This window comes from Bradyrhizobium guangzhouense (genome assembly GCF_004114955.1).
GTDB lineage: Bacteria > Pseudomonadota > Alphaproteobacteria > Rhizobiales > Xanthobacteraceae > Bradyrhizobium > Bradyrhizobium guangzhouense.
Window position 1 is genome coordinate 805,863 of the sequence record NZ_CP030054.1, and the last position, 115,343, is coordinate 921,205.

Annotated in this window: 100 protein-coding genes and 6 pseudogenes (1 of these 106 only partly in view); 71 read left to right on the forward strand and 35 right to left on the reverse strand. The window is 59.6% G+C overall.

Features of this window, described 5'->3' with window-relative positions; genetic code table 11:
• The 4 genes in view from XH91_RS37790 to XH91_RS37805 are tightly spaced (at most 57 nt apart) and all read right to left on the reverse strand, a layout consistent with a single transcriptional unit that may run on beyond the window.
• Positions 1–767 carry the 5' portion of an ABC transporter ATP-binding protein gene (locus XH91_RS37790; protein WP_128929503.1) on the reverse strand. It extends 337 nt beyond the left edge of the window, so 767 of the gene's 1,104 nt are visible here — the first part of the coding sequence; the start codon lies at positions 765–767; its stop codon lies beyond the left edge, outside the window.
• 10 nt (positions 768–777) lie between these two features.
• The gene (locus XH91_RS37795; RefSeq protein WP_128929504.1) at positions 778–1,617 is read right to left on the reverse strand and encodes a carbohydrate ABC transporter permease; all 840 of its coding nucleotides are present in this window, start codon (positions 1,615–1,617) and stop codon (positions 778–780) included.
• On the reverse strand, positions 1,614–2,540 hold the full coding sequence (locus XH91_RS37800) for a carbohydrate ABC transporter permease (RefSeq protein ID WP_128969536.1): 927 nt from the start codon (positions 2,538–2,540) through the stop codon (positions 1,614–1,616). Before XH91_RS37800 ends, XH91_RS37795 begins: the two co-directional genes overlap by 4 nt.
• Positions 2,541–2,597: 57 nt before the next feature.
• Positions 2,598–4,034 carry an ABC transporter substrate-binding protein gene (locus XH91_RS37805; RefSeq protein ID WP_128955162.1) on the reverse strand — a complete coding sequence of 479 codons (1,437 nt, stop codon included), beginning with the start codon at positions 4,032–4,034 and terminating at the stop codon, positions 2,598–2,600.
• A 653-nt stretch (positions 4,035–4,687) separates the two neighbouring features.
• Here XH91_RS37805 and XH91_RS37810 point away from each other — a divergent pair.
• A complete protein-coding gene (locus XH91_RS37810; protein ID WP_128929507.1) occupies positions 4,688–5,755 on the forward strand; it encodes a HoxN/HupN/NixA family nickel/cobalt transporter in 1,068 nt (355 codons plus the stop codon).
• Between the two features lie 302 nt (positions 5,756–6,057).
• Entirely contained in the window at positions 6,058–8,082 is a 2,025-nt protein-coding gene (locus tag XH91_RS37815; RefSeq protein WP_128930141.1) for a TonB-dependent receptor, read from the forward strand.
• 2 nt (positions 8,083–8,084) lie between these two features.
• Here XH91_RS37815 and cybH (XH91_RS37820) read toward each other — a convergent pair whose 3' ends face one another.
• Entirely contained in the window at positions 8,085–8,810 is a 726-nt protein-coding gene (gene cybH / locus XH91_RS37820) for a Ni/Fe-hydrogenase, b-type cytochrome subunit (protein WP_128929508.1), read from the reverse strand.
• Between the two features lie 342 nt (positions 8,811–9,152).
• Between cybH (XH91_RS37820) and XH91_RS37825 the strand changes: the two genes are divergently transcribed.
• The 43 genes and pseudogenes from XH91_RS37825 to argE all read left to right on the forward strand — a co-directional run bounded on the left by XH91_RS37825 (position 9,153) and on the right by argE (position 56,745).
• On the forward strand, positions 9,153–11,264 hold the full coding sequence (locus XH91_RS37825; RefSeq protein WP_164938218.1) for a methyl-accepting chemotaxis protein: 2,112 nt from the start codon (positions 9,153–9,155) through the stop codon (positions 11,262–11,264).
• Between the two features lie 117 nt (positions 11,265–11,381).
• The gene (locus XH91_RS37830; RefSeq protein ID WP_128929509.1) at positions 11,382–12,698 is read left to right on the forward strand and encodes a DUF3422 domain-containing protein; all 1,317 of its coding nucleotides are present in this window, start codon (positions 11,382–11,384) and stop codon (positions 12,696–12,698) included.
• Between the two features lie 69 nt (positions 12,699–12,767).
• Positions 12,768–13,784, forward strand: coding sequence for an NADH-quinone oxidoreductase subunit B family protein (locus tag XH91_RS37835; RefSeq protein WP_128929510.1), 1,017 nt, complete (start codon positions 12,768–12,770; stop codon positions 13,782–13,784).
• A complete protein-coding gene (locus XH91_RS37840) occupies positions 13,781–15,220 on the forward strand; it encodes a nickel-dependent hydrogenase large subunit (RefSeq protein WP_128929511.1) in 1,440 nt (479 codons plus the stop codon). The genes XH91_RS37835 and XH91_RS37840 overlap by 4 nt, the downstream gene beginning before the upstream one ends.
• Positions 15,221–15,430: 210 nt before the next feature.
• Positions 15,431–16,522: a hydrogenase small subunit gene (locus tag XH91_RS37845; RefSeq protein WP_128929512.1), complete on the forward strand. Its 1,092-nt coding sequence runs from the start codon at positions 15,431–15,433 to the stop codon at positions 16,520–16,522.
• 29 nt (positions 16,523–16,551) lie between these two features.
• Positions 16,552–18,342 (forward strand): nickel-dependent hydrogenase large subunit, encoded by a 1,791-nt coding sequence (locus XH91_RS37850; RefSeq protein ID WP_128929513.1) that lies wholly within the window; start codon positions 16,552–16,554, stop codon positions 18,340–18,342.
• Positions 18,343–18,351: 9 nt separating this feature from the next.
• Positions 18,352–19,095, forward strand: a complete 744-nt coding sequence (gene cybH, locus XH91_RS37855) for a Ni/Fe-hydrogenase, b-type cytochrome subunit (protein ID WP_128929514.1) — start codon at positions 18,352–18,354, stop codon at positions 19,093–19,095.
• A 16-nt stretch (positions 19,096–19,111) separates the two neighbouring features.
• Positions 19,112–19,690 carry a HyaD/HybD family hydrogenase maturation endopeptidase gene (locus XH91_RS37860; RefSeq protein ID WP_128955163.1) on the forward strand — a complete coding sequence of 193 codons (579 nt, stop codon included), beginning with the start codon at positions 19,112–19,114 and terminating at the stop codon, positions 19,688–19,690.
• Positions 19,691–19,716: 26 nt separating this feature from the next.
• Positions 19,717–20,013 carry a HypC/HybG/HupF family hydrogenase formation chaperone gene (locus XH91_RS37865; RefSeq protein WP_128929516.1) on the forward strand — a complete coding sequence of 99 codons (297 nt, stop codon included), beginning with the start codon at positions 19,717–19,719 and terminating at the stop codon, positions 20,011–20,013.
• A gap of 253 nt (positions 20,014–20,266) precedes the next feature.
• Complete coding sequence (locus XH91_RS37870; RefSeq protein ID WP_128929517.1) at positions 20,267–20,713, forward strand: thioredoxin domain-containing protein; 447 nt, start codon at positions 20,267–20,269, stop codon at positions 20,711–20,713.
• Complete coding sequence (locus tag XH91_RS37875) at positions 20,710–21,573, forward strand: hydrogenase expression/formation protein (protein WP_128955164.1); 864 nt, start codon at positions 20,710–20,712, stop codon at positions 21,571–21,573. Before XH91_RS37870 ends, XH91_RS37875 begins: the two co-directional genes overlap by 4 nt.
• Complete coding sequence (locus XH91_RS37880) at positions 21,570–21,779, forward strand: rubredoxin (RefSeq protein WP_128929519.1); 210 nt, start codon at positions 21,570–21,572, stop codon at positions 21,777–21,779. Before XH91_RS37875 ends, XH91_RS37880 begins: the two co-directional genes overlap by 4 nt.
• Complete coding sequence (hybE, locus tag XH91_RS37885) at positions 21,776–22,285, forward strand: [NiFe]-hydrogenase assembly chaperone HybE (protein WP_128929520.1); 510 nt, start codon at positions 21,776–21,778, stop codon at positions 22,283–22,285. The genes XH91_RS37880 and hybE overlap by 4 nt, the downstream gene beginning before the upstream one ends.
• Entirely contained in the window at positions 22,282–23,373 is a 1,092-nt protein-coding gene (locus XH91_RS37890) for a nickel-dependent hydrogenase large subunit (protein ID WP_128929521.1), read from the forward strand. The genes hybE and XH91_RS37890 overlap by 4 nt, the downstream gene beginning before the upstream one ends.
• A complete protein-coding gene (gene hypA, locus XH91_RS37895; protein WP_128929522.1) occupies positions 23,366–23,707 on the forward strand; it encodes a hydrogenase maturation nickel metallochaperone HypA in 342 nt (113 codons plus the stop codon). Before XH91_RS37890 ends, hypA begins: the two co-directional genes overlap by 8 nt.
• Entirely contained in the window at positions 23,707–24,612 is a 906-nt protein-coding gene (gene hypB, locus XH91_RS37900; protein WP_128955165.1) for a hydrogenase nickel incorporation protein HypB, read from the forward strand. The genes hypA and hypB overlap by 1 nt, the downstream gene beginning before the upstream one ends.
• A gap of 2 nt (positions 24,613–24,614) precedes the next feature.
• Positions 24,615–26,870, forward strand: a complete 2,256-nt coding sequence (gene hypF, locus XH91_RS37905) for a carbamoyltransferase HypF (RefSeq protein WP_164933597.1) — start codon at positions 24,615–24,617, stop codon at positions 26,868–26,870.
• Complete coding sequence (locus tag XH91_RS37910; RefSeq protein ID WP_128929525.1) at positions 26,870–27,106, forward strand: HypC/HybG/HupF family hydrogenase formation chaperone; 237 nt, start codon at positions 26,870–26,872, stop codon at positions 27,104–27,106. The genes hypF and XH91_RS37910 overlap by 1 nt, the downstream gene beginning before the upstream one ends.
• Complete coding sequence (gene hypD / locus XH91_RS37915) at positions 27,103–28,245, forward strand: hydrogenase formation protein HypD (RefSeq protein WP_128955166.1); 1,143 nt, start codon at positions 27,103–27,105, stop codon at positions 28,243–28,245. Before XH91_RS37910 ends, hypD begins: the two co-directional genes overlap by 4 nt.
• Positions 28,242–29,282: a hydrogenase expression/formation protein HypE gene (gene hypE / locus XH91_RS37920; RefSeq protein WP_128929527.1), complete on the forward strand. Its 1,041-nt coding sequence runs from the start codon at positions 28,242–28,244 to the stop codon at positions 29,280–29,282. The genes hypD and hypE overlap by 4 nt, the downstream gene beginning before the upstream one ends.
• A gap of 8 nt (positions 29,283–29,290) precedes the next feature.
• Positions 29,291–30,991, forward strand: a complete 1,701-nt coding sequence (locus XH91_RS37925) for a hydrogenase maturation protein (RefSeq protein WP_128955167.1) — start codon at positions 29,291–29,293, stop codon at positions 30,989–30,991.
• Complete coding sequence (locus XH91_RS37930; protein ID WP_128929529.1) at positions 30,988–32,442, forward strand: sigma-54-dependent transcriptional regulator; 1,455 nt, start codon at positions 30,988–30,990, stop codon at positions 32,440–32,442. Before XH91_RS37925 ends, XH91_RS37930 begins: the two co-directional genes overlap by 4 nt.
• On the forward strand, positions 32,417–33,778 hold the full coding sequence (locus XH91_RS37935) for a sensor histidine kinase (RefSeq protein ID WP_128929530.1): 1,362 nt from the start codon (positions 32,417–32,419) through the stop codon (positions 33,776–33,778). The genes XH91_RS37930 and XH91_RS37935 overlap by 26 nt, the downstream gene beginning before the upstream one ends.
• A gap of 165 nt (positions 33,779–33,943) precedes the next feature.
• A pseudogene (locus XH91_RS40305) lies at positions 33,944–34,234 on the forward strand (hypothetical protein); the annotation flags it as partial.
• A 571-nt stretch (positions 34,235–34,805) separates the two neighbouring features.
• On the forward strand, positions 34,806–35,681 hold the full coding sequence (locus XH91_RS37945; RefSeq protein ID WP_128929531.1) for an ABC transporter substrate-binding protein: 876 nt from the start codon (positions 34,806–34,808) through the stop codon (positions 35,679–35,681).
• Positions 35,678–36,568 (forward strand): amino acid ABC transporter permease, encoded by an 891-nt coding sequence (locus XH91_RS37950; protein WP_128955168.1) that lies wholly within the window; start codon positions 35,678–35,680, stop codon positions 36,566–36,568. The genes XH91_RS37945 and XH91_RS37950 overlap by 4 nt, the downstream gene beginning before the upstream one ends.
• Positions 36,565–37,332: an amino acid ABC transporter ATP-binding protein gene (locus XH91_RS37955; protein WP_128929533.1), complete on the forward strand. Its 768-nt coding sequence runs from the start codon at positions 36,565–36,567 to the stop codon at positions 37,330–37,332. Before XH91_RS37950 ends, XH91_RS37955 begins: the two co-directional genes overlap by 4 nt.
• Positions 37,333–37,377: 45 nt before the next feature.
• Complete coding sequence (locus XH91_RS37960; RefSeq protein WP_128929534.1) at positions 37,378–38,727, forward strand: LLM class flavin-dependent oxidoreductase; 1,350 nt, start codon at positions 37,378–37,380, stop codon at positions 38,725–38,727.
• A gap of 199 nt (positions 38,728–38,926) precedes the next feature.
• Entirely contained in the window at positions 38,927–39,862 is a 936-nt protein-coding gene (locus XH91_RS37965) for a LysR substrate-binding domain-containing protein (RefSeq protein ID WP_128929535.1), read from the forward strand.
• 238 nt (positions 39,863–40,100) lie between these two features.
• Positions 40,101–41,696 carry a hydantoinase B/oxoprolinase family protein gene (locus XH91_RS37970; RefSeq protein ID WP_128929536.1) on the forward strand — a complete coding sequence of 532 codons (1,596 nt, stop codon included), beginning with the start codon at positions 40,101–40,103 and terminating at the stop codon, positions 41,694–41,696.
• A gap of 17 nt (positions 41,697–41,713) precedes the next feature.
• Positions 41,714–43,837, forward strand: coding sequence for a hydantoinase/oxoprolinase family protein (locus XH91_RS37975; RefSeq protein WP_128929537.1), 2,124 nt, complete (start codon positions 41,714–41,716; stop codon positions 43,835–43,837).
• Between the two features lie 350 nt (positions 43,838–44,187).
• A complete protein-coding gene (gene tnpA / locus XH91_RS40310; RefSeq protein WP_128929538.1) occupies positions 44,188–44,661 on the forward strand; it encodes an IS66-like element accessory protein TnpA in 474 nt (157 codons plus the stop codon).
• Positions 44,658–45,012, forward strand: a pseudogene (tnpB, locus tag XH91_RS37985) (IS66 family insertion sequence element accessory protein TnpB). Before tnpA ends, tnpB begins: the two are co-directional and overlap by 4 nt.
• Positions 45,013–45,062: 50 nt before the next feature.
• The gene (tnpC, locus tag XH91_RS37990) at positions 45,063–46,622 is read left to right on the forward strand and encodes an IS66 family transposase (RefSeq protein WP_128929539.1); all 1,560 of its coding nucleotides are present in this window, start codon (positions 45,063–45,065) and stop codon (positions 46,620–46,622) included.
• Positions 46,619–47,245, forward strand: coding sequence for a UPF0149 family protein (locus XH91_RS37995; RefSeq protein WP_232995571.1), 627 nt, complete (start codon positions 46,619–46,621; stop codon positions 47,243–47,245). The genes tnpC and XH91_RS37995 overlap by 4 nt, the downstream gene beginning before the upstream one ends.
• Before the next feature lie 486 nt (positions 47,246–47,731).
• Positions 47,732–48,226, forward strand: coding sequence for a flavin reductase family protein (locus tag XH91_RS38000; RefSeq protein ID WP_128929540.1), 495 nt, complete (start codon positions 47,732–47,734; stop codon positions 48,224–48,226).
• Between the two features lie 14 nt (positions 48,227–48,240).
• Positions 48,241–49,677, forward strand: a complete 1,437-nt coding sequence (locus XH91_RS38005; protein ID WP_128955169.1) for an NAD-dependent succinate-semialdehyde dehydrogenase — start codon at positions 48,241–48,243, stop codon at positions 49,675–49,677.
• A gap of 47 nt (positions 49,678–49,724) precedes the next feature.
• A complete protein-coding gene (locus XH91_RS38010; RefSeq protein WP_128929542.1) occupies positions 49,725–50,996 on the forward strand; it encodes a hypothetical protein in 1,272 nt (423 codons plus the stop codon).
• Between the two features lie 243 nt (positions 50,997–51,239).
• Positions 51,240–52,499: a Glu/Leu/Phe/Val family dehydrogenase gene (locus tag XH91_RS38015; protein WP_128929543.1), complete on the forward strand. Its 1,260-nt coding sequence runs from the start codon at positions 51,240–51,242 to the stop codon at positions 52,497–52,499.
• Between the two features lie 328 nt (positions 52,500–52,827).
• Positions 52,828–54,117 carry a flavin-containing monooxygenase gene (locus tag XH91_RS38020; protein ID WP_128930144.1) on the forward strand — a complete coding sequence of 430 codons (1,290 nt, stop codon included), beginning with the start codon at positions 52,828–52,830 and terminating at the stop codon, positions 54,115–54,117.
• Between the two features lie 64 nt (positions 54,118–54,181).
• Entirely contained in the window at positions 54,182–54,598 is a 417-nt protein-coding gene (locus XH91_RS38025) for a RidA family protein (protein WP_128930145.1), read from the forward strand.
• A 4-nt stretch (positions 54,599–54,602) separates the two neighbouring features.
• Positions 54,603–55,277 carry a DUF1028 domain-containing protein gene (locus XH91_RS38030; protein WP_128929544.1) on the forward strand — a complete coding sequence of 225 codons (675 nt, stop codon included), beginning with the start codon at positions 54,603–54,605 and terminating at the stop codon, positions 55,275–55,277.
• A 304-nt stretch (positions 55,278–55,581) separates the two neighbouring features.
• Complete coding sequence (gene argE, locus XH91_RS38035) at positions 55,582–56,745, forward strand: acetylornithine deacetylase (protein ID WP_128955170.1); 1,164 nt, start codon at positions 55,582–55,584, stop codon at positions 56,743–56,745.
• 459 nt (positions 56,746–57,204) lie between these two features.
• On the opposite strand, the gene XH91_RS39205 is transcribed toward argE, so the two are convergent.
• The 7 genes from XH91_RS39205 to XH91_RS38065 form a co-directional block, all read right to left on the reverse strand.
• Positions 57,205–57,360 (reverse strand): hypothetical protein, encoded by a 156-nt coding sequence (locus tag XH91_RS39205; protein WP_164934241.1) that lies wholly within the window; start codon positions 57,358–57,360, stop codon positions 57,205–57,207.
• Positions 57,361–57,603: an SDR family oxidoreductase gene (locus XH91_RS40315; RefSeq protein ID WP_128930146.1), complete on the reverse strand. Its 243-nt coding sequence runs from the start codon at positions 57,601–57,603 to the stop codon at positions 57,361–57,363.
• Positions 57,604–57,621: 18 nt separating this feature from the next.
• On the reverse strand, positions 57,622–57,861 hold the full coding sequence (locus XH91_RS40320; protein WP_128929546.1) for an SDR family NAD(P)-dependent oxidoreductase: 240 nt from the start codon (positions 57,859–57,861) through the stop codon (positions 57,622–57,624).
• A gap of 84 nt (positions 57,862–57,945) precedes the next feature.
• The gene (locus XH91_RS38050) at positions 57,946–58,950 is read right to left on the reverse strand and encodes an Ldh family oxidoreductase (RefSeq protein WP_164934240.1); all 1,005 of its coding nucleotides are present in this window, start codon (positions 58,948–58,950) and stop codon (positions 57,946–57,948) included.
• 31 nt (positions 58,951–58,981) lie between these two features.
• Positions 58,982–60,040: a ketopantoate reductase family protein gene (locus XH91_RS38055; protein ID WP_164934239.1), complete on the reverse strand. Its 1,059-nt coding sequence runs from the start codon at positions 60,038–60,040 to the stop codon at positions 58,982–58,984.
• Between the two features lie 35 nt (positions 60,041–60,075).
• Positions 60,076–61,050, reverse strand: a complete 975-nt coding sequence (locus XH91_RS38060) for a flavin reductase (protein WP_128929549.1) — start codon at positions 61,048–61,050, stop codon at positions 60,076–60,078.
• 54 nt (positions 61,051–61,104) lie between these two features.
• Positions 61,105–62,022 carry an SMP-30/gluconolactonase/LRE family protein gene (locus XH91_RS38065; protein ID WP_128929550.1) on the reverse strand — a complete coding sequence of 306 codons (918 nt, stop codon included), beginning with the start codon at positions 62,020–62,022 and terminating at the stop codon, positions 61,105–61,107.
• Positions 62,023–62,227: 205 nt separating this feature from the next.
• Between XH91_RS38065 and XH91_RS38070 the strand changes: the two genes are divergently transcribed.
• The 5 genes from XH91_RS38070 to XH91_RS38090 all read left to right on the forward strand — a co-directional run bounded on the left by XH91_RS38070 (position 62,228) and on the right by XH91_RS38090 (position 68,198).
• Complete coding sequence (locus XH91_RS38070) at positions 62,228–63,526, forward strand: NtaA/DmoA family FMN-dependent monooxygenase (protein ID WP_128929551.1); 1,299 nt, start codon at positions 62,228–62,230, stop codon at positions 63,524–63,526.
• 93 nt (positions 63,527–63,619) lie between these two features.
• A complete protein-coding gene (locus XH91_RS38075) occupies positions 63,620–64,606 on the forward strand; it encodes a TRAP transporter substrate-binding protein (protein WP_164934238.1) in 987 nt (328 codons plus the stop codon).
• Entirely contained in the window at positions 64,603–66,471 is a 1,869-nt protein-coding gene (locus tag XH91_RS38080; protein ID WP_128929553.1) for a TRAP transporter large permease subunit, read from the forward strand. The genes XH91_RS38075 and XH91_RS38080 overlap by 4 nt, the downstream gene beginning before the upstream one ends.
• A gap of 37 nt (positions 66,472–66,508) precedes the next feature.
• Positions 66,509–67,375, forward strand: coding sequence for an amidohydrolase family protein (locus XH91_RS38085; RefSeq protein WP_128955172.1), 867 nt, complete (start codon positions 66,509–66,511; stop codon positions 67,373–67,375).
• 115 nt (positions 67,376–67,490) lie between these two features.
• Positions 67,491–68,198, forward strand: coding sequence for an RraA family protein (locus XH91_RS38090; RefSeq protein WP_128929555.1), 708 nt, complete (start codon positions 67,491–67,493; stop codon positions 68,196–68,198).
• 24 nt (positions 68,199–68,222) lie between these two features.
• On the opposite strand, the gene XH91_RS38095 is transcribed toward XH91_RS38090, so the two are convergent.
• Positions 68,223–69,089 (reverse strand): IclR family transcriptional regulator, encoded by an 867-nt coding sequence (locus tag XH91_RS38095; RefSeq protein ID WP_128929556.1) that lies wholly within the window; start codon positions 69,087–69,089, stop codon positions 68,223–68,225.
• A gap of 655 nt (positions 69,090–69,744) precedes the next feature.
• Between XH91_RS38095 and XH91_RS38100 the strand changes: the two genes are divergently transcribed.
• Complete coding sequence (locus XH91_RS38100; protein ID WP_128929557.1) at positions 69,745–70,203, forward strand: helix-turn-helix domain-containing protein; 459 nt, start codon at positions 69,745–69,747, stop codon at positions 70,201–70,203.
• Positions 70,204–70,828: 625 nt separating this feature from the next.
• Complete coding sequence (locus tag XH91_RS38105; RefSeq protein ID WP_128929558.1) at positions 70,829–73,102, forward strand: hypothetical protein; 2,274 nt, start codon at positions 70,829–70,831, stop codon at positions 73,100–73,102.
• Positions 73,103–73,648: 546 nt separating this feature from the next.
• Here XH91_RS38105 and XH91_RS38115 read toward each other — a convergent pair.
• Positions 73,649–73,921: pseudogene (locus XH91_RS38115) on the reverse strand (IS21 family transposase); the annotation flags it as partial.
• A 178-nt stretch (positions 73,922–74,099) separates the two neighbouring features.
• Between XH91_RS38115 and XH91_RS40325 the strand changes: the two are divergent.
• Together XH91_RS40325 and XH91_RS38125 are read left to right on the forward strand one after the other, a co-directional pair.
• Positions 74,100–74,362 (forward strand): annotated as a pseudogene (locus XH91_RS40325) (IS110 family transposase); the annotation flags it as partial.
• Complete coding sequence (locus XH91_RS38125) at positions 74,340–74,840, forward strand: type 1 periplasmic-binding domain-containing protein (RefSeq protein ID WP_128929559.1); 501 nt, start codon at positions 74,340–74,342, stop codon at positions 74,838–74,840. The pseudogene XH91_RS40325 and the gene XH91_RS38125, both read left to right, overlap by 23 nt.
• A gap of 374 nt (positions 74,841–75,214) precedes the next feature.
• Here XH91_RS38125 and XH91_RS38130 read toward each other — a convergent pair whose 3' ends face one another.
• Positions 75,215–75,631 (reverse strand): hypothetical protein, encoded by a 417-nt coding sequence (locus XH91_RS38130; RefSeq protein ID WP_128929560.1) that lies wholly within the window; start codon positions 75,629–75,631, stop codon positions 75,215–75,217.
• A gap of 455 nt (positions 75,632–76,086) precedes the next feature.
• Between XH91_RS38130 and XH91_RS38135 the strand changes: the two genes are divergently transcribed.
• From XH91_RS38135 to XH91_RS38155, 5 genes are all read left to right on the forward strand, one after another.
• Positions 76,087–76,338: a multiubiquitin domain-containing protein gene (locus XH91_RS38135; protein WP_042336969.1), complete on the forward strand. Its 252-nt coding sequence runs from the start codon at positions 76,087–76,089 to the stop codon at positions 76,336–76,338.
• Positions 76,325–76,708, forward strand: a complete 384-nt coding sequence (locus XH91_RS38140) for an E2/UBC family protein (protein WP_082847948.1) — start codon at positions 76,325–76,327, stop codon at positions 76,706–76,708. The genes XH91_RS38135 and XH91_RS38140 overlap by 14 nt, the downstream gene beginning before the upstream one ends.
• Before the next feature lie 146 nt (positions 76,709–76,854).
• On the forward strand, positions 76,855–78,054 hold the full coding sequence (locus XH91_RS38145; protein ID WP_232995573.1) for a HesA/MoeB/ThiF family protein: 1,200 nt from the start codon (positions 76,855–76,857) through the stop codon (positions 78,052–78,054).
• Positions 78,008–79,612 (forward strand): phosphotransferase, encoded by a 1,605-nt coding sequence (locus XH91_RS38150; RefSeq protein ID WP_128929562.1) that lies wholly within the window; start codon positions 78,008–78,010, stop codon positions 79,610–79,612. The genes XH91_RS38145 and XH91_RS38150 overlap by 47 nt, the downstream gene beginning before the upstream one ends.
• Before the next feature lie 9 nt (positions 79,613–79,621).
• Entirely contained in the window at positions 79,622–80,182 is a 561-nt protein-coding gene (locus tag XH91_RS38155) for a ubiquitination-like system serine protease family protein (protein ID WP_128929563.1), read from the forward strand.
• A 297-nt stretch (positions 80,183–80,479) separates the two neighbouring features.
• Here the strand turns inward: XH91_RS38155 and XH91_RS38160 are convergent, their stop codons facing one another.
• Both XH91_RS38160 and XH91_RS38165 read right to left on the reverse strand, forming a co-directional pair.
• On the reverse strand, positions 80,480–80,749 hold the full coding sequence (locus tag XH91_RS38160; protein WP_128929564.1) for a WGR domain-containing protein: 270 nt from the start codon (positions 80,747–80,749) through the stop codon (positions 80,480–80,482).
• A gap of 266 nt (positions 80,750–81,015) precedes the next feature.
• Complete coding sequence (locus XH91_RS38165) at positions 81,016–81,609, reverse strand: Cap15 family cyclic dinucleotide receptor domain-containing protein (RefSeq protein WP_128929565.1); 594 nt, start codon at positions 81,607–81,609, stop codon at positions 81,016–81,018.
• Between XH91_RS38165 and XH91_RS38170 the strand changes: the two genes are divergently transcribed.
• Complete coding sequence (locus tag XH91_RS38170) at positions 81,608–82,060, forward strand: hypothetical protein (protein ID WP_128929566.1); 453 nt, start codon at positions 81,608–81,610, stop codon at positions 82,058–82,060. The genes XH91_RS38165 and XH91_RS38170 overlap by 2 nt on opposite strands.
• A 12-nt stretch (positions 82,061–82,072) precedes the next feature.
• Here the strand turns inward: XH91_RS38170 and XH91_RS38175 are convergent, their stop codons facing one another.
• The 4 genes from XH91_RS38175 to XH91_RS38185 all read right to left on the reverse strand — a co-directional run bounded on the left by XH91_RS38175 (position 82,073) and on the right by XH91_RS38185 (position 84,963).
• Entirely contained in the window at positions 82,073–83,191 is a 1,119-nt protein-coding gene (locus tag XH91_RS38175) for a nucleotidyltransferase-like protein (RefSeq protein WP_128929567.1), read from the reverse strand.
• Positions 83,172–83,480, reverse strand: coding sequence for a Cap15 family cyclic dinucleotide receptor domain-containing protein (locus XH91_RS40060; protein WP_210214794.1), 309 nt, complete (start codon positions 83,478–83,480; stop codon positions 83,172–83,174). Before XH91_RS40060 ends, XH91_RS38175 begins: the two co-directional genes overlap by 20 nt.
• Complete coding sequence (locus XH91_RS38180; protein ID WP_210214793.1) at positions 83,384–83,815, reverse strand: Cap15 family CBASS effector; 432 nt, start codon at positions 83,813–83,815, stop codon at positions 83,384–83,386. Before XH91_RS38180 ends, XH91_RS40060 begins: the two co-directional genes overlap by 97 nt.
• Positions 83,816–83,979: 164 nt before the next feature.
• The gene (locus XH91_RS38185) at positions 83,980–84,963 is read right to left on the reverse strand and encodes a CBASS cGAMP-activated phospholipase (RefSeq protein ID WP_164934236.1); all 984 of its coding nucleotides are present in this window, start codon (positions 84,961–84,963) and stop codon (positions 83,980–83,982) included.
• Between the two features lie 192 nt (positions 84,964–85,155).
• Here XH91_RS38185 and XH91_RS38190 point away from each other — a divergent pair, with 192 nt between their 5' ends.
• Genes XH91_RS38190 through XH91_RS38200 form a run of 3 tightly spaced genes read left to right on the forward strand, consistent with a single transcriptional unit; the run spans position 85,156 to position 88,434 of the window.
• Complete coding sequence (locus XH91_RS38190; RefSeq protein WP_128929569.1) at positions 85,156–86,304, forward strand: CBASS cGAMP synthase; 1,149 nt, start codon at positions 85,156–85,158, stop codon at positions 86,302–86,304.
• On the forward strand, positions 86,252–87,985 hold the full coding sequence (locus XH91_RS38195; RefSeq protein ID WP_210347026.1) for a ThiF family adenylyltransferase: 1,734 nt from the start codon (positions 86,252–86,254) through the stop codon (positions 87,983–87,985). The genes XH91_RS38190 and XH91_RS38195 overlap by 53 nt, the downstream gene beginning before the upstream one ends.
• On the forward strand, positions 87,982–88,434 hold the full coding sequence (locus tag XH91_RS38200; protein WP_128929571.1) for a Mov34/MPN/PAD-1 family protein: 453 nt from the start codon (positions 87,982–87,984) through the stop codon (positions 88,432–88,434). The genes XH91_RS38195 and XH91_RS38200 overlap by 4 nt, the downstream gene beginning before the upstream one ends.
• Positions 88,435–88,462: 28 nt before the next feature.
• Here XH91_RS38200 and XH91_RS38205 read toward each other — a convergent pair whose 3' ends face one another.
• Positions 88,463–89,359: a hypothetical protein gene (locus XH91_RS38205; RefSeq protein WP_128929572.1), complete on the reverse strand. Its 897-nt coding sequence runs from the start codon at positions 89,357–89,359 to the stop codon at positions 88,463–88,465.
• 617 nt (positions 89,360–89,976) lie between these two features.
• The gene (locus XH91_RS38210; protein ID WP_128929573.1) at positions 89,977–90,558 is read right to left on the reverse strand and encodes a hypothetical protein; all 582 of its coding nucleotides are present in this window, start codon (positions 90,556–90,558) and stop codon (positions 89,977–89,979) included.
• A gap of 157 nt (positions 90,559–90,715) precedes the next feature.
• On the opposite strand from XH91_RS38210, the gene XH91_RS38215 reads away from it, so the two are divergent.
• The 3 genes from XH91_RS38215 to XH91_RS38225 are packed head-to-tail and all read left to right on the forward strand — an operon-like array spanning position 90,716 to position 93,911.
• Entirely contained in the window at positions 90,716–91,714 is a 999-nt protein-coding gene (locus XH91_RS38215) for a hypothetical protein (RefSeq protein ID WP_128929574.1), read from the forward strand.
• The gene (locus XH91_RS38220) at positions 91,708–92,196 is read left to right on the forward strand and encodes a hypothetical protein (RefSeq protein ID WP_128929575.1); all 489 of its coding nucleotides are present in this window, start codon (positions 91,708–91,710) and stop codon (positions 92,194–92,196) included. Before XH91_RS38215 ends, XH91_RS38220 begins: the two co-directional genes overlap by 7 nt.
• 20 nt (positions 92,197–92,216) lie before the next feature.
• Complete coding sequence (locus XH91_RS38225) at positions 92,217–93,911, forward strand: hypothetical protein (RefSeq protein WP_128929576.1); 1,695 nt, start codon at positions 92,217–92,219, stop codon at positions 93,909–93,911.
• On the opposite strand, the gene XH91_RS38230 is transcribed toward XH91_RS38225, so the two are convergent.
• The 4 genes from XH91_RS38230 to XH91_RS38245 form a co-directional block, all read right to left on the reverse strand.
• Positions 93,886–95,067 (reverse strand): radical SAM/SPASM domain-containing protein, encoded by a 1,182-nt coding sequence (locus XH91_RS38230; protein WP_128929577.1) that lies wholly within the window; start codon positions 95,065–95,067, stop codon positions 93,886–93,888. The two genes, XH91_RS38225 and XH91_RS38230, sit on opposite strands and share 26 nt — an antisense overlap.
• Positions 95,068–95,312: 245 nt before the next feature.
• A complete protein-coding gene (locus XH91_RS38235; RefSeq protein WP_050631493.1) occupies positions 95,313–95,519 on the reverse strand; it encodes a hypothetical protein in 207 nt (68 codons plus the stop codon).
• Between the two features lie 294 nt (positions 95,520–95,813).
• The gene (locus XH91_RS38240) at positions 95,814–96,845 is read right to left on the reverse strand and encodes a nucleotidyl transferase AbiEii/AbiGii toxin family protein (RefSeq protein ID WP_232995576.1); all 1,032 of its coding nucleotides are present in this window, start codon (positions 96,843–96,845) and stop codon (positions 95,814–95,816) included.
• Positions 96,846–96,854: 9 nt separating this feature from the next.
• Complete coding sequence (locus tag XH91_RS38245) at positions 96,855–97,523, reverse strand: DUF6088 family protein (protein ID WP_128929578.1); 669 nt, start codon at positions 97,521–97,523, stop codon at positions 96,855–96,857.
• 586 nt (positions 97,524–98,109) lie between these two features.
• Here XH91_RS38245 and XH91_RS38255 point away from each other — a divergent pair.
• The 3 genes from XH91_RS38255 (at position 98,110) to XH91_RS38265 (ending at position 103,133) form a co-directional block, all read left to right on the forward strand.
• Positions 98,110–99,423 carry a DUF2130 domain-containing protein gene (locus XH91_RS38255; RefSeq protein ID WP_128955173.1) on the forward strand — a complete coding sequence of 438 codons (1,314 nt, stop codon included), beginning with the start codon at positions 98,110–98,112 and terminating at the stop codon, positions 99,421–99,423.
• 606 nt (positions 99,424–100,029) lie between these two features.
• A complete protein-coding gene (locus XH91_RS38260) occupies positions 100,030–101,043 on the forward strand; it encodes an SIR2 family protein (RefSeq protein ID WP_232995577.1) in 1,014 nt (337 codons plus the stop codon).
• On the forward strand, positions 101,040–103,133 hold the full coding sequence (locus XH91_RS38265; protein ID WP_128929580.1) for an ATP-binding protein: 2,094 nt from the start codon (positions 101,040–101,042) through the stop codon (positions 103,131–103,133). Before XH91_RS38260 ends, XH91_RS38265 begins: the two co-directional genes overlap by 4 nt.
• Before the next feature lie 579 nt (positions 103,134–103,712).
• On the opposite strand, the gene XH91_RS38270 is transcribed toward XH91_RS38265, so the two are convergent.
• The 6 genes from XH91_RS38270 to XH91_RS39830 form a co-directional block, all read right to left on the reverse strand.
• Positions 103,713–105,269, reverse strand: a complete 1,557-nt coding sequence (locus tag XH91_RS38270) for a hypothetical protein (protein ID WP_128929581.1) — start codon at positions 105,267–105,269, stop codon at positions 103,713–103,715.
• Between the two features lie 15 nt (positions 105,270–105,284).
• Positions 105,285–106,055 carry a helix-turn-helix domain-containing protein gene (locus XH91_RS38275; protein ID WP_128929582.1) on the reverse strand — a complete coding sequence of 257 codons (771 nt, stop codon included), beginning with the start codon at positions 106,053–106,055 and terminating at the stop codon, positions 105,285–105,287.
• Between the two features lie 1,150 nt (positions 106,056–107,205).
• Positions 107,206–108,027 (reverse strand): hypothetical protein, encoded by an 822-nt coding sequence (locus tag XH91_RS38285; RefSeq protein ID WP_232995578.1) that lies wholly within the window; start codon positions 108,025–108,027, stop codon positions 107,206–107,208.
• A 276-nt stretch (positions 108,028–108,303) separates the two neighbouring features.
• Positions 108,304–109,233: a relaxase/mobilization nuclease domain-containing protein gene (locus XH91_RS38290; protein ID WP_232995579.1), complete on the reverse strand. Its 930-nt coding sequence runs from the start codon at positions 109,231–109,233 to the stop codon at positions 108,304–108,306.
• 143 nt (positions 109,234–109,376) lie between these two features.
• Positions 109,377–109,895: a plasmid mobilization protein gene (locus tag XH91_RS40330; protein WP_128929583.1), complete on the reverse strand. Its 519-nt coding sequence runs from the start codon at positions 109,893–109,895 to the stop codon at positions 109,377–109,379.
• 424 nt (positions 109,896–110,319) lie between these two features.
• The gene (locus XH91_RS39830) at positions 110,320–110,481 is read right to left on the reverse strand and encodes a hypothetical protein (RefSeq protein ID WP_232995580.1); all 162 of its coding nucleotides are present in this window, start codon (positions 110,479–110,481) and stop codon (positions 110,320–110,322) included.
• Between the two features lie 334 nt (positions 110,482–110,815).
• On the opposite strand from XH91_RS39830, the pseudogene XH91_RS38305 reads away from it, so the two are divergent.
• Positions 110,816–111,511, forward strand: a pseudogene (locus XH91_RS38305) (IS91 family transposase); the annotation flags it as partial.
• 113 nt (positions 111,512–111,624) lie between these two features.
• On the opposite strand, the gene noeE reads toward XH91_RS38305, so the two are convergent.
• Positions 111,625–112,830 carry a nodulation protein NoeE gene (gene noeE, locus XH91_RS38310; RefSeq protein WP_276575773.1) on the reverse strand — a complete coding sequence of 402 codons (1,206 nt, stop codon included), beginning with the start codon at positions 112,828–112,830 and terminating at the stop codon, positions 111,625–111,627.
• 898 nt (positions 112,831–113,728) lie between these two features.
• On the opposite strand from noeE, the pseudogene XH91_RS39835 reads away from it, so the two are divergent.
• Positions 113,729–113,949, forward strand: a pseudogene (locus XH91_RS39835) (helix-turn-helix transcriptional regulator); the annotation flags it as partial.
• Between the two features lie 200 nt (positions 113,950–114,149).
• On the opposite strand, the gene XH91_RS38320 reads toward XH91_RS39835, so the two are convergent.
• Positions 114,150–115,133 (reverse strand): hypothetical protein, encoded by a 984-nt coding sequence (locus XH91_RS38320; RefSeq protein ID WP_128929584.1) that lies wholly within the window; start codon positions 115,131–115,133, stop codon positions 114,150–114,152.
• Between the last annotated feature and the right edge of the window lie 210 nt (positions 115,134–115,343).

Here is a 115,343-nt window from a genome sequence, read left to right on the forward strand (position 1 = left end):
ACGACAGAAAGCCCGCCATTCATCGCCGTCAGGGTTGCCGGTATGAGATTGATCGAAGGAGAGCCGAGGAAGCCCGCCACGAAGCCCGTTCGCGGCCGCTCGAACAGTTCGAGTGGAGCTCCCTGCTGCTCTATTTTTCCATCGCGTAGCAGCACGATACGATCCGCCAGCGTCATCGCCTCGACCTGATCGTGTGTAACGTAGATCATTGTGGTGGTGATCTCGTGATGCAGACGCTTGATCTCGGTTCGCATTTCGTCACGCAATTGGGCGTCCAGATTCGAGAGCGGCTCGTCAAACAAGAAAAGATCCGCCTTGCGAACGATGGCCCGTCCGATCGCGACGCGTTGACGCTGTCCACCGGAGAGCTGACGTGGATAACGCTGGAGGAGATTGCCGATGCCGAGCATCTCGGCGGCTTCGCTGACCCGCTTCCTGATCTCGATTTCTGGCGTCTTGCGGGCGCGCAGGCCGAACGCGATATTCTCATTGACGGTTAAATAGGGATAGAGTGCGTAGTTCTGAAAGACCATCGCAATGTTGCGTTCGCGCGGACGCAGATCGTTGACGATAGCGCCGCCAATCGCGATCGTGCCGTCGTCCGGATCTTCGAGACCGGCGATCGTCCGCAAAAGCGTGCTCTTGCCGCAGCCTGACGGACCCACGAGCACAGCGAATTCGCCATCGCTGATGGTTAAGTCTAGTCCCCGAACGGCATGCACGTTACCGTAGTATTTGTGCACTCCGGTCAACTTGACGTCGGCCACTCTAATCTCCTCAACCTTTGACGGCGCCGAGCGAGATGCCGCGCACGAGATAGCGCTGCATTACCGTAACTGCGACGAAGATCGGCAAAGTCCCCAGGACGGACATCGCCGCGATTTTGGCCCAGAAGTTCGACTGGCCACCGAAATAGTGCGTCAGCATGACCGGAAAAGTGATCACTTCGGTACGCGTGAGCACCAGCGCGAAGAGGAAGTCGTTCCAGGCGAACACGAAAGTAAAGACCGAAGTCGCCATGAGCCCCGGGCGCACCATCGGGAAGACGACTTTCCAGATGACCTGCCATCGGTTCAGTCCGTCGACGAGGGCGCTTTCCTCCAGCTCGAGCGGAACATCAACGATATAACCCCGCATCATCCAGATGACATAGGGCAGATTGAACGCGGTATAGAGCACGATCAGGCCGAAGTAGCCGTCAACCAAACCGAAATAGACGTAGATGAGGAAGATCGGGAAGACGACCGCAATCGGCGGGATCATGCGCTGGGAAATGATCCACATCGCAAGGTTCTCGCCACCCGTGCCGAAGCGGGCGAGGCTGTAGGCGCATAGGGTACCAAGAATGATGGCAATGGCGGAGCTAACGCCGGCGACGATCAGGCTGTTCAGGATGGCCATGACGTCACCATCCTTGAATAGGACATAATAATTCGAGAACTGGATCTGCCCAGGCATCCACAATGGCGGCACGTGATAGATCTCGTCCGGCGTCTTGAACGAAATCATAAACAGCCAATAAACCGGAAATAGAAACAGCAAAGTGACGACGCCGGCGCCGATATAGCGTAGCACCAGAACGCGCCCCTTCCTGGTGGGCAGCTTCATCAGCCTCATCGCGCAATCTCCATGCGCTTGAGGACAAGCGTGGTAATGAGAGTGAGCAGCGCAATCACCAGGAAGGAGATCGCGGCGGTGTAGCTGGTTTCGAATTGCGAGAAGCCCTGCACATAGGTGTAGAGTGAAATCGTCTCGGTCATCGAGCCCGGCCCGCCTTCGGTGAGGGCCCAGATGATGTCGAAGATGCGCACGAGGTCGAGGCCGCGGATAAGGCATGCAACAGCTATCACGGGCGCGATCGCCGGCAGAATGATCGCGCGAAGCACGCGCAGATACGATGCCCCATCGATCTCAGCAGCCTCCAGTTGAGACTGATCGACATTGGACAACGCAGCGAGCAGCAGCAGAAACATGAACGGCGACCACTGCCAAACTTCGCAGATGATGATCGCCGGATAGACGTAAGCAGGGTTGACGGTCCACAGGATCCGGATCGGTTCGCCGGCGAAAAAGCTGAGTATCTCACCGATGGGACCAAAGCGGACGTCGAACAACAGGCGCCAGGTCGCACCAGCAACAATCGGAGAGATCACCGTCGGCAGCACCAAGAGCGCGACGAAGAGCTGGCGCCCGGGCATGCGGTCGATGAAGAGCTGCGCCATCAGGAAGCCGATCAGTAGCTCGAGAGGCAGGGCGATTGCTGTGATGATCGCGGTGTGGCCGAGCGATGCCCACAAACGGGTATCTCTGAACAACTCCGCATAGTTCAGCAAGCCGGCGAAAGACGTATCATTGTCCGTCATCGTGATGCGCTGGAAGCTCACGATCAACGAGTAGATGAGGGGAAAGAGGCCGACGAGGAGAAGAACCAATATTGCGGGCGCAACGATGAGATAGGGTAGGCGGTCCTCGAGCACACGCCCGAGCCGGCTCGGGCGGCGATGTTCAGTGCCATTAAAGCTTAAAGAGAACGTCATCATCAATCCAGGAATCGCGCCGCACGGGAGGCGGTGCCTCCCGCGCGCCCTCCAAGCCAACTATTGCGGATAAGCGCCTGGTTTTGCTGCCCAGACCTTATAAACCGCCTTCTGGTTTTCAATGCCCACCTTCTCGGTGATGGCATCAAACTGCTGCGCCATGCGGTCGAGAATGGTCTTCGGATCTTCGCCGGCCCAGAGGCTCGAAATGGCCTTGGTCATCGCCTCGTCGTACTTGTCCTGCTGCAGCAGGGAGAGATCGAGCAGGCCCTTCTCGCCAGATGTCTTGATCGTGTCGAGATAGGCAGGAGCATCAGGCCAGAGCGCACGGTATTTCTCGCTCGCGTAGTGCGACAGGCGGAAGGGATCGCGGAGCGTATAGGGGAGCTGCACGCGCTCAAGGCTGGTCTTCTTGCTGTTCAGCCATTGGATGAAGAGATAAGCGGCCTCCTTGTTCTTGCTCGTGGCCGAGACGGACAGGTCGAAACCGACGCCAAGCTCCGGGCGACCGAGGGGCGTGAGCGCATACCCGACCTTGCCGGCGACTTGCGATTTGGGTACCCATTTCAGCGCTTCCTCGCCCGAGCCGTAGCCGGCGGCCCAACGCCCATAAGGGGGCCAGGAGATCGTCATGGCGGTGGTGCCCTGGAGGAACGCGGCCAAGTTGTCGACGAAATTCCATTGCTCCACGCCTGGTGGCATGAACTTGTTCTCGGCCAACATCTGCTTGAAGACCTTCAGGCCGACATCGCTGTTCACCGTCGATTTCATCGTATCGGCATTGAAGAACTTGCCGCCCTCCATGCGGAAACGTTCCTGGAACATGTATTGCGGATAAGGCGCAGTTCGGAAGAAGCCGGCGCCATAGACCTTGGGCGCCATCTTGTCAGTGATGAACTGTCCGATGTCGTCAAGCTGCTTCCAATCCTTGGGCGGAGCGAGCTCGTAGCCGAACTTGGCCTTGAACCCCTCCTTCATCTTCGGATCCTCGAAAATGTCTTTGCGGTAGTAGAGCAGCATCACATCGCCGTCGTCCGGGAAGCCGAAGATCTTGCCGTCATACTGCATCTGGTTGTCGCGATAGGCTGCGGCGATGTCCTGCAACTCGTCGCGATAGCCGAACTTGTCGACATATTTGTCCAGGGGCTCGAGCGCTCCGGCCCGGGCCAGGTCGGGCATCCAGGATGGAATGACGTTCAGTGCGTCATAGGCCCCGGCGCCCGACTTGAAATCCTGCATGATCTTGGTGAACATCTGGTCGGTCGGCACCTCGACCACCTTCACCTTGATGCCAGTGAGCTTCTCCCATTTCGGACCCGAATAGTTGAGCGGGTCGAGCGATTGAAGGCCCGCCTCCCAGACGATACTGATCGTCGTGCCCGCATATTTCTTTGCTGCTTCGACAGCAATGTCGGCGGCATCCTTATCAGCGGCAGGAGCCGATACACCTGTGAGCGCAAGGATAGCGGCCACGCCCAACAATGTCCTGAACTTCATGCCTTCCTCCTCTTCATTTGAGCAATCCTAAGCCGCCAAGGTGGCCCCGGAGCTTTTGCCTCGGCGCGTCGACCGGTTACCCATGCTGGACGTCGACTGCCGCACCGTCGGAGGGCTGTCGAACGAACAGATGAGTGTCTTCTGGGGATGGCCATCCGCGCTCAGGCCGCGCTGCCCGATAGGCACGAACGCGATTTCGCCTTGGTAAAACACGCCTTCCCCCCAAAAGCTCTCGATGTATTTGCTTTTGGCGTCACTCTGCTGTGAGGCGGAAGCGGCCGGCAAATGAGAACTTTGCAACCACCGATGAGCCACATTCACCTGTCAGCAGTCTCTGCTGCGGCCCGCTCAAGCCTCAAAGCTGAAGAAAATCCGGTCAAAGCACGGCGGACCATTGGCCAAGCCAGTTGCGCCCTTGCGAGCCTTTGCTGAACTACGAATACGTTTCTTCAGGGATGGGAAGTACCTTGCCGAATATGGTTAGTTAGTTTGCGAGCGGCATCGCCTATTTTAAGGCGTAACTCGCTATCGACAGGGATTCTTTTGCAAGTGCAATCGCTTGGCGCCCTTTTACGCCATGGTCTTACTTGGCCTGAATATTGCTCAGGGTATGAGAGTTCGACAAAAAGATCATACCAGGGGAGTGGCGCCGCATGGGGCAGGTCACGTCACGAAGTGGCCTCTTGAAAGGCCTTAAGTTGAGAACTGTCTTGTTGCTGGCAGGGCTGACGCTGACCAACATTGCAGCCTGGGGCTGGGCCGTTGCGCTGTTCGCCGGTCAGCCGTCGGTAATGGCAACCGCGCTGCTCGCTTGGGTGTTCGGTCTGCGCCATGCCGTGGATGCCGATCATATTGCGGCAATCGACAATGTCGTGCGGAAGCTGATGCATGCCGGCCGCGCCTCCGAAACTGCAGGTCTCTACTTTGCGCTCGGCCATTCCACGATCGTTCTCGCTTCAATGATCCTGCTTGCCGCCGGCGTCATGACCCTCGGCGGAGAGGGTTTGCTCAAAAACTTGGGCGGCCTTCTCGGAACCTCGGTTTCAGCCGTCTTCCTGCTCGGCGTGGCCGCCGTCAACTTTGCGATCTTCGCAAACTTGTGGCGCACAATGCGTGCAGCGCAGGCCAGCGGCGTCTACGGTGCACAATTACTCGATGCGCCCCTAGCCGGAAGCGGTCTTCTTTCGCATTTGCTCGGCCCGATCTTCCGAATTGTGACGCAAAGCTGGCACATGTATCCGCTCGGATTCCTGTTCGGATTAAGTTTCGACACGGCGACCGAAATTGGCCTGCTCTCCCTCTCTGCCTCTGAGACTGCGCGCGGCCTGTCGCTCTGGCAGGCCATAGTCTTTCCTGCACTTTTCGCTGCCGGAATGTCCCTGGTTGATACCTTGGATTCAGCATTTATGGCCAGCGCTTATCGCTGGGCTTTCGTCGATCCGGCCCGAAAGCTTTGGTACAATCTGACAATCACAGGTGCCTCAGTCGCGATTGCGCTGTTCATCGGCAGCGTGGAAACGCTTGGCCTGATCAGCGATCAGCTTGAGCTCACGGGTGCCCTTTCGAGCCTCGTCGATCGCCTCAAGGGATCACAAGCCATCTTAGGCTTCGGCGTGATGTCATTGTTCGCTCTCGCCTGGCTAGCATCTCTCCTGCTGTATCGCGTTGCATGGAAGGGAAAGACCACTCGAACCGCCTTGCCGACATCACGCGCGACTTAGCGGCTGCAGCGATGCTGTCGAGCCGCTCGAAGCCTGCCGTCTTTGCCCGCTGGACGAGCATTGCAGCACTAAGCATCTGCGCCCTCATGATCGACGCTGAACCTAGCTCTGGAGACAATATCCAGACTAGCTACACCTTGCCTGCAGTCATAGTCACTCGTGAGGAGATCCCACGGCGACCGCGAAGAGCTCCAACGCCACGCTCGGATCGAGCGCTCGGCATAGGGTCCAGTAGCCAGCTGGGCGGGCAAGCCTCAGCGGTATCGGCCAAGAGCAGCGCGGCCTTGGCTCCCGCGTCGAGCATGGCAAGCCAGATCACAGTATCAGGCGAAGACGTCAACGCGCGGCCCGTGATGCGCCCGGGCGAAGTGCTCGAAGCTGTACCGGGGCTCATTGTGACGCAGCATTCCGGCGAGGGCAAAGCGAACCAGTACTTCTTGCGCGGCTATAATCTCGATCATGGCACGGATCTCGCGATCTATGTTGATGATGTGCCTGCCAACATGCGCACTCACGCCCACGGCCAGGGCTATGCCGACCTCAATTGGCTGATTCCTGAAGCGATCGCCGCCATGGAGGTAAAGAAGGGGCCTTACTTCGCCGATGAAGGCGACTTCTCCTCGGCCGGCGCCGTGCATATCGGCCTGATCGACCGCACGGTGAAGGGGCTAGCGCAGATGACCGCCGGCAGCTTTGGATATCGCCGCTTCCTCGGCATGGATTCGACGAGGCTCGGCGATGGGACATTGCTCCTCGCCGGCGAGGCTGGGACCTACAACGGCCCCTGGGACAACCCGGACAACCTCCGCAAGCTCAATGGGCTCTTGCGCTACAGTCAGGGCACGGCCACCGACGGCGTGTCGGTCACGGGCATGGCTTACGCCAACAGATGGAATTCGACCGATCAGGTGCCGCAGCGCGCCATGACGGACGGATTGATGGATCGGTTTGGATCTGAAGACCCGACTGACGGCGGCAACGCAAACCGTTTTGCCCTGTCGGCGCGCGTGGCGCAGAGCGATAATTCCGGGGCCTGGAAGGCGAACGCTTATGTCGTCAAGAGCGAGCTCGATCTCTACAATAACTTCACTTATTTCCTGGCCAATCCCGTTGTCGGCGACCAATTTCACCAGCACGACGGCCGCCTAATGGCCGGCGCTAACATCGCACGGACGATGGATGGCTCATTCGCTGGGCTGCCGATGCAGACGACCTTCGGCCTGCAGTCCCGTTACGACGCCATCGATCTCGCGCTCACCGACACCCACCGGCGCAGTTTCCTGTCCAACGTACGCAGCGATAAGGTCGGGGAAGGCAGCATCGGCGCTTACGCCGAGAGTACGTTGCACTTTTCGGACTGGCTGAGGACCACGGTCGGTTGGCGCGGGGACTATTACGCGGCCGACGTGACGTCGCTGTTCGATGCGAACAACTCAGGCCATGCCAACGCTACGATCGGAAGTCCCAAGCTTCGCATCGTGGTCGGTCCCTTTAACAAGACCGAGTTCTTTTTCGGCGCCGGCTATGGCATGCACTCGAACGACGCGCGGGGTGCGACGACGACGGAAGATCCGAGCGATCCCGGGACAAAGCTGCCGCGCTCGCCGCTGCTGGTCCGCACCAGGGGCGCGGAGGTCGGCGTGCGTTCGAGGATCGTCCCGGATCTCGACACCTCGCTCAGCCTCTTCGTCCTCGACCAGGATTCCGAGATCCTGTTCTCAGGCGATGCCGGCGATACCACGACGGCGCGCGCGAGCCGCCGCTATGGATTCGAATGGACCAACCATTACCGCCCACGGTCTTGGATTGACGTCGACGCCGATCTCGCGATGACCCATGCGCGCTTTCGCGGTTACGACAGCGACCAGGCGGAGGTTTATGCCTCACTCGCCGGCTATCCCGCCGCGCAGATCGGCAACGCGCCCGGCAACTATATCCCTAACGCACCGACCATGATGGCGTCCGCCGGCATCTCGCTCGGCGCGAAGACGGGCTGGTTCGGCGCCCTGCGTTGGCGCTATCTCGCCTCCAGTCCGCTGACGGAAGACAACGCCTTCCGATCGCAACCTACCGGCATCTTCAACGCGCGGATCGGCTACCGCACCGACAAGGGCTGGCGCCTCCAGCTCGATTTGCTCAACCTCCTCAACAGCAAGGCGAACCAGATCACCTATGCCTATGGCTCCCTGCTGAAGACGGACAAACTTTACAATCTCTGTGCCGCCAATGCCGCCCCTGCGCCAGTCTGTGCCATTGGTGTGATGGACTATGTGCTTCACCCGGTCGAACCCTTGACCGTCCGAGTGACCCTAGCGGGCACATTCTGATATCAGTCAGGTCGCGAGTCGCGAAACGTCCGTTCGCCGGTAATAATGGCCGATAGCATGCTCTGACGCGACACGATGTCCTCGCGCACGGCAGCATATACATGCAGGATGACGAAAGTCACAATGAACCAGAGGCCGAGATGGTGCACTGTATGCACGTCTTGACTGTTTGGGAAGATCGAGAACCACCAGCCGAACAGCGCATACCATAAGCTGTCGCGACCTTCGCCCTCAGCGTAAAGTGCAAATCCGGTCAGCATCATCAGGATCATCACAATCACGAACAAGAACATCGCAGTATTGGCCAAAGGATTGTGGCCGACGTATTTTTTCGGGTAGCGCACTAGGAACAGGTACCATCGCAGCTCGTACAAAAGGCCCCAGCGCCAGATCCGGTTGTAGATCGGAAACGCGAACAACTGGCGGGCATACTGGTTGCCGACGAACGCCCAGTAGACGCGATAAAGGAACGCGAAGGCGAGCACCTGTCCCGACGCGAAGTGAACAAATCGGATGTAGCCCATCGTGTACCAATTGCTAGCTTCACCAGGCATCGAGGGAAGCGGCGAGGCGATTAGATAACCGGTAACGGCCAGAAGAGAGATCGTTAGCGCATTTAACCAGTGCCAGATCCGTACCGGTGCCTCATAGACATAGATTGATTGGCGATCCGTGCCGACGGCGCCGACGGCGTCCAGCGTACCCGGAATCTCCGAGATTTTCGTCATCGCATGCTCCTGCATTGAGAGTGATTCGACGCAGCGAACAAACGAATCAGCGCATGCCATCGAGAATATCGCGCGCATGCCGGCGCGAAATCACCGCCCTGCAATTTTTTTCTTCACGCTTCAGCGGCCCTACGCAACGAAGAATTGGAAACCCGCTTTAACCGCAGGTGGAAATCCTGCTTTCATATCTTTATTGAACCTCTTTGCTATTTTCCGCTGCATCCACGTGGGTTCGCGGTCTTTTTCCCTGCATGAGCAGCGAGCTTCCTTACCCGGCGCACGACACTTGCTGCGCGGCAGCTCGCTGCAATTTACCGATGATTAGGAGAGACGGCACATCGTTTGCTCATTTCCAGCTCCAGCGAACCGGGTATTTGCGATATGGATTTGAGCTTCATTCGGCGCGGCGGCGCATCGCGCCGGGCAGGCGTCTTCCAGACACAGGGCCGGATGAATGCAGCGGCCATGAGCTTGCCGAAAAGCGAGCCAGTCATCGCCAACCTGTCAATTCGCCTGAAAATCATGATGGGATTTGCTATCGTTCTGCTGCTGTCGGCGGGCACCATGGCGGGCGCCTGGTTTGGCTATGAGGCGATCCTCGACGGCTTCGACGTTTATCGTATCAGCATGTCGGAATCGGATTATGCGCGCGAAATCGACAGCTCGCTCTCGGCATACCAGAGCAACGCGCGCTATTACGCCCTGACGGGCATAAAGGAGGCGGAAGCTGCCGCGGAAGAGGCGCGACGCTTGCTCGAGCGAACGATCACGGCAGCCAAAACCGAGACTGCAACTCTCAGCTGGCAGCAGTCGATAAAGGAACTGTTCGAAGCCTACCGCGCCTATACCGATTCCTTCAACAAAGTGTTGGCGCTGCGCGCCGGGATCGATCGCTCGGCAGCCACGATGGGCGGACAGGCGCACGTCATCCGGACCGCGCTCGATCAGGTGAAGGCGCCGGGCGCTCAAGCAGAAAATATCATTGAGCGTTTCGATACGATCGATCGCCTCGTAACGACAGAATTGAAGCTCCACGATGAAGTCCTCGCGAGGGACGTCTTACAGAGAATAGAAGGGTTTAAAGGTGCGATCGTGCGAGAGCGTCGCTCGCCGGACGTCGGCGGACAGGCGCTCGACGAGCTCGTCGCGTCTTACCGAGATGGGTTCGCCCGAGTGGAGGCCGCAGGCCAAGAGATCGATCGTTTGATGGCGGACATGTGGAAGCTGCGTCACGGACTATCCGGGGCGGCCGCCTCTCTGAAGCGAGTGGCTTTGGCGGAGCAGGCTGATGCCGAGAAAAAGACCGCGGTGCAAATCATCCACGGTCAATCGGTAGTGGTTGCCCTTGCGCTCGCCTCGATTGCAATTGGCCTCGTGCTCTCCTTTGCGATCGGACGCGGTATCGCAAAACCTGTCATCGCGATGTGCAGCTCGATGATCGAGCTGGCAAACGGCCGCTATGAGATCGTGCTGCCGGGGCTCGGTCGGCACGACGAGGTCGGCAAGATGGCTGGCGCGGTCGAGAGCTTCAAGCGGCAAGCCATTGAGCGCGCCGAACGCGAAGCTGCGGAGATCGAAGAGCGTAACAGGTCGGCGGCCGAGCTGCGGCGCGCTGAGCTCGCTAAATTCGCTGGCGGCTTTGAGGCCGCGGTGGGTGACATCGTCAACGGCATTTCGGGTTCTGCTCAGCAACTCGAAGCAGCAGCATCAACGCTGTCACGCAATGCGGAGGCGACAGGGGGCCTGACCAACGCGGTGGTCGGCGCCGCGCGAGAATCGTCGAGCAGCATTGGTTTGGTCGCCTCGGCGGCCGAGGAGCTGTCGCTGTCGATCAATGATATTCGCACCCAGGTCCGCAACTCGAATGCGATCTCCGGTAATGCGGTAGCCCAGGCCAAGAGCACGGACGCCCGCATCGCGACGCTCGCGCAAGCCTCGCACCGGATTGGTGATGTCGTGAAGCTGATTACAGCGGTCGCAGAGCAGACCAATCTGCTCGCGCTCAATGCCACCATTGAGGCAGCCCGCGCCGGAGAGGCGGGCCGCGGCTTTGCCGTCGTCGCAGCCGAGGTGAAGTCGCTTGCAAGCCAAACCGCCCGTGCGACGGAGGAGATCGGCTCTCACGTCGAAGGTATGCAGCAAGCGACCGGAGATTCGATTGCCGCGATCAAGTCGATCGCCGGCATCATTGGCGATATCTCCGCCATCTCGGGTTCGATCGCGTCCGCCGTCGACCAGCAGACCGCGACGACACAGGCGATCGCACAGAGCGCGCAGCAGGCGGCCTCTGGCACCGCGCAGGTGTCATCCAATCTCGAGCAGGTCAATCGCGAAGCAAGCGAGACCGGCTCGGCGGCTTCCGCCGTGCTGCAATCAGCGCGCGGACTAACCGAGGCGAGCCACCGCCTGCGCGCGGAGCTTGACCGTTTCATGGCCAACGTCGTCGCGGCGTAGTCTGGCTCGCAATGCGAGACGCCTGCGACTACCATTGCGCAAGTGCCAGAGACCTGCGCTAGTCAACGGACAAGCCGGCACCCTCGCGTGGGCAAACCGGTATCCTAGGGATCGTCGATGGAGCATGGTCTGGATCTGGCCGGATTCGCGTTGCACCCGCAACGCGGTGCAGTGTTGGGTGAGGTGCATGCGCGTCCGTTCACGCGGCTCTCCGCGCCTCTCGCAGTGCTGCGATTTGCTTTTTTGGGCCAGGGAGAAGCGGCGGCCGCCGACCGGCAGGCCTTTGTAGGCTTTTGCACCGCGCAGGGCTTGGCGGCACCCGAGGTGTCGGCTAAGCACCACCAGGTGTCAATCGGAGCAGTTTCGCTACGCTGGGAACAGCATTCCGAATTCACGACTTTCACCTGGATCTGGAGTAATGAGGCATCCGCGCTGGCGTTCGCTCCCATCGGTGACGAACTTACCGCATTGATCCGGGCACTGCCGCAAACGGGACAGCTGCTTGTGGCGGTGAGGCTCGAGGTGGAGCAGACCGAAGCGGCCGTCGCGCGCGCTGAGGAGCTGTTTGATAAGAGCAGCCTCGCAATGGCGACAGTCCGCAGCGGCCCTGCGGTCGTCGCTTCCGACTTTCGTGCGGATGCGCAGGGCTTTGTCCGCATTCTCATCTGCAACGACGGCCTGTCGCCGGGCCGGCTTGGCGCTCTTGTGCAGCGCGTGCTGGAGATCGAGACCTATCGCACGCTGGCGCTGCTCGGCCTGCCGGCCGCGCTCGAGCTCGCGCCCTCGGTCGATCACATTGGGCGGCGGCTGGTCGAAGTGCTCCAGGAGATGCAGGGCGCCGAGGACCTCAAGCTCAACAATCACCTCCTCACGGAGCTGACCGCATTGGCCGCCTCATTGGAGCGCGGCGCAGCGGGTAGCCTGTTCCGCTTCGGCGCGAGCCGGGCTTATTACGACATCGTGCAGGCCCGCCTTGGCGTGATCGAAGGAAGCGAGATCGGAGGGCGACCGACCTGGTCGTCCTTCCTTGCCCGGCGGATGGCGCCGGCGATGCGCACCTGCGCCGCGATGGAGGACCGCCAGGCCAACTTATCGATCAAGCTAGCGCGCGCCGCCGATCTCCTGCGCACGCGGGTGGACGTGGAACTGGAGGAGCAGAATCGTGACCTGCTGCGCTCAATGAACGAGCGCACCAAGCTGCAATTGCGCCTGCAGAGCACCGTCGAAGGCCTCTCCGTGGCGGCGATCGGCTATTACGTCGTCAGCCTGTTCGGCTACCTCGCTAAGGGCGCACATGACGGCGGCTTGCATGTCGAGCCGTCACTCGCGACAGCATTGTTCGTACCATTTGCCGTCGGTCTAATTTGGATCATCACGCACCGGATCCGCCAGAGGCACCTTAAACATGAAGGCGCGCCGGGCGATCATGACTGAGTTCCTTCGCGCCGAGGGCTTGCCATTCGAGCCGGGTCGGCCGAAGCTGGTGGAGCTGGAGGGCAAGTGATGAGCCAATCGAACGGAATGACCAACCTGCTCTGGCTGCAAGGCGCGAGCTGCGGCGGTTGCACCATGTCGATCCTCGAAAGCGGCTCTTCCGGCTGGTTCGACGAACTGAGGCAGTTCGGCATCAACCTGCTGTGGCATCCCTCGGTCAGCGAGGAGACAGGCGAGGAAGCGGCCGAGGTGCTCAACTCCGTGCGCGAGGGCAGGGTGCCGCTCGACCTACTGCTCCTCGAAGGCTCCGTTGCCCGCGGCCCGAACGATAGCGGCCGCTTCAACATGCTCGCGGGCACGGGCCGCTCGATCTACCACTGGATGCTAGATCTCGCGCCGCGGGCGGACTATGTCGTTGCGGTCGGAAGCTGTGCCGCCTATGGCGGGGTGCCAGCCGCCGGCGCCAATCCAACCGACGCGGTCGGGCTGCAATTCGAGGGCGCCGATGCTGGCGGCGCGCTCGGCGCAGGCTTCCGCTCCCGGCTCGGCTTGCCGGTGATCAATGTGGCTGGCTGTGCGCCGCATCCGGGCTGGATGATGGAAACCATTTTGGCACTGACGTCCAAGGACTTGTCAGCGACTGACCTCGACACCTATGGCCGACCGAAATTCGTTGCCAACCATCTTGCTCATCACGGCTGCTCCCGCAACGAGTTCTATGAGTTCAAGGCCAGCGCCGAAACCATGTCCGAGCGCGGCTGCCTCATGGAGCATCTCGGCTGCAAGGCGACTCAGGCTGTCGGCGATTGCAACCAGCGCTCCTGGAACGGCGGCGGTTCCTGCACGAAGGGCGGTTATGCCTGCATCGCCTGCACGTCACCTGGCTTCGAAGACGCGCAGAATTTCCTGGAGACCGCCAAGCTTGCCGGCATCCCAGTCGGCTTGCCGACCGACATGCCAAAAGCCTGGTTCGTCGCGCTCGCGGCGTTGTCGAAATCGGCGACTCCGCGGCGCGTGAGGCTGAATGCGACCGCTGATCATGTGGTGGTGCCGCCCGGCCGCACCACGGCCAAGCGCACGCCATGACGAGGATTACGATCGGCCCGTTCAACCGCGTCGAGGGCGATCTCGAAGTCCGCCTCGACGTCGAAAGCGGCCGGGTCCAGCGCGCCGAAGTGACGGCGCCGCTCTATCGCGGGTTCGAGCAAATTCTGGAGGGGCGGCCACCGCTTGATGCGCTGGTGTTGGCGCCGCGCATCTGCGGCATCTGCTCGGTCTCGCAGTCGGTCGCCGCCGCTGCCGCGCTTCGCCATGCGATGGGAACCGAGGCGGCGCCGAACGGTCTGCTCGCCACTAATATCGCGCACGCGGCAGAGAATGCCGCCGATCATCTTACGCATTTCTACATCTTCTTCATGCCTGACTTCGCCCGTGAAGCCTACGCTTCGCAGGATTGGTACCAGGAGACTCGCGAGCGCTTTGCGGCCACCCGCGGCAGTGCGGCGCGCGATGCGCTGCCGGCGCGGGCGCGGCTGCTCGAGACTATGGGAATCATTGCTGGCAAATGGCCACACAGCCTTGCCTTCCAGCCGGGCGGCGCGACGCGCGCGATCGAACTCGGCGAGCGCGTACGGCTGTTGTCGATCGTGACCTCATTTCGCACGTTCCTTGAACGTACAGTGTTCGCCGATACTCTAGAGAACATGCTGTCGCTCTCGACCGCAGACGAGCTCGACCGCTGGCGCGCGGGGCGCAGCGGTGATTTCGCTCATTTCCTCAGGCTTGCCGACAGCCTCGCGCTCAGTGAGCTCGGCAAGGGACCGGGCGTGTTGATGAGCTATGGCGCCTATCAAGGCGCCGATTGCGGACTGTTCCCGCGCGGCATTGTTGGTCCAGACATGGTTGTGGAGCCGTTGCCGCTGAGTCAGATCAGCGAGGACGTTTCCCATGCATGGATGCGGGATTGCTCCTCCGATCCTGCGCACAGCAACACCGTACCTGATCCCGACAAGGCAGGCGCCTATAGCTGGTGCAAGGCGCCGCGGCTTTCGGGCCAGCCGGTCGAGGTCGGGGCGATTGCGCGCCAGACCGTGGCCGGGCAAGCGCTGATAGCCGATCTCGTCGCCCCAAGCGGCACCAATGTCCGCAACCGTGTGATCGCCCGGCTGATCGAGACTGCGCGCATCGCACTTGCGATGGAGCAGTGGACCCGCGCGCTACGACTTTCGGAACCGTTCTGTGCTCCCTCGCAGGAGATGCCCGACGGGGCATATGTCGGTCTCGTCGAGGCCGCGCGCGGCAGCCTCGGGCATTGGGTGGCGGTGCGCGGTGGAAAGATCGAGCGCTACCAGATCATCGCGCCGACCACCTGGAATTTTTCACCGCGCGATTCCCTCGGCGTGGCAGGCCCTCTGGAACAGGCGCTGGTCGGCACCGATGTGGGCGAGGCTGGCGCACGTTCCGTTGCGGTTCAGCATGTCGTGCGCTCGTTCGATCCTTGCATGGTGTGCACTGCGCATTGAAACGGGCTCGGCGGCGTAAACCTCGTTACCGCCTGCAAATCGAATTGTTTCCGCTTCTTTCGTGCAGTGCCGCTCGATCTTCGCGTCTTGCACAATTCAGATCTCGCAACCTTTTGACATTCCTCTAATTTCATTTTGCGCCACGCAGTTGGCCTGCTTCTTGCTGTCCCTAAGCGTCATTGAAAGCCAAAGCTGACGGCGGGAGGATTTATGGGCACGGCGACGGAAACATTTTACAGCGTGATCAGGCGGCAAGGCATCACGCGTCGAAGCTTTCACAAGTTCTGCAGCCTGACCGCGACGAGCCTCGGCCTCGGCCCGCTGGCGGCGAGCCGCATCGCCAATGCGCTCGAGACCAAGCCGCGTGTGCCCGTGATCTGGATGCACGGTCTCGAATGCACCTGCTGCTCCGAGAGCTTCATCCGCTCCGCGCATCCCCTGGTGAAGGATGCGGTGCTGTCGATGATCTCGCTAGACTACGATGACACGATCATGGCGGCCGCGGGCCATCAGGCGGAAGCGATCCTCGAGGAGACCCGTGCCAAGCATAAAGGTCAGTACATTCTGGCCGTTGAAGGTAATCCGCCGCTCAACGAGGGCGGCATGTTCTGTATCGACGGCGGCAAACCATTCGTCGAAAAGCTGAAGATGATGGCCGAGGACGCGATGGCGATCATCGCTTGGGGCGCTTGCGCGTCCTGGGGCTGCGTACAGGCGGCAAAGCCCAATCCGACCCAGGCCACACCGATCGACAAGGTCATCACCAACAAGCCGATCATCAAGGTGCCGGGATGCCCCCCGATCGCCGAAGTGATGACCGGCGTCGTCACCTTCATCACCACCTTCGGCAAGCTGCCCGAGCTCGACCGCCAGGGCCGGCCTAAGATGTTCTACTCGCAGCGCATCCACGACAAGTGTTACCGGCGCCCGCATTTCGACGCCGGCCAGTTTGTCGAGGAGTGGGACGATGAGGCGGCGCGCAAAGGCTACTGCCTCTACAAGATGGGCTGCAAGGGGCCAACGACCTATAACGCCTGCTCAACCGTGCGCTGGAACGGGGGGGTCTCATTCCCCATCCAATCGGGACACGGCTGCATCGGCTGCTCAGAGGACGGCTTTTGGGACAAGGGCTCGTTCTACGATCGCCTCACCAACATCAAGCAGTTCGGCATCGAGAAAAACGCCGATCAGATCGGCATGGCGGCAGCGGGCGCCGTGGGTGCGGCGGTGGCCGCGCACGCCGCCGTCACTGCGGTAAAGCGGCTTGCCAGCAAGCGCGAAGACGCCGGCCACAACAGCTGATCAAAAGACACATTAGGGTAGAAACGATCATGGGTATCCAGACTCCCAACGGCTTCAATCTCGACAATTCCGGCAAACGCATCGTCGTCGATCCCGTGACCCGCATCGAGGGACACATGCGGGTCGAGGTCAATGTCGACGCCGACAACGTGATCCGCAATGCCGTATCGACCGGCACGATGTGGCGCGGGATCGAGGTGATCCTGAAGAACCGCGACCCGCGCGATGCGTGGGCATTTACCGAGCGGATCTGCGGCGTCTGCACCGGCACGCACGCGCTGACCTCGGTGCGCGCGGTCGAGAACGCGCTTGGGATCACCATCCCCGAAAACGCAAACTCGATTCGCAACCTGATGCAGCTCGCACTTCAGGTGCACGACCACGTCGTCCATTTCTATCACCTGCATGCGCTCGATTGGGTCGACGTCGTCTCCGCACTCTCGGCCGATCCGCGCGCGACATCAACGCTAGCCCAGTCGATCTCGAGCTGGCCGCTGTCCTCGCCGGGATACTTCAAGGATCTGCAGACCCGGCTCAAGAAGTTCGTCGAGTCCGGACAGCTCGGTCCGTTCAAGAACGGCTATTGGGGCAGCAAAGCCTACAGATTGCCGCCCGAGGCCAATCTGATGGCGGTCGCGCATTATCTGGAGGCGCTCGATTTCCAGAAGGAGATCGTCAAGATCCACACCATCTTCGGCGGCAAGAATCCGCATCCAAACTGGCTCGTCGGCGGCGTGCCCTGTCCGATCAACGTAGATGGGACAGGTGCTGTCGGTGCCATCAACATGGAGCGGTTGAACCTGATCTCCTCGATCATCGACCGCATCATGGAATTCAACGAAATGGTCTACCTGCCTGACGTGGCCGCGATCGGTTCGTTCTACAAGGACTGGCTCTATGGTGGAGGCATTTCGGGTCAGAACGTGCTCGCCTATGGCGACGTGCCAGAACATGCCAACGACTATTCAGCCAAGAACCTGAAGCTGCCACGAGGCGCCATCATCAACGGCAATCTCTCCGAGGTGCTTCCGGTCGATCACGCCAATCCCGACGAGATCCAGGAGTTCGTGGTCCACTCCTGGTACAAGTATCCCGACGAAACCAAGGGCCTTCATCCTTGGGATGGCATCACGGAGCCGAACTACGAACTCGGACCCAATGCAAAGGGTACCAAGACCGCGATCGAACAGCTCGACGAAGGCGGCAAATATTCTTGGATCAAGGCGCCGCGCTGGAAGGGACATGCCATGGAGGTCGGCCCGCTCGCGCGCTGGGTCGTCGGCTATGCGCAGAACAAGGCGGAGTTCAAGGATCCCGTCGACAAATTCCTGAAGGATCTCGATCTACCAATGTCGGCGCTGTTCTCGACGCTCGGCCGCACCGCGGCGCGCGCGCTCGAATCTGTTTGGGCCGGACGCCAGATGCGCTATTTCCAGGACAAGCTCGTTGCCAATATCAAAGCCGGCGACAGCTCGACCGCGAATGTCGACAAGTGGAAACCGGAGAGCTGGCCGAAGGAAGCCAAGGGCTTTGGCTTCACCGAGGCCCCGCGCGGCGCGCTCGCGCACTGGATCAAGATCAAGGAAACCAAGATCGACAACTACCAGTGCGTGGTACCGACGACCTGGAACGGCTCGCCGCGCGATCCGCAAGGCAACATCGGCGCGTTCGAAGCCTCGCTCATGAACACGCCGATGGTTAATCCCGAGCAGCCGCTCGAGATCCTGCGCACGATCCATTCCTTCGATCCGTGCCTTGCCTGTTCGACGCACGTCATGAGCCCGGACGGCCAGGAACTCGCCAAGGTCAAGGTCAGGTAGGAGGCGGCCATGATGGATGCAATTGCTCCCCCGGTGGAAAGCGAGCCGGACCTGACGGCGATCGCGGCCGATGCTGCTGGCGAGCATGCGGTGGGCCGGCCCACCGTCTATGTCTACGAAGCGCCGGTGCGCATCTGCCATTGGGTGAACGCGTTCTCGATCATCATCCTGATGGTCACCGGGTTTCTGATCGGGACGCCGCTGCCGGCGGTCGAGGGGGAGGCGTCGGCCAACTTCGTGATGGGCTATATGCGCTTCGCCCATTTCGCGGCGGGGCAGGTGCTCGCGGTGTTCTTCCTCGCGCGTATCCTGTGGGCCTTCACCGGCAACCACCATTCCCGGCAGATCTTCTATCTGCCGGTGCATCGCCGGCAATTCTGGAAGGAAGTCTGGCACGAGATCCGCTGGTACGCCTTCCTGGAACGTCAGCCGAAGATGTATGTCGGGCACAACCCGCTGGCGCAGACCGCGATGTTCACGGGCTTCACGTTGTTCGTGACCTTCATGATCGTGACCGGCTTTGCGCTCTATTCGGAAGGAGAAGGCATCGATAGCTGGCAGCACAAACTGTTCGGCTGGGTGTTCTCGATCTGGCCGAACAGCCAGGACGTTCACACCTGGCATCATCTGGGCATGTGGGCGCTGGTCGTGTTCGTGATGGTACACATCTACGCTGCGATCCGCGAGGACATCATGTCACGCCAGAGTATCATCTCCTCGATGATCTCGGGCGAACGGCAATTCCGTGACTGAAACTGGAACGATCTCGATGTTGAACGCCCCAAACGACGACCACATCTTGGTGCTCGGCATCGGCAACATCCTGTGGGCCGATGAAGGCTTTGGCGTGCGCGCGGTGGAGGACTTCCACCGCCGCTACGCCGTGCCTGATAATGTCACGATTCTCGATGGCGGAACGCAGGGGCTCTATCTCGTCAACTATCTGGAGGACGCTGATCGCTTGCTCGTGTTCGATGCCATCGATTATGGTCTGCCGCCAGGCAAGCTGAAGCTCGTGCGCGGCGACGAGGTGCCACGCTTCACCGGCGCGAAGAAGATGAGTCTGCATCAAACCGGCTTCCAGGAGGTGATCAGCGCAGCCGACCTGCTCGGCCGCTGCCCGAAGCACCTCGTCCTGATCGGCTGCCAACCGCTCGATCTCGAAGACTGGGGAGGTCCATTGACGGCGTCCGTACGCGATCAGATCGCACCGGCCATCGAGCTTGCCTGCAAAGTTCTGGCCGAGTGGGGCATCGAGGTGAAGCTGCGCGATACGCCGTTGGCAGACTCCGAGCGCCTGCTCGCCAACGACATCGACCATGCGAGTTACGAGATGCGGCCGGCCTGACCGCCGGAGCGTGCCGGAGAAGACGGATGTGCCTTGGACTGCCGATGACTATCGTCGAGACCGATGGAATTTCGGCTTTGTGCGAGTTTCGCGGCGAGCAACGCCGCGTCTCCGTGCTTCTGCTCTCGCATCCTCCGGCCGGTGCCCACGTGCTGGTCTACATCGACACGGCGATCCGCCTACTTGAGAAAGAAGAAGCGTGCCTGATTGCGGCTGCCATCGACGGTCTCGGTGCAGCGCTCGACGGCAACGATTTCGACTGCTTCTTCGCCGATCTGATCGACCGCGAACCGCAATTGCCTGCGCACCTCCTGACTGATTAAGCGGGTTGTCATCCTAGAATGACTTGGCCGGCTGACCTCAGCCGCTGGCCGAGGTGCTCGCCGGAAGACAAGTTTCTAGTCTGGAAAGAAGGCTTTCGTTTGTAGTGGAAAGTAGCTTATCATTCGCATCCACTCGGCTTGATGGCGTTGAAAATAGATCAGTGAATTCAACTACATAAATCCTGACTGTCCCTGGCACGCAGCTTGCTAACACTATCCCGATCAGAAAGATAAGTCTGTTTTGGGAGGTCAAATGGAATTCCAGGTAGGACGGCATGATCTCAGTCGGCATGGCCTCAATGAGGTCGATGTCGCGACCGTCGATCATTTTCTTAAACATGCCGACCAAGCCGGTGCTGTCGCCGTGCTGCTATCGGCGGGTAATCCCAACCGTTTTCCGGAGGCCATTGATGTCGCCGTAGTGCTGCCTGAGCTGGTTACGGCGTTCGGAGGCCGCCTGCGCGCCGCGATCATTGCACCCCATGCCGAAGAGGCGCTTGGCGAACGTTTCGGGGTGCGAGTGCAGCCGACCCTTATCTTCGTGGCCAAGGGCGAGACGCTGGGGCTGATCGCCAAGATCCAGGATTGGTCAGTCTATGTCGACCGCATCACTAAGCTGATCGACCGCCCGCGCGGGCAAAGCGCAGCCATTGCCGTTACCATTGTTCCCCAGCATCGCGCAAAAGGTGTCGAGCTATGAAGGTCGGATTCTGGGATGCGCCGGAAGGCGCCGAGCAACCCGTCAGCGTGTTCCCTATCGGAGAAGAGAGTCTCAATGCCTCAAGTGGCAGCCTGACGGCGGCCGGCGCACTCGCAAGACTCGCAACATTAGACAGTGTCGAGCTCGCTAAGAACTGCCCCAAAGCCGTCACGCTGCTCTCCAACATCGCGGAGGCCATTGCAGGTCAAAGGGCGGACGCACCCTCGCAACTGTTCCGGCTCGGCAATCTCAACGATCTCGAAAGCAAGCTCGTCGCCGATGTTCTCGGCGAGGGGGAGGTCGGCGGCGTCGTAGCGCTGCCGGACGGATCGCTGGCGCAGATTCAAGAATCGGTGCTCGCAGGGATCTGGCGTGTCAGGATCGAAACTGACGCGGCTTCCGAATATATTGAAGTAGGCGCTGTTCCCGAGATCGTCAGACGCGCAGCAGCCGATCTGACAGCCGCCGATTTCGAAATCGGACAGGCCCCTGAAGGCGCCATGAACGTCCTACCGGTGCTCGCCGAGATCCGCGAGCGGGCGCTAGCCTGGCGTCCTGGCATCCGCTCGCAGATCATCAATTTCACTCTGTTGCCGATGAGCCCGGTGGATATGAGCTTTTTGCAGGAGACTATTCGGAACGGGCCGATCCAGCTTGTCTCGCGCGGCTATGGCACCTGTCGGGTGCTGTCGACTGGCATTCGCAATGTCTGGTCGGTGCAGTTTTTCAACGCCATGGACACCATCATCCTCGACACGCTGGAAGTTGGCGGGGTACCCACGGTTGCGCTTGCTGCAGACGAAGATTTCGAGGATTCCGCCGAACGGCTCCAAGAAATCATTGAGGCATATTTCAAATGAGCGCCTTTGAGAACTTTGGCGTGCGCCAAGACGTCACTGAGGCTGCGCGGCTTGAATGCGGCATCTGTTGGACCGTCTATGATCCGGCCGATGGTGATGCGGTGGCGCAGATCGCACCCGGCACACCGTTCTCACTTCTGCCGGAGGAGTGGCGATGCCCCAACTGCGACGCCCCGAAATCGAAGTTCATGGCGATCGAAACATGACTGCCAGCGCGCCAAGCTCTCCCAGCGACGCCGACGCGGTGACATGGGGCGAGCTATTGGCAGGAATGTATCGCCAGATCGGCGAGCGCGCGATGCGCGATTTGCCAATCTACAACGAGGCCCTCGATGTTGAGGCCATTGGTTTCCGTCGCTTCGAGGGAACGTTTGTCGGCATCATGGTCACTCCTTGGTTCATGAACGTGGTGATGCCGGCGAGCGCCGCTGGGGATAGGTCGGGCGCGACCGTGCGTATTCGCTTTCCAGCCGGTGATATCGAATTTACCCTCAGCGAGGTGCAAATGGGCCGCATCGCTAGCTGCTCGCTGTTCTCGCCAATGTTCCAATTTGCGGACATGGCATCGGCGCGAGCAACGGCTGACGCCGCTCTTGCCGAGCTGATGCTGCCGGCCGACAGCGAGGAGGCGGTCCGCCGGCGCGAACCACCGACGACCCCGATTGATCGTCGGAGCTTCCTGCGCGGTACCTTGACGGAGCGGCCGGGATGAGTCGCCCCTTTCGAAACGAAATTGACATAATGGTGTGGCTCACTGGTACCACAATTTCGGACGTTGCTATCCGGCCACGGAGCCGGCCTCCCCTGACGAGGCTGTTTGCCGGAAAGCCGGCAAGCGCGCTCATCCCTGTGCTGCCGCGCCTGTTCTCCTTATGCTCGGTCGCCCACCAAGTGGCCTTCCTTTCAGCAATCGAGGCGGCGCAGGGGCTGGAGACGATCAAGCCGATAGCGATGCATCGTCTCACGGCCGTTGTCGCCGAGCGCTTAACTGAATTGATACGCGGCCTGTTCGTCGCAGGCCTCGAACTCGATCAGGAGAGCGCACCCGCAGTGCGAAGCATGATACAGGCGAGCACCACTCTCAGTGGTGCGGTTGAAACCGTGCCAGATACCGTGCGCCGCGATGTCATTGCACACGTCAAGGCTGCGCTCCGCGCGCTCGGAGTTTCGGGTGAACACCAGCCTCCGGCGCCAGGCAGCGTACTTTCCACCTATCTGACGCGCTGCGATCGTGAGGTGATGTCATTGCCGGCGGCCGACCAATTCTTTCTGACCCCCGCTGACGATCTTGAGATCGTGACGCGCCTCATGGCTGAAGGGACGGCTTATTCCGAAGCGCCGGAACTCTGCGGGAAGGTTCCGGAAACGGGCGTCTGGGCGCGGCGGGCGCAGCGCGAACAGATTTTGTCCTTAAGTGCTAGCGGCGCCGCGCGCGTGAGAGCGCGCATCGACGAGATCGCCCGGCTCACCTGTTGGCTGGACGCCAGGCGGGACGCTCCCGATAATGGCGTCGTTGCGAGCTATCGGCTCGGCGAGCGCCGGGGCGCAGCGGCAGTGGAATGCGCCCGAGGCCGGCTCCATCACGCGGTTAAGCTCGATGAGGAAGGACGTATCGTCGGCTTCGAATATATCGCTCCGACCGAGTGGAATTTTCACGAACGCGGACCGCTGGTGCGAAGCCTCAAGGGCGCGCTCCTCTCCGCCGGCCGGCAGGGCCAAGACGCGGTGCGGACACTTGTCGGGGCGTTCGACCCCTGCGTCGGATTCAGCGTCAGCTTCCGCGAGGCCAGCCATGCATGAGATGGCCTTGTGCGAGGGCATCATCGGGATCGTCGAGGAAGAGGCGCGCAAGCGCTCGTTCTTGCGAGTGAAGGCGGTGTGTTTAGAGATCGGTGCGCTCAGCCATGTCGCGCCGGACGCAATGCAATTCTGCTTCGAGGCCGTCGCGGCGCGGACCATCGCGCAAGGCGCAAGACTCGAGATCATCGCGACGCCGGGCACGGCCTGGTGCATGGCCTGCTCGCAAAACGTCGAGATCAAGCAGCGCTACGAGCCGTGTCCATCCTGCGGCAGCTATCAATTGCAGGTCACCGGCGGCGAAGAGATGCGTGTGAAGGAACTGGAGGTCGACTGATGTGTACGGTCTGCGGCTGCAGCGACGGCAAAGCGTCCAACGAACATACGCATGATCATAATCAGGATCACGAGCACGCTCATGGAGGTCATCATCACCACCATGGCCCCGGTCACCATCACCACCACCATCACGACGGAAGCCACGATCATGGGCCTGGCGATACGGGCCTGCTCGACTGCAGTGCAGACGCCGCCGGCCAACAGATCGCGGGCATGAGCAGCGATCGCATCATCCAGATCGAACGCGATATTCTCGGCAAGAACGACAGACTCGCCGCCGACAACCGCGCTCGCTTCCGTGCCGACGGCGTGCTCGCCTTCAACTTGGTTTCGAGCCCCGGAGCCGGCAAAACCTCGCTGCTAGTCCGCACCGTCAGTGAGCTGAAGGACAGTTTCCCGATCGGCGTGATCGAGGGTGACCAGCAAACCTCCAACGATGCCGAGCGCATCCGCGCAACCGGCGTGCCGGCGATCCAGGTCAACACCGGAAAGGGCTGCCATCTCGACGCGGCCATGGTCGGTGAAGCCTATGACCGGCTGCCCTGGCTGAACGGTGGGGTCGTGTTCATCGAGAATGTCGGTAATCTCGTCTGTCCGGCGGCATTCGACCTCGGTGAAGCCTGCAAGATCGTGGTGTTCTCGACCACCGAAGGCGAGGACAAGCCGCTGAAATATCCGGACATGTTCGCTGCCTCCGCGCTTATGCTGATCAACAAGATCGATCTTGCGCCCGTGCTCGATTTCGACCTCGCCAGGACCATCGAATATGCGCGGCGGGTCAATCCCAGGATCGAGGTGCTGACGGTGTCGGCGCGCACCGGCGAAGGCTTCCTGGCCTTCTATGCCTGGCTCCGCAAGCGGGCTTCGAAGGCGAAGCCGGCCGAGATGACGGCAGCGGAGTGAGGATGAGCGACAAGGCCACAGCGCGGGACGGACAGCGGCTGCGCCTGCATGTGCGTGGCGCCGTGCAGGGCGTCGGCTTTCGTCCCTACGTCTATGGTCTCGCCACCCGCTATCGCCTCGGCGGCTTCGTCGCCAACGATCCGAACGGCGTTCTTATCGAAGTCGAAGGCGAGCGGGCGTCCGATTTCGTCGCCGCGCTGCCACTGGAAAAGCCGCCGCTTGCCAGGATCGACGAGATCTCGGTTCAGCCGATCGGCGCCGCCGCCACCGAGGAGTTCTCGATTCGCACCAGCGAGCAGGGTAGGGTGTCGACGCGCATCGTCGCGGACGCCGCGACTTGCCGGGAATGCCTGAGCGAGCTGTTCGATCCGGCAAGCCGATTCCACCGCTATCCCTTCATCAACTGCACGCATTGCGGTCCGCGCTACACCATCGCCGAGCGGCTGCCCTATGATCGTCCGGCCACCGCAATGAAGCGCTTTGCGATGTGCGCAGCCTGTGCCGCTGATTATGCTGACCCCGGCAGTCGCCGCTTCCATACCGAGGCGATTGCGTGCCCGCGATGCGGGCCGCGGCTCAGCCATGGCATCGCCGAGATCGCCGCCGCCGTCGCGGGCGGCAAGATTGTCGCGATCAAGGGCCTCGGCGGTTATCAGCTCATCTGCGATGCTCACAATGATGCGGCCGTGCGGCAACTGCGCCTGCGCAAGCAGCGCGATCAGAAGCCCTTCGCCGTCATGGTCGGTACGCTGGAGGCAGTCGCCGAGTTCGCCGAGGCCGACGCTGTCGAACTTGCGCTGCTCGAGTCACGGCCGCGGCCGATCGTGTTGCTGACGTCGCGCGGGCGCCTTGTGCAGTCAATCGCGCCGGAGCTGGCGCGCATCGGCATCATGCTGCCGGTCGCACCGCTTCACCACCTGATTTTCGATGCGCTGAATGCGGCGCATGCGCCGGTCGGCGAGAGCTGGGCGATTGTCGCGACCAGCGCCAATCTCAGCGGCGAGCCGCTGCTGATCGATAATCGCGAAGCGGAGCAACGACTTGCCGGCATCGCCGATCTCATCGTCACGCATGACCGCGACATCGTCACCCGCGCCGATGATTCCTTGGCTGCGGTGGTCGCCGGACGGCCCCAGTTCATTCGGCGTGCGCGAGGCTATGTCCCGGAGCCTGTCCGGCTTGCGCGCTCGGTGGCGCCCCTGCTTGCCGTCGGCGGAGCGCTGAAGTCGACGGTGGCGGTGACGCGCGGCAACGAGGCCTTTGTCTCCCAGCACATCGGCGACCTCGACACCGCAGAAGGCATCCGATTCTTCGAGGAAACTGTGGACCATCTGCTGTCTACCCTCGACGTCGAGCCTGTCGCCCTGATCCACGACTTGCATCCGAACATGGCATCGACCCGTTTCGCCGAGGCACGCGGGACCAGGCTGATCGCGGTCCAGCACCATCACGCCCATGCGGCCTCGGTGATGGCGGAGCATGGCATCGCAGGTCCGGTGCTTGCCTTAGTGCTTGACGGGTTCGGCTACGGCAGCGACGGCGGCAATTGGGGGGGCGAACTGCTTGCCTGTGAAGGCGCGCGGTTCCGGCGGCTCGGGCATCTGGCGCCGCTGAAGATGCCGGGCGGCGATCGGGTCGCGCGCGAGCCGTGGCGGATGGCCGCCAGCGTGCTGCACGCGCTTCGGCGCGGCGATGCGATTGCGTCTCGCTTTGCGGCACAGCCGCAGGCCGCGCGCCTATCGGCTCTGCTCGAACAACCCGGTATGCCCACGACGACCAGCGCCGGCCGGCTGTTCGATGCGGCCGCAGGGCTGCTCGGGGTCTGCACCGTACAAACCTACGAAGGCGAGGCTGCCATGAAGCTAGAGGCGCGGGTCCGCGAGCCGCGCGTTGTGTCCGGCGGCTGGGTGATCGAGAATGGCGTGCTGTCGCTGCTCCCATTGCTCGACCGTCTGGTGGTCGATGCGCCGGATCCCACCGACGGGGCCGGGCTGTTTCACGGCACCTTCGCTGCCGCTTGCGTCGATTGGATCTCCCAAGCGGCTCGTGAGACCGGACTTGAGACCGTCGCCTTGAGCGGCGGCTGCTTCCTGAACGCCCGCCTCAGCACCGGGATTTCGCGCGGTTGCATCGCTGCCGGGCTCACCCCGCTCTTGCCGCGCCAACTGCCGCCGAATGATGGCGGCCTAAGCCTGGGTCAGGCCTGGATCGCGGGGCTGCAACTTCTCGAACACCAAGGCTTAGAAGGAACCGCCTGATGTGTCTTGCCATACCCGCCGAGGTGACAAAGCTCCTGCCTGACGACATGGCCATTGTGTCCATCGACGGCGTCAGCAAGGAGATCTCCGTCGCGCTCATCGAGGATCTCGCCATCGGCGACTACGTGATCATCCATGTCGGCTACGCGCTTACCAAAATCGATCCGGAAGAGGCGCAACGGACGCTGGAATTGCTGCACGAGCTTAGCGCCGAGGCCCTGGGAGCCATGCCATGAAGTATGCCGACGAGTTCCGCGACAAGGAGATCGCGCTCGGGCTTGCGAACGCGATCCAGTCCGAAGCAGATCCGCAGCGCCCCTATCGCTTCATGGAATTCTGCGGCGGCCACACGCATGCGATCTCGCGTTATGGCCTGGAGGACATGCTGCCTAAAAACGTGCGGATGATCCACGGTCCGGGTTGCCCGGTTTGCGTACTGCCGGCGGGGCGCATCGACATGGCGATCCGACTGGCCGAACGGCCCGAAATCATCTTCTGCGTCTATGGCGATCTGATGCGCGTGCCGGGCTCGCAAGGCGCCTCGTTGCTGAAGGCAAAGGCGAAAGGCGCCGACATCCGCATGGTCTATTCCACCATCGATGCGCTCAGGATCGCCGAGGAGAATCCGCAGCGCCAGATCGTATTCTTCGCCATCGGCTTCGAAACGACGACGCCGCCCACTGCGGTCATGATCCGTTTGGCCGAAAAGAAGCAGCTCGCCAATTTCAGCGTCTTCTGCAACCACGTGCTGACGCCGCCGGCGATGCAGAACATCTTGGAGAGCCCGGATATTCGCAACATCGGCCGGGTCGAGATCGACGGCTTTGTCGGACCTGCGCATGTCTCGACTATTATCGGGACGGCTCCTTACGAGTTCTTCGCGGAAGAATTCGGCAAGCCGGTCGTGATCTCGGGCTTCGAGCCTCTCGACATGATGCAGGCGATCCTGATGCTGGTGCGGCAGGTCAATGAGAACCGGCACGAGGTCGAGAACCAGTACAGCCGCGCTGTAAAGCGTGACGGCAATCTGCGCGCCAAGGAGGAGGTCTCCGACATTTTCGAGCTGCGCGACCAGTTCGAATGGCGCGGGCTCGGGCAGGTACCCTATAGCGGCCTGAAGCTGAAGCGCGCTTTCGCGAAATACGATGCCGAAGCGCGCTTCGACATGAAGGAGCTCCGCGTTGCCGACAATCCGGCCTGTGAATGCGGCGCCATCCTGCGCGGCGTGAAGAAACCGGTCGATTGCAAGCTGTTCGGCACGGTCTGCACGCCGGAAACGCCGATAGGGTCTTGCATGGTCTCGTCCGAGGGCGCCTGCGCTGCGCACTGGACCTATGGCCGCTTCCGCGACCATCAGCAGAGGCGGGCATCATGAAGGCCCATCAACGCAAGCTCGACATCAAGAACGGCTGCGTAGACCTGTCCCACGGCTCTGGCGGCCGCGCGATGGCACAGCTGATCTCGGGTCTTTTCCACTCGGCCTTCGGCAACGAATGGCTGGCGCGCGGCAATGACCAGTCGGCCTTCGATGTCGCAGCCGGACGCATGGTCATGACGACCGACGGTTACGTGGTCTCGCCGCTATTCTTCCCGGGCGGCAATATCGGCTCGCTCGCCGTGCACGGCACGGTCAACGACATCGCCATGGCCGGCGCGCGGCCGCTCTACCTCTCGGCGAGCTTCATCATCGAGGAGGGCTTTCGCTTCTCCGACCTGAAGATGATCGCGGAATCTATGGGCGAGGCGGCGCGCGCGGCCGGCGTCCATATCATCACGGGCGATACCAAGGTGGTCGAGCGCGGCAAGGCCGACGGCCTCTTCATCTCGACCGCCGGCGTCGGCGTCGTACCCGATGGCCTCGATCTATCCGCCGAGAAGGCTCGCGTCGGCGATCGCGTCCTGATCTCCGGCACGCTCGGGGACCACGGCGTCGCTATCATGTCGAAGCGGCAGAACCTCGCCTTCGAGACCGAGATCGTCTCGGACTCAGCCTCGCTGCATGATCTCGTGGCAAAGATGGTCACCGCAGGCGGAGAGGGCATCCGCCTGATGCGCGATCCGACCCGCGGCGGGCTAGCCGCCGCGCTCAACGAGATCGCCCAGCAGTCTGGCCTCGGCTTCCGTGTGCAGGAGGAGGCGATCCCAGTGAAGCCGGGCGTGGCCGCGGCCTGCGAACTGCTGGGCCTCGACCCGCTCTATGTGGCCAACGAAGGCAAGCTGGTTGCAATTGTGGCCCCGGAGGCGGCCGCTGCCGTGCTCGCGACGATGCGCGCGCATCCGCTCGGCTGTGATGCGGCCGACATCGGCGAGGCCGTGGCCGACGATCACCATTTCGTGCAGATGGCGACGAGCTTTGGCGGTGGCCGGATCGTCGACTGGCTGTCGGGCGAACAACTGCCGAGGATCTGCTGAGGCCGGTCATGCGCATCCTGCTTCTCACGCACTCCTTCAACAGCCTGACGCAACGGCTCCACGTCGAGCTCAGGGAGGGCGGCCACGAGGTCTCGGTCGAGCTGGATATCCACCCCGACGTTACGCGCGAAAGCGTGGCGCTGTATCAGCCAGATCTGGTGATCGCGCCGTTCCTCAAGCGCGCAATCCCCGAAGATGTCTGGCGTAGCGTGCGCTGCCTGATCGTCCATCCCGGTCCGCCCGGCGACCGCGGTCCGGCGGCGCTCGACTGGGCGATTCTGGAAGGTGTTTCCAATTGGGGCGTGACTGTGCTTCAGGCCGACGGCGGGTTCGACGCTGGTCCGATCTGGGCTTTCAGAACCTTCCCGATGCGGTGCGCGGCTAAATCCAGCATCTACCGCAACGAGGTCACGACGTGCGCGGTCGCGGCGGTGCTCGAAGCCATTGCAGCAATCGAAGCCGGACAGCCGACACCGTCGCCGATGCCTGCCGATGATCCCCGCATTCGGGTGCGCGGGCCCTGCCGGCAGGCCGACCGGATGATCGATTGGCAGCACGACACGAGCGAGACCGTCCTGCGCAAGATCCACAGTGCAGACGGAATGCCGGGCTTGGTCGACAGCTTGTTCTTCAAAGATGTCAGGCTGTTCGACGCCCACGAGGCGCGCGGCATCTCCGGTGTGCCCGGAACCATTGTGGCGCATTGCGATGGAGCCTTGGCCCGGGCCACGGTCGATGGTGCCGTCTGGATCGGCCATGTGCGGCAGCTTGTACCGAAAAGCCTGAAACGATCCGCAGCAAAGGTCTTTGCGGAGCAGGCGATGCGCCTGCCGTACCGACCCGATTGCGGCTATGCGCCCATACGATATCGCGAGCAGGGCGAGGTCGGCGAGTTGCAGTTTTCCTTTTACAATGGCGCCATGGCGACCTCTGACTGCGAAGCGTTGTTGAACGCCTACCGAGCTGCGCTGGCCCGCCCAACCAAGGTGCTTCTCCTGACCGGTGGACGTGATTACTGGTCCAACGGCATTCACCTCGCCGAGATCGAGGCGGCTGACAGCGCTGCGGACGAGTCTTGGCGCAACATCAATGCGATCGACGATCTTGCGCACACTGTCATCGAGACCACCGATCGGCTCGTCGTTTCCGTCATTCGCGGCAACGCCGGGGCGGGAGGGGTATTTTTAAGTCTCGCTGCCGACGAGGTCTGGGCGAGCGATCAGGTCGTCCTGAATCCACATTATAAGGACATAGGCAATCTCTTCGGCTCGGAATACTGGACTTATCTGCTGCCGCGCCGCGCGGGTGCAGCGAACGCCACCCGGATCACGCAATGCCGCCTGCCGATGGGCGTGGCAGAGGCGGGGCGCCTTGGCATCATCGATCGTGCTCTGTCGGGCGGGGAGCTGGCGGAGGGCCGCCTCATGAGCCTTGCCGCGAGCATGGCGGCGGATGAACGCTTTGCGACGCGTCTTGCTGACAAGCAGCGACGTCGCGCAGCGGACGAAGCCCACAAGCCCTTGCAGGCCTATCGCGACGAGGAGCTGCGGCGGATGCGGCTTAATTTCTACGGATTCGATCCGAGTTACCACGTCGCCCGCTACAACTTCATTCACAAGGTGCCGAAGTCGCGCACGCCACTCACAATCGCACCCCATAGGTCGCCTCGCGCGCTCGACAAATCTACCCGCATGGCGGTGCGCATATGAGCTTCCAGGGTACTATTTTGGTAGTCGACGACGAGGTCAGGTCACAGGAGGCGCTACGCCGCGTCCTCAACGAGGATTTTGAGGTACTCTGCGCCGGCAGCGCAGCAGACGCTGAAAAGCTGCTCGAAGGGGAGATCGTCCACGCCATCATCTGCGATCAGCGCATGCCGCACGAATCCGGCGTCAGTTTCCTCAAGCGGGTGCGCGAGCTCTGGCCCGATCCGGTTCGCATGATCATCTCCGGCTATTCGGAATCGGACGACATCATCGCAGGGCTCAATGAGGCGGGCATCTATCAATACATCACGAAGCCCTGGCAGCCGGACCGGCTGATCGACATTGTCAAGGAGGCGGTCCAGCTCTATCGGCTTCAGAAGGAGACAGAGACCGCAGGGGTCGACGTCAAAGCAACGCCCGAGCACATCAAGAGGGTCGTTTCGGTCAAGCGCGGCGCAGCTAAGCATCTCTATGACTTCAACCGAATTGTGCACGCCCCGGACAGCCCGATGCATGCGGTCATTGAACTCGGCCGGCGGGCGGCCGAATACGACATCTCCGTGCTGATCACGGGCGAATCCGGAACCGGCAAAGAGCTGCTGGCACGCGCGATCCACTACGGCTCAGCCCGAGCCGGTAAGGCTTTCGTCGTTGAGAACTGTGGGGCGCTGCCTGACGAGCTCCTCGAAAGCGAGTTGTTCGGGTGTAAGAAGGGCGCTTTCACAGGCGCCTACCAGGATCGCATCGGTCTGTTCGAAGTTGCCGATGGCGGTACCATCTTCCTTGATGAAATCGGAGAGACCTCGCCGGCGTTTCAGGTGAAGCTGCTCCGCGTGCTGCAGGAGAGCGAGATCCGTCCGCTGGGCGCGCAACGTGTAAGGAAAGTCGACGTCCGTGTGGTGGCAGCCACCAATCGGGATCTTGAGGCCGAGGTGGAGGCGGGCCGCTTCCGCCGTGATCTCTATTACCGGCTGGCGGCGTTCCCGGTTCACATGCCGGCGCTTTGGGAGCGGCCGATGGATATACCCTTGATCGCAGAAGGAGTACTGTCTCAAGTCAAGACTTCCTTCAACCGGCCAGGTCTGCGCTTTGCCTCCGCTGCTCTTGAGGGCTTCGTCAAATACCTTTGGCCAGGGAACGTGCGCGAACTGCAGAACGAGATCCAGCGTATGGCCGTGCTGGCTGACTCGGACGAATTGCAGGCTCCCACGCTGCTCGGCCGGCGCAACGGCAGGCGGACCGCCACGGGGGTCATACAGAACCTGAACGGCGCAGCGAGCCTGAAGGACAGGGTGGAGGATCTGGAGAAGTCGGTTATCATCAACTCCCTGGAGAAGTATGAGGGCAATATCAGCCGGGTTGCCAGCGAGCTCGGCCTGTCCCGGGTAGGCCTGCGGAACAAGCTGTCCAGGTATGATTTGAGAAAAAATGGCAAAGGCGACGCATTCTCCTGACGGATCCGACTCGCTGCTCAAGTTGATCAGCGATCGCGGTGCTATCGAGTTCGACCACGAGCGTGAGGGCGCTTGGATCGAAGTCATCCGCAAGATGGATGAGGTTTATTCCGACCTATTGCGTTATGAGGTCGATCTGGAACACAAGAATGCCGAGCTCGAGGAAGCTCAAGCATTTGTCACCAACGTCATCGAATCTGTCTCTGATATCCTCATCGTTTGCGACGCGAAAGGCCAGATCCAGCAAGTCAATTCCGCTTTACAGCGCACGCTTGACCGCGCCAATGACGAAATCGTCGGCTGGAGGATGGCAGACATCATTGACGCTGCCGATGGCGCCAAGCTCATGTCGCTCCTCAAGCCTCGGAGCCCGTCCGAGGTTGTGGATGGCGAACTCCGTTTCTTGACCGAAGGCGGCAGCTCAGACCTGTTCGCAATCAACAGCTCGCCCCGACACGACCATCGGGGCCGCTTCATTGGCGTGGTTCTGACTGGAAGGCCTATCGGCGAGCTTCGCCGAGCCTATGAAGCATTGCACACGGCTCATCAGGAGCTACAGCGAGTGCAGCGTCAATTGGTAGAACAGGAGAAAATGGCAAGTCTCGGCCGACTGGTGGCCGGTGTCGCTCACGAACTTAATAATCCCATCAGCTTCGTCTATGGAAACGTGCACACCTTGATGCGCTATCGCACGGCGCTGACATCCTACCTTGATGCCGTCCACGGCACATCGATAAGCTCCGAAGCTGCAGCCTTGAAGAAAAGCCTCCGCATTGACGCCATTCTAGAGGATCTCGGCCCGCTCCTGGACGGGACAATGGAAGGCGCCGTGCGCATTAGCGAAATTGTAAAAAACTTACGCCGGCTTTCCCTCAGCAAGCTCGGGGAGTTTGATCGCGTCAACATCGAGCCTCTGATCAACACCGCCGTGCTCTGGGCAGTCCGCACGAAGCAGGTTCGCCTCGACATTCACATGGACATCGAGGCGGATCTTTGGACTTGCGGGAATGAAGGGCAGCTCCACCAGGTTATCGTAAATCTCGTCGAAAACGCAATTGACGCGACGCGCGGCACTCAGGAGCCACGGCTAAAGATATCGGCTCGCCGCAATCAGAACGAGATCCTGATTCGTTTGTCCGATAACGGGCCCGGGATCGAACAGCACAACATAGGTCGCATATTTGAGCCGTTCTTTACGACCAAGCGCGTTGGAGAGGGCACCGGGCTCGGCCTTTGGATCAGCTACGGAATCGTGCGCGAACATGGTGCCGAACTGACTGTTGTCAACGCACCAGAGGGAGGGGCAATATTCTCCTTCGCTCTCCCGGCGGCGTAGAGTTAGTCAGGGCTGCGACGGTTCGGCGCCGCTTCCGCCCTCAGGGCTTCTAATTTACTCGCTAGCGCGAGGTTCGGCCGCTGGCCAGGCTGTCGGCCAAGCCGGATGCGGAGGCTGTCGGCGCGAGATTAACGATCTCGACGTCCTGGAGCGCTAGCGCGTACGACCACATTCGACGTTCTCGTCAACAAGGCCGGTCAGTCGCAGCGTAGCAACATCCTAGACCTTGCGTCTGACGAAATCCACGCGCTGCTCGACGTCAATCTGCGCGCGGCACTGCACGTGAAACGGCTGATCGTGACAAGAATGCCGATGCGCGCCGCTACGTGGTTGACGTCTGGTCGGTCGCTGGCCACTACGCCTTTCCAGAACGCCCTGGCTTTCTTCATCCCTAGCCATCATGCCACCAAGGCCAGCGTATTGCGCGTTCGCGGGCTGAGCCCCGTTCTTTACTGATCTCGCGCTCGCGTCACCGAGATCTCGCCCGGTCGTGTGGCGACAAGCATCTTTAAGTGCGTTCGATACACTTCAACTCCGAGGACATCGCCCATGCCGTTGCCATCGCGCAGGTGTCACGGAAAGAGCACCTCCCTTTCCCGCTCCGGAGCTCTAATAATGGAGACCGCCATCGAGACTGCCGCTCAGCGGTTCGCGAGGCCCCGCAACGCACAATCAATGGATGGCGCGTTTTGTCCTAGCATGGGCCATTTTTTGTGCTGAGGGTCGGCCTATGCCTTGGATGCATACTGACCTTGATAGAATGAATTTGATCCAAAATAGCCCGCCCCTTAGCGTTGCTAATTAGCACCGTCGAGCTGTGGCGGCAGGAAAGCAACACTTTACGAGTTGCGAAACTGCCGCCCAGCTTCCCGTGTCGAGCCCAAGCACGCTTCGCGGTTTGCCGTGCTGGCCAATGGAAGACGTCGGTGCCGCGTCATTGAGGTCTAATTTCCTACCCTCAACAGCACGCGGCCGAGTGAAACACGTGCCCCTGAAGGCAAGGGCTACCAATAGGGAGGAGAAATAGATGGGACCGTGGCGAGTAAACGGGTTCACCAGTCAAATCGCGAAAGTTGTTGCCCTATCAGCAATTGTAGGGCTTTCCATTGCCTCCTGGAGGGTAGTGAGTGCAGCAGAGATCCAGGTGCCCGACGCAGTCAAAACGGCGGGAGTCCTGCGCATGGGTCTCAGCAATGCATTGCCACCGCTGCAGTTCAAGGATCCGGAGACGGGCGAATTCAGAGGGATGAATGTAGATATTGGCCGGGAAATCGCAGCACGTTTGGGCGTCAAGGCCGAATTCAATGAAATGCTATTTGCGCAGTACATCCCGTCACTGCAGACCGGTCGGATCGATATCATCATGGGTGGACTTAGCGACCTCCCTGAACGTCATTCCATTATGGAGATGGTCGATTACTTCAGGGATTTCTATCAGGTCTACGCACTTTCCAATTCTCAGCTAAAGGAGTTGTCCGATCTTTGCGGTAAGCGGGCCGGCGCCATTCGGTCCACTGTTTGGTACAAAGTGATGCTTGCAAAGAGCGAGTCGGACTGCGTTCAGAAGGGAATGCCGGCTGTGAAGTTGATTGGCACCGAATCAACGCCAGATACGCGGCTGCAGCTAACGCAAGGCCGAATTGATGCAGCACTGCAGGGCTTCGTCGAGGTTCCTTACATGATTGCGGAGTCCAAAGGCCTTTACAAGACGATCGGCGAGCCCTTCGCGCCAGAATTCAAGGCAATTGGTGTGCGTAAGGGCGATGTCGCGCTGCGTGACGCGATCGCCGACGCTCTGGATGCGATGATTAAGGACGGCACTTATGCAAAGATCCTGGCTAGATATCAGTTGAGCAAACTCGCTATTTCGGAAGTATATCTAAATTCGGAACCGCGAAAATGAGCGCGGTGTCAAACAAGCCTGTACGATCGAGCAGCGGTTCCTCCACTCTCTTTTCACGGCCCGATCTGTCGTTGGTCGAGATCGTGCCGCCGCGTTACGTCGGCCGCTGGATAATGGGCGTACTAGTTCTTGGTCTGTTGGTCCTTATTGTAAGGGCCTTCGCTAACGCGCAGATCGAATGGAACGTTGTTGCCAAATACTTAGCGGCGCCTACAATTCTCGCGGGCTTCTGGCATACGATGATCTTGTCCGTGCTGGCGATGATTGTCGGTGTCGCGCTCGGCTTGGCTATCTCGATTATGCGAATGTCGGATAATCCGCTCCTAGTCATCGTCGCATTTGGCTACCAATGGTTCTTTCGCGGGACGCCGGTAATCCTCCAGCTTCTGATTTGGTATAATCTAGCCTTAATCATCCCAGTCATCGGCATTCCCGGTCTGTGGACGGCCCCGACTGTCGATGTCATCACGCCCTTTTGGGCCGCGCTGCTTGGCCTTGGCATCAATCAGGGTGCCTATACCTCGGAGGTCATTCGCGCCGGAATCCTCTCGGTTGATGCGGGCCAGCACGAAGCGGCACAGTCGATTGGCATGACCCGTCTACACGCGCTCTGGAGAATCGTCCTACCTCAAGCAATGCGCGTGATAGTTCCGCCGATTGGTAACGAGTTTATTGGAATGGTAAAAATGACGTCACTCGCCAGCGTGATCCAGTACACCGATTTACTTTACAGCGCACAGAACGTGTACTTCGTCAATCAGCGCGTGATTGAGCTACTGATCGTAGCAGGCGCTTGGTATCTCCTCGCTGTCTCCATTCTCACGCCGCTTCAGTTGCTGCTCGAATGGCGGTTCGCGCGGGGAACATCTGTCGTGAGGGTCCGATGACCAAGCCTTTGCTCTCAATGAGAAGAGTTAAGAAGCGGTATGGAAATCTACAAGTTCTGGACGGCGTCTCCCTCGACGTCATGCCCAATGAAGTAGTGTGTTTGATCGGCTCATCAGGCTCAGGCAAAACGACGCTCTTGAGATGTATTAATCAACTGGTTTCCGTCGACTCAGGACATATCTGGATAGACGACGAAATCGTGGGCTATCGCCAAGTGGGGTCGCAATTGCGGCCACTAGGCGGTGCGGAACTCGCCCGCCAGCGGACGAAGACCGCGATGGTGTTTCAACGATTTAATCTCTTTCCCCATATGACTGCTCTTGACAATGTCATTGAGGGACCCGTGCGTGTCTTAAAGCGCAATAAGGCTGACGTCGTTTGTGAGGCGGAAGCCCTCCTAGCACGCGTAGGCTTATCCGAGAAGCGTAACGCGTACCCTTCCAGCCTGTCTGGCGGCCAGCAACAACGTGTGGCCATCGCGCGGGCTATGGCTATGCACCCGCGCCTTATGCTCTTCGACGAGCCGACATCTGCACTCGATCCTGAACTCGTTGCCGAAGTCCTCGCGGCGATGAAGGAATTGGCACGCACCGGCATGACTATGGTGGTCGTTACGCACGAACTTGGATTTGCGAGCGAGGTCGCAGATCGCGTGATCTTTATGGAACAAGGCCAAATCGCAGAAGAAGGCACTGCCCGAGAGGTTCTTATGCACCCCAAGGGCGCAAGGACCAAAGAGTTCATTTCGGCGGTGCTCGATTAACACGCAGCATCTCTACATACGACCAGAGAGGAATTGAGGAACGAAATGGCAAAGGAAATCGCTTTCGCCGCACTCATACATGCAGCCGGTAGCGCAAGTGCCGCGTGGCGCCATCCAGATACGGATCCAAAGAAGGCGTTGAGTCTTCAGTACTACACAGAGCTCGCAAAGCTATGTGAAGCAGGCCGCTTCGATCTGATGTTTCTAGCGGACAGTCCGGGCGTTGATGTCGACAATCTCCACGCAATGGCGCAATGGCCACGCGGGCAAAACGTACTTGAGCCCTTGACGCTTCTCTCTGCGCTAGCTGCGAGCACAGAAGAGCTTGGCCTCGGCGCCACGGTATCTGCGAGCTTCACTGAGCCGTTTAATATCGCCCGGCAATTCGCATCGCTCGATCACCTTTCGGGAGGGCGAGCAGCGTGGAACGTTGTGACGACTGCAAACCAGTATTCATGCCGCAACTATGGCTATAAGACGATGCCGCCACACGACGAGCGCTATGCCAGAGCCAGAGAAGCCCTGGAGGTGGTCCGAGCTTACTGGGATACTTGGGACGATGATGCCTTCATCTTCGACAAGGCAAGAGCTATGAACTTCGATCCGAACCGATTTCACCACGTTCGATACGAAGGGAAACATTTCAAGGTACAAGGCGGACTCAATATTGCACGTGCTCCGCAGGGGCAACCCGTCATTATCCAGGCGGGCGCGTCCTCGGTGGGTAGGGAATTTGCCGCAGAAACCGCTGAGGTCGTCTTCGGAACGGGCGCAACTCTTGAGGAGGCTGCGTCCCTCTACAAGGATATCAAAAGCAGGATGGCGAAGTACCGCCGTGATCCTTCCGAACTTAAGGTACTCGCCGGCTTCCGCGCGATGGTCGGTTCAACCGAAGCAGAAGCGAAGGAAAAGCTTCGCCTACTAAACAGTGTGATGCCGATTGAAGCCAAGGTCGCGTATGTCAGTACGGACCTTGAAGTCGACCTGTCGAAGCTGCCACTGGACGAACTCGTTCCCGAACAGATGATCCCGACTTCCTCAAACCTTCATCAGGGTTATTTCAATATACTTGCGGACATGATCCGATCGCGTAAATTCACGCTAAGGGAGATTGCACAGCGCTACGAACGCGGATTCGAGATTTTCTGTGGCACTCCAAGCCAGATCGCCGACGAGATGGAACGTTGGATCGACAATGAAGCTGGAGATGGGTTTATGATAACGTTCCCTTACATGCCGACCTGCCTGGAAGATTTTGTGTCGATGGTAGTCCCCGTGCTCCAGGAACGCGGACTTATGCGCAAAAGCTACCGCGGCAAGACACTTCGCGAAAACCTCGGGTTACGCTATCCCAAAAACGTCAATACGAAACGTCCAGCTACAGGCGTTCCATAAGAGATCTCGTGGCGCGCCGCCTTTGTCGAGCCTTTCAATGCGCATACAAAAGGGCCGCGGTGCAACAAAGCGCCGCGGCCTTTCTTATTGTGGGAGCTGAAGTTCATCCGTCGAACGACTTGACGCATGGCCGAGAATACCATTTGATTTATTCGAATCGGGCTTATGCATCTAAAATGTAAATTTGTTTGGGCGGCATATGGCTAGAGCGCTCAGTTCCCGCGAGATCGATGCGTTTCGGGCTATGATGCAATGTGGGACAACGCTTGCCGCAGCCGAAATTCTAAATACAACGCAACCGTCGGTGAGCCGGCTGTTGGCGCAAGCGCAAGACGCTGTGAAATTTCGACTGTTCGATTATCGACGGGGCCGTTTGGTTCCAACCCCTGAAGCCAAAATGCTCTTTGAAATCGTCCAAAAGCACTATCTTGGCTTGGAAACGATACAGCAAGCCGCTGAAAGTATCAGGTCATCCGGCACCGGCCTATTGCGCATCGCTGCCACTCCGTCCCTGGCTATGGGCGTTATTCCAACGATCATGAAGGCATTCCGGCAGTCTAGCCCCGGTGTGAGCATCAACCTTCAGACGGGAGGGTCGCTGCAGATCAGAGACGGGCTCCTCAATGGCATTTATGATGTTGGCCTGACGACGAGCGGAGCTCATTTCCGAACAGGAGAGTTCGAAATCGAGGTGTGTGACGAATCTGAGGCCCTATGTGCGGTCTGCGCAAACAGCCCGCTTGCTTCGAAGAAGGAGGTTGCGGTCTCTGATTTTCAAGAGGCAACGCTGCTCACTCTCAATCGTGGAGACGATCTAAGTGATTTGTGGCGTCAGACACTCGCGCAGCACGGCGTGAAACCCTCGTCCGAGATCGAGGTCACCTATTCGGCGATCCTCTGTTCGCTCGCCGCCGCCGACCTTGGCATCGGCGTCGTAAGTCCCTACATCAAACCGCTTATTTCCGATAACGTTCGATTTGTTCGTATTTCGCCGAGAATCTCGGTTAAGATGTTCGCAATCTTTCCGGGACATCTTGTGAAGTCATCGCTGTCGCAGCGTTTCACGCGTAGCTTGAAGGAAACGTTCCTGCACAACGACCCCCATGTCGTGAAGTGCGGCGACTGCACGGAGTAAGCCCCCTAGCGGGATTTCGGATCGAGCTAGGCAACTCTCGCGGGCCGACGTGCCCGCCAAACAATCCCAATGCTATATCACCCGCGTATAGAGCGTGCAGCAAGAAGAATTGGCTGACGCGTTTAGCCTGACTTAATGTCCCGCAGAATGCCCGAGCTGGTGCGACTGTCGCGCAGCGCTTCGTGGGCGAGTGCAAGACCGTAGGGCAAGGCCGCGGGCGCTCCAAGGAGACTGACACGTGCTTGATGCAATCCAGCTTGAATTGATTTGGCGAAGGCTGATTTCTCTGACTGAAGAGGCCGCTACGACGCTGCTGCGTACCTCCTTCTCATCCGTCGTTCGCGAGTCTAATGATTTTGCGTGCGTTCTCATGGATGCCGAAGGACGCTCGTTAGCGCAACCCGCTAACAGCATTCCATCCTTTATCGGTACCGTTCCGCGGACGGTTCGTGGCTTTCTCAAACAGTTTCCACATGAGACCCTCTCCGAGGGCGATATCCTGATCACCAACGATGTCTGGCTTGGCACCGGCCATCTGCCCGATATCACGGTAGCCAAGCCCATTTTCTTGAATGGCAATATTGTTGCGTTCGCTGGGTCGGTCACGCACGCTCCTGACATTGGTGGACGCATCCGTTCTGCCGATGCACGCGAGGTGTACGAGGAGGGATTCCAAATCCCAATGATGAAGGTGGTTGAGGCGGGTCGAATGAACCGCACATTTGAAAGCCTGCTTCGCCAGAACGTTCGTACGCCAGATCAGACGGTAGGCGACCTTTATGCGCAGTTTTCTGCACTGCATCTGATGGAGGTGCGCCTCATTTCTTTGCTAAAGGAGTGGGAGCTCCGTTCATTCTCCGAAGTGTCTCAACAGATCCGCGGTCGGACGGAAGCCGCGATGCGGCGTGCGATTTCCGCAATACCGGATGGCGTCTATCATGCCACCGCCGTCAGCGATGGATTTGAAAATAGCATCGTGTTGCGGATGGCGCTTAAAGTTCATGGTGATGAAATCGAGGTTGATTACCGAGGTACAGATCCTCAAGTGCAGCGCTCCATCAACGTCTGCGCTGCTTATACGACGGCATACACTGCCTATGGAATCAAAGCCGTTCTTACGCCCGACACGCCAAACAATGACGGTGCGTTGGAACCGCTCAATATTCATGCACCTCTTGGCTCAATTCTTAATTCAAAGCCGCCCGCAGCGGGCGGGGCACGCGCACTTATCGGACATTTCCTGCCGGCGATGGTCTTGCGTGCGCTGTCACAAGTCGTGCCGGAGAGAGTCATCTCCGACGTCGGCTCACCTCTCTGGTGCGTAAACCTGGCCGGCGTCAAAGAGGATGGAAAGACTTTCGCTAACTTATTCTTCCTGAACGGAGGCTATGGGGCCAGCGCGGCCTCGGACGGCGCAAGCGTGTTGTCTTGGCCGAGCAACATTTCCTCCACGCCCGTCGAGGTGCTGGAACGAACCGCGCCGATCAGAATTTGCCACCGCCGAATCCGATCGCGGACAGCGGGCAGCGGTCGGTTCACAGGGGGGGCTGGGCAGGAGTTTCTCTTCGAGAATCTAAATAAAGGGCCTACCATAATTTCCTTTATGGCTGAACGAACTAAGCCAGAAGCTGTGGCGAATGGCTTAGCAGGCGGCGATCCCGGCGCTGCCGGTGAGATCCAGATCAACACCGTTCGGGTTGATCCCAAGATACAACACACTATCGACTTTGGTGCCCGCGTTCTGCTGCGCACACCTGGCGCTGGCGGATTTGGTGTTCCGATCCGCGCTCAGGAAGCGCTGGCCGAAGCCGATGGCGCCAAAGATTTTGTATAAGAAGGGTTAGATCCGATATGTACTCGCTTGGTATCGATATTGGCGGCACGTTCACCGACATTGTCCTCTATTGCACTGATGATGGTCGCGTTGTCGCACACAAGGAGCTGACGACGCCCCATGATCCAACAATTGGAGCCCTCGCCGGCGTAAAGCAGGTCGTTAACGCCAGCGGCACCGATCCCGATCAGATTGGTCGCGTGGTCCATGCGACAACGTTGTTCACTAACGCTCTCATCGAGCGTCGTGGCGCAAGGACCGGATTGATCACAACGAGCGGCTTTAGGGATACGCTCGACTTACAGCGGGAGTTTAAATACGATCTGTATGATCTATTTCTGAAATTGCCAAAACCATTGATTGAGCAGGATGATCGCGTTGAAGTTAATGAACGCACCTTGTTCAACGGGCACATCCAGCATCCACTCAACGAAGACGAACTTCTAATAAAAACACGCCGGCTGCTCGACAGGGGCGTCACTTCGCTGGCAGTTTCATTCTTGCATTCATATGCCAATGGGACAAATGAACTGCGAGCCAAGAGCCTAATCGAGCGGCATTTCCCACAAGTCCAACTGTCGATCTCGTCCGAGGTCTGCCCACAAATCCGGGAGTACGAACGAACGTCAACGACCGCCGCGAACGCGTATATCAAGCCCATTGCAGACAAATATTTGCGTGAACTCGAGGTGCAGCTAAAGGCCTTTGGAATACCAGGAGCACTTTTCATGATGCTCTCAAACGGCGGATTGACGCATATCGAGGAAGCGCGCCGTACGCCGATCGAACTGTTGGAGTCGGGGCCGGCTGCTGGCACATTGGTGGCCGCGTATTTCGGCAAACGCTCCGGATTTGACAATGTGCTTGCCTTCGACATGGGCGGGACAACTGCAAAGCTTGGCGTGATTGAGAACGGCGAGCCCCTGATCGCGTATCAGTTTGAAGCGGCTCGCCAGAAGCGGTTCGCCCCAGGAAGCGGATTGCCGGTGAACATCTCGACTGTTGAGCTTATCGAAATCGGTGCGGGCGGCGGGAGCATCGCACATGTTGATGAGCTAGGAATGCTCAAGGTGGGGCCGCAAAGTGCGGGATCGCGACCTGGCCCCGCCTGCTACCCGAACGGCGGAACTGCGCCAACGGTTACCGATGCAAACGTTGTTTCGGGGGCGATTGACGTTGATAACTTTGCCGGTGGCACTATGGTTTTGCGCCGCGGAGCTGCAGAGGCGGCGCTCACAGGCGTCGGGCACGCCATAGAGATGCCATTCATCAAAGTGGCGAATGGCATTCAGGCCATTGTTAACGAGACGATGGCAGCCGCCGCGCGTGTCCATGTTGCTGAGCGAGGCCACGATATAACTAAGTACAAGCTCATCGTGACGGGCGGTGGCGGCCCGATGCACGGTTGTGACGTCGCCAGACGTCTCGGCATCAAACAGGTTATCTGTCCGCCGAATGCTGGCGTCGCGTCGGCACTCGGCTTGTTGATTGCACCCGCGCGTGTTGATCGCTCGAGAACGCTTGGCGCCCTGCTGGGATCGATGGAAATCGAGAAACTCGAAGCAGCCTTCAGGCGCCTGGAAGACGACACAAGGCGCGTGATTGCGCAGGCCAGATCTCCGCACAGTACACTTCAGATGGAGCGCCGCGCCGACATTCGCTTTGTGGGCCAAGGGTCGGAGCTGGTAACAGGACTGCCCGTTGGACCCTACAGCGAGAGCGAACGTGAAACTATTCGCGCTGCGTTCATCCAGACCTATAAAGGTATCTTCGGCGATATCATACCCGATCTTGATCTTGAGATTATGAACATCCGTGTAACCCTGAAAGAAGTACGAGAACCCGCGAAACTTGGTCGGATGGAAGACCCTCCTCGCTCGGAGGGATCTCGCTATCGACCCGTGTATGATGATGCAACTCGCGCTTGGGTTAAAGTCCCAGTTCTTCGACGATCGGAACTCGGGATTGCAGGATCGATCGAAGGCCCGGCCCTTTTGGATGAGCAATCATCAACACTAGTTGTGCCGCGCGGGAGCCGCATGACGTTGGACGCCTCTGGCAATGTCATTGTTCAGCTCAGGGATGATGGTGACAGTGTTACCGTTCCAGTAGCAGAGCACGCCACCGAAATCGGGGCGTAGGGCTCTAATATGCAGGCCTGTCACGTCACGGCAGTCGCGTGGCGCCGCAGGATGTCATGCCGGGAGGCCTTCGGATCTCGAAGTCAACCAAGGCGCGAGGCAAGCTCTCGGATGGAAACGATCATACTCGCCCCCTCAGTCGCGTTCGTATGCATGCTCTAGCGACACCACCGGGCGGCAACGCGCGAGCCAGGAGGTGTCGAGCACGATCCGCCGATCGATCGGCGGTGTTGTGCGGTAGAACGGTTTTCTACCGTTGCCCTTCTGTAACCGGCATGAGCCCCCCACCTGGGCATCGCGCGAATGAGCTGCGATACAGCCTGGCATGAACTGTTTTTTGGAGGTGGGCTATGGCAGATGCCATGCATGAAGCCAGGCTTGATGCCAGGCAGGAAAGCGGCTCCTATCGTCGGATCGAGGTGATCACAGGGCAGCGTCGACGACGGCGCTGGACGGCTGAAGAGAAGGCTCGGATCGTGGCCGAGAGCTTCGAGGAAGGGGCCAATATTTCCGAGGTCGCTCGGCGCCATGGCGTTGTCCGTGGGTTGCTGACGGTGTGGCGGCGCAAGTTCGCGACGGCAGTGAGCTTTCAGGCGCCAGGCTTCGTGCCGGTCCGGATCGCTTCCGAGAGCGGTCCGGCGACGGCAGACGAGTCGGACCGGTTAGCGTGCGCGCATAAGGTGCCGCCGCAGATGGCATCGGCTCCAGGCAAGCTTGGCGGAATGATCGAGATCGAGCTGGGCGGGGCACGCATCCGGGTCGAGCCCGGAGTGGAGCTGGCGACGCTTTCGACAGTGCTATCGGCGCTTCGGGGCATCCGTTGATTGCATTACGGTCTGACCTCAAGGTGGTGCTGGCGGCACAGCCAGTCGACTTTCGCAAGTCGGTGCACACGCTGTCGGCGCTGGTGAGCGAAGCGTTGCACGCGAACCTCGTATTGCGGCGACATCTTCGTGTTCCGCAGCAAGCGCGCGGACAGAGTGAAGCTTCTGGCATGGGATGGTAGCGGCATGGTGCTGGTGACGAAGTGGCTGCACCAGGGACACTTCACCTGGCCGCCGGTCCGCGACGGCGTGGTGCATCTGAGTGCGACACAACTCGCGATGCTGCTCGACGGACTTGAGTGGACGCGTGTTTCACACAAGCCTGTGAAGCAGCCGGCCGTTGTCGGCTGAGAGGCGAAGATTTTGCTGGAGCCTGTGATGGGCGGATATATCGTTCGATCATGGCGATTCGTCCCGAAGCTCTTCCGACCGATGCAGCGGCTCTGGCCGAGATGGTGCTCGCGCTTGACGCCGAGAACGAGAAGCTACGTGTGGCGATGCAGACGCTGAAGGAGATGATCTTCGGCAAGCGCTCAGAGCGGCTGGCGGCGATCGTGGCCGAGCAGCTCGCGCTCGAACTGGACGATCTCGCGACTGGCGTCACATCACCTGCGCCAGCCAACGACGATTTGCCTGCGACGAAGCCGGCTGGGAAGCCGCGCAAGAAGGCGAGGCGCAACATCGGCGCGCTACCCAAGCATTTGCCTCGCTGCGAGCAGGTGCTCGAGCCAGACACGACAGCGTGCCCGTGCTGCCAGGGCCTTCTGCACCGGATCGGCGAGGATGTGAGCGAGGTACTGGACGTGATCCCGGCGATCCTGCGGGTACTGCGCACGATTCGTCCCAAATACGCCTGCCGCGGCTGCACCGACGGCGTGGTGCAGGCGAAGGTGCTGCCGCGTCTGATCGACAGCGGCATGGCATCGACGGCACTCGTGGCTCACGTGGTGATCTCGAAGTTCGCCTGGTATCTGCCGCTGTACCGCCAGGTGCAGATCCTGGCCGGTCAGGGCCTTCATCTCGACCGCGCGACGCTCGCCGGCTGGGTGAAGCGTGCGGCATGGTGGCTTAAGAGTCTTTATGAGCTTCAGCTGCGGACGATCCAGGCTTCGCCGCGGCTGTTCTGCGACGAGACGCCGATGCCGGTGCTCGATCCCGGACGACATCGCACTCGTATCTGCCAGTTCTGGGCGCATGCGATGGATGATCGCCCATGGGGTGGCCCATCGCCGCCGGCGGTCGCCTATGTGTTTGCGGATGGCCGCGGCACCGAGGAGATCGCCGGGCAATTGGCCGGCTTCTCCGGCATTCTGCAGGTGGATGGCTATGCCGCCTACAAAGCGCTTGCCCGCGGTCAAGGCGGGGCGATCCAGCTGGCTTTTTGTCTCGCGCATGCCCGACGCAAATTCGTCGAGGTGTACAAGACGATGCAGTCGCCGTTCGCTCACGAAGTGATCGAGCGCCTGCAAGCGGTCTACGCCATCGAGGCCGAGATCCGTGGCTTGAGCGCCGAACAGCGGCTTGCCGCCCGCCGCACCAGGTCCGCACCGCTGATGGAGGTGCTGAAGGCGCGACTGACCTCGATGCTCGACCACCTGTTCTCCCAATCGAAGCTAGTGGAGGCCATCAACTATACGCTCAATCACTGGGACGGACTGACGCTATTTCTCCGCGATGGCCGCGTCGAGGTCGACAGCAACACCGTCGAGCGTTCAATGCGCCCGATTGCGATGGGGCGCCGTAACTCATTGTTCAGCGGCAGCGAGGGCGGCGCCGAGAGCTGGGCAATCCTTGCGTCGCTGGTCAATACGGCAAAGCTCCACGAACTCGATCCGCAGGCCTATCTGGCCGATGTGCTGGAGCGCATCGTCTCCGGTCAGACCAAGAGCCACCAGCTGCACGAACTTCTCCCCTGGAACTGGAAGGCGACCCGCGAGCTCAGCGCACGGGTGGCCGCATGACCCGCCGCCGCCGTTCATCATCTTCATCATCGATGGCGGCAGCCGCGATGCCGCTCGACGAACTTGAGCCTTGGCTACAGGCTCGTGCCGAGCAGCATCCCGTCGCCACCAGTCTTCCCATGCTCGACGGCTATGTCGCCGCGATCGTGGCCGGGCCGGTGTCGATGAGTCCGCTCGACTGGATCTGTCCGCTGCTCGCCATCGACGCCGACGCATTCAACCATGGCGGCACGCCGGAGTTCGCCGCGATTTCGGCCGTCGCGCTGCGCCACAACGACATCAGTAATGTTCTTTCCACCGCACCACATCGGTTCGCACCGGTCCATGGCCGCAAGCCGAATGGCGACGTTGATGCGCGGCCGTGGTGTCAGGGATTCCATGCCGCCATGCGGTTGCGACTATCAGCCTGGGGCCCACTGCTCGACGTCAGCAACATACACCACGGCTTGCTCCTGCCCATCCTGCTGCATTGCGTCGACGATCAAGGGCGTCCACTGCTTGGACCACCAAGGAAAGGCCGCGAGACCGAGGAATTCCTGCGCAACGCCCATGCCGACATTCCGGACGTCGTCGAGGCCATGCGTCAGTACTGGATGCCGACCCGCTACGCTCGCACAGGCTGATCACTGCAGACGTGGGAGCTCATACCGGTTACGCCCTTCTGTGCGTCCCTCCCGAACTCGGCCGCCAGCCTCAGAGGTCGGCGCTCCTTTTTTCTGAGGAGTGAATGGCTACCGTCGCGGTTTGAGAGCGGCTTGGCTCGAGGATGAACGGATTCTGCGTAGGGGACTCCGAAGCATCGTCGCCTGGTCATCGTGACCGTTGGAGACCACCGGGCTGCCTAACACAGCTGGCATTTGAGGCGCCCGTGACCACGGATGAGTGGCGTTGGTAGGAGTATAATCAACGGTCAATGGCAATCAGCGCGCTGCGCGCCGCGCGCGGAACATGCGAGTTTGGTGCAACTATGCCTGATCCGAATACATGCCTTCAGTATCTCAATTGGATGAAGGCCAATGGCAATGATACGTCTTTGTTCGCTGTGGACGGGGCCGTCCTTCGCCACCGCTATCATGCTTTCGCTGGTACCTCAAAGGAGGGTCCATTAGATGATCGATGCAGGTCGCGCCATTGCCACAGCGACGCCCGAAACATTTCGAGAAGTGTCGCGGAAGTGGGCCTCTGGAATCGCCGTCGTAACTGCAGTCGATAGTCACGGAGCGCTTTTCGGCACCACGATGAGCGCCGTCGTCAGCCTATCGATCAGCCCCCTGCAATACCTGATATGCATCGACAGAAAGTCGAACTCGCTCCCCGCCATCACTTCGACAGGGTGGTTTTGCATCAACATGCTCTCCTCATCCCAAGAGCGCATTGCGATGACGTTTGCAAAGAAGGGGACAGATAAGTTTTCGGCGATTTCCTATCGAGAAGGTCTAAATCGATTACCAATTATCCAGGACGTCGCCTCATATATTATCTGTCACCTGAACAGCAGCTTTGATGGCGGCGATCACGTCATAATCGTTGGCGATGTCATCGAGATCGGTCTCCACGATGCGTCTCCGCTGGTCTATTTGAATGGACGCTTTAATAACGGATGACTTGCGGGGAACACATGAAATATGAGAATACGCTCCTCTTTATTGACGGAGAATGGTGCTCCGGCTCTGAGAAGCAAACGATCCCGATCTTTAATCCAGCAACTGACGAGGAGATCGGTCACGTCGCTAAGGCGACGGTGGCCGATCTCGACCGTGCAGCTGCGTCCGCCGAGAAGGCGTTCCATGTTTGGCGGAGAACGCCCGCGGTGGAACGCGGAGTTACGCTACGTAAGGCAGCTGGCCTGCTCCGCGATCGACTAGAGTCCATCGCCCATGTTCTCACCTTGGAGCAAGGTAAGCCTCTTTTGGAAGCGCGAGCGGAGATCGCGAGTTGCGCCGATGCCTTCGAATGGGCTGCTGAAGAGGGAAGGCGGCTCTATGGGCGCGTGATACCGTCGCGTGCAGCAGGCGTTGCGCAATATGTCGTACGTGCTCCAGTAGGCCCGGTTGCTGCGTTCACCCCGTGGAATTTCCCCGCGAGCCAAGTCGCGAAGAAGCTTGCTCCAGCGTTGGCTGCCGGATGCTCCGTGATCGTCAAGGCCTCGGAAGAGGTGCCACGATCTGCCGCGGCAATCATCACGTCACTTGTCGATGCTGGCATTCCAACAGGTGTTGTCCAGCTCGCATACGGCACTCCCGATGAAATATCGCGGCACCTGATTGCCCACCCGGCGATTCGGAAGATCTCCTTCACCGGCTCTGTTCCGGTTGGAAAACATCTAGCTGCGCTCTCGGGCGAGCAGATGAAGAGGACGACGATGGAACTCGGCGGGCATGGGCCGGCGATTGTCTTCAAAGACGCCGACATATCCTCAGCCGCGGCGCTGCTCGTTTCAGGCAAGTATCGCAACGCCGGTCAAACCTGCGCCGCGCCGACGCGGTTTATGGTACACAACGATGTTTATCATGAGTTCGTCGCAGCTTTTGTTGAAAAGACACAATCGCTTGTCGTTGGCAACGGTCTGGATGCGACAACGCAGATGGGCCCCCTCGCGAACGAACGCAGAGGGAAACTCTTCGATCAATTTGTGGACGACGCGAGGCAGCGAGGCGCAAAGCTCATGTGCGGCGGCGAGAGCTTATTTACTCGCGGAACATTCAGGCAGCCAACAGTACTTGCGAATGTCGATCCATCGATGCGAGTCATGAACGATGAGCCATTCTGCCCAATCGCGCTCATTAGCGGCTTTGACAATCCAAATGAAGCTGTTGCAGAGGCTAACCGATTGCCCTTCGGGCTCGCCGGATATGCCTTCACGGAATCATCGGCGAACGCTCAGTTCCTGGCGGAGAATCTTGAGGTCGGTATGCTCAGCATCAACCACCTGGGCCTTGCCTTGCCGGAAACGCCCTTTGGCGGCGTCAAAGAGTCTGGGTACGGTTCCGAGGGTGGCCTAGAATCAACTGAAGGCTATCTCAATACCAGATTCATCACCAATAAGGCCTACTAGGCGTCATGCCATTTGGGCAATCGACCACGACGACTCTGTGAGGAGCAATGTCCCCTTCAACTATCAACGAAAGAGTCAGCATCACACGACTTGGTGGTCAGGATTACAACTTCTTTTTTGGTTACTATAATAAGACGCCGTGGGACGGGCAGGGTCGCCTTATCCTAGGCCACCAAGTCGATGAACCTAACTTCCGCATTGGCAGAAATAGCGGCTGCAATGTCGGTTATTTTGATGAAGCGCGTGAGTTTCGGCTGGTTGATCGAACCCAAGCCTGGAACTGGCAAATGGGGAGCCAACTACAATGGCTCACCGGCATGCCTGGCCGTAACATAATCTACAATATTCGTACGTCGCACGACGCGGGTGGCCCGTATCCCAACATCGGTGCGCGGATTACCGACGTGGATACGGGGCGCACTCGCGATCTCAATATCCCGATTTACGTCGTAGCCGCGAACAGCAAATTCGCGATGTGCATTGACTATCGACGTCTCTACAAAACGCATGAGACGATCGGCTACTGCGCACTCGCGGGACGGCTTCCACTGGATAATGCACCGGACGATGATGGCATTTGGCGCCTCGACATTGCAAGCGGCGACTCGACACTCGTTGTCAGTTACCGCCAACTTTACGAGCTTGCTCATAAGCCATCCATGGATAAGGCAATTCATTGGGTGAGCCATATTGAGATAAATCCGTCATCAACACGTGTGCTCTTCCTTCACCGATGGACAGAGCGTGTTGAAGACGAGACCTGCTTCTTGCATCGCTTGATCACAATGGATCCGGATGGAAGCAACTTACGTCTCCTTGAATGCTCTGATCATCCATTGCCGCAGCTGGCTCGGCGGTTCGATTCAAAGGCCGTAGGTACCTACGACTACGAAAAGTCCGAATACCAGATCTCTCACCCGTTATGGCGGGATGATAGCAGCATCGTCGTCTGGGGACCTCACGCCGGACGTATAAACTATCAGGTTTACCAAGACGCGCACAATGGCTTAGTCCAGACTATTGGCGACGGCCTCCTAAGAGAGAACGGACACATGTCCTATTCACCTGTGAATATGCGCTGGCTTTTGAGCGATACGTATCCGCATTCCGAGACCAACCTGCGTGATCTCTTCCTTTTCGATGCCAACAATGAAGTCCGGCTCGACCTCGGAAGCTTTTATACTGATCCAACTCTGGCTAAAGAGAACCGGTGTGATCTTCACCCAAGGTGGAGCCGCGATGGGAAGTGCGTTTGCATCGACTCCTATCACGAGAGACGGAGGCGAATGTACACAATTGATGTCTCCGCTCTCGTGTAGTGCTTGTTGTTTTCCCTATCCAGCGACAGCAGGTGTCTAAAAGCAAGGGAACGTTGTTTTCCGCAAGGCATCCGTCCAAGGGCATTTCGACCTACCTTGAGCGCTCAGCTCATCGAATCTCGTTGAAATTCAGCATAACGACCTCGCTGAAGGGGCTTGCTTGCCTCTTACAGCGGCGGGAATACTTCGAATGGTAGCTATCCGCCGTCCGATCCGGTTTCGATCGAGTACAATGGAGCAAACGTGACCACATACAGTGGACCTGTCTTTGACATGGCCGTACAACAGTTCGAAGTGATCGCTGATCACCTGTCTGTGCCGCAGGACGCGAGGGCGCGCTTGTTAATACCAAAGCGCGCGATCACTGTATCTTGTCCTATTCATCGAGACGACGGCACGACGGCGGTTTTTGAAGGGTATCGAGTTCAGCATCACCTCACGCTAGGACCTACGAAAGGCGGCACGCGCTTCGCGGCTAGTGTGGACCTCGGCGAGGTTGCTGCGCTTGCGATCTGGATGAGTTGGAAGTGCGCCCTAACCGGCTTGCCCTATGGTGGCGCCAAGGGCGGCATCAGCGTCGATCCATCGAATCTATCAAGGCGCGAACTAGAGGCATTATCACGCCGCTACATGCAGGAGATGATCCCCTTCGTTGGCCCTCACACTGATGTCATGGCCCCCGATATGGGGACCAACGAGCAGGTGATGGCGTGGTTTATGGACACCTATTCGATGTATCAGGGCCGGACCGTGACGGAGATCGTTACCGGTAAACCGGTCAGCGCCGGAGGGACATTGGGACGCCGCGAGGCGACAGGGCGGGGCGTCGCGCATCTGACGCGCCGCGTGATGAACGAACAGGGCATCAATCTGAACCATGCAACGGCTGCTGTGCAGGGCTTCGGAAATGTCGGCTCGATCGCCGCACTTGAGCTTCACCATATGGGCGTTAAAGTGATCGCCGTCAGCGACCACACCGGCGCGCTCTACTGCGCTTCCGGCCTCAACATTCCAGAACTCGTGGTACATGCGGCAACACATGGCAGTCTCTCGGGGTATTCGAGTGAACTAGCCTTCGATCCGCAGGAAGTCCTCACGCTGTCTTGTGATGTTCTTGTGCCAGCCGCGATGGAGCGGGTCATCGACGCTGCTGTCGCCACGAAGCTGCGTTGCCGTATTGTCGCTGAAGGGGCCAATGGGCCGACGACACCGGAAGCCGATCTGGTTCTTACGCAGCGACAGAATGAGATCTTCCTGATCCCGGATATTCTGTGCAATTCCGGCGGGGTAGTGGTGAGCTATTTCGAATGGGTGCAGGATCTGCAACAACTCTTCTGGGAAGAGGAGGAAGTAGTACGACGCGAATACCAGATTCTCGATCGAGCGTTCGATCGGATGGTGGCGAGGGCGAGCCGCGACAAGGTGTTCAATCGCACGGCGGCCATGGCCATAGGCGTCGAGCGGGTGCGGGGCGCCAAGAATACGCGAGGTCTATTTCCATGAGGGACGGCCTGGTCGGATTCCGTGATGTATTTGCCCGAACCCGCAATGGTTCACATCGAGCCTTATTAGCGCCGGCGAGCCGCAATGGCCACAACCTGAATGGGATGGCGGTTGTATCAAGCGCACGGATAGTCGCTAATTCCATAGCGGTATGATGCCATCATGTTGCAACTCCGCGCTCAGTTTCAGAACAGCTTCTGCGGCGCATAGATGCAGGCCTAAGCGCTCCGACATAATCCCACATGATCATGCTCGCCTCCAAACTCTCGAACCGGATTTCCTCCATGTTCGACGCGATCACTCAATCGAATTAGAAATGGATACAGAGATGTCATTAGAAGTAGTAGATACGATCGTGATCGGAGCCGGTCAGGCAGGGCTGGCTATGAGTGAACATCTGACTTCGGCTGGTATTCCTCACGTCGTCTTGGAAAGGCACCGGATCGCGGAGAGATGGCGAACAGCCCGGTGGGACTCGCTGGTGGCTAATGGTCCCGCGTGGCATGACCGTTTCCCCGGCCTAACATTTCAGACGCACCCTGATGCGTTCCCGGGTAAGGAGGAGATCGCGGACTATTTCGTTGCCTACGCAAAGAAGATTGCCGCGCCGGTGCGCTGTGGGGTGGAGGTTACGGCCGTACAACGGAACGAGGGACGATTGGGCTTTCGAGTGGAAACCTCGCAAGGGACGTTGGAGGCAAATAACGTAGTTGCAGCGATCGGTCCATTCCAGATTCCGACAATACCTCAAGTAGTACCGCAGGACATTGGAGTCGTCCAAATTCACTCGAGCGACTACCGAAACCCGGAGCAGTTGCCTAGAGGGGCCGTGTTGGTTGTTGGCGCAGGATCTTCCGGAAGCCAGATCGCAGACGAACTTCTGCGCTCTGATCGGAAGGTCTATCTCTCCGTGGGCCCCCACGAACGCCCCCCGCGCTCCTACCGCGGCTACGACTTCTGCTGGTGGCTCGGCGTCTTGGGAAAGTGGGATAATGAAGCAAGAGTTCGCGGTACCGAGCACGTAACGATCTCCGTCAGTGGGGCCCGTGGGGGATACACGGTCGACTTCAGGAAGCTCGCCGCAGACGGAATGATGCTTGTTGGCTCAACTGAAGCGTTCGAGGCAGGCAACGTAACGTTTGCCAGTGATCTCGCGAAGAATGTCGCGATGGGTGACGCCTCGCTCTTCACTCTGTTGGATGAGGCCGATGAATACGTTAGGCGGAATGGACTTGCACTTCCGGAGGAGCCTGAAGCGCGCAGGTTACTCCCGGACCCGGACTGCCTAATGAATCCGCAGCGTGAGCTCAATCTAAAGACTGCCGGCGTGAATACGATCATCTGGGCGACGGGCTTTTCGTCGGACTACAGCTGGCTTAAGGTCAAGGCCTTCGACGAGGCCGGAAAACCCGAACACCAACGTGGGGTATCCTCGGAGCCGGGCGTCTACTTTGTGGGCTTGCCTTGGCAATCTAGGCGAGGGTCCGCTTTTATCTGGGGTGTCTGGCATGACGCTAAATATATTGCTGATCGTATCTCTACTCGGCGGCGTTACCTGGAACATCACGTCGTAAAATCGGAGAAAGTTGATCCACGAAAAGCGACGGGAGGCCCCTAAGTTTTTTGGCGAAACAGTTCACCAGTTGGGGTTGCGGGTGCTGACACGTAAGAAGGAGCAAGAAGTGGCTCATAGGCGGATTCGGAAATTCAATACGAAACACACTTATCCGGAGCAGAAGCTCGACAATGATCTATGTCAGGCAGTGGTGACTAGCGGCGGAAAAATTATTTGGCTACGGGGCCAGTGCCCCCAGAGCTTGAATGACGCCGTCAACATCGACAGCCATGATCCTGTCGAGCAGACGCATAAGGTGATGCAGAATATTAAGCAACTCATCGAAGAAAGTGGCGGTAAGATTGAACATTTGGTCAAGGTTGTCGTTTACCTTACCGACGTGCGGCATCGGGAGGCCGTTTATCGAACGATGGGTCAGTACATAAAGGGCGTGCATCCCGTGTCCACAGGACTTGTTGTCCAAGCGTTGGCGCGACCTGAGTGGCTTGTTGAAATCGACGCCACAGCGGTGATACCCGAGTGAGCGTATGACGTTTTCCCTAGTTGCTCGGTGCGACCAGACTGGAATGTTCGGCGTAGCGATTTCGTCTTCATCTCCGGCTGTCGCTTCAAGGTGTTCATTCGCGCGAGCTGGTGTCGGCGCGGTCGCTTCGCAGAACGTAACTGATCCCTCGCTAGGACCATTGGCCTTGGATGCGATGGAGAGCGGCATGTCCGCGTGGGAAGCCGTCGAAGAAGTGAAACAACGTAGTCGATTTATCGAGTATCGCCAGCTACTGGCAGTTGACCGCGACGGAAATGCCGCTGTTTATTCAGGGCCCAATTCACTAGGCATATGGGCTCAGACGAGCGGAGAAAATGTCGCGGCCGGCGGCAATCTCCTAGCAAATGACGGAGTACCGCACGCAATTGTCGATGCATTCATTGGTTCGTCAGGGCATCTTGGTGACCGCCTGATTGCGTCACTAAGAGCCGGGTTGGCCGCCGGCGGGGAGGCCGGTCCGTTACACTCAGCCGGCATGAAGCTTGTTGACCAAGTCAGTTGGCCAGTCGTGGACCTGCGCTGCGACTGGACACAAGAGTGTCCGATCGAACTGCTCGTTTCTGCCTGGAAGGTCTACAAACCCCAACTTAACGCCTACGTGAAGCGCGCGCTTGATCCACGAGCGGCTCCTTCGTTCGGCGTCCCGGGTGACGAATAGCGCTCCGACGAGCGCTCGCCATTGGCCGCACCGCTCCCTTGATCGTCTTCATGACGCGGTGCCAGAGCACAGAGTAGATTGAGCTATACGCTTCAAGTCAGCAGTCTACGCAAACCCGCGGATGTTGACAGAAGACCCCTGAATTGTGGGCATTGGCAAATGTCGGGCAGATTGGGGTTAATTTTGTATCGACCTTTCATAGCGGAGATCTGATGCTGTCTCGGACAACCATGATGACGCTGTAGTCTGGCGACGAGCGAACGCTACGAACCTCAGAAGAACTGGAAAACTGAGCAAAATACAGATGGACAGCATCGCCATTATTCAGAGGTTGGTTGCGTTTCCGACCGTCAGCCAGGAATCAAACCTCAATTTGATTGACTTTGTCGTTCAGCTGCTTCGCGAAAACGGCGTGACCTGCCGTCTTGTCTATTCGCAGGACGGGCGAAAAGCGAGTTTGCTGGCTACGATCGGACCCGATGATCGGCCAGGCGCAATTCTCTCAGGTCATACGGACGTCGTTACGGCCGATGATCAGAGCTGGACCAAACCGCCATTTAGCGCCACACGACAAGACGGTAAGCTGTATGGTCGTGGAACTGCAGACATGAAAGGCTTTGTGGGCTGTGCCATTTCCGCCGCGCTTAAGGCGTCGAAGACACGCTTAAATGCGCCTCTCTACCTGGCACTATCATATGATGAAGAGATTGGCTGTGTAGGAGTGCGAGGTCTGCTTGACTCGATGGTGAATGAGCTGCAACGGCAATCTTTCTGTATCGTTGGTGAGCCAACAAATATGAACGTTGCAATCGGACACAAAGGCAAGGTTGCGGCTCGCGTTACTTGCGTTGGCCGGGAATGCCATTCCGCATTGGCGCCTACCGGGATAAACGCGATCCATTTGGGTTGCGAATTTGTCGAAGCCATCCGCAGAGAGCAAGCTAAGTTGTGCGACGAGGGCGCGCGGGATGCGAGCTACGAAATTCCGTATACAACGCTTCACGTCGGCACGATTAAATCGGGGGGAATGCTCAATATTGTGCCGAGCCGATGCGAGTTAGAGTTCGAGATCAGGAATGTCGCAGCGGAGATACCTGAGGAGATATTGAGTAGGCTGCGAACTAGAGCGAGTGAAATCGCCAATGGCGCAAGGACCATCGCGTCCGAAGCCGCTATAAATATTGATGTAGTCAACAGTTATCCCGGGCTCAATATCGCCTGCGACGCCCCGGTCGTCCATCTTGTCAAGTCTCTCACCGGTGACGCCAACGTGGTGAAGGTGCCATTCGGAACGGAAGCCGGCCTGTTTTTGCAGAGACTGGGGGTTCCAACGATCGTTTGCGGACCGGGGTCGATGCAGCAGGGTCACAAGCCGGATGAGTTTATCGAAATTGACCAGATTGACCGCTGCGACAAGATGTTAGATAGATTGATTGACCGACTAGCAAGCGGCCATGGCTTCCCCTGAGCGAGGCGTTGCGGCCCGATGCGGCAGGAACTCGCGCAACGATGTGACTTGCGCCCAGACATAGAGTGAGCCCGGGAGACCGCGGCGGTGAGATCGCCGAACTACCCCGCTAGACCATCACCCACTTGGGTGGCGCGGGAACCGAGCTGCCTGCGGGGTTGGACCAGCCGCTCCCGCCCGGCTGGGGCGAGACATAGGCTTCTTGGCACCACCGACCATCAAATCAGCACTCGAAGACTGCGAAGCTCGGACTGCTCAAAATCCAGCTCGCGAAGGATTTCAGCCGGCGTCCGCTCGAGGATATCGCCTCGCGAATCGCTGACGCCTGACGCGCTCTGCTCTGAACTCGACCGGACGCAAGACTGCAAGCTCAAGTTCAAAGGCGGGAGAGCTGTTGGCCACCGCCAACGTCGATATGAATGCCGATCGCATAAGGGATCTCTCCGCGAACAGGGAGGGTCACGGCCCGGCCGATCTCTTCAGGCCCCAGCGCGCCATTGGAATGCCGCCGGTGGCGATCAAATCGTCATAACGATCCTTCGCCGCGGCTGTCATCTCGGTGCGAATGATGACGAAGCTGTTCGCCTCACGACTGGCTTCCGAGCCTATCACCATCTACGACGTCAGGCCGGGTGTCATTCCAACGCCCGCCTTGCTGATACAACAGTCGGCCCTGTTTTCGCCGATGATCTCTGCATTCGCCGAGCCGATGAAGATCACCGATCCCGGGCGCCTTTCGACGAGGCCCAGGCACCTCCTCGCAAAACACTGTGTGAGGAAAAAGCCGGCACGAAGGTTGATGTCCAGCGTCCGATCGTAGCTTTCCGGCTCAAGGTCGAGGATATCCCCGCGCTGCAGTGCTGCAGTGAGCTTACGCTAGCATTGTTGACCAGGCAGGTGGCTCGCCGAGCTCTCCCGCAATCCGGGCCAGCAACGCATCGTTTCCCGATCTCGGAAAACATCGTATCTATAATACCGGTCGGGAGCCGGAATTGGCTCCTGCTCCAGATCCTCGGGACTCACGTGGGCGACGGTGAAATTGGCCTTACCGAGCGCGTCGGCGATTGCACGACCGATTCCACGCCCTGCGCCCGTAACGACCGCCACGTCCCTCATCGGTCGCGTCCTCCCACCGGCGCCGCCAGCGCACGAGACGGCCACCACAAACCGCACCTCGGAGCTCACCTGCGAACGATTGAACTAAGCTGGAAGTACCGCTCCGCCTTCTCGACCGAGTTCGGCAAGTTGTTCGAAGAGATTGCGCTCGATCGCGATCCCGACCTGGTCCGCTTGCGCGCGCAGTTCTGCCGCGCGCTCGCCGGGAATGCGGCCATTTCCTCCGACCGCTGCGAGATAGCGCTGCGTCCAAGCCTGCATGTTCTGATCGAAAGCATCTTTGCCGATGAGCGCCGCCGGATCGAACACGAAGCCGAAGGCGCCGACGCCGCCCGGGGCGCCGCCTTCCGACAACAGGGGCCTTGCCCCGGTCAGCACTCCCGCAAGCACTTCCACGATCATCGCCAGCGCGAGTCCCTTGTGACCGGCGGCCGGTAGGATCGAGCCGGCGAGCGCCGCGGTCGGGTCGGTCGTCGGCCGGCCCTCCGCGTCGATCGCCCAGCCTTCCGGGATCGGCAGGCCATCGCGTAGGGCGACGTGGATCTTGCCGCGCGCGACATTGCTCATCGCGAAGTCGATCAGCAGCGGTGGTCCGTCCGGCCTCGGCGCTGCAAATGCAATGGGATTGTTACCGATTGCCGGCCGCGTTGCGCCCCCGGGAGCCATCACCGGCTGGGTCACCTGCGACAGGAAGCCGACCCTGCCGCTTTCGGCGACGTCGAGCAGATGCGAGCCGACTGCGCCAAGATGTCCGGCGTTGCGGATCAAAAAGGGGACGAACGGTCGGGTCGGGCCAAGCGCATCCATCGCCAGTGCCAACGCCTTGGGGCCAACGATTTGTCCAAGCCCAAGATCGGCGTCGATTACCAACACCGTGCCATGCCAGCCGCATTTGATATCCGGCCTCGGGTTCAAGCCGCGGCGCGCGAGCTGGCGCCAATACGAGGGCAGACGCGCGATGCCATGGGTCCGTACGCCCGTGATGTCGGCGAGCAGCAGACGACGGGCTGCCAGCCTCGCGTCATCTTCGCCGAGTCCGGCCCGCGCGAAGATGGTTGCGACCCACGCTTCGAGCGGCGGCAGCAGCATGTTGATCGTCTCCATCGCCCGGCTTTCTATCTCAAATCTCGAACAGCAGCTCCGGGCGCGGGGTAACCTCGCCGCGTTCGACCTTGCGGACGATATCGACGATCCGCTCATGCGCCGGCGCTGCGCAGCCGGCCTCCTTCGCCTTGCGGACGATGAAGCCGTTGATCTCACCGATCTCGGTGCGCCGCCCCTTCTGGATATCCTGTGCCATCGAGGGACGCTGCAAATTGCTGCGCGCCTGCGAACCGGTTCCCTTCTGCATGTGCCGCTCGACCTCGGCCAGCGCCGTGGCGTCGCCTTCGGATGCCGAGCGTAGCAGGTTCGGCTCGATGCCCGTGATGTGCTCGAGGTCGAGGCCGAGCGACTGGCCGGTCCGGATCGCTTCGCCGCCGAGGCGGATGACGAGGCGGCGGATCACGGGATGGGCGTCGCGTTCGTTTCCGCTCATGCCGGTCGCGGCGCTGACGCCGTTGCGCATGCCGTTGACGCAGAGCTTCGACCAGCGCACGCCCCACAGATTGGTAGTGACGCCAGAGCCGTCGATCGGGGTAAACAGGGCGTGCAGCTCCTTCACGCGCGGCGTCACGCGCCCATGGACCTCACCGACGAGAATCGATTTGGTCTCGAAGTCGCGCGGCATGGTGCGACGGACGCAGCCCGGTTCATAGAGATCGACGGCGAAATTATTGCCGACGATGCAGCCGACCGTGCGTCCCCATCCGACGACGCCGGCGATGATCTCCTCGTTGATCGAATTCTGCGCCGAGACGACGTAGCCCTGCGGCGAGAGATACGGCCTGATGAGGGTCGTGCACCATTCGGTATCGTAGGATTTGCTGGAGATGATCGCGATATCGATCGGCCGCTGCCTCGAAAGGCTCTGCACCTCGGTGAGGTGCATCGTCGGGACCGAAACGATGCAGGTTTCCTCATCCCTCATGCCGGACAGATGCAGCCCGCGTTGGCGGATCGTCTCGATGTGCTCGGGCCAGGGATCGATCAGCGTGACGTCGTTGCCGGTGCGCGCCAAATGGCCGCCGAGATAGCTGCCGACAGCGCCGGCGCCGACGATTGCGATACGTTTCTTCATTACCATTGTTCCTTCGTCGTCGGCCTTGGTTCTTACTATGCCGTCGGTGCGCGGCGAACGAGCTTGTCGAGAACGTGCCGGCAACTCGCGATCTCGCCGGGCGAAATGCCGGACAGTTCCTTTGCCTCGATTGCGCGGGCGCGCGCGTGTAGTGCGTGGTTGCGGTCGCGTCCCATGGCCGTGAGTGTCAAGCCGCCGCTAGCGTCGGCCTCGACGAGGCCCATGCGCACTAGCTCGTTCACGGTGCTCTCCGCGGCGTTGAGCCCGAGAAACAATTCAGGCAGCAAGCTCGCGAGCGTGCGTCCCGGCAACGTTTCGATCGCGGCCATCAACCGGCTCTGCAGGACGCTGAGACCTTCGGCATGGCGACCCTCGTCGAGCGCTGCCGAGAGCACGCCATGGGCACGATACATCAGCGCCGTCATGAACTCATTCATCGGGCCGCCGGCGTGCGCCTGTCCGGTCGCCTTCGACAGGTCGGTGGGATCGGCGAAGTCGGCGGCCATGCAATAGCGTCCTTGCGCAAACAGTAGCGGGCCGCGGTCGTGGCGCACGAAGCGTTCGACTTCACCCAGCATGATCAGATGATCGCCGCCGGGATATTCGGCCGCCTTGCGGCATTCGAAGCTGCACAGCGTTCCCTCGAGCAGCGGTGCGCCGCCGATGCCGCGCTTCCAGGAGACGCCCCCGAACTTGTCGCCGCCCGAGCGGCCAAAATGATTTGAGAGAGCGATCTGGTCGCTGGATAGAATGTTTACGGCGAAATGCGTGGCGACCTTGAAGGTCGGGAAGCTCTGGCTCGTTCGCTTGGCCGACCACAGCACGAGCGGTGGATCGAGCGAGACCGAGGAGAACGAGTTCGCCGTCATTCCGACGAGCTCGTCACCGTGAGCGGCGGTGACGACGGTCACGCCGGTCCCGAATTGGCCGAGGCAGCGCCGAAACGCGGCCGGATCTGCCTTGGGATCGCCGCTGTCGACGGCCGCGATGGTCGGGGAGAACTGCTGCATGGCGTGCACTCGGCCTTCTGGTCAGTCGCTCGGAGGTTGCTGCGAATATCCTGATCACGCAGCGTGGGAGTACATCGGCCGTCCCGCCACCGGCATTTCCGCTGCGAGGATCGTACCGCTCTTCGATTCCGTGATGAAGAGTGTCCGCCGATCCGGACCGCCATAGGCGCAATTGGTGGTGAGAAGTCCCTTCGGAGACTTGATGCGCAGCATCGGTTCTCCGAGCGCGCTGAACAGCCAGGTGGCGCCGAGGCCGACGTGACAGATCGCGATATTGTCGTCCTCGTCGATCGCAAGGCCATCGGGGCCGCCACCTCCGGAAAGCTGGATGAAGGTGCCAACCTTGCTTGCGGTGCCGTCGCGCATCAGCGGCACCCGCCAGATCGCATTGGCGCGCGTCACCGCCAGAAACAGCATCGTCTCGGCCTTGTTGAGCACGAGGCCATTCGGGCTCGGAATCCGGTCGAGCACGCAATCGAGCTGGCCACTGGGTCGCAATCGATAGAGGCGGCCGCTCGGATCATGCAATCCGGTCTGCCCCTGATCGGTGAAGTACATGTCGCCGTTCGAGGCGAACACGAGATCATTGACGCCCTTGAATCGCTGCAACAGCGAGCGCTCCAGGAAGGGCTCGACGCGACCCGTGGCCGGGTCGAACACCATGATGCCCTGCTTGTGGTCGGTGATGAAGCCGCGCCCGTCCCTGTGAAACTTCAGGCCGTTCGGCTCACCGTCGTACTCCGCGCCAACACTGACCTCACCGTTCGGCGTGATGCGCAACAGGCGGCCCCAAGGAATGTCGACGACCCAGAGATCGTCATTGCGGTCAAAGGATGGGCCTTCGAGAAAGGTCGGCGTCGGTGCGCCGTGAAACTGCACCTCAGCCCATTCCGAGCGCTGGCCGCTCTTGAACAGATGCTCGGGGATTGCAGTGAAGACGCGCGCCTCCACGCTTGGCGGTGCTGCATACATCGTCGAGTTCTCCCGTGCGCGGAGTTAATCCGCGTCTCGTTAAGCCGCGCATTCCGTGACGACACGTGAGCGCAACCGGCTTGACAGCCGTGGTGATTGGCTATCTATTCTTATATAAGGATAACGTTCCGAAATGAGAACGCAAGGAAAAACCGGGGCGTCGCGCCAGCGCGATGCGGCTCGGCTTTTCGGAGGGAGCGACTTCATGCGTGGCGGCATGCACTTGATCGGGTTTCTGATCAACTCGCCTATCAATCACACGATCCTGAGCTGGTCGGATCCCGCCGATCAGCGTCTCGAGGCGATGGGAAGCCTGAAGCGCTGGCAGAGGCTTGCGCAGACCTATGAGCGCGGCCTGTTCGATGGGCTGTTCTTCGCGGATACGCCGGGTGTGTTCGACCGCTACAAGGAGCGTTCCGACGAGGCGGTGCGCTACGGCGTGTGCTGGCCGCCGCACGATCCGGTCGTTCTGCTGAGTGCACTCGCCGCCGCCACCGATCGGCTCGGCCTTGCGGTGACGCTCTCCATTTCGGCCAATCATCCCTATCAGGCGGTCCGCTCGCTCTCGACGCTCGACTATATGAGCGGCGGTCGGGTCGGCTGGAACATCGTCACTGGCCATCTGCGCGGCGAGTACCGTGCACTCGGTCTCAATCAACTCGATCACGACCAGCGCTACGATCGCGCCGATGAATATATGGAAGTCTGTCGTGCGCTCTGGAGCGGGGTGCGCGAGGGCGCGGTCCAGGCCGACAGGACGACAGGCGTCTATGCTGATCCGGCCAAGGTGGACATCATCAATCACGAGGGCGAGTATTTCCGCTGCCATACGGTGCCGCCGGCTTTGCCGTCGCGGCAGGGCCATCCGGTGCTGTTCCAGGCCGGATCCTCCGGCCGCGGCCAGCGCTTCGCGCAGAAGCACGCCGACGTGGTGTTCTCCATTCAACCGCATCTGGGCGGCATGAAAACCTTCATGCAGGAGCTCGGCGCAGCATCGGGGAGCGCGGCCGCGCCCAAGGTGACGTTCGGCGTGCAGCCGATTCTCGGAAGCTCCGAGGCGGAGGCGAGGCGCCGGCTCGACGAATTCGCCGCGCGCATTCCGCTTGAGGCCGCGCTGAGCCGCTTGTCCGGTTCGCTCGGGGTGGATTTCAGCCAAGTCGAGCTCGATCTGCCGCTCGAGGAGCAGAAGACGCAGGCATCGCAGGGTCTGATGAAGGCCATGTCGGCCTCGTTCGAGAATCGCCGCTTCACGCTGCGCGAGGCGGCGGTACGCTGGGGCCTTGCGGTCGGCATGCCGCAACTGATCGGAACACCGGAGCAGGTTGCCGATCAGCTCGAGACGATCTGGCGGGAGACCGGGTGCCACGGTTTCAATATCACGCCGACGACCACGCCCTCCAGCGTCGAGGAATTCGTTGACCAGGTGATCCCAATTCTGCAGAAACGAGGTGTGTTCCGCACCGCATATGAGGGCGAGACGTTCCGCGAAAATTTGCTGAACTGAACGGCAACGGCCACGCGAGTTGGCCGCGTTCCAACGAGTATCGTTACGAGCAGGGAGGAGATCGTGACAATGAATCACACTCGGAGAGCGTTCGTGAAGACGACGCTGCTCGCGGGCATCGGCGCGCCGGCCCTTGGTCTTTTCGCGCCGAACATCGCGCGGGGGCAGGGGGCGGTCACCCTGAAATTCGCTCATCCCGACAGCAACCTCCATCCCAACCACAAGATGGCGGAAGCCTTTGCGGGCCGGGTAGGCGAACGCACCAATGGCGCTGTCAAGATCGATATCTTCGCCGGCGGACAGCTTGGCTCCAGTGTCAGCATCGCGACCGGCGTTGCGACCGGGACGGTCGATCTCGTGTACCACACCGCGGGATTCCTCTCCTCCATCTTCCCAATGATGCAGGTGCTCGATCTGCCGTTCCTGTTCCGCGACGCGCGCAGCGGCGAAAGGGTGACCGATGGCGAGATCGGCCAGATGATCTTCGCCAGCCTCGCGCCGAAGAATGTCTATGGCCTGGCCTGGAGCACCAATGGCTGGCGGGTGGTGGAGACCACCAGAAAGGTCGTGCGAGCTCCCGACGACCTTTCCGGGATGAAGTTCAGGATCCAGCAAAGCCCGGTCTTCGTCGCGATGGCCAAGGCATTCAACGCCCAGCCCGTGTCGCTCGACGTTTCCGAGATGTATCTGGCGCTGACGCAGAACACGATCGACGGCTACGAATTCCCGCTGCTCTCCGTCGTCGCGACCAAGCTGCACGAGGTGACGAAATTCGTTTCCGAAACCAATCACACCTACAACGCGATGGCGCTGCTCGGCTCGAAGTTCAAGCTCGACAAGCTCGATCCGACGCACCTGAAGGTCCTGCGTGAGGAAGCGCTGCGGTTCGGCAACGACACCCGCAAGTCGATCGTCGAGGCCTCCGCCGCGGCCAAGAAAACCTGCCAAGATGCCGGCATCCAGTTCAACCCCGTCGACTACGCGCCGTTCAGGCAAAAGGTCGAGCCCGTGTTCGCTCAGTTCCGCACGTCGATGGGCGAGCAGCTCATCGACAAACTGCTGAAAGCCGCCGAGGGATGACCGAGCAGGTCTGTGATGTTCCGGCTTCAGGGCACAGCCACGCTCTGTCGCGCTTTGGTCTCGGTGCCATCGCCGAGATCATGGTGGCGATCGCGCTGGCGTTGCAGCTGGCCATCACGCTGCTCTCCGTGCTGATTCGCGAGGTGACGCCGTTCTCCATCCTGTCGGTGGACGAAACCGCAAAATTGTCGCTGAGCGTGATTGCCTTCATGGGCGGCGCCATCGCCTATCGGCGCGCCGAACATGCCTCGATCGAGGTCATCACAAAGCGTTTGACCCCGCACTGGCGACAGGTCCTGGGCTGCGTGGTCGACCTTGGGGTGCTGGTGACGGCGATATCCATCCTCCGGGGCAGCGCCTCGCTGTTCATGGTCCGTCTCGACGAGCATCTGCCGATCACGGGTTGGCCGACCGCCACCCTGGTCGTGCCGCTCGGGCTCGGGCTGCTGCTGATCGCCCTGACCGCCGCCGAGCGGCTCTTGGCAAAGCGCGGGCGACCGCTCCTGGTCGCGCTTGCCGCCGCTACCGTGCTTGCCGGCTGCCTGTTCGCCGATGCCAGCCTCTTCACACAGACTTTCAGCTCGCGATATTCGCTGGTGGCGCTCTTGATCGTGCTGTTCGCCATGATCGGCATCGGCATGCCGATCGGCTTCGCACTGATGGCGGGCTCGCTGATCTACCTCCTGGCCAACGACATTCCACTGGTCGCGATCGCGCAGAGCATGATCGACGCCAACAGCAACTTCATCCTGCTGGCGTTACCGTTCTTCATCCTCGCCGGCGGTATCATGGATCAGGGCGGAATCAGCGTGCGCTTCGTGCGCTTTGCGATGTCGCTGGTCGGCCATTTCCGTGGCGGTCTGCTCCAGGTGGTGGTGATCACGACCTATCTCGTGTCGGGTATCTCCGGATCGAAAGCGGCCGACGTGGTCGCCGTAGGATCCGTCATGCGGCGAGAGCTTGAAAGAACGGGCTACAAGCCCCAGGAATCCGCCGCGGCGCTGGCGGCATCGGCCGCAATGTCCGAGACGATCCCGCCGAGCATCGCGATGCTGATCCTCGGAACGGTGACACCGGTTTCGATCGGCACGCTGTTCGTCGCCGGTCTGATACCCGCGGCAGTGATTGCCGTGATGCTCATGCTGCTGATCTATGTTTCCGCCCGCAACAGCGGTTTGTCCGCCAATCCCAAAGCGACCGCCGGAGAGCGAGCCAGGGCCGGCACGGACGCGTTGCTGCCGCTCGGCATGCCGGTCATCATGATCCTCGGCATCAAGTTCGGCTTCGCCACACCGACCGAAGTGTCCTCGATCGCCGTGCTGTATGGGCTTGTCCTCGCATCCGTGTTCTATCGCGCGCTCACGCTCAGGGCATGCGCCAGAATCCTGATTGAAGCCGGACGGCTGACAGGGATGGTTCTGTTCATCGTCGCGGCCGCGGGCGCATTCGGCTGGGTGTTGACCGCCGCCGGGCTGAACGCGCATCTGAGCCAGGTCGTCGCGCTGCTCGGCAACAGCAAGTTGCTGTTTCTCCTGGGTTCGATCGCCCTGATCATCATCGTCGGGGCCTTGCTGGAGGGGTTGCCGGCGATCATCATCCTCGCACCCGTCCTGATGCCGATCGCCAATCAACTCGGCATCGATTCCATTCATTATGCGATGGTAATCATCCTGTCGATCGGCGTAGGCGTCTTCATGCCGCCTGTCGGCATCGGCTTCTATATCGCTTGCGCTGTCGTACGCGCGGACATCGACCAGGCGTCGCGATCGATGGTGCCGTACCTCGTTGTGCTCTGTCTCGGCGTGCTGCTCATCGCCTATGTCCCCTGGTTTACGCACGCGCTGCCAAATCTGATCGGGAAGTGAGGCTCCGGACCGTCTGCCGCGGTCGAAGGTCTCGACGATGTCGTGCCAAGAAGAAAGAAGAACGGTGACCCGGAGTTCTCAAGCAAGTTTCAAGACCATGCCGGGACGGACCGATACCCATTTCCATGTCTTCGGCCCGGAGGCCCGATATCCCTATCGGACCGAGCTGACCTACGCGCCGCCTGCTGCAACACCCGCAGCCTATATGGCGTTGGCCGAGCGGCTTGGCATCGATCGTGCCGTCATCGTCCAGGCCAGCGTCTATGGATCGGATAACAGCCGGCAGCTCGATGCGATGCGCGAAATCGCAGGCGTGGAAACACGTGCAGTTGTCGTCGTCGATCCCGATGTCTCGGACGAAGAACTCGACGAGCTACACCACAAGGGCGCGAGAGGCGTGAGGTTCATTGCGACCCGGCCAGGCAGCTTGCCGCTCGCACAGCTGGAGCGAATTGCATCCCGGATTCGGCGATGGGGCTGGCATGTCGCGCTGATGCTCGACGGTCGCTCCATCGTCGCGCTTGAGGACCGGCTGCAAAAATTGCCGTGCCCCTTCGTGATCGATCACCTGGCCGATCCCGACGCCCAAAAGGGAACGGAACAACCTGCTTTTCAGGCTCTCCTTCGGCTGCTCCGATCGGGCAATTGCTGGACGAAGATTTCGGCGCCGTATCACATGAATACCGCTGCACCGGCTTATGACGAGCTCGAGCCGCTCGTCGAAGCCTTATTGGCTGAGGCACCGGATCGTCTGCTGTGGGCGACCGACTGGCCGCATGCCGCAACGCATGGACCGACCCCTGACGCGACAGATCTCCTTTCGGCGCTTTATTCGTGGTGCGACGAAACCGTCCTGACCAAGATCATGGTTCGAAATCCGGCGGCTCTGTACGGATTTGGCTGATGCAATGCTCGATCATGACCGTTGGCAGATGCGGCTCGTGTGAGCACCCGAGGATGCGGCTCCGGGCAACTTGAAAACCCTTCGTACGTGAAGAACGCTTACAGAAAGAGGAAACATGCAGTCCGTCATCTACAAGCGCATTCCGCAATGCCCGGCAGACCTCCTGGCCGAGGTCGCAAAATATCCGGTCTCCGATTTGCACGAGGCACTCGGCCCGGTCGAGGGGCGCATGCAGCTCATGAGCTCGCGCATGCGGCCGATCGCGCCAGGCCAGCGGATCGCGGGCCAAGCCGTCACGTCGTATAATTTCCCTGGCGACAACCTCATGATCCATGCCGCCCTCAACGTCGCGCAGCGAGGCCAGGTGCTCGTCCTCGTCAACGGCGGTGGCGCGCACGGCTCGTTGTGGGGCGACGTGGCCGCGACCTTCGCCAAGCAGAAGGGGATTGCGGGCATCATTGTCGATGGTCCGGCCCGGGATGTCGCTGCGCTGCGTGAGCTCGGCTCGCTGACCTGGTCGACGTCGATCTCCTCCAGTCATCCCGAAAAGCGCGGCCCCGGCGCGGTGAACGTGCCGATCGTTTGCGACGGCGTACGTGTGGATCCCGGTGACGTGATCGTCGCCGATGATGACGGGGCGCTCGCGATTCCGCTGCGCTCGCTCGAGCGTGCGGTGAAGGGCGCACGGGAGCGCAATCGGAAGGAGATCGAGCTGCGCGACCGTCTGAAGACCGGCTCGTCGTTGTTCGAGCTGCTGCAGATGGACAAGAACGTGCAGGCCGCCGGCGCTGAAATCAGGGATACTCTCTGGATTGACGGCTGACCGGACGGCGTCCCTGGCGCGAGGTCATTTCTTGCGCCGCTTGCCGGTGTCGGCCCGCTCGGCAGAATCTTCTGCCGGCGGATATGGGCCGCGATAGCCGAGGATCTGCGAGATCTGTTCGGCGGCCTTGAAGGTCAGCCGCTCGATGTGCTCGCGCGCAAGCAGCAGGCGCGCGGTAGGGCCGGCGATCGTCACCGAGCAGCTGACGAGGCCGGCCTCGTCAAAACAGGGGCTCGCGATGCCGGTGGCGCCATCAATTATACCATTAGCGTCGACAACGACGCCGCGGTGACGGATTTCGGGGAACATGGCGACGAGTTCCTCTTTCGAGGATGTGTCGTCCGTGAACTTTACAAACTTGGTCTGGGTCAGATACGCCGTCTGAACATTCTCTGGTAGGAATGCCAGCATCGCCTTTCCTGCGGCCGTACAATACAGCGGCCGCCGGTTGCCGATGCGGACCGCAAAGCGCAGCGGCTTTTCCGATTCGATGACATCGACGTAAGATATCTCGTGGCCCTCCTCGGAGAGGACACCGAGCAGGATCGTCTCCTCGGTCTCTCGTGCGAGCCGCTCCAGGACGGGACGCGCACATTTCGGGAACGATCGAGCCTGAGCCAGGCTCGCGCCAAGCTTGATCGCTTGATCGCCGAGAATGTAGTGGCCGTTGTCGCTGCGAGCATATCCCCCGCCTTCGAGCGCGCGCATGAGGCTGAAGACGCTCGTTTTCGGCAGTTTTAGGCGGTCACTGAGCTTTGCCAGCGTAAGACCTTCCGGTTCGGCCGCTAACGCCTGCAGGATATCCATCACCCGAAGCGCCGAACGAGGGCCGCTGAAGGCCCGTTCGGTTGTCCTCGCGTTGTTGGACATTTGTTCGTCGTGGCGTTTCATCGGTTGATCTTACTTTCATTATTCCTGTCATTCGATTAGCCAGAGCGCAAGCAGCCCAAGCGAGCATCAGTTGAGGGTCCAGATAGACCGTTCTAACAGCTATAGGTTATACTCCACGCAGCCGACCGCGACGCGGCTGGCCGTTGTCTACCCATGTCATCGCCAATGGGGCGGATTGGGCTCAGGTGCTGAAAGAATATGAAGATCTCCCCAGCCATGCCTCGCTAGGTCCGTTTAATCGGCGTGGAACGAGAAGCGCACGAGCGCAAGCTCCGACTGCACGACCCTCGGATGCGTATCGAGGGTCAGAGCCGAGCCACATTGCGGATGAAGCCGTCGGTCCTGTTAGGATGTGAGAGCAGGGCCGGGGGGCTGAACGGAAAAAGATCAGTCTTGATAAAACAGCCTTCCCCCTATGCGTAGGCTCTGCCCAGAATTACTTCTGGACTTCACCGGGCGGTTGCCCGGTCCTGGGCCAGTTCCGCAGCATTCCATGCTTATCCGGGGCGGCCCCGAAAGTCTCACCTTGCATTGAGCTACTTGACCCCGGGGAGGGGACCCCAGCCAACCGGAACTTCAGTATTTTCGTTTATTTCACTTGTTGCGTTTATTTCGAATATAGCCTACATACAATGCCGTACCGAGGAGAACAACGATTACGATGCCAGCCTACGCCGAAGAGCTGGGAGGTACTCGCCTGCCTTCCGCGAGCGAGAAGGCGGCAGCCAACCAGCTTCGTCAAATACTCGCGTCGCATGCGACTGGGGATGCCAAGCTACGCGTGCTCGACGATGCTCAAAAGGCTGCTGAGATAACCTTGTCGCCGGCCCTGTCGAGCCTCTTAATGGAATTGCTTCGGCACATCGGCCGCGGCGATGCGGTGACCCTTGTGCCTGTGCATGAGATGTTGACCACACAGCAAGCTGCCGACATCCTAAATGTCTCACGTCCGTTTCTGGTTTCTCTGCTAGAGAAGAACGAAATTCAGCACGTGACAGTGGGGCGTCATCGCAGGATTAGGGCAGAGGATCTATTCGCCTATAAGCGCACGCGTGATGAGAAGCGAGGCAACGCGCTTGCGAATCTCGCCGAGCTGGACGCGGAGCATCTGTAAGCTTGTTTGCGAATCGTTTCACCGCATTCGTCGATGCGTGCTCCCTTGCGAGTGCCCTCAAAAATAGACTGGCCTCAGGCAGCACAATTTTGATGCAGCTCTGATTTCGGATATTCCAAAATGAAGGTTGTGCAAATCAACGAAAGCTGACTGAGATCAATCGCCTGCGTGTAAAACGACCCGCTGGCTGTCTCCTGCACTCGCGCCACTCTCGGTCTCTGCGCCGAACTAGCGCTATCAAAGGCAGTATTCCCGCGACTGGACCACCGATAGATCATCGCTTCCAACTGCCCGCGAAGGTCAATCGAATGCTCTGCGTATTCAGCCCGACTGTGATCGCACCATCGGCTCTGCAGCGTGCGCGTCCGATACCTCGCCTGCTGAGGGCCCACCAGCCTCTGCTTTAGGGCGGGGAGTGTTGCGCTCCGTCTCCACGGCCTGGTTGCAAAGCAGGACGCGTGTCTGCAGACCGGAAACCTCAAACCAAGGCATCTTCTATGGAATTGGAAGCACGGTGATTCTGATTTTCGTGGTGAGTCCGGGAGAATGCCGTTCGTCAGCTGATCGTCAGCCAAGCCGTCTATCTAATTAGGCTTCACGTTCTCGCCTGGATCGGAGTTAGAATATGACGGGTATTGGCCGGCCTGGCAAATCGCTCGTTGGGGCTCCCGGAGCCGACAGCACTTGGGACTCGAGCAGTTTGCGTTCAGAATCGAGTCTCGCCGCTGGGGAGGGCGGCCAATCCTTCTATTCCATCGTGGAGCGAATGCGCTCTTGGCCTCAGGATAGAGCGGCGTTGGTCGGCAGCCAGCCGCGAACTTCGGATATGGCAGTCCCCATTTCATCGACGGGTGACGAGATCAAGGCAACAAAGCGACAAATGGAAAGCCTGCTCTCGGAAGTTGGCGCTCGCAGTAAGGCGGCCATGCAAGCGCGGAGCTCGTCAGAGGCACAAGAGCTGATCGACAAGCTCATCCAGGTCGGCTCAAAAGTTCTGGAGTACTACGCCAGCCTGCCCCAGCACGAGGCGCGCAGGATTCTGTCTGACGATCAGGCTCGCGGTCTCCGGGACGAGGTGCTCCATGCGGCGGAGCAATGTAACGCTCTGGCCACCCCGACCATCTACGCCTTGGAGCAGAGCAGGAAAAGTGCAACCGTCGTGCTCCAACGGATGCTATCCAACACTCCCTCTGACCTACTGAACCGAGCGGTTTCCGGCGTAGCAAACCGCTATGCGGACTGCATGGAGTGGTGGGGAAAGAAGGCGTTGCGTTCGGAACGGATGCAATGCGTCTGCGCCGCTACTGCTAATTTACCCAATGTAACGGCCCAAAAGCGGCAGGCCGACGAGGCCGCACTGCGGCTGCACAGCGGTTGGGCACTGCACACCAAGTGCATGCATCTGCAATCGCAGGTCGCTCTCGCACAAATCATGATTGAGCCTCTCGAAAGCACGTTCGACCCAGCCACGAGGGAAATCCTCATGGCCGAGAACGGACGGGCTCGCCTGCTCGGCACTTTCATCGATGACGTTTTTCCGGCATTCATATCGACAAAGGACGCAGTTCTACAGAGCCAAGGACGCGCACTCGACGCGGCGCACTGCGCGGTCCTGGAAGGAGTTATGGAGCGGCTTTCTGAATTTGCGTTGGGAGTGCACAACCTCGTTTCAAAGCTAAGGGGTCAGGGGACCGGTGACGACCTGCCATTGAAACTGTTGCATCAGATCGTGGAAAGCGCGTGGGTCACTGCACACGACGTTATGCGGCTGCTGGATCTACAGCCCAAAACGTCGGCCATCAATTCACCGGCGGTCGAAGCAGGGGCTGCGAAGCCGGCCAACGCTACGCGAGAGGCTGTAGCGGCCGAAGGCACTTCTGCGCGCAGGAAGGGTAAAGCCAAACGTACACCGAGCACTCTCGCCGGGAGTTCGGCACGCGACGGGACGCAGCTGCAGATCGCTACAACCGACAAAGCCACGGCGCCAGCAGCCAAAGTTGTGGTGCTCTCGGATCTGGGTACGAAGAAGCTCGTGAGCGCGGAAGAGGCGCATGCGAGGGCGACATCCTCGGCGACGGCACACTTGGCGATCTGGCAGGCCCCGCCATCAATGGAGACGCTGGCGCGCCTACTCGAGCGGTTGGACGCACTTTTGCAGTTTGATCTGGCTGGTCAGCAACGGGCCGTCTCGCAAGCCCGCCAAATGAAGCCCGAGGACGCCGACCACGTTGTGGATGCCGTGATCGAGCGCCTGCAGACCCAGGCCGCCGAAATGCAGGCTTGTGAGGGTTCGCTCGCGGAGCCTGGTCGACGTATCCTACTCACGCCAACGCAAGTGCCCGAGGTGCATGGCAAGCTAGTCCGACTCAAGATGATGCGGGCCGAGGCGCAGGGGCTCGCCAAGACTTTGGACGAGCGAAGGGCATTGACTAGGATTGAATGCATGAAGACCTACGGCTTTCCGTCGCAGAAGTACCTTGAACAGTTGCGCGCGGCCGGGGAGTTGGCGCCTGCCGATCTACCGCGCGCGTTAAAGGGCGAGCCAGGGGTGCTGTTTCAGGTTAAGCTGCAACCCAAGGCGCTGCGCAATGGTGCAATGCCGAGCCCCATGTGGGTTCACATCCATACGAAGCGACCGGTACATACGGGCCAGTTGGCGACGCTGGATGACGCCGACTTCGCCGCTTGCCACGTCAAGTCCAACGAACAACGCGGCTATAATCAGCAGTGGCAGAACGCCCGGGCGGCGACGGGCTGCGAAAACGTCGTGATTCACCGCGGCAAGCTCACGCCTGCGTTCTGTAAGTCCTTGTTGGCCACAGTGCGTAGTGACATCCCACCCTATCGGCTTGCCGAGGCGGAGCAACTGTCAACGCAGGCCGCTCGACTTGGGATCTAGGGGCTTTAACGGTAGAGTACCGAGTGGCGACATCATTGGTCAGACCAGGAAATCCGAAGCCAGTGGGCCGTAATCGGGGTCGTGGGCCTACAAGCTGGCCGGCGACAGCTTGCGCGCGACTGTCCGGTCTGGCCGCAGCGATTGGAAGGAGACAAACTGAGCGTCGGGCGCACCCTTTCGCCGACGCGGACGATCAGCCCGCGTAAGTAGGTCAGGCAGGCTTTGTTGCAGCGAGTCGCCAGCGCGATGTTTCGACAGGAGATTTGGTACAAGTGTTGCAGGTACGAGGTGAGGTCTTCGATGCGGAAATTCTTTCGGTGTTGGGAAAGATCTATGATGAAGCGGTGGCGGCGCTGCCTGCAAGTATGCGAACTCCCGTCAATCGAACAGAGCTTGCCAAGCTGGTACTTAGGCGCACGGCCGCTGGTGAGGCCGAACTGGCTCTCCTAAGAAGGCTAACGGTGGCTATTGCGCCAGTCGCTTAGGCGAGCAGCGGTTGAATGCCTCTACTTGAATTCCAGAACTATAACCGCGTTACCACGGCCGGCGCAGGTCTTCGAAGATCCGGATCAACGTCAGCTGTTCACGAGCCGGTTTAGCATCGTTCGCCGCGAGCAGTCCGTCAAGCTCTACTGGCCATCCTCCCAGCTTTGGCCGCGGCTGCACTTGGCGGTCAAACTCGAAGGAGGTCTCCCCAGACCTCAGTACCTTTCGGACCGTGTTCCGCGACACCTTCGGGTCACAGGCGATCTCCTTGATCGTCTTGCCTCTGATGAAGTGCTCACGCCGTATTCGCGCAATCGTCTCCATGACCAGCATCGCCGACCACCTGCTTCATTCCAAAGCAGGCAGCGCAACAGCCCAACTGGGTCAATGTTGGGCGCGATCCCGGCTTAGGGGGGCAATATTGCAGACGATGACGTAATTGCGGTCGCGCCCGCGGCACGAAAGGTCCACTATCTTCAAGCCCTCCACCATCTTACGAATCGGAGGGGCTATGAAGCAATATGTTGGGCTGGATGTCTCGCAGAATGAAACGTCAGTGTGTGTGCTCGACGAGGTCGGTCAGGTCTTGTTAGAGGGAAAGGCCAAGTCCGACCCCGGGCGCTCACGGCACTGCTCCGCAAGCGAGCTCCACACGCCGAGCGCATTTGTTTTGAGACCGGGACGATGGCGAGTTGGCTGTGGCACGAGCTTCGTAGGGCTGATCTTCCAGTGGTCTGTATCGACGCTCGGCATGCGCAGGCGCCTTTGTCAGTGCTCGAACCGCTCGGATTCTCAGTCATTCTCGCGCAGTCGCGCTACGACTCTCCCCTCGCAGGATCGCCTGCTGACTGCACTGCTGTCGCGGCGGCCGGAGGCGATCATCATGGTCGGATCACCCGCAACGGAGGAGGGCGCTCGCCTGCTGCGGCATGCACGCAGTCCCGTAGGTGAAACACGGGAGCTGCCATCGTCTCCAATCGATGCAGTCGTCGGTTTCGATAACTACCAGGCGGGCGATACCGTCGCCCGGCACTTCGTCGCGCAAGGACGCAAGAACTTAGCGTTCATCGACGGCACCGACCCGCGCACGACCCGCCGCCGGCTCGGATTTCGCGACAACGCCGTTGCGAGCGGCCTTACTGACCCACGTCGGCTGATCCTGGACCGCAACACGGCCTGCACGACGCTGGCGCATGCGCAGCTTCCCGGCGTAGACGCCGTGTTCACGGCTAATGATGCTGCCATCGGTTAAATGGCGGGCTTGCGCAAAGCCGGTTCTTGCGCGAGGCCTGCCTCTGAGGCCCACACTTCTTTGAACGTTCCAACGGTTCCGCTACAGCGTCCAGCACCAACATCCGGCCGACGCTTGCGACCTGCGCCAGCATACACTTCGATACGCGGCCACAACGGTCGTCTTATGTCGTCCGAATAGTCGTCCATTGTGAGCACCCTTGCTGAAGATGACTTTTCTAGCGGGGATCACGCGACTACGCAACCGACGACAGCAGGTACTTAGGGACCAACTTCAGACTACACAATTTGATGCAAACTCAACTTCGGATATTACATAATGAAGGTTATACGAATCAATCATCTTCGATGCTGGAGCCAAGGCCCGTCCTTTGCTCACGAGCGAGCTCTCGCACGTTGCAACTGCCGCAACGCTTGGCGTCGGGTTTGTTTGCGCAGGCGTCGAACCGGCGTGATCGACGGCATCGGCGACAGTGTCGTGGCTGGCGCCGGCTCCTCGACCGCGCGGGCATCAGGCAGCTCCATTGGCTGAGCTGGTGCGGGCCGCGCCTCCATGACCGCGAGAACCTCGCGTCCCTTATCAGTGATGCGCCAGCCGCCGTTCCTTCGCTCGATGAGACGTTGGGAGAAGATATCCAGGTCAGGCACGCGGGCCGCCAATCGCTTCGTGCGTTCGGCCCAGTCCCGTCCGCTGGTGGCCAGAATCGCCATATCGCGCTTGATGTCCTCCAGGACGGCGAACCCGTCCGGATAGCTGACCAGCACCTTGAGAACCGTCACCTGGAAGTTCACTGCCCCACCCGTACGCGGCTTCCGCGAACTTACTTCCCTACATCTTAGAGGCACTCGAGACCTCCTGTCGACTCACGCCATTCATTCGTTGGTTTGTCTTGGAGGTGCGGGCGTGGTGATGGCGTAGCACTCCAGCTCGGAACGGTCATGCCCGCGTCGGGATTGAGGATAGTTGACGTGCAAGCTTGAAGAATTCACCCGCGCGCGGCGCCGCAAGCAGCCGCTTAGATTGCTTCCGCGATCCAGGACGCAGCTAGGCCCGCGCGAAGCGGCGGCGTTTCGCCACTCGCTGGTAGCCGCCAGTCACGTTGAGCCGCACGAACTCGGCGCAACTGACAGGCACCTAGCTGCAAGATCCAAGGGGAGAAGACCTTGACACTGTTCTTTATTTGTTCTAGCTGATAGCATGCGCATCGGTCTTCGTCGGGAGGCCGCACCGGAGCAGGTAGGAGATCATGAACGACAAAAAAGAAAAGGAATTCCACTTTTTCGTTGATGGGGTGAAATACGAGACCGAGCATTCTTATCTCTCCGGGGCCGACATTAAGCGGATCGCCAAGATCGAAGCGAATTATCAGCTTTTTTTGGAAGAGCAGGGAGACACGCCGGATCGTCCGATCGCTGACCCAGATACAGTGCCCCTGAACGATCGGATCAAGCATTTTTTTGCAGTGCCGCCGGCGACATTTGGACATGGAAATCATTGATAAGCAGTTTGCGGCGCTCCAACAGCATTTTCCCTTGGCGCGTCGAACCCCGATGTCCAACGGAGCTGTATTGGTTGAGATTCCGGAATTCGATCTTCCAGAAGGTTGGAGCATCGCTAAAGGGACCGTCATTTTTCTGCTGCCACCGGGATATCCTTCGGCACAACCGGATTGCTTCTGGTTGGAACCGGGGCCTGTTCGCTTGGTGGACGGCGGCGCTCCAACCGCCTCGAACGATGCCAATCCGGTCCCAGGGGGTGAGCCGCGAGGCACTTGGTTTTCGTGGCACTTGCAATCTTGGAATCCAAATCGCGACAACATGCTGACCTATGTCAACGTCATCGCGCAACGTCTAAACCCCGCACGATAGTGGACGATCTTCTCATCACCTTTGCCGATCTCGACTTCGTCCGGCGCTCCGTGCTGGGCGGTCGAACCGAGTTATGCTTGGTCTTGATGTGCGGCAGAACGTCTCGGGCCGACGGTCGTGCAAGGGTGTTGGTGCGAGAGGTCGTAGTGCCCGCTGAAGACGACTACACTCGGCGCAGCCAACTCGAAGCAGAGCTGCGGCCTGCGTTCATCGCCAGGTGGGCAAAGATTGCTGCGCGGACCAAAAGTAGCCTGGTGTTTGTGCATAGCCATCCCGGGAGGGCCGCGCCCGAGTTTTCGCGCATTGACGATGCGGGCGAGGAGGTTCTCGCACACTTCTTTCGGCATCGAACCCCTGACTTGCAGCATCTGGCCCTTGTTGTGAGCGACGGAGGGTATGCATGTCGCTACCTTGGAAGCGACCGACATCTTCGTCTGATTGCGGTAGGGGATGATCGACGAGTCCTGTTTGATCCCAGTCGATCACACGACCCTTCCGATCTTTACGATCGGCAGGTTCGGGCCTTCGGTCGTGCCGGGCAGAGCATCCTCCAAAGCCTCAGGGTGGGGATCGTGGGACTTGGTGGCACGGGATCGCTGGCCGTGCAGCAATTGGCTCACCTCGGCGTCAAGGAGTTCGTTCTAGTTGATCCAGATGACGTCGAGCTGACTAATTTGAACCGCTTGGCAGGGTCCGCATCTGCCGATACGGGGCAGGCCAAAGTCGCGGTGGCCGAGCGATATATTCGCGCAGTTCAACCTCGTGCCGTAGTCACCTCTTTTCAAGAGAACGTCGTCTTCGTCGAAACCGCAAAGAAATTGCGAGACGTTGATGTGCTGTTTTGCTGCACCGATTCACACGGTAGTCGAGCCGTCCTTCAGCAATTAGCTTATCAATATCTCATTCCTTGCATCGATATCGGGACGGTTATCGCCGTTAAGGGGGGCAAGATCACTCACATTACCGGCCGCGCCCAGATGCTGTCGCCTGGATTGGCTTGCCTCACCTGCGGTGGCCTCTTGGACGGTAACGAGGTCCGCCGCGACATGATGTCGGAGGCCGAGCGCAAGCAGGATCCTTATCTCGTCGGCGCTCGTGAACCTGCGCCCGCGGTGATCTCGATCAACAGCACTATTACCTCGCTCGCCATCACCATGTTCTTGTCCGCTGTTGTCGGCGTGCCATCGCCGGCGCGGCATCTTCTGTATGATGGTCTGAGAAGTCGCCTCCGGTCGGTCAAGGGTGAGCCCGTCCAGGACTGCATCGTCTGCTCGCGGGCAGGCGTTTTGGCAAGGGGCGATGGATTGGCTCTCCAAGGCCGTCTCGCTCAAAATGTCAATCGTTGACGTTACAGCTTTTGGTCGGTCGGAGGTTGGCTGGATCGGCGCCGATCCCCCGGCTGAGGCTAAGGCGCCGTTTCAAGACCGCGGCCTCACGATCAGACAACAGCAGATTACCGCTTTTCAGCCGATGGAGCCTGCTCTGTTGGCGAGCCTTGCCGCCGTCGTAATCGTCCAGCAACAAGATTACCCATCAAGATTCCAGCGAATCGTTCGAAGCTGCCTTAAGCACCTGCTTGATTACGAATGCCGCGTCTTTGTCGTGCCGTTCGGCGTTGCTGGTCTTCCGCAAGTGTATAGATGTCTGGAAGAGGCGCGTGTGTTTGCCAGCAACCTTCCGAGCGACGTCCTGCGCAATCAGTTCACGTGGCAGAGATCATTGGGCGATCCGATGCCTCTCCCCCCGCTGCCGCACGTCACCATCTTGTCGCCCATTGCCAATTGGTCGGAAGCGGCCAACTTCTTGGTTCGGCATCTCCCCGGCGAGGCCGTACAAGAGTCTGTCAGTTTCAGCTTCGCTCCCGAATGCGAGTTTGGAGAGAACGACGCTGGTGTTGGCCAAGTCCTTCTGAAGCGCGCATTCAGAGGTTACACGGCCGTGCATTTCAGTCCAATGACCGAAGGCCGGTCCGGGGCTGCCGTATACCGTGCCTACCCGGTCTTCGGCGCCTTTCATACTATGCCGCGTTTTGTCAAACTCGGTGATCGCAGCAAGATCTTTCAAGAATTTCAGAATTACCAATTGAATGTCGAGAAATACGTGCCTTTCAATCTCGGGCCGCGATTGAACTACGATTTATGCTGTCTCGGATCGACACGCGGTGTGCTGGTCGGCGATCTCATCGAATCCTGCGAGAGTCTAAGGCTTGCCGCACGGAGCGGCCGGGCCGGGCCGGCAATATCGTGCCTGTTCGATCGAACGCTGCAAGCGTGGTATCGAAATATCGAACGCCGAGATACGCCACTTTCGCAGACCCTGGGTCCGCGCTTTCCAAAGCAATTTGACCGGCGCCGGATGCAAAGGGCGCGATCGATCGGCTCGAGATGCGACCGCGATCGACTGTTTACATTGTTCGAATACTGCGCAAGTTCTCCGGTGTTATTCGCAAAGATTCATGGCGATCTCCACGTCGACAATGTTCAGGTGAGGGGGCACGAGGCGCTCGTCATCGACTTCTATGCCAATCAGGATGGACCGCTGGTGTGGGACATAGCGACCTTGGAGGCCAGCCTATTGGTCGATGCCTTCGATAATCATGAGCTCTGGTCCTTCGATGAGTGGTGGAGGTCGATTGAGCAACCGTATGGTGGTAAGCCGCTCGACATGCTGCTCGGGCACGGTGATCCGCGCGATCCGCATCGCTGGTTTCACGAAGCCGTGCGACAGATCCGGCACTATGCCGCGCGTGTCGCGTCAGCAGATCAATACGGAGCGGCTCTTGCACTGGCCCTTCTGAACAAGGCGGCCAAAGATCCAAACCTGAAAGGTCCTGAGGATGAGCGTCGCGCCGCTGCGTACGTGTTAGCAGAGCGCATTCTCAACAACAACTTCGCACCGCAGTGAGGCGAATTCATGGGCATCGTCATTCTCAACTTTCGGGCGAAGGTTTCTTCACGAGGCGAGGCGGACCAGCACCTGTCGAAACCCGGCGATGCTGTCCTGGTCAACCGCGGTGGTCCACGTTGGCTTGTGTTGTCCTGTCCTTGCGGTTGCGGCGAACGATTTCCAGTCAACCTCGATCCAAGAAGTGGGCCCGCCTGGCGTATCTACAATGCGGAAGGAGGAAAAATGAGTGTGTTTCCTTCTGTTTGGCGCGATACCGGCTGTCAAAGTCACTACATCATCTGGCGCGGACGTATTTATCTGTTCGGATCAGACAATGATGCGGAAACAGACGCTGGTATTGCATTGGACGATTTGCTCGAGCCAGTGTCGAAACGATTGTCGTCCGCCGCTTGGCGGTCATTTGTCGAGGTCGCCGATGACCTCGGAGAGATCCCTTGGGACGTTCTGGAGGCCTGTCGGACCCTCGCTCGCAAGCGGGTGGCCGAGGAGGGAACTGGCAAGCTGAGAAGCCACTTCCGTTTACGTTCGGCCTTGGGAAGGACGGACAAGGTCGACTTCACGGCTTGAGAACGTTTGCTTCAAACGGCTGCGAATATCGAAGATAAAATAGTCAGCTCGCGTACTCGTCACTTGATTGATCAGCACGAGAGCGCGTTGGGGCAGGGCAAGTTGGGTTGAATTGCTGCGCTGGCAAATAGCTCGTTCTGCAAATGCTCGATACTAAAAGAGGTTGTGATCGGCTAGGATTACTTGGATTCGCATAATGAAGATTATGGAATACTTTTGCAATTCTTGCGAATAGGACTGAAACGACCTTAGATTACTTTGATATACTTATTTCGGCTTTTCGTCCAGCCCAGCATCTCACGCCGGGTCACAGCTTGACGAGTGCCGCTGGACGTAACCACGACTGGTTTTTCGCCTGAGCCAACACTCAAGGGCCTCGACGGCCTGCGCGTGACCATCGAACAAATCGAGCCGCCGTCGACCGCGCCCACCGAGGCGCCCCCATTCACGCACCAATGCCGTATCGCCAAACAGCGTCGGCTCGATCGTGAGCACATAGAACCGCGCCATGTTACGGGCCGGATCGCGACGCTCGAGCACGAGATATTGCACGGTGAGTTCGGACATGCGCCAGAATCGCAATTACCGAATCGACCGTCCAATTAAATAAATGAACCGATCAGGGCCTAAGATTCAGAAATTTCATTGTGGCAACAAACGCCGAGGCCAAGCGTATCCGCTTTCCGCCGATGACCCCGTCAAGCGCCGCCCGATAGAGCTTATGCCGTTGCGTCGACAACTGCGCCCAATCGATTGCGAGGCCTTTAGCGGTACAGCCCGGTCATGGATGCGCCCACACCCGCCGATCGCAAGATCGGGCGCGGCATCGTCGCCTAAAACCAGGCGTGCCTCTCCAGTTTGAACTCGGCGATGCCATTTGTCGGCTGGTCCGTAAAATATTCACCGCTTAAAGTCTTCGTCCCCGACATCCCAACACTCATTATAGCCACGCCTCGATAAATCGTAGGAAGCCCAGGCTTAGTGTACTCAGCCTTCCGTCGATTCTCGAAGACGTAGTACACATGGTATTGCGTGCCGGTAGGATCGCGTGTGGCTACAACCGCCAGCGTAGTCGAGGTCGATTCCCTGGTTTCGAGGACAAGAGACATCCCGCTCAAGTGATGTCGGATCGTCAGCGTGGCATCCCTGAGCTCCTGCCTGTCGGGTGGACCATAGCGCAGCACACCGGTCCACCGGCCACCCAAATAGGGGAATGTCATACGCTGAAGTATCGGGATAGCACGCCATGCCCCGTAGATGACGACAGCAAGAGCAGCAGGTATGCCAAAGACATACCTGGAGAATATCCAGACGTCTTCGTAGGTGTTGCCGGTGAATACATCGGCAAACTTCAACCCTGCGAATATCGCTATCGCCAGACAGACGACTATCGTAAATAGAAGCCGGGTCTGAAGAAAGTTGATCATGTCGAAGACCGAAGCCGCGATGACTGGAATAGACGAAATCTTCAGGATTCTGGCTGGACGTCCAGCAGCTTTCGATCCGCTGATTTGCTGTCTCTACCATCAGAATAACCTACCACGTTTCGCCGAGCCAATGCCGCGCGATCCTTCCCCCGAGGTGGGCCAATTCCTCGACCAGAATTTTGCGGAGACCGTGCGAGCAGCAATCGCTTTTAACGAGGCGATTCACGATGGAGCGATCATGGCTGCCGTAGATCATCATTCGCGCTGTACCATCACGGGGTGGTCCTACCGCCTCTTCCCTCCCCCCTCAGAGATACCCCCACCTGTCAACAAAGGATCGGCGTTCAACAGTTGCGTGGCGATGTCCCTCGTTCCCGGGATCCTGGCTCTCTACCTGGTCTCCAAGGGCACGACGTGGAGATTCGAACGCGGCAGCGTCAATAGGCTTTAGCGGCCCGACGACTTAACTCGGTATCTCGATCGACTCGATGGCGCCTCGCGCCACCCCCCAGGGTATGCCCAGATCGAACGTCAGTTGCGGCTTCTGCTCCTTGGCGACGTTCTTCACGAGATCATCGATTTCATGTGAGAGCGCCTTCATGCCTTCGTACTTCTCCTGTGTGTCGAAAATGAACCGGGAGCTGTCCGGGACGCGCAACTTCTTTGCTTCTTCAGGGTTGTGATACAGGTAATCCAAATGTCGCTGCACCTCCGCGAGGACCCGTAACTCGTAGAGATATCCGATTTTCAAGGCCGTCTGATCCGCGTGATACATGGTAGCGGCTATGTCGAAGCTGGGGAAATTGATCTTGGTACCCTCCTCGACCGCATCAGCCTTGACGTTCTTGCAGAGCCGTATGGCCTTCCTCAGGCCGCCGAGACACGAACTGCAACGATCTTCGATCAGCTTTATGTGTTTGAATGGGAAGTTCTCGATTGTCTTCGGCACTTTGCGATCGAGAATAACAACTCCTCGGTCGTGAATCTGTCTAGACTGCTGGTAGACGACGGTATCGTACCAGTGGGACGGAACAACATCCACCGGTCGCGCCAGAGACCCTCCAGAAACGGCGACCGCCTTCCCACCGGACGTATCGACGTCGGCGGCTGGAAAGTTCAATGGCAGGATCTTCTCGATCGAGGAACGTAGTTCGCCTAGCACTCCAAGCGAGTTGCGCGCCGTGGGAACATAGGTGCCTGCCGCGGGCCCCGACGAGTGGAATATGAGGAAACCGGTCTCCAGCACGAGCAGATCGACGTCGCTGACTCCCCGGATATGGACGTTGAGGGGCACCGACCCCTGAAGCCGAAATTCGACCGAATCGATGGATTTCTGGATTTGGTTGCCCACGCGCTCGGCCGTTTCGACACTGATTCTGGTGTACTCAGGTCCCACCTCCTGCATCGCGCCAAGCGCATATCGCGTGTAAGCATGCGACGGAGCCCTATTCTGCCAGCTTTCCGCAGCCAAGCTCTTCGACAACACTTCCTTGCGGGAAGCCTCGTTGAGTTTTCCAAGACGGTCGACGCCCCTGCGACGCAGGCGCAGTTTGTTCAGTCGACTATTGATGTCCCTTACCATGGTCCCTCTTCAAACTAATCGTGCCAAATGTGAAGCGGCCGTGACCGTTGAAATACTCGCCCTCTGCTGATTCCAGATCTTTCGAGAAAATAAGCATGCAGGAACCGAGATGGCTTCTTAAGTCCACCTCTCCGATAGCCGGGTCGTTCCGATAGTTGTACAGAAGCCTATATCCCTCTGCGTCGTCGCAGATCAGGGCTGCCCAATGCTGTCGGAGCCCGATTGATCCGTCTTCAGCCTCACTCGGATCTTGTCCCAGGTCTGAAAGATCGTGAGGGTCGCCCTCCATGCGTAGCCGAGGCTCCCGTCGGGCTTGAGGCTTCGTCCTTCGCAGGACCAGCTCCCAGCGAGATCCGGGACCTTCAGCGCCGCATTCAGAAAGGGCCATCGCCACGCGTACCGATCGAGCGTCCAATAGAGCGCCGCAAAGACCATGCCCGCACCGACGAGGGAAAGGACCGATGGTGGCAGGTTGACATTGAGCCCGAAGCGGTTCGCCACGTCGACCACGGAAAGCAGCGTGAAAACGATCGCAGCCGATACCGACGCGGCGATCAACGTTAGGTAGCGTCCGACCTTGGCTCGGTTCAGTCCACCGTGCAACGAATAGTCGTGTTGTTTCACTTCAACGTTCCATTTGGCAAATCTCGATTGCGACACATTGACCGAAACTTTAACCTCGATGATCCCGCACTAGCTTTCCGGCCCCACGAGTAGCTCGCATCTCAACCTGCTCGCGGCCTTCAGGCAATCTGCCGATGTTACGCGTTGGATCCCTCTTGCGTAGTTCACACGTGATAGAACGTCGGCTTGGTAGGCCGATGTGCCAACATATCGATGACGCGCCTATCGTTGCACAGCGCTTGATAGCAACCGTCCGCCATCCCTAGCAGGGTCTTCCGCCGGCTCTCGGTCGCGAGGTCCATCCCGAGATCGGAAATCTGCTCGGCGGAGGGCTGCTCGTCGAACCTGATGTAGCGATCGCCGAGCTGATGCTTGAGCATGAAATCGACCAGCTGTTGCTGCGAGGAAATGATGGTCGATGGAAGCCGGTTGTTCTCGAGCCAGTCCCTTTGGCCGAAATTGCGTCCCGCCGACGTCGGCAGCGAGAATTTGCTGGTGGTCGTGCCAATGCTCATCACCGATACGTCCTCGATCTTTTGATCCAGGAACTGGACAGCTTCGTGCAGCGCACAAAGGTCAGGTGCGTTCGCGACCACGCCGCCGTCAATGAAATAGCTGTTCCCGATCTCGGCCATCGGGAAGTACAGCGGCGCGGCCGCCGTCGCCATGGCGATGTCCGCGGCCTTCACCTTGTAATCGGTCATGAACCTCGGATTATGCGCGGTCTTGAACATCTGGACGCTTCCCTTGGTCATGTTGACCGTCGGAACAAGCACGCGCGTCTTCGCGTCGCCGAGCTTGGCGTCGGCGCCGAGCACGCCCTCGATCTTGCTCCGGAGCACCGTACCGTCGTACTTGGGATGTCGCCACTCGAACCACCGGGCCTGCATTTGCGCCAGCCGGCTTTTCGGCGTCTCCCCGCGGGGGAATATCTCTTCCCCGTGCTTGAGAAACATCTCCTGAATCGTCTCGGCCTTCTTTCCCATCGCCAGACCGAGGGCGATAATGCCGCCTGCCGATGTCCCCGAGATCAGGTCAAAGCATTCGTGAAGGGGGCGCTTTGCCTGCTCCTCCAGGCGCGCCAGGACCGAACTTGTGAACAGGCCTCGAAAGCCACCGCCGCTGAGAGCAAGTATCTGAAAAGTCATTGCAATCTCTAGTTTCGGAGCACGCTGTGGCATCGGAGATCCACCGAGGCTCGGGAATCCCGTATGAAATGTTCATTTTCTGTTCTACAATCTAGTGGACTCTCAAGATAGAGTCTGATTCGCGCGGTTGTGCGACTGGAGGGCATTGTCCACCGTCTAGATCTCCCTCGCTTTTCCAGATGGAGATCGGCCATGGCCAACGTCTCGAAAGTGCTGCACGCGTCTGGCGACGCGGCGTGTTTCCTGAAGAACCTGAACATCGCCGATACCGACCGCGCGTGCCTCATGGAAGCGCGCGAGAAGGTTCGAGATTGCCTGCGCAAGACGTTCGCGGCTTTGACCAAGCAGGAGCTCGGCGTGACAGTCCATCCCCGGTTTTTCACGCAGGGCAGCTTCGCATATCGGACCATCAACGATCCGTGCTGGACCCCGCCGCAGCAGATGGACCTCGACGACGGCGCCTACCTCCCGATGACGTTTATCCAGGGCGTACAGCGGCCTTCCGTCGCCGCTACCGCCTTCTTCAAGGTGGTTGACGCCGCGCTCGAGAAGCTCGCGAAGGAAGAAGGCTGGCAGTTCGGGAAGAAGCCGACCTGCTCGCGGCTGGTGATCTCGTCGAACTCGCACATCGACGTGCCGCTGTACGCGATTCCAGATGCGGAATTCGAGAAGCTCGAGAAGCAGATGAAGTCGTTCGACGCTATGGCCCGCGATGCGCGCGTCGACAGCGATGATCGTTGGGACGCGCTGCCGTCGGACTGCGTCCTGCTCGCCCATCGCGAGCACGACTGGATCTCGTCGGATCCGCGCAAGATCCGGGACTGGTTCGTCGAGGCCATCAAGATCTATGGTCCGGTGCTTCGCCGCGTCTGCCGGTACCTGAAGGCCTGGCGCGACCACCACCGCCCCCATCTCGACGACGTATCGTCGATCCTTCTGATGGTGTGCGCCTTCGAAGCGTGCGAGGACCTCGGCCGTCCGAACGTTCCCGGCCGTGACGACCTGGCGCTGCTGCGGATCGCCGAACGTCTTCCGCGCCTGCTGGAAGGCCCGGTCTACAATCCCACCGACCGCGACGAGCGCGTCGACGGCAGACTGAGTGCGGCCAGCCGCCGTATCGCGATCGACATGGCCAAGAAGTTCGATGCGGAGCTCACAGAGATCGTCGAGAAGTGCTTCGATCCCGAAGAAGCCATTGAAAGGCTGACCGCATTGTTCGGTGACCGCATTCCGGATCAGATCGATCTCGTCGACGTCACCAAGGCCGCGCATGCCGAGATACGCTCGCATGCTCCGAGGATCGCCGCCGCCCCCACGGTCGGCAAATCGACCAGTGCCTGAGCGGGACGACGATTCTGTCCGGCGCATTCACGACGCCTTCAGTCAGCGCAACTTCCGGCGCGACTTTTCGCGTCGTGGCCTTCACTACATCGGCCTTCTCGACGAGACCGGACTCAAGGTCCCGGCGGTCGTATCCGTCGACGACCTCGACTTCATCAGGCCTCCGGTCATTTGCCTGACCGACCCGGAAGCGGGATCGAAGGGGCAGGTCCCGCATGTGCTCCGCTCGGACGGCACGTTCTGCTATCTCGACCGCAAGAGCGTCGTGCTCGACCGCTACAAGCCCGCCGAGACCATCATCCAGTGCCTCGAGCGTGCGGACCAGGTGCTGCGTGACGCCGTAAGGGGCCGCCTGGTCGACGACCTCGCCGAGGAGTTCGGCGGCTACTGGTCGGACGGCGAGGTCTTGGTCGATCTGCCCCCTTCTTTCGAAGGCGACGCGAAGGTCCACATCCTCAGGCTGGACCGCGATCCGGAGCACAAAACCATCGTCGTCTCCCACGACAAAACAAGTTTCGCGAAGCTGCACCGGAGGAACACCGTGAAGGATCCTGGTCCAGGTATCCTTTGCCCGATAATTCTGGTGCCGCCGCTTTCGTTCGATCCGAAGCTGCCGTGGCCGCCCAAGGATCTGGCGCAGCTCAACGGCTGGCTGAAGAAAATGGCCCCCAATGCGCTCGGATCGATCGAAGCGGCGTTCGCCAGGACGAAAGATCTCCACATCCAATGGATCTGCCTGTCCGCGCCGAACGGAAGGTTCTTCGTATCGGCGGAGATCGCCAAACCCTATCGGACGCCGGAATTCCTGAAGAACAGGCGAGCCAGCATCGCGCGAACGCTCGATCGGATACCGGCCGCTGTCGAAATTTCGGGCTATGTGGGAGTCCCCGCCGATGAAGGCTATGTCTTTTCGAGGAATCTCGGTCACATGAAGAACCTCGCAGGAAAGCGCATCCTGCTGATCGGATGCGGAACGGTCGGCGGATTTCTTGCGCAGCACCTGGCTCAAAGCGGTGCCGGCGCCGGCGGCGGAAGATTGATGCTCGTCGACGACGACGAACTCCAGGGCGCGAATCTCGGCCGGCACCTCCTCGGCGCGCCGTATCTCACGTGGAACAAGGCCGAAGCCTGCGCCGATTTTCTGGGCCAGCAGCTGCCGCACCTGGACATCGGGTTCAGCTGCGATTCGATCATGAAGCAGCTGGCAATCCTGCAGCGGTACGACCTGTGCATCGATGCCACAGGCGAAGAAGCGCTGTCGATCGCGCTGAACGACTACGCCGTAAGAAAGCGTCCTGACTTCCCGCCGATCCTCTATACTTGGCTCGAAGGAAACGGTGCCGCCGCCGTCGGCTTCATGTCGCACGATCCCGATCTCGCCTGCTTCAAGTGTCTGAAGGTTGAGCTCGCAGGCGAGAAGAGATTCCGGCTGCTACGCGAGGGAGTGGAAATCGAGACCGCCCGGAATCTCGCGTGCGGAGACGCCCACTACATCCCCTTCCCCGTGTCGCGGGCGGCTAGCGCGGCCGGCCTCGCGTGCGACATGGTTCTCGATTGGGCGAACAACGGCGAGCGTCATCGCTGGCGGTCTCTCACGATGGATCATCGGACCGCCAACGAGGTGAAGGACGGCAATCCCAAGCGGGTCGTCAAGTGTCCCGCCTGCGGCGGAAGCGCATGATCTTTCTCGCGAAGGGCCGTCTGGTGACCCTCGCCGACGCCGTCGCGCAAGAGCTCGCGCGCTTCGCGGCTCCGCCGGAGTCGGATCGCGAGGCCGGCGGCATACTTTTGGGACGCTACCGAGGCCCGCACGTCGAAGTATTGAAGTGCACGACTCCGATGCCGGAAGACCGCCGCACCCGCTTCGGATTCGTGCGGCAGGACAAGGGCCATCAGGAAATCGCGAGCAGAGAGTGGTTCGAAAGTGGAGGGGCCGTGAACTTCGTGGGCGAGTGGCACACCCATCCCGAGCGGCATCCAACGCCGTCCTGGGTCGACCGGCGGTCGTGGCGCAAGCAGTTGCGAAGGCACAAGTCCGACCCTTTGGTATTCATCATAGTCGGTACAGCCGCGACGTACTGTGAGATCGGCTCCGACGGGCACCTCGTCGCCATGGGCAAGATCGGTTGAGCCGGCGCAAGCGCTGATCTCCCGCAAATCACAAGCCGAAGTCCCAGGTAGGCGAGCCGAAATGAATTCGGATCAGCCTAGTGAGTGCGGAAACAGATTGCGCGCTTCCTGCGATCAGCTTCAAAAGCCTCTTGCCGTCATCCATTTTATCGACTGCGAAGAGCGCCAATGCGCCCTTCATGACGGAATCGCAATCCTCGTTCGAGGCGACCGATCCAGCATATTCCACCTGATTGAAACCGATCGACAACCAGGCGCTGGCCATGTCGAGGAGCCGATTCCTTCCGCTGCCATCCGGTTGCATGTGTTTGTCCAAGGCGTGGACTCCATGCGCCAGAACGTAGGACAAAAGCTTGCCTGACGTCGTCTGAGGCGAGGGGTCTGCGATTTTCTCGAAGCAATCCGGCTTGGTTCGACAGTAATTCTGGTGATGCCGGACGAAGTCCAATCCCGAGATGTCCGACAACGGAAAATCATCCGCAACCATAAACTCTGAACAGAAATCCGGATGCCACCGCCACTTCCCGTCGACACGCCTCAATGGGCCGTCATCCTTCTCCGGATCGTACTTCGTCACCAACGGCGAAGCGATATCCTCGAACGCCATGAGAAAACGGAAGGCCGGCGGGTGGTAGTTCGGCATCGCCTCGACCCAGTAGATCTTCTTGTGTTTGACGAGTTTCTCCCAATCGAACTGAAATTCGACGGTCCCATAGAGTGACCCCAGCGACCAATTATTGGCCGACAGCCAGGTGACGCTGATGCGTGATTTGTTGAGCCGGCTCTTGTCGAAGACAAGCCCGGACTTTATCCGTCCGTCCTCGATGATCCGGCGGGCGACAGGCAGGTGCACGATATGCCGCACGGTAGTGAGTTCGGCGTACTTGTCGGCAATCTTGTATCGCTCCCATTCTGGCTGGGGCATTTCAGTCCTCGGTTGTCTTCGAGCTCCAAGTGTCGGAACCTGCCCTATCTATCGAACGAGAGGGATCGTCCTTCCGTCAGATCGCCAAGGAACGCGGCGCAACGCGATCTATCGGAGCATAGAGCAGACCGTCTCCGCCGATCTGAACCGGTCCGTCGCTGCGGCGCGCCCTCGCGTCGAGGCGTTGGCCTGCGAGAGCTCTCCGGATGACATCCGCATCGACCCCTACGAACCGGATCGAGTTCGGCATCGCTTGGGCGAGGGTCTGAGCTTGACCGAGGGGAAACGGCAGCACGCCAAGCGGCCCAACGGGTACGCCTAGATAGGTGGCGGAGTCCTCACCGTCAGACCCGAGGAACGCTCCCTCCAGAGGCCTGTTGCCGCCGGCAACGTGCTCCGCCAAGAGCTGCGATGCCATCTCGCTGAACCCCATGCCGGCCAGAAGGTAGCCGACATGAGCCCGGGCAATGTCCTGAACTATATCGTCCCGTTCGTGGGCCGACGGGGGTTCGCCGTGCGTGTCCGGATCCAGCACGTAGAGGAAAGCACCTCGTGGTGGGATTTCGACCCCCCAACGCGACATGACCGCCCAGCCCTTTGCGCGAACCGCGGTCCAGCTATTCCTTCCCGGCCACGTTCCGCAATCTCTCGACCACGACTCCCTTGAGTTGGCCGTCGGCAGTTTTTATAGGACCAGGCAACCCGGTGCCGGTGCCGTTCGATGCCTGACTGGTACCCTTTGCCTCGGCGACCGCAACTCGACCCGATCCGGAGCCGCAGATCCAATCCGGAAGCTCGGTCCCCTTTCCGGCTAGTCTGGTGACACGCAGACGCTTCGAGACGTTCGTTGGATCTCCGTCGATCGGTGTGAACCAATCGAAACCGTGGTATCGGGCGAGGTAAGCCCGGGCGAAAAATCGCCCGAACAACCCCGAAAACGCGCGCCGCATCTCCTTGCCGCGGCCAGGCCCCTTGCCCTTCCAAATGAGTCCGTCTCCGCCGGGGACGAGGAGCTCTTCGAACAGCAGGGCCAATGGCCTGCTCGATCCGCCACCGGTCTGAAGGAGCTCTCCGATGGCACATGCGGCCACGAAATCGGTATCCACCTCGCATTGGCCGCCGGGACTTATGCCGGAAAGCAACTCCTTTGGGCAGGCGCTGGGCGGCCGGACTACATAGCGAATCTTGTGAACGCTCATCTGTCCCCACGCCCCTCACAAATCTCCGTTAAAATCTAATACCATGCACGAATGTCGCAGCCTTTCCTCCCGCGCGACCATGGATTCACTTAGATTGCGCCGGACTTGTCCTGCAAGCGAAAATTGAGCAAAATTCTACCGTGCGGAGACAATCGACGTGGATGCATTCGTTTTTCTGAAGGGATTGCCAGCCGTTCTCGGCATCGTGGGCTTCTTCGTCTATCTCTGGGCCGGCCAGTACCGCATCGGCGGTGACCTCATGAAGGGCGTCGTCGATAAGCTGCGCGCCGCTCCAAATGTCGACATCAAGGATTACGCATCGCTCACGCCGACGCGCATCGGTCAATTGATCGAACGGGACACGGCCGTCCGCAGTGTGGTGAACGATCAGGACGTGAAACTGATCCGCCTCATCGTCATTCTCCATAACGTCTTGACCTTGATAGTGCTTCTAGTCTGCGCCGCACTCGTCGGCCTCGGCATTTGGCTCATCGCAAGGCCTGAGCCCCTGTCAATCGTGGCCAGACCGCCCGTTGCCGCACGTGCGAACGCCGACCTCGCGCTGACCGTTCTCGATCTGGTGAAGGTCGAATGGGATGCGAAGGGGCTGACCGAAAGCGTCAGCGTTTTCCTAGAGAACGTCGACACGAATGCGAGAACGAGCAAGAAGGCGGTATTGGCGGACGTCCGGAGCGTGACTTTCAGTGCCGACGATCTCCACGACGTCGCGAGCAACCGGAATTATCGCGGTAAGAACCGGGTACGCACGGTCATCGAATGGAGTGGACAAACCGTACATTCGGACATCGCGGATATCCTCGTTGGAATCAAATACAGGCTGATGGTCGGTGGGAAGCTGATCACTCCGCAGGGAAGCCGGTCGATAAATACTCTTTTGGCTACAATCGACGACAGTACGGAGCAGATGCCACGAGAATATTGCTTTTCGGTCGACTTCGCCGGCTGGAGCCACTCGAACTCGGCCTTAGTGGCTCCCCTCAAAGCCTGCAACTCCAAGGCGGAGGTGAACCTGCCCTTCCTTCAGCAGGTCGAATGGGGCCGCCCACCCGGCCTTGTTCTCAACGATCCTCTGGCCGACAGACCTATTGCTCGGCTGTGCATTGCCGCGCCGCAGCATTCCGGCAACAATTGCTGACGGACCATGTCGATGGCGGCACCTGCACTGCCTTTCCTTGGAGAGAGATCATGACGGAAGTGAATAGTGAAAACCTCAAGAAATGGGCCCTTGCTATCGTCGCCGAGGTCGAGCCTGACGACACGTTCGTCGTGGAAGACGGCTTCGATGCGCTGGTGGAAGAATGGCATCGCGCGGACGCACAGGATGAGGGCCGCTTCATCGGCGGGGCCGAAGTCGCGACTTTCGCCGCCATGGTCGCTCCGTTTCTTCTGGCGTTCTTCGGGGACGTCGCCAAGGACGTCGTGAAGGACAGAGTAAAGACGGCCATAGGGTCCCTGCTCGATCGGGTGCTGGATCGTCGTGCCAGGAAGGACGACGTGGAGAAGCTTCGCAAGGAAGTGTCGTCGGCGATCAATAAGAGCCGCTTCTCCGCGGCCGAGAAGGCTAAACTCGAGGCCGGTTTCGCCAAGCTGTTTGCCAAGGTTGGCCCGAAGAAATGAAGGGGACCCATCCCAGGAGTTTGCTGCGCCGCCTCGGCATTTCCGACGGCCCCGCCGCGGCGGCGATCATCATCTCGGTTTGTCTGCAGTATCTTTTTCTCGCAAAATTATGGGAGGGCTACCCGATACGGTACATGGGCGACGTCATCCATCAGAACGTCGTGCTTTCGATGATCGGCCTGACCGTGCTTGGCGCGATCGTCATCGCAGCTGCATCGCTGTACCGATGGCGAAACGGAACGAATGCCGCGTCGAAACTAGAACGACTTGCCGTGAACCCGTCCTTCGATCCCATCCGATCAACGCTGGAGCAGATCGCGGCACGTTCGACCCTGCGTTCGCAGCCTCGCCTCCTGTACACTCCGAAGAACGGTGACGCGTTGGAAGCCAGAGAACGCGTGACGCCGTCCGGCGATGCGGTCGTCGTCGGTCTCAATCAGCGTGCTAGACAACGCGATCAACCACGTGCCTTCGAAGCCATGATTGGGCATGAAGTATCGCACCTCGAACTTGGCGAAACCTGGCTTGAAATTTGGGCAAGACGCGGCATCCTCCTGCATTTTCGAACGCTCGGCTGGGCGGTCGCGATATTCTGCCTGGTGCTCGGTTTCATCGATCGCAGAGGCATCGGCAGCCATCCCCCTTTCGGAGGCTTCATTCCGGTCTTCGATGGCGCTATCTTTGCCGGCCTGTCCTCCCAGTTCGCGGTTCTGATCCTCTCGAGCGCGATCGTTTTCGTCTATTCATACTTCTTCGTCGTTCGCCGCGAGCACATCCACGATTTCCGCGGCTCCCAACTTGCCGGAACGGACGCCTTGGCCGACGTCTTCGCCGCCCAGCAGCCGCCGGCGTTCCGGCCGTTCGACGCCTTCAAAGATTTCTTCAATCTGCATCCTGATCCGGCCGCACGAACCCGCGTGATCAGAAATCGTGACCTGATCCTGATTTCGGTGATCCTGTATCCGTTGGTCATGTCGGGCTTGCAGCCGTTGACATTGTTGCTGACGGCGGGCTGGCGCGACTTTTTCGGCGTGGCGAGAGAGGCTTGGAATTTCGGCCTGACTGTCGCCTCCGGCCTCTTCCTGTATGCCGTTCTGCGCGCTGATCTTGCAAGGTTGGGTTTGGGTCTGCTTTTGGACCCACGTCGGTACGCCCTGTTCGTTCCGATCTACGCTCTGGTCGCGGGTCTAGCCACACAGATCCCGCGCATCGTGCTGGAAGTCCTATACGGCTGGCGTCATGAATTTTCGCTCGACCAGATCGCCGATCGGATTTGGAGCGGAACGCTGATCGGGGGTGCTCGCATCGCGCTCATGACGGCCGCCATCCTCGGCCTGCTCGCCTTCCTGAACGGCGTCCGCATCGCCGCAACCGGCGAAACAAGGCCGGGCAAATGGAGCGCTATAGGTGACGCGGTTGCCGCCATTCTGGTGGTCGGAGCGTTCACCATCGCAAGCCTATCGAGCCTTCAGTTCGCTATCGGCGTGCTGGCATTCTGCGCGCCTCTGATCTTCGCTTATGCAATATTGTTTGCATTAGTTTGTCGATGTCTGGACTGCGGTCGCAGGCGCACTTCTGCTCTGCGGCTGTCGACGCGATGCAGTTGCGGGAGGGACCATTTGTCTCTGCCAAAGCTTTGGACTCGACATCCATTCGAGGTCCAGCTGTCGGTACCGAACCAGGTGGACATCAAGGGTCGAGAGAAGCCGGCCTAAACTGGTCGGACTCGGCGAATGTGAATTCGCTTTCCTGGAGGGCCACTCCGAATTGCCAGGCGATCTTCTGCGGCAAAGCTTTGCGCCAGTACAAGCTCTGCTCGTGCAAGGAATGCGAGTCGCCTTCCAAGTGCTTCTTCGGACAGCCGCCCCAACAGACCGGAAGGAACGAGCAGCGGCTGCAATTGGGCTGCCGCGTTGGGTCGAAGCCGGTCCACCAGGCCGCATCGCGGCCGGGCACCATGTCGCCTCCGGCACGGCGGATGGCGACGGGGCGGTCCTTCTCGCCCACTTGAAGCCCGCACCGATAGTGATTGCCGTCCGCTCCGATCACGATCGAATCGTTGGCCAGCGCTGCACAAACGGAGGTCCTTGGCAAAGGATAGAGCGAGCGGGTTGTGGTTTCGTCGAGAGTTGCTTCGTCGGGGACCATCTGCCGGGACCGTTCGCGAAGTCTCTCAAACTCTTCCTCAGAAAGCTTCGTGCGGCTAAGAAATCCGGCGCGCTCGGAAAAGTCGGATATCCGTGCGAGTTGAAAAACGCACGGAAACGCTCTGTCGAACCAGCCGCGGTCCTTGCAGAAGGCGATGAAGCCGTCCAAATCGCATTGGTTTCCGTGATCGGCATTGAACCTTACGTCGACGCGTACCACCTCGAGCAATCCGTCGACCACCGCGGTCGCCTGATCGAACGAGGAGACAGACGGATCGGGCGCCCTGCCCCTTCTATATCGGCGTCTCTTGTCGTGGTTCGGTTTGAGGCCGTCAAAGGAAATCTGCACCTGCCGGAGGCGGTGTCGCCTCACGAAGCCGGCGATGTCGTCCGGCCAGCATGTCCCGTTCGAAATTACGGAAGCGGAGTAACTTACCCCGATCTCCTTGCATAACGATTGAAGCGCAGCGGACGCTGCATCGATGAAATCGACGTTGAGGAGCGGCTCTCCGCCGTACCAGTCGACGTGAAGGCTGTCCTTACCCGACGCGACAAGGCGCTGTCGGGTCCAATCGACTATCGCCGGAACATCGCCTTCTGCGAGAGCATCGCGGGATCTCTCTTCGTAGCAGTAGTAGCAACCCAGGTTGCAGTCCTGCGTCGTCGTGAGGGTGATGACCATAGGCGTCCGTCCACGCGCATGCCAATAGCGCTCGCGGATCATGTCTAGCTCGTCGAATTCGTGGTCGACGAGAAAGCCCCCTCGCCGTAGTGTGGCGAGGAGCGTACGCGGGATCGTCTTGGCGGCGACCCTCCGCGGAGGACCGCAAAGCAGCTGCGCAAGCTCGCGCGCGTCCTGGCCCGACAGCCGAACCGAAGCGCCCGTACCCGCGTTGTACAGGACGTTGTCGTCGCCTAGCGGGACGCAGAAGTTGTAGCGCGATGATCGCAGACGATGCCGCGCTGCAGTCACTTGTCGATATCGACGATGGCGAGGCAGATATTCGTGCCGTACCCGCAAAGCCGAGCACCGACGCGACCGGCCTTCTTCAGATCCGGAGTGATAGTTTCGACCTGAACGACGTGCAGCTTGCCGGGTCGGACCTTCAACTTTACGTCCTTGTCGTCGGAGACGATCAAGCTCACCTTCGGCTTCTTGGTCGGCTTTCGCGCCATGGCTTCCTCCCGCCCCGTTTCCGTGAACAACCTATGGTCGCACATTCTTCGCAATCGTCAAGTGCAGCCTTTTGCCCGTCCGAACTTAGGAATCCCTGACGGCGGCGTGCGCCTGGCATCGAAGCCGTATCGAGGCTAAGCGTCCAGCGAACTCGTTTTCAATCGCTCCACCGGGTTTCGCCGATGATGTGGGTACCCGACTTCGCGACGGCCGCCGACGGCAGGCACGTCGGCAAGTCCATCGGCAGGGTTGTAGCCGGTGGAGGACCGATTGAGACTTTGGTCAGGTGGCGTTCAAGGTCGCTTCGGCTGCTTTAATCTTGCCGAGGATATCCTCGAAAGAAGGGATCCTCCGAAGATCATGCCGGCCATCTTCTGGTAGTCCGCCTTCAAAGGTTCGAGCATGCCGTCGACCGGTACGATACCGAACGTTCCGGGAGTCGCCTGGTCGAGATCGAGAGGCTTCCGGTTGAAGTAGAGGCGGGCATGGCGAACGCAGCTTTCCGCGAGCTCCAGATCTTTAAGTGCGGCTTCGCCGTGTTCGGAGGTCAGAAGCCGGAATATGTCGTAGTAATGGCGCGACAATCGCTGCCCGTCCTTGTAGAGCTCCCCTCTGTTCTGGAACCAGTGTCGCTGTCCGTGTAGGATGATGATCTTGTCCCAGAACGTCCTCTCGGGCTTGATCGTCAGCACGTTTGGCACGGTGAGGTCCAGGCCGTCGGTGTCGGTGGCAGAATATGGACTGATCGTTTTCGTCTCATGCGGATCGAGCGCCGACTTAGCGCCGGATTCGATCTTCACGACGCGTCGGACGTACCGCTCGTCGGAATCCGCGAATGCGCTTGGATAGTGGAAGAGCAGGGATTGAGCGTCGGGGTCGTCCGGATCGGGCTCGATCTTGAACGTCAGTCCTTCGAGCTCACCAGCGGCGAAGTTCGTCAGCGCGTTCTGGAATTCGCCGTTAATGAAACTGCTGCACCGCTCCTTTATTTCGTCAAGCTTTCGCTTGCGTTCGTTCGATCCCATCGCGCGGAGATCGTCATCTGACGGGAAGTTTTCGCCGGGCAGGTCGTCGCGGAATACGGTGATGTCGATGTCTTCCGAGAACCGCTGGATCAGATCGAAGGCCTTCGAGAGTGACGTGCCGCCCTTGAAAAGCAGACGCTGCTCGATGCCCGCCTTGTTGTAGAGCGCGTCGAGGATCCAACAGACCCAAAAGTCCTTTTCGATGTTCTCCGGGGGGCACGAGAGACGCTGTCCGGTTTGTTGGAACAGTCCCCGCCGGTCTTCAGCGCTTGCTCGAATGATCTGCGGCAGGTCGGTCATGATCGCATCTCATTGGCCGCGGATCGGCGGGAGCGGATCTGGCGCCGTTGCGTCGGACTTGAGGATATCTTTTACGATAGGAACGAGCCAGTCGGGGAGATCACCCAAGTGGTCCTGCAAATCCTTTCGCATGCGGTGCCCGTCGTCGCCGTCGTTCAGGATGGACTTGAGGCGCTTTGCGATCTTGTCGCCATCCGAAGGAAGAACGTCGCGCAGCCAAATCAGAGCTTGCACCAACTGCGCGGCCGGGCGGTCAGCCCACAGAAGTCGACTTGGCGCGACTTTCTTGAAGTCGATGACCATTTGGTCGAGTTGGATCGGCTTCACGCGGGCGTCCGTCCACACGACCACCTTCGCCGGGACGGCGTTGGTAAGTCCCAAGTTGTTGGCGGCGGTTATTCCGTCGACCAGTACTTTGGCGCCGTCCCGTCTCGCGACCGCCTGAATCACCGACTTGTAGTCCGGTGGCGAAATCTTCTTCGTCAGTTGGTTGGTGCGAGCAAGATCGTAGAGACCTTGGTCGATGCGCCTGATGCGGTTGTCACTCCGGAGGCGGTGGAGGGCGACGTCGACAGCCGATCGAGTGCCGGTGTCCGCAAAATCGCGTGCGGTCCATACCTTGCTCGGCTGAGGGTCATGGCTCATCCGATCGTATATCTGGTTCGCTGTGCTAGCCATTTTACGGTTCCCTTGTAAGAAATTTGCGCCTTAAATCTTACAAAGTCAAGACCGCGTAAGAAATATGACTCATATTCCTTACGGCCGTCTAATTTCGGCGCCGGAACATATCGGAGCAGCGAAGCACCACGCGATGGGCCTCTTCCAGGAGCCATCGCGAGATTTCCGGCTGTTTCGGCGTCTTTGCCCAGTCAGATTACGTAAAATAGAGGATTCCCTCGGGTTGGTTTGGAAAAGTGCTAATTTACTTAGTATGGCTGAGCAAAAGGACAGAAAGCTAAACAAGCTCGAAAGGACTCTCCCTCAGGGGCTTCTGGTCGATGCTGCCTGGATGGAACGACAGGGTTATTCCACCAGCCTGCGCAGCCAATTGGCGCTTGATCCTGTTTTGTTCTCATCTAGAATATATTCCCAATAGAACGGCTCGCCCTGAGGCGTGGCCTTACGTCGACATGTCGTGATGCCTTCCGTGGAAAATCCCCCGGCCAGGTCGATATCGGCGACGCGGATGTGGACATCGAGAGCGGCGACATCGCAATCGCGCGCGGATGGTGTTCAATCCTGCTCTACGATGACGGGGGAATTCATGAGTTTCAAAGTAACCGCAGCCGGCGCTTCACACGAACCTACCCTGCATTGTCCCAACTGCAATCACGAGATCCGGTTGACGGAATCATTGGCCGCTCCCCTCCTCGCTGAAATTCGTCAGCGCTTTCAACAGCAGCTGGCCAGCAAAGATGCAGAGATGGAGCGTAAGACCGAGGCACTGCGGCTGGAACGCGAGCAGGTCGCTAAGGACCGCGAGCAAATCGAGGACCACGTTGCGAAACGATTGATCGCCGAACGTGCCCAGCTGGTCGCGGCCGAAAGCAAGAAGGCGCGAGAGGCGGCCGCGGCCGAGCTGCAGGCGAAGGAAGCGGAAGCCGCGGAGCTGCGAGCCAACCTGCTTACCAACAACGCAAAGCTTGCCGAGGCCCAAAAGCAGCAAGCCGAACTGATGCGACAGCAGCGCGCACTCGAGGGGGAAAAGCGCGAGCTCGACCTGACAATAGAGAAGCGCGTGCAGGCCTCAATCAGCGAAATCCAGATCAAGGCCAGGCAGGAAGCCGACGAGGCTGCGCGCTTACGCGTTGCAGAGAAGGACCAGACTATCGAGTCGATGTCTCGAACGATCGAGGAGCTCAAGCGCAAGGCCGAGCAGGGATCACAGCAATCCCAAGGGGAAGTACTCGAGCTCGAGCTCGAAGAGCTTCTGCGCGGACGTTTTCCGACCGATTCGATTGAGCCGGTTGGAAAAGGTGAGCTTGGGGCGGACGTTATTCAACAGATAAATGGCGCCATTGGCAAACCTGCCGGCATCATCCTTTGGGAAACCAAGCGAACCAAGGCATGGAGTGACGGATGGCTTGCCAAACTGCGTGACGACCAGCGTCGTTCCGCCGCCGACGTCGCTCTGATCATCTCTCATGCGCTGCCGAAGCACGTCGAGCAATTTGACCTAGTCGACGGCGTATGGGTGGCCCATCCGCGTTGCGCATTGCCGGTCGCCGTGGCGCTGCGCCAGGGGCTGATCGACGTAAGCGGATCGCGCCTCGTTCAGCAGGGTCAGCAGACCAAGATGGAGCAGGTTTATCACTACCTGACCGGCACGAAGTTTCGGCAGCGGGTAGAAGCTGTGGTTGAGAAATTCAACGATATGCGCGACGACCTGGACAAGGAACGCAAGTTCATGGGCCGGCAATGGGCCAAGCGCGAAACTCAGATCCTCGCCGTGGTGGAGTCGACCGTTGGCATGGTGGGCGATTTGCAGGCGATCGCCGGCAAAGCCATGCCAGAGATTCCGAGCCTGGATATGCCACTGCTTGAGAGCCACGCCGCTCCTGAACGAAAGGTGGGATGATGGCGGAAGCTGATGGCGAGCTCGAGTCGGAGAGCATACCTCGCTCCCGCCGCCTCCACCCGAGCCGGCGGACGGGATCGACTGAAGCTGGAGGCGTGAGGGAGCCAGGATAGCGGCACTCCTCGTCAGATCTCGTCTCCTCACCGGTTCAAGCGATTAGTCGAGGAAGCTAATCTCGATGCCCTTCATCCCCTCGCCGCTTCGCTGCTTACCTTTTTCACTTTGACTACCTGCCCGCCTTGCAACCTCTGATTATGTTGCTTTAAGACTTACTAGCGGGGACTCAGGTCGGTCCTGCAACTCGTCGCGAGGGTCCATGGAGTGGAAGGCGCACGGTTACCGGGTTGGTGCATCGAGCGAGACCTTCGATAGCATCCCAGAAAGCGCAGACGAACTTGATCGGTTCATCGCGCTACACCGCCGAAAGATCGAGCCGTGGCTCTCGGCGGTATTCCAAGCTGAGCATCTGAACCTCCTGCTTGGCAGCGGCTTTACCATTGCTGTGGGCTTCGCTGCCGGCGTCAAGGCGACGGGTATGGCGATTGCGACGGGGAAGTCGAAACATGCCAAGGCAATCCTCGTCACGCGACCGCAAGCGCCAAAAAGATGGGTCGCGGTCAAGCTAACATCGAAGATCAGTTGCGTAGCGCCATTGCTGTGCTCGATGGTCTTGACATCATCGATAAGGGGTCGGCGCAAGGTGTTCGCGACGACATTAACTCCGCAATCGCGACATTCCTAACCTCACTGCTTGCTACCGAGCGAGGTATTTTCGAAGCAAACAGTGCATCAGCACTGGCGACGGTGCAGTCATTTCTGCTCAGCTTCGTCAGCCGCGCCGCTTCACGCGAGCGTTTACATATCTTCACGACCAACTACGACCGGTTGATCGAACATGGCTGCGATCAAGCGGGGCTACGGATCATTGATCGCTTTGTGGGGAGCTTGCGTCCACTGTTCCGCAACACTCGGATCGAGCTCGATTATCATTACAACCCACCCGGGATCCGCGGTGAGCCGCGCTTTATGGAAGGCGTCGTCCGTCTGACCAAGCTCCACGGCAGCCTTGATTGGCGCTTCGACCCCATCGCGCATCGGATCTATCGGTCAGAGACACCATTTGGTGCCGACGACGATCATCCGAGCTTACCAGATTCTCCAGTTGATACCGTGATGATCTATCCTAATCCGGCTAAGGACGTGGAGACCACCCAATATCCTTATGCGGAGCTATTCCGTGATTTCGCCTCGGCAACTTGCAGACCCAACTCGGTGGTGGTGACCTACGGCTACGGGTTCGGTGATGACCACATCAACCGTGTTCTGCTCGATATGCTGTCGGTTCCGTCCGCACACCTCGTGATCATCGCCTTTGAACTAGACGATCGCATCAAGGGATTTCTCAATCAAACTCGTCCTGCACAAGTCAGCCTCCTCGCCGGCAACCATTTCGGAAGCCTCCAGCACCTCGTCGACGATTATCTGCCAAAGCCCGCGCTCGATTACATCACCGGGCGTATGTCTGACTTGCTGAAGAACCGCGCTTTCGCAGATGCCGCTGCGGGCCTGGCGCCAGCCGAACCGAGTCAGCCGCCAGCGGGCTCTGGAGGAGGAACGTGAGCTCCCCGATCGAACGGCTCGCTGAACTGGTCATCGGCACGGTCGAGTCGATCTCCTCGGATGAGATCCGTGTGCTGCTCGATCTCGATGCGCCACAGGCTACTGCGCTCAACACCGGCACACCGATGAGCTTCCCAAGGCTCAATAGTTACGTGCTGATACCGAATGAGGCTGGTGCTACCGTCGCCTACGTCACGTGGATCGGGATTGAACGATCGCCGTACCCCAAACGGTCGGGGCTTAAGGATTTCGGCCTGATCGATCTGCCATTCCCTCTGCGGAAGATGTCGCTCACTCCGATCGGCACCCTGTCTGTCGCTCGAAACCGACGCGAGGGAAGCAGTATGTTCGAATTGAGTCGAGGAATCGTTGCGTTCCCTTCGGTAGGCGATCAGATACCAATCCCAACGCCGGAACAAATCACAGCTATCGTCGGAGCAAAGGACAAGGACCGCCGCGTTCGCATCGGCTCGTCACCGCTGGCTGCAGATACCTCAATTATGGTCGATCCCGATAAGATCTTCGGGCGGCACGTCGCCGTACTCGGCAACACCGGTAGTGGAAAATCCTGCTCCGTCGCTGGGCTGATCCGCTGGTCACTCGATGCGGCGCAGGCCGCTCTTGAGAATGGCACAGAACAGCCGAATGCGCGGTTTATTATTCTTGATCCTAATGGGGAGTACGCCAAAGCATTTGCAGATAGGGGCGGAAATATCCGCCTGTTTCGTGTCCCGCCCATCGACCTCAACAGGGGTGAACGCGCGCTCCGTCTGCCGGCCTGGCTCTGGAACGGTCACGAGTGGACCGCGGTATCGTTCGCACGACCCGGAGCGCAGCGGCCCCTGCTGCTCCAAGCGCTTCGTGAACTAAAGAACGGGCAGCTGGCGGGGACGCCTCGCCAAACTATCGTCAGGCGGCATTTGTATTCCTATCGCATCATGATCGCCGCTATGTTGGCCGAAGGTGCCGCGACCTACGCTGGCAGCGCAAGCAATCGGCGGCGCTGCGGCGAACTGCTAGACAACATTGCATCAGACTGCAGCAATATGACGGAATCCGTTGATGGTGAGCACAAGACAGCTCTGGAAGAGATAAGCAGCATTATCGAAACTATCGCTAATTCCCGTCGGTCAGGAGACTGGTTCAACTCCTTCTCAGTACAGGACATGGAAGCGGTGCGGAGGTCACTGCAGAGCTTCGTAGATCTGGTAGAGGATGCTTTCGCCATCGCGCATCTTACGGAAGATGCACCGATACCATTCGACGTACACATGCTGCCAGAGCACCTTGAGAGGATAGCAGCGACGGAGGGAGGTGCGTTGGCCGGATTCATCAGCACGCTCGGCATGCGCATCCGCGGCATGATGTCGGACCCGAGACTCGGTCAAGTGATTGGAAGTGACCCGGCGATCACCTTCGATGCCTGGCTTGACGCGTTCGTGGGCAGCAACGCCTCGGCCAACGGACAGGTCGCAATCGTTGACCTTTCGTTGGTGCCTTCAGAAATAATCCACGTAGTCGTTGCGGTTCTGGGACGGCTGACGTTTGAGGCATTGCAGCGCTACCGACGGCTTCATCCTGATGGCAAACCTCTGCCCACGACCTTGGTTCTAGAGGAAGCACACAACTTTGTTCGGCGAGGCGCCAACGAAGATGGGCCGGCAGAAAACCCGACCCAGCTCTGTCGCGAGACGTTCGAAAAGATCGCGCGCGAAGGTCGCAAGTTTGGTCTTGGATTGATGCTATCGTCACAACGCCCATCGGAGCTCTCGCCCACGATCCTTGCACAGTGCAATACTTTCCTACTGCACCGGATCGTAAACGACCTCGATCAGGCGCTAGTTGGACGTCTCGTTCCCGACAATGTGGCGGGCTTGCTAAAGGAGCTACCTAGCCTACCATCCCGTCAGGCAATTTTGCTGGGATGGGCCACGCCGATTCCTTTGCTCGTGGAGATGGATGAACTTGCCGAGGCACATCGGCCGCAATCGTCAGACCCAGATTTCTGGGACGTTTGGATCGGCAAGAACCCACGTCCGATCGATTGGCCCACCCTCGTCGGCGATTGGACCGGCAGTGCGCAGAATTGAACAGACTGCGCTCCTCGATCAGACGTTTCCATGACTGCCGCACGCCTTATGAGTCCGACGGGAGAAAACAAGGTGAGCTGGTGATCTCATTGCTCAATGGCTTGCAGGACGAGACGGAGAGCGAGGTCGAGTTCGTCGAATCCGCTATTGTCATTCGGCGTCACAATTGATCCCTTCAGCATCCAATTTTGCATGCCGAATGACAGCTTGCCCGCTAAGTTGAGTGGCGTAAGTCGGCCGGCGTCAGCAGGCGATGAGATCGCTTCGACGGAAACACTGATCCGGCAGCAAGTGCCCGAGCATTGCTAACTGCGTTTCGTGTTGCGGGGACTTCGTGCTGAGCACAGACGAGGCTAGGGCCGAGATCGATCGGATCGACACCATTGCAATCAACTGGCGCCAAGTTTTTGAGGATGAGGGTGTCGACGAAATCGAAAGAATAGCACCTGCCTTCCCAATAGCAGACTGCTTTCCCCGCAAGCTCGTCTCCAGCCTTAGAGAGCTCAGCCGACTTTGCCGGCTGCGCTGGCCTTGCTTTTTACGGTCGTACTTCCACCGTTGTGACTGATAAGCACTTCTCTACGAGATGGAGAGCATGACCTTATCCCAGTTAGAGAATCCCTCCGCGAAAAAGGCCGGTCTTTTCGACCCCCGATCCTTATTCGATCGTTCAACTGCGCTCTCGACAAAGTCAGACGTATCGGCATTCAATGCCCGCACCACCTCTGATACAATATGGGGCCGACCACCGATGAGCGTGACCTCCGGCTCCGAGCGGCTCGATGATACAATCGGAAGTTCGATAAGCGCCGTATAGCACGACCCAAAACATTCGAGCGAAAAAGGCGTCAACAAAGCATCGTCAGAAGTCAGTTGAATTTCGTCAGGCCAATGGTTGAAGATGATATTGACGCCTGGCGTTGATGCTACGGCAAGAAATTCGATGTGAGTATCAACCCAATCGACGAAGTCGGCAAATTTAAAGCGGCGCGCTGTCTGCCGACCTGCCCGAACCATCGCCGATACAATCCTACGAAGAACTGGCGCGGCCGGAATCCAATGCGCAAATGGCCCTTCGCCTGGTGCCATTTCCAACTTGAGCTCTTTTCCCTTGAAACGGAGCGTTATCGATTTCTGCGGCCTGGCCAGTATGACGCCAATCTCGATGATGGCGACCGCCTCCTCCAGGTCGACAATTCGTTCACCGTCATAGTTGAGCGTTAGGTTCGCCTCCGCCTTCGGAAAGTCGATCAAAAATTCAAGGAAGTTGTTTGCAAGTCGCACCGGCCCGAGCTTTCCATCGAATATCGGAGTGACGAACATCTCGAGCTCTACCGAGGTCCACTCGCCTGCTTCCGAAGAAAGTTCAACCGTGGTTGACATCGATGACGATACGTTTAGCTCCAGCACCGCTTCCCGAAACTCATCGCGATCATTGTCGAGCGGAATTCCGAACCGGCGTCGCTCAATCGTCAGGTCCGTCACCTTAAGCGTGCGAGGGCCACCCAAAAAGAGCTGACCGATCTTTTCGCCCGCATTTTCTCCTGGAACGAAAAATCGACCGACAATGGATCTGTTATCAAAACCGCAAGTCTTGCGGTAGTCGACCTTCCCTGCAATATAATCGGCAGGTGCCCCTCCGAGCATTCCGTTTAAAGCCTTTGCCAGCCCTTCTCCTGCTGGAGACAATTCTACCGCACGATCGAGTGGCACAAGAATCGTGATTCTGTGAATGTTCCGCTTTCCTTTGGCTTCCTCGCTGCGAACCCGCTTGAGGGTGTCGTAGATCATTTTTTGATCGACCGGGACGAGGAGAGTGCGAATCGGCGTCCGCCCGTCTTTGACGAAAAACATGACGACGATCGCCGCCGGCAGGTCAGCATCAACGAGATGCTTGAGCGCCGACAGCTTGATCCTCGGCGGCTGAGATCCTTCTGTCGCTTTCACTTGGATCAAGAATTTCGGAAGATCGTTCTGGGAATCAAGCGGACGCTCTTTCATCCGCAAAGGCTCGCCTTCAAGGAGGTAGTCCCAGCCGAGACGGTCTGCCTGTGATTTCTGGGCACGAAACCCTTCCGGTTCACACCAACCGATGAACACATTCTCACCTCGCGCGCCAAGATCTGGAACGCTCACTGAATTCTTCATATTTTAGACCATAGCCTTAGCTACTGCTGAAACCAGATCGATAGTCGGGAAGAACCCGAGTTCGTGGAGTTGATGCAGTAATTCCTCAAATTGAAGGTGATTGGCGCTGCCCTTGGCGGCAAGCTTCGCCAGTTCATCGATTTTGCCGGCGAGTAATTCGATGTCCCGCTGGCGGCGTTTGGAGTCCGCAGGCGACAGCCGCTGCGGGCCATCGACAACAAACGCGGCCGAATGTTTTCGGACGTACTCCGCGACGTTGTCCAGCGCAATTTCGCTTTCGCCGGCCTTTGAAAAAGCCATGCTGATGCTGTACGCGGCATCTTCAAGGTACGGCCTGTCCCGCACGAGGTCCGGCGAGCTGTCTTTGCGGCGGTACCCGCTGAGAGAGAAGCTTCCGTTTTGCAGGTTGTAAAACCCGATCTCAAAAGGACCGAACGTCGCAACGCCTTTAGCGATATTGACCGACCATGGATTTTGCGGCCCGCCGCGAGCTTCGACCGCTTTGATCAGCCCGCTCACCTCTCGCGCATGAAGTCGCGCACGCTCGAGCTGAGCTTGGTCGTTCTCGAATATGGAAATGGCGTCCGGCTTCCAAGCCAAGTGCCGCGCGTGGAGTTGGTGCCAGGCACGCAGAGCGGCTTGGGCCGGACCGGGAATTTCCTCGCCTTCCATCCATCTTCGAAGCGTTCGCGTCGAAACTCCCAACAGTTGCGCAGCCTCGGCCAGGTCGAGGCCCAGAAATGTCAAAATTTCAGTCAGCTCAATACTTGTCATTATGTAAAATCCGTTTTGATAATTTGTCCTTCGTATTTTGACAATATGTCAGAAAAAAGAACCTGCTTTGTCCCCCTCCCCTTCCGCGGGAGTGTCGTCCCGACGCGCGAGTTGGCGAATGCCGTCACCAAAACAGATTGAAAAATGGACCGCCGCTACTCGGTCGTCGTCATCGCATTCCGTCGGTTCAGACGCAGATTTACCGCAAGAGTATTGGGATTCAATCCTGGCTGACGCGAGCGTCGGAACGAGTCCAGGCGTGCCAATTCAGCAGCGACGGCTATCGGAGATCCCTCGTCACGTTTTGCGGGTGACCTGCCAGCGCTGCAGTCGAATCGTTGAGATCCGAAAAGGCAGATGCGGTCGGGTCTTTCGATCAGCATGCAGTCTGGAAGGACGTCGGGCAGAAGTCGGCCGATCGGACATGTCAGAATCGTAGCGCGCGCTACGAGGAGGATGGCTGCTGGCTATCTTTCAAGAGCTCCTAAAGGATCCGCTCGCGATCGGTTTGTTACTCAATGGCGCTTAACCACCATCCAACACCCCTGTCCGGTGGCGATCGCAACGCTCTAAAGAAGGAGCTGGGCAAACGACTCCTTGAAATCGACGGGCAGGGCCAACCCGAAGGGGTAGGTCGTCGGAAAAGATCGGGGATGAAGGAGCCTTAACAAGCGGGACACGGATCGGGCTAACGACTTCACGCCGCCCGAAAAGCGGCCGGCTTCGAGTCCAGTTGAGAGGCCGCTGCCCGCTTTGGTGGCATCTGGCCCCTATCGAGCCCACGAGACGCGGCTTCCCGAAGTCTATCTTGTTGAGACGCTAGGCTGTCAGCCGGCGACCGCCGTCGTGCTGATCGTGTCGCCACGGTGGCGAGACTTGCCTGCCGATCGCCTGCAGATCATCCATCCAGGCAGCCGTTTGGTCCTCGACACCGGTAGCACACATCTCCTGCCCGGCGCCTACTATGTCGCTCTCCGTACTGGCACATCATCGCCACCGAGGAAACTCACTTTTCGCCGGCATCATCAGTCTGATCCCGACAGCCGCCTTCACAGGCATCCCGCAGTCGGGGCGCGCAGCACGCAAAGGCGTAGAGAGAGCGAAGCGTCTCCTTCTTGGCACTGTCGTGCAGCCCGCACCTCGTTCGTAATCAAAGCCTAAAGCTGCCGCGATCCGCATAACCTTTGGGCCGAATATCCAGCGCGGCGATCAGGTCCAGGCGCTGCTTCCGACAACCAAACTCGGGGTGATCTCCCACCTGGAGCCACGCTCCGTCACGGCGCTCAAGCCATCCGGATGCAAACACCTCGCCCGCCAGGAAACCGCCATTTGCCGTTCGGACCCAGCGTTCGCCGTCGATCGCAGGCCACAGAGCAACGTGGATTGATAGCTCGTCCCAATCCGCGTCGTGAACGCTGGCAATCGCCGCAATATCCTCGATCATGAATCGGTACGTTCGACCATCGTCCCCGTACCTCGGATCCAGCAGCGGCCAGCTGTTTTCTCCTGCACGCGGCGTAAACAATCCCTGGTCGATGCCAGCATTGATCCCGGCGACCATCACATTGCGCCAGGCCCGCCGCCTGCGGGACCCGTCGTATTTCACCTTGGTTACCCCCTTGGACGCGGTCGGAATCACGTCCGCACCCTCGTAGTTGAGGCGATCGAAGGAGAATCCGCGGAGGTCTTCGTCCGATGTCGGAACACCCGTCATCGCCGCGAGCCGGCTCAGGAACGGCAATTCCTCGAGCAATGCAAAGTCCGGATGCACCGGTGCACGCTCCAACATGCGGGCTCGCAGCGCTGCATGACTTGCAAAGCCGCATGCGGCTGCGATCGCCTCGGTCAGATGGGATGATTTGTAGTTCGGATAGCCCTGCCTAACCGCACGCTTCACGGACGTGAGCGCAGATTCAGTCAAAGGGATAGCGGTCAAAGGATCCACCTGTTCATATCGGCGGCCGATGTCCACAGATTACGCACCGACCTGGATATGACGGTCGATCCAAGGATTTGAAATAGTGCCCACTTTGACCCTGTGGCAGGTCCGGCGAGACGGCCGATTCGAAGAATGCACGATCTATCAGCCAGCTTTCAAGGACCTAGGCGCCTCAGGGCAGCCGCTCCATAGGGGTGTAACTTCCCGTTGACGGCTCCAATGCTGTTCGCGCGCTCGAGGAACATGACAAGCCGCCAGTGCACATCTACGTGCCAACCGATGAAACGGTTGGCGGAGCGCGCGGGCGCCTTACCTCGTCCGCTCATCGTCTCGCTTGTGACCGCGCAACTCGGCATCGATTCCCTGCTCTGCCTTGCGGCGACGGCTATTGGTGAGCTCCGAAAGCTCATTCTTTAGTGCATGCCGCCGGGTTTCAACGGCGGGCATGTCGTTCACGAATTGCCTAACCTGGCGCGCGAGCGCGTGATCTGCCGCCGCTCCAGAATGCTGCAGCTCGGCTGCGTAATCGAGATATCGCCGCCGGATCGCATCCTGACGTGACTTGATCTGCTCGTCCCAAGGACGTTTTGCAGTCGTGCCGCCCCTCACCTCCGAAAGCACCTCTTTCCGGGCGAGCCGGTCGACATCAGGTACGATTTTTCGCTTGCGCATAGCGAGCACCGCCCCGCGATCGGCCTTTTGAACTCGCCCGCGGGTTCGCCGCGGCGTTGCCTCGGCCGCTATCCCGCGAAGCCGGAGTTCGCCAGCAAATCGCTCCCGCCAAGCCTGCAGATCTGCCTTCCGAGGGTTGAGACGCTTGCCGTCGTGGCCCAGGGACCGGACGGTCAAGTGCACGTGGGGATGTTTGTCGTCGAGGTGCTGGACGAAGACATAGTCATGATTGTCCCCGAACGTTTCGATGGCAAATGCCCGGGCTGAATCCTTGACGGCGACGGCATCGGTGCCAGCCGGCATCGACAGAATGATGTTGATCGAAAGCGACCCATCACGGCGGCGCTTGTCGTCAAGGCCGGCATCATCCTCCCAGCGTTGCTGTAGGTCTTTCAATCCGGAACGACCGGCCAGACTCGCGCCCTGCTCTGTTTCCGCATCGAGCTCGCCGTTTCGCGTGATATACGCAAGGTGCGACTTGAGATGCGCCACGTCCTTGGTGCGGCCGGTGATCTTGACCATCACCTCTGGCGCTCGGCGCACGATCCGTTCGAGCTTCGCGCGCATAGCCGGCGTCAGGCGACTAGGAACCGCCGGATCGGGGATATCCCACTCGGCCCGCCGCGGGCGCCGATTGGGCGTTTCCCAAACATATGAGATCGGCGGAAGCTCGGAGGCCAGGTCTGCCGGCCGCGGCTTATGGCGCCGACTCATCGCCGCCCATCCCAATAATCCGCGTTGCCGTGCAGCGCATTGCGTAGTTGCGCGAGCTCTTTTTCGATGACCAACTGGGCCTCTTGAATTGCGGACAGATCGGGCTCGACCGCCCTGCCCTGCAGCACACTGGCGTTCGCTGCGCGCGCGATCTGATTGATGTTGCCGCCGATCTGGTTGAGCTCGCGAACAATCGCGCGGAGCGCCTCGTGCTCGCCTGGAGAATGCTGCACCGGTGATCCCAACCGCGAGCGCACCAATGCAACGATCCAGCCGGTTCGGGTCATGCCGCGCTGATGTGACACTTCCGCGAGCTGCCGCATCTCGCTCTCGCGAAATCGCACCGTCACCTTCTCCGGTCGCCCGACAGGCAGCACGGAGATGCGCGGCACTGGTTCAGCAAGTGCCTCAGCAATGAGACGCCGCAAGAGCGCGGATTTGCCGCCCTGGGTCGCTGCCAAAGCTGAGAACTCCGCAGCGACTTCGTCAGAGACGCGAAGCGAGATCAGAGCCATGCACTCCAATCCCAATCGCGATCTAATACATCGCTGGCGCGAAGCCTATCCTGCACTAGAAAAAGCGAATCCTTCCACTCCCTCCGTGTTGGTTCGAACCAACAGGCTCGGCATTCAAAGCTCGGGATTTGCTGCAGGTGAGATCCAACCCAGCCGACGATCGATGCGCAGAATTCCTCCGGGAATGGCGCCGCCGTCAGCCCCGGTGCTCTTATTCCACGAACGCCGCGCGTGGAGACCGGCAACATTGGCACCGGGTATGTGGACCGCGGCTTACCAGCAGCCTCCGGCCTCTCTACGGCGCTGTGGGGGGCGCGTTCGGCCTCCGGCTGCTGCGCTAACGCGCCATCCTTCGGATGGGAAATCCGCTCCGCCGGCATGCCAAGCGCAGCGGTCTTTCTGAGGAGACAGTCGAAGGCCAGCTTCATGCGAAAATGATCTCTTCGATGGTGATGGTCGATGCCGGCACCTCTTCCACTTCTTCTGCGCCATCGACCAACAGCACGGCATGGCGTGAGCCTTGAGACGCGAGCCGATCGACGAGAAGACAGCCCGCGCGATCTTGGTGGCGCACTCTGATCGTCACTGACGAACTCATTCGCTCATTTCGATGGACGGAAGACCTGGAGCTCTTCTCCGCGGCCGCCGTTACACGGTCTCTCTCTATGGGTCGCAATGCTACTTGCGGTGCGATCGGGCCTCGCGCCGATTGAGCTCCAGCGGCACCTTCGCTATCAGCATGGGAGCCCCCAACTCCGCTACGAATTTTGCGAGCCAGCTGGCGGGCGTGGGCGTCGGTGAAGCTCTCCTGTGCTGCACATATGGTCTCGACGGCGTTGGGCTGCTCACGCCAAGCCTGGTAGAGTTCATACACTGCACGGATTGACGAGCCCGCAAGCTTCGACCGGAGAAATTCCGGCATACCAGGCGGCGGGATCGCTCCTGATGGAAGCTGGGTTCATTGTCGCCCCGGCTTCTTCCTTCCCGTTCGCGTGCTATCACGATTGCATCGTCGGCTATTCCTGGAGCGCCTGCAGGCGGCGTTCGATGGCACCAAGCTCCAGTTGTTCGGCCATCTCGCGCACCTCGTCGAGCCAGCGGCATTCGCCCGCCATCTAAACGCCCTCCGCAAGGTCGAGTGGGTCGTCTACGCCAAGCGTCCCTTCGGCGGACCAGAACAGGTTCTGACTTATCTCGGGCGCTACACTCATCGCGTTGCGATCGCCAACGGCCGGCTTCTTACCTGTGAGCAGGGCCACGTCCGCTTCCGGTGGAAAGATTATCGCGCCGGGAACAAATCCAAAGTAATGACGCTCGACACTGAGGAGTTCCTTCGTCACTTTCTGCTTCACATATTGCCGAAGGGGTTCCGCCGCATCCGTCATTTTGGTTTCCTGGCGAACGCCTGCCGCGCCGCCAAACTCGCGCGCATCCGAGCGGCACTTGAAGCCCCGCAGCCACCTCCGCCTGCCGAAGCTGTCGACTATCGTGAGCGCTGCGCCATCCTCCTTGGTCACCGCCTCGACGTGTGCCCCATCTGCGGAGGCCGCATGGTCGAGATTGGGCCTGCGCCGCGTGCGCCGCCGCGACGCGCACCTCGCTGCGATACATCATGACCGACTACCTCGACTTATTCGCTCCCACTGCACGTCAAGCGACGCAGCAGCGCGCGCGGGAGGGACCTGTGGGCCGGTGGGGCGATCGGGCGCGCGGTGGTCACGCGTTTGTCCTATCGTCGGCCCGCCGGCGCAAGCTGTCGCCTCACCTCCGAGGACACGACCGCCGTGAGCTCCTCGTTCAACTGCGCCGCGATTGAATTTGCCACCCGCAGATTCTCTTCCTTCTTAGTGGCGGCCAGACGTTGCGCTTGCTGAAACACTGAGGCTGCGAAAGCAACCGCGGCGTGTTCCTCCGCTTGCCCACCACTATTATTGAGTTCGGCGGGGAGCTCGAACGATCCTCCCGTCTTGCCGTCCAGAAAATCCCAGCAGGTCCGAAATAAGTGGCGATAGCCTTGGGTTGCTTCCGGCCCCCTATCGACGACGCCGGCTTGCTTTGCGTACTGAAAATCCCGCTCATAACCGAGCTCTGTCAAGAGCTTCGCCCCAACCAGGTCGGTCACGACTTGCATCTCTTCGATGCTCAAGTCAGTTTGCCAAGCCTCCACTGAGCGGTCATCGACGGCCTTTCGCTCCAGGATCTTGCGATCTCCGAAAGTGCTGGAGCGGAGATAGTCCGTCTGCCCCCCCGGCGCCGATCCCGTCTCGGTCGGAGTGTAACCGAGGCCGGCAAGCACGCGCCGAATTTCGTCATCGGGGTGCGCCACAAGGGTCTCATAGTGGACCACCTGCGTCTGAGGTCGACTGCGGTATGCTGCTAGCGCAGGCAGGCCCAGGACAAGATCTGCGAGAGAAGATGCGATCGCGGGCGTGGGCTGGCCCAACGCGATATCGGCGAGACACGATGCGATGGCGGGCGGGGAACTTGCGGCCAGCAGAGGGACGCCCCATGTCGTCTTCAGTGATGCGGCGATGGCGTAGGGGTTACGCATGAGAACGAGACGCGGTGCTTCCGGATAAAGGGAATCCAAAAAGTCGAGCACCGTCCAATAGCGCGGCGTCTTGTCTATGAGAGTGCGTTTGCCTGCAGCAGCTAAATACTGGCAATAAGCTGCATCGGAAAAAGCGCGGGTAACGATCATCCGATCTATTCGCCCCAAGAACTGCGAGGTTGCGCTTTGAACCAATGATGCGCCGGCTGGGTGGCGGTGGTCGACTTTACCGAAGGCCTCAAGTGCCAACATGAGCCACGGTTCAGGCGGAGCCAAAATATCCGGGTGCCGCTGCAGCAAATGCGCTAGCAGCGTCGTCCCCGAGCGGGGAAGACCGAGCAAAAAGCACACCGCAGGCGCATGGCTTACATCGCGGTTCATCATTCAACAGCCTATCTTGGACAGACCGAGCGTCCGTCTTAAAACCTTCGTCCGGTAGAAAGAGACAACACCAGCAATGGCAATCCAGATAGGGTCAACCATCCCTATCCTCAGATGACGTGACATCCGCGAGGATGACATCATGCCGCGACAACATTCGATGGCCCTTGTGGCAGCTTTGGCTTGTTCGCTGCATGAGCGCCTACTGCGCGCTTCGGATGGACGCGCGCCATCTCCGATTGGCAATGCGTACGTAGATTGCCCGTTGTTCAGGTTTGTTGCAGATAGACCGTAACTCTCATCGATCCCATTCGTAGCGGAAATGGAAGACGACCCTATCCCTGTTTCGCATGATCTGGGTGCCATGAATTCAATCCATTTAGCCAGCCACAGCACCGCACCTGAGATCGGCTGCGCCCAGCTCCTTTCGGGGCCGGAGCCTCCAAGCATCGCCCCGCCGCGCGGAGCTAAGCCATATTGAGACCATCAGAAAAGCTATACCGTGGTTTATCGGAAATAAGCGGCAAAGCGACCGCGGAAGCCCGTCGCTTCGAGCCGCCACGATGCCATTCCCTCGCCAGCCAAAGAAGACGGTAGCTCATCTCGATGTCTAAGTGCGCCATCTGAACCCAATATCCGCCATTCGTAGGATCGGCAAAACTCAATAGTTTTGATGGAGCACATCCATACCGTGGATTGATGGCTTAACCGGCCAACGGCCTCTGCATCCAAAGAGACACGGCCGTGCTCTGCCTGTCATCTCGCAAGGAACAGAGCAGGGGTGCCGAAATCATTCCCGCATCTTCGGCATCCCCTTAAGCGCTCTTCTACTCCACACCATCATGCTCGTCGGCACGCGATCAGCCGCGCGAGCCCTCCAGAAGAGCAGGGAGCATCTCAAATGCCAGACCACCGCCGGCTGCCGCCGCGATACTTGCGGAGCCCCGAAGCGGCACGCTTTCTCGGCCTGTCCGCCGAACTTTGGAAAAGCATCGCACATACGGTACGGGGCCGACTTATCGCAAGCTCGGTGGGCTCGAAAACCTCGAAGCCTTGGTGGACCGCGGAGCCAAGAAATCGACCAGCGATCCCGGCACAGGAACGGTCTTGCTCGCAAAGCGGCAAATACCGCATTCCTTATGTGTCGCGCGCCATGGAAAACTGCCCCCCATATTGCCTCAGATGACAATGTTACCGAAGTCACCCTGGTGTCTTCTGGATCGACTGCCGCGAGTCGGAGCAAGCCGCTCGCGAAGCTCGCCCCCCAGAGCGCCGTAGCGAGCGAGCGGCTTGCGGTGCTTCAGCGAAAGAACCTGTCAGGATTAAATACGAAGGCGCGAAGCTTGGACCGATAGTGTGATCTCTGTGTTGCTGATGAGCTGTCGAGCGGCCTTTGATCGCCAATTCTTCACCAATCGCTGCACCGTGCGCCGCTGATGGCCGCTGAACCGACCGGGCGCATGCGCTTCCAGCAGGGAGAGAAGATCGACCGCAGACAAGTGCGGAGCTGCGGCGAGCCATTCCTCGATGATGGGAATGTATGGGTCGAGCATCGATGGCCGACGTGGCACAGGCTTGCGCCGCACATAGCGACGCCGATGAATGCCTCGCTGCTCACCCTGTTTCCAACCATCGCCGAGCTCTCGGGCAAAGGCCGCCAAATCACTGTGCCCCTGCGCGACAGTCATCGCTGACTTTCCAGCCCGTTGATCGACACGCTTACCCAACTCATTCTGAGCGTCCCGCATCTGTGCCAGCAATGCCACAGGATCAAGCGTCCGGTAAATCTCCCGCAGCCGACCTTTGAATGCCTCATTGAGCCTCGGGTGGACCAATGCTTTTTCGTACGGCGTAGCGGGAGGAAGATAGCACTTGATCATCTTGGCACCTTCGCGGTGCTTCTCCTTCAGCTTAAACGAGGGCTGGAAGAAATTGATGTATAGCCGGGCCGCCGCAAACAGGCGAACCAATGAACGGGCGGCATCAATGCCTTCAAACCGCCCGTAGCCCACCAGGCGGCGAACGATAGCTCCGTTCTTTTGTTCAACGAATGCCTGATCGTTCTTCTTGTAGGCCCTGGAACGAGTGACTTCGACATCGTGAGAACGGCACCACGACACGACCGTGTCGTTCATGAAGGCGCTGTCGTTGTCAAAATCGAGCCCCCGAACGGGCCAGGGAAATAGGTTCTGCGCGCTCGAGAGCTTCGACCACAAGAGCTGCTTCACGCACAACAAGCGGAAAGCATTCGGTCCACCCGCTGATCTGATCTCGCGCTTTGCGCGCATGCTGATCTTCCCTGCCATACCTGCCACCGAACTGATTCGGCAGCTCCGCCCCAGACACGGCAGAGAAGTTGTCCGGTAACATTTTTAGTGAGGCAATGCGGGGGGTCAGTTCCGGATGGCGGGAGCCGGTGACCATGTCGAATGACACATGCTCTGCTTGTGGGCAACAGCGCGGTCGACTCGATCTGTTTCACTCATTCCCGGCGATCTGGCGCCGCACGGATCCAC

Bases quoted from the DNA above. Each gene is read 5' to 3' on its own strand.
- XH91_RS37795 (WP_128929504.1), bottom strand. From the start codon at position 1,617: ATGAGGCTGATGAAGCTGCCCACCAGGAAGGGGCGCGTTCTGGTGCTA.
- XH91_RS37800 (WP_128969536.1), bottom strand. From the start codon at position 2,540: ATGATGACGTTCTCTTTAAGCTTTAATGGCACTGAACATCGCCGCCCG.
- XH91_RS37805 (WP_128955162.1), bottom strand. From the start codon at position 4,034: ATGAAGTTCAGGACATTGTTGGGCGTGGCCGCTATCCTTGCGCTCACA.
- XH91_RS37810 (WP_128929507.1), top strand. From the start codon at position 4,688: ATGGGGCAGGTCACGTCACGAAGTGGCCTCTTGAAAGGCCTTAAGTTG.
- XH91_RS37815 (WP_128930141.1), top strand. From the start codon at position 6,058: ATGGCAAGCCAGATCACAGTATCAGGCGAAGACGTCAACGCGCGGCCC.
- cybH (WP_128929508.1), bottom strand. From the start codon at position 8,810: ATGACGAAAATCTCGGAGATTCCGGGTACGCTGGACGCCGTCGGCGCC.
- XH91_RS37830 (WP_128929509.1), top strand. From the start codon at position 11,382: ATGGAGCATGGTCTGGATCTGGCCGGATTCGCGTTGCACCCGCAACGC.
- XH91_RS37835 (WP_128929510.1), top strand. From the start codon at position 12,768: ATGAGCCAATCGAACGGAATGACCAACCTGCTCTGGCTGCAAGGCGCG.
- XH91_RS37840 (WP_128929511.1), top strand. From the start codon at position 13,781: ATGACGAGGATTACGATCGGCCCGTTCAACCGCGTCGAGGGCGATCTC.
- XH91_RS37845 (WP_128929512.1), top strand. From the start codon at position 15,431: ATGGGCACGGCGACGGAAACATTTTACAGCGTGATCAGGCGGCAAGGC.
- XH91_RS37850 (WP_128929513.1), top strand. From the start codon at position 16,552: ATGGGTATCCAGACTCCCAACGGCTTCAATCTCGACAATTCCGGCAAA.
- cybH (WP_128929514.1), top strand. From the start codon at position 18,352: ATGATGGATGCAATTGCTCCCCCGGTGGAAAGCGAGCCGGACCTGACG.
- XH91_RS37860 (WP_128955163.1), top strand. From the start codon at position 19,112: ATGTTGAACGCCCCAAACGACGACCACATCTTGGTGCTCGGCATCGGC.
- XH91_RS37865 (WP_128929516.1), top strand. From the start codon at position 19,717: ATGTGCCTTGGACTGCCGATGACTATCGTCGAGACCGATGGAATTTCG.
- XH91_RS37870 (WP_128929517.1), top strand. From the start codon at position 20,267: ATGGAATTCCAGGTAGGACGGCATGATCTCAGTCGGCATGGCCTCAAT.
- XH91_RS37875 (WP_128955164.1), top strand. From the start codon at position 20,710: ATGAAGGTCGGATTCTGGGATGCGCCGGAAGGCGCCGAGCAACCCGTC.
- XH91_RS37880 (WP_128929519.1), top strand. From the start codon at position 21,570: ATGAGCGCCTTTGAGAACTTTGGCGTGCGCCAAGACGTCACTGAGGCT.
- hybE (WP_128929520.1), top strand. From the start codon at position 21,776: ATGACTGCCAGCGCGCCAAGCTCTCCCAGCGACGCCGACGCGGTGACA.
- XH91_RS37890 (WP_128929521.1), top strand. From the start codon at position 22,282: ATGAGTCGCCCCTTTCGAAACGAAATTGACATAATGGTGTGGCTCACT.
- hypA (WP_128929522.1), top strand. From the start codon at position 23,366: ATGCATGAGATGGCCTTGTGCGAGGGCATCATCGGGATCGTCGAGGAA.
- hypB (WP_128955165.1), top strand. From the start codon at position 23,707: ATGTGTACGGTCTGCGGCTGCAGCGACGGCAAAGCGTCCAACGAACAT.
- hypF (WP_164933597.1), top strand. From the start codon at position 24,615: ATGAGCGACAAGGCCACAGCGCGGGACGGACAGCGGCTGCGCCTGCAT.
- XH91_RS37910 (WP_128929525.1), top strand. From the start codon at position 26,870: ATGTGTCTTGCCATACCCGCCGAGGTGACAAAGCTCCTGCCTGACGAC.
- hypD (WP_128955166.1), top strand. From the start codon at position 27,103: ATGAAGTATGCCGACGAGTTCCGCGACAAGGAGATCGCGCTCGGGCTT.
- hypE (WP_128929527.1), top strand. From the start codon at position 28,242: ATGAAGGCCCATCAACGCAAGCTCGACATCAAGAACGGCTGCGTAGAC.
- XH91_RS37925 (WP_128955167.1), top strand. From the start codon at position 29,291: ATGCGCATCCTGCTTCTCACGCACTCCTTCAACAGCCTGACGCAACGG.
- XH91_RS37930 (WP_128929529.1), top strand. From the start codon at position 30,988: ATGAGCTTCCAGGGTACTATTTTGGTAGTCGACGACGAGGTCAGGTCA.
- XH91_RS37935 (WP_128929530.1), top strand. From the start codon at position 32,417: ATGGCAAAGGCGACGCATTCTCCTGACGGATCCGACTCGCTGCTCAAG.
- XH91_RS37945 (WP_128929531.1), top strand. From the start codon at position 34,806: ATGGGACCGTGGCGAGTAAACGGGTTCACCAGTCAAATCGCGAAAGTT.
- XH91_RS37950 (WP_128955168.1), top strand. From the start codon at position 35,678: ATGAGCGCGGTGTCAAACAAGCCTGTACGATCGAGCAGCGGTTCCTCC.
- XH91_RS37955 (WP_128929533.1), top strand. From the start codon at position 36,565: ATGACCAAGCCTTTGCTCTCAATGAGAAGAGTTAAGAAGCGGTATGGA.
- XH91_RS37960 (WP_128929534.1), top strand. From the start codon at position 37,378: ATGGCAAAGGAAATCGCTTTCGCCGCACTCATACATGCAGCCGGTAGC.
- XH91_RS37965 (WP_128929535.1), top strand. From the start codon at position 38,927: ATGGCTAGAGCGCTCAGTTCCCGCGAGATCGATGCGTTTCGGGCTATG.
- XH91_RS37975 (WP_128929537.1), top strand. From the start codon at position 41,714: ATGTACTCGCTTGGTATCGATATTGGCGGCACGTTCACCGACATTGTC.
- tnpA (WP_128929538.1), top strand. From the start codon at position 44,188: ATGGCAGATGCCATGCATGAAGCCAGGCTTGATGCCAGGCAGGAAAGC.
- tnpC (WP_128929539.1), top strand. From the start codon at position 45,063: ATGGCGATTCGTCCCGAAGCTCTTCCGACCGATGCAGCGGCTCTGGCC.
- XH91_RS37995 (WP_232995571.1), top strand. From the start codon at position 46,619: ATGACCCGCCGCCGCCGTTCATCATCTTCATCATCGATGGCGGCAGCC.
- XH91_RS38000 (WP_128929540.1), top strand. From the start codon at position 47,732: ATGATCGATGCAGGTCGCGCCATTGCCACAGCGACGCCCGAAACATTT.
- XH91_RS38005 (WP_128955169.1), top strand. From the start codon at position 48,241: ATGAAATATGAGAATACGCTCCTCTTTATTGACGGAGAATGGTGCTCC.
- XH91_RS38010 (WP_128929542.1), top strand. From the start codon at position 49,725: ATGTCCCCTTCAACTATCAACGAAAGAGTCAGCATCACACGACTTGGT.
- XH91_RS38020 (WP_128930144.1), top strand. From the start codon at position 52,828: ATGTCATTAGAAGTAGTAGATACGATCGTGATCGGAGCCGGTCAGGCA.
- XH91_RS38030 (WP_128929544.1), top strand. From the start codon at position 54,603: ATGACGTTTTCCCTAGTTGCTCGGTGCGACCAGACTGGAATGTTCGGC.
- argE (WP_128955170.1), top strand. From the start codon at position 55,582: ATGGACAGCATCGCCATTATTCAGAGGTTGGTTGCGTTTCCGACCGTC.
- XH91_RS39205 (WP_164934241.1), bottom strand. From the start codon at position 57,360: ATGGTGATAGGCTCGGAAGCCAGTCGTGAGGCGAACAGCTTCGTCATC.
- XH91_RS40320 (WP_128929546.1), bottom strand. From the start codon at position 57,861: ATGAGGGACGTGGCGGTCGTTACGGGCGCAGGGCGTGGAATCGGTCGT.
- XH91_RS38050 (WP_164934240.1), bottom strand. From the start codon at position 58,950: ATGCTGCTGCCGCCGCTCGAAGCGTGGGTCGCAACCATCTTCGCGCGG.
- XH91_RS38055 (WP_164934239.1), bottom strand. From the start codon at position 60,040: ATGAAGAAACGTATCGCAATCGTCGGCGCCGGCGCTGTCGGCAGCTAT.
- XH91_RS38060 (WP_128929549.1), bottom strand. From the start codon at position 61,050: ATGCAGCAGTTCTCCCCGACCATCGCGGCCGTCGACAGCGGCGATCCC.
- XH91_RS38065 (WP_128929550.1), bottom strand. From the start codon at position 62,022: ATGTATGCAGCACCGCCAAGCGTGGAGGCGCGCGTCTTCACTGCAATC.
- XH91_RS38070 (WP_128929551.1), top strand. From the start codon at position 62,228: ATGCGTGGCGGCATGCACTTGATCGGGTTTCTGATCAACTCGCCTATC.
- XH91_RS38080 (WP_128929553.1), top strand. From the start codon at position 64,603: ATGACCGAGCAGGTCTGTGATGTTCCGGCTTCAGGGCACAGCCACGCT.
- XH91_RS38085 (WP_128955172.1), top strand. From the start codon at position 66,509: ATGTCGTGCCAAGAAGAAAGAAGAACGGTGACCCGGAGTTCTCAAGCA.
- XH91_RS38090 (WP_128929555.1), top strand. From the start codon at position 67,491: ATGCAGTCCGTCATCTACAAGCGCATTCCGCAATGCCCGGCAGACCTC.
- XH91_RS38095 (WP_128929556.1), bottom strand. From the start codon at position 69,089: ATGAAACGCCACGACGAACAAATGTCCAACAACGCGAGGACAACCGAA.
- XH91_RS38105 (WP_128929558.1), top strand. From the start codon at position 70,829: ATGACGGGTATTGGCCGGCCTGGCAAATCGCTCGTTGGGGCTCCCGGA.
- XH91_RS38125 (WP_128929559.1), top strand. From the start codon at position 74,340: ATGCGCAGGCGCCTTTGTCAGTGCTCGAACCGCTCGGATTCTCAGTCA.
- XH91_RS38135 (WP_042336969.1), top strand. From the start codon at position 76,087: ATGAACGACAAAAAAGAAAAGGAATTCCACTTTTTCGTTGATGGGGTG.
- XH91_RS38140 (WP_082847948.1), top strand. From the start codon at position 76,325: ATGGAAATCATTGATAAGCAGTTTGCGGCGCTCCAACAGCATTTTCCC.
- XH91_RS38150 (WP_128929562.1), top strand. From the start codon at position 78,008: ATGGATTGGCTCTCCAAGGCCGTCTCGCTCAAAATGTCAATCGTTGAC.
- XH91_RS38155 (WP_128929563.1), top strand. From the start codon at position 79,622: ATGGGCATCGTCATTCTCAACTTTCGGGCGAAGGTTTCTTCACGAGGC.
- XH91_RS38160 (WP_128929564.1), bottom strand. From the start codon at position 80,749: ATGTCCGAACTCACCGTGCAATATCTCGTGCTCGAGCGTCGCGATCCG.
- XH91_RS38170 (WP_128929566.1), top strand. From the start codon at position 81,608: ATGTCGAAGACCGAAGCCGCGATGACTGGAATAGACGAAATCTTCAGG.
- XH91_RS38165 (WP_128929565.1), bottom strand. From the start codon at position 81,609: ATGATCAACTTTCTTCAGACCCGGCTTCTATTTACGATAGTCGTCTGT.
- XH91_RS38175 (WP_128929567.1), bottom strand. From the start codon at position 83,191: ATGGTAAGGGACATCAATAGTCGACTGAACAAACTGCGCCTGCGTCGC.
- XH91_RS40060 (WP_210214794.1), bottom strand. From the start codon at position 83,480: ATGGAGGGCGACCCTCACGATCTTTCAGACCTGGGACAAGATCCGAGT.
- XH91_RS38185 (WP_164934236.1), bottom strand. From the start codon at position 84,963: ATGACTTTTCAGATACTTGCTCTCAGCGGCGGTGGCTTTCGAGGCCTG.
- XH91_RS38190 (WP_128929569.1), top strand. From the start codon at position 85,156: ATGGCCAACGTCTCGAAAGTGCTGCACGCGTCTGGCGACGCGGCGTGT.
- XH91_RS38195 (WP_210347026.1), top strand. From the start codon at position 86,252: ATGCTCCGAGGATCGCCGCCGCCCCCACGGTCGGCAAATCGACCAGTG.
- XH91_RS38200 (WP_128929571.1), top strand. From the start codon at position 87,982: ATGATCTTTCTCGCGAAGGGCCGTCTGGTGACCCTCGCCGACGCCGTC.
- XH91_RS38205 (WP_128929572.1), bottom strand. From the start codon at position 89,359: ATGCCCCAGCCAGAATGGGAGCGATACAAGATTGCCGACAAGTACGCC.
- XH91_RS38210 (WP_128929573.1), bottom strand. From the start codon at position 90,558: ATGAGCGTTCACAAGATTCGCTATGTAGTCCGGCCGCCCAGCGCCTGC.
- XH91_RS38230 (WP_128929577.1), bottom strand. From the start codon at position 95,067: ATGATCCGCGAGCGCTATTGGCATGCGCGTGGACGGACGCCTATGGTC.
- XH91_RS38235 (WP_050631493.1), bottom strand. From the start codon at position 95,519: ATGGCGCGAAAGCCGACCAAGAAGCCGAAGGTGAGCTTGATCGTCTCC.
- XH91_RS38240 (WP_232995576.1), bottom strand. From the start codon at position 96,845: ATGACCGACCTGCCGCAGATCATTCGAGCAAGCGCTGAAGACCGGCGG.
- XH91_RS38245 (WP_128929578.1), bottom strand. From the start codon at position 97,523: ATGGCTAGCACAGCGAACCAGATATACGATCGGATGAGCCATGACCCT.
- XH91_RS38255 (WP_128955173.1), top strand. From the start codon at position 98,110: ATGAGTTTCAAAGTAACCGCAGCCGGCGCTTCACACGAACCTACCCTG.
- XH91_RS38260 (WP_232995577.1), top strand. From the start codon at position 100,030: ATGGGTCGCGGTCAAGCTAACATCGAAGATCAGTTGCGTAGCGCCATT.
- XH91_RS38275 (WP_128929582.1), bottom strand. From the start codon at position 106,055: ATGACAAGTATTGAGCTGACTGAAATTTTGACATTTCTGGGCCTCGAC.
- XH91_RS38290 (WP_232995579.1), bottom strand. From the start codon at position 109,233: ATGCGCGCGAAGCTCGAACGGATCGTGCGCCGAGCGCCAGAGGTGATG.
- XH91_RS40330 (WP_128929583.1), bottom strand. From the start codon at position 109,895: ATGGCTCTGATCTCGCTTCGCGTCTCTGACGAAGTCGCTGCGGAGTTC.
- noeE (WP_276575773.1), bottom strand. From the start codon at position 112,830: ATGATGAACCGCGATGTAAGCCATGCGCCTGCGGTGTGCTTTTTGCTC.
- XH91_RS38320 (WP_128929584.1), bottom strand. From the start codon at position 115,133: ATGGCAGGGAAGATCAGCATGCGCGCAAAGCGCGAGATCAGATCAGCG.